At 44.7% G+C, this 115,343-nt stretch carries 107 protein-coding genes, 1 tRNA gene and 1 riboswitch (1 of these 109 running past the window's edge); of the genes, 13 read left to right on the plus strand and 95 right to left on the minus strand.

What is annotated here, in order from left to right; genetic code table 11:
• Window positions 1-293: 293 nt before the first annotated feature.
• From DWV34_RS13250 to DWV34_RS13265, 4 genes are read right to left on the minus strand one after another with little or no spacing between them, the layout of a single operon-like run.
• Window positions 294-4,043: a phosphoribosylformylglycinamidine synthase gene (locus DWV34_RS13250; protein WP_118476466.1), complete on the minus strand. Its 3,750-nt coding sequence runs from the start codon at window positions 4,041-4,043 to the stop codon at window positions 294-296.
• 11 nt (window positions 4,044-4,054) lie between these two features.
• A complete protein-coding gene (locus DWV34_RS13255) occupies window positions 4,055-5,002 on the minus strand; it encodes a M14 family metallopeptidase (RefSeq protein ID WP_009288867.1) in 948 nt (315 codons plus the stop codon).
• Entirely contained in the window at window positions 4,999-5,937 is a 939-nt protein-coding gene (locus DWV34_RS13260; protein WP_006565945.1) for a M14 family metallopeptidase, read from the minus strand. The genes DWV34_RS13255 and DWV34_RS13260 overlap by 4 nt, the downstream gene beginning before the upstream one ends.
• Before the next feature lie 4 nt (window positions 5,938-5,941).
• On the minus strand, window positions 5,942-7,144 hold the full coding sequence (locus tag DWV34_RS13265; RefSeq protein ID WP_006565946.1) for a cation:proton antiporter: 1,203 nt from the start codon (window positions 7,142-7,144) through the stop codon (window positions 5,942-5,944).
• Window positions 7,145-7,289: 145 nt separating this feature from the next.
• On the opposite strand from DWV34_RS13265, the gene DWV34_RS13270 reads away from it, so the two are divergent.
• Window positions 7,290-7,607, plus strand: coding sequence for a DUF1292 domain-containing protein (locus DWV34_RS13270; protein WP_006565947.1), 318 nt, complete (start codon window positions 7,290-7,292; stop codon window positions 7,605-7,607).
• A 118-nt stretch (window positions 7,608-7,725) separates the two neighbouring features.
• On the opposite strand, the gene DWV34_RS13275 is transcribed toward DWV34_RS13270, so the two are convergent.
• The 7 genes from DWV34_RS13275 to DWV34_RS13305 all read right to left on the minus strand — a co-directional run bounded on the left by DWV34_RS13275 (window position 7,726) and on the right by DWV34_RS13305 (window position 18,821).
• The gene (locus DWV34_RS13275; RefSeq protein WP_009288870.1) at window positions 7,726-10,722 is read right to left on the minus strand and encodes an EAL domain-containing protein; all 2,997 of its coding nucleotides are present in this window, start codon (window positions 10,720-10,722) and stop codon (window positions 7,726-7,728) included.
• A gap of 19 nt (window positions 10,723-10,741) precedes the next feature.
• The gene (locus tag DWV34_RS13280; RefSeq protein ID WP_165353830.1) at window positions 10,742-12,190 is read right to left on the minus strand and encodes an extracellular solute-binding protein; all 1,449 of its coding nucleotides are present in this window, start codon (window positions 12,188-12,190) and stop codon (window positions 10,742-10,744) included.
• A gap of 88 nt (window positions 12,191-12,278) precedes the next feature.
• Window positions 12,279-12,854 carry a Maf family protein gene (locus DWV34_RS13285; RefSeq protein ID WP_009288872.1) on the minus strand — a complete coding sequence of 192 codons (576 nt, stop codon included), beginning with the start codon at window positions 12,852-12,854 and terminating at the stop codon, window positions 12,279-12,281.
• A gap of 106 nt (window positions 12,855-12,960) precedes the next feature.
• Window positions 12,961-13,527: a pyridoxal 5'-phosphate synthase glutaminase subunit PdxT gene (pdxT, locus tag DWV34_RS13290; RefSeq protein WP_118476471.1), complete on the minus strand. Its 567-nt coding sequence runs from the start codon at window positions 13,525-13,527 to the stop codon at window positions 12,961-12,963.
• Entirely contained in the window at window positions 13,527-14,402 is an 876-nt protein-coding gene (gene pdxS, locus DWV34_RS13295) for a pyridoxal 5'-phosphate synthase lyase subunit PdxS (protein ID WP_039946240.1), read from the minus strand. Before pdxS ends, pdxT begins: the two co-directional genes overlap by 1 nt.
• A 147-nt stretch (window positions 14,403-14,549) precedes the next feature.
• Window positions 14,550-17,249, minus strand: a complete 2,700-nt coding sequence (locus tag DWV34_RS13300) for a DEAD/DEAH box helicase family protein (RefSeq protein ID WP_118476474.1) — start codon at window positions 17,247-17,249, stop codon at window positions 14,550-14,552.
• A 159-nt stretch (window positions 17,250-17,408) separates the two neighbouring features.
• A complete protein-coding gene (locus DWV34_RS13305; RefSeq protein ID WP_006565954.1) occupies window positions 17,409-18,821 on the minus strand; it encodes an alanine/glycine:cation symporter family protein in 1,413 nt (470 codons plus the stop codon).
• A gap of 145 nt (window positions 18,822-18,966) precedes the next feature.
• Window positions 18,967-19,060: riboswitch (glycine riboswitch) on the minus strand.
• A 124-nt stretch (window positions 19,061-19,184) separates the two neighbouring features.
• On the opposite strand from DWV34_RS13305, the gene DWV34_RS13310 reads away from it, so the two are divergent.
• The gene (locus tag DWV34_RS13310; RefSeq protein WP_118476476.1) at window positions 19,185-19,712 is read left to right on the plus strand and encodes a DNA-deoxyinosine glycosylase; all 528 of its coding nucleotides are present in this window, start codon (window positions 19,185-19,187) and stop codon (window positions 19,710-19,712) included.
• Here the strand turns inward: DWV34_RS13310 and DWV34_RS13315 are convergent.
• Genes DWV34_RS13315 through DWV34_RS13345 form a run of 7 tightly spaced genes read right to left on the minus strand, consistent with a single transcriptional unit; the run spans window position 19,671 to window position 25,497 of the window.
• On the minus strand, window positions 19,671-20,840 hold the full coding sequence (locus tag DWV34_RS13315) for a metallophosphoesterase (RefSeq protein ID WP_118476478.1): 1,170 nt from the start codon (window positions 20,838-20,840) through the stop codon (window positions 19,671-19,673). The genes DWV34_RS13310 and DWV34_RS13315 overlap by 42 nt on opposite strands.
• Window positions 20,841-20,849: 9 nt before the next feature.
• On the minus strand, window positions 20,850-21,983 hold the full coding sequence (locus tag DWV34_RS13320) for an aminotransferase class V-fold PLP-dependent enzyme (RefSeq protein ID WP_006565959.1): 1,134 nt from the start codon (window positions 21,981-21,983) through the stop codon (window positions 20,850-20,852).
• 19 nt (window positions 21,984-22,002) lie between these two features.
• Entirely contained in the window at window positions 22,003-22,623 is a 621-nt protein-coding gene (gene yedF, locus DWV34_RS13325; protein ID WP_118476480.1) for a sulfurtransferase-like selenium metabolism protein YedF, read from the minus strand.
• A 15-nt stretch (window positions 22,624-22,638) separates the two neighbouring features.
• Window positions 22,639-23,667 (minus strand): selenide, water dikinase SelD, encoded by a 1,029-nt coding sequence (selD, locus tag DWV34_RS13330; protein WP_009288881.1) that lies wholly within the window; start codon window positions 23,665-23,667, stop codon window positions 22,639-22,641.
• 10 nt (window positions 23,668-23,677) lie between these two features.
• Entirely contained in the window at window positions 23,678-23,914 is a 237-nt protein-coding gene (locus tag DWV34_RS13335; RefSeq protein WP_006565962.1) for a DUF3343 domain-containing protein, read from the minus strand.
• Window positions 23,911-24,591: an MBL fold metallo-hydrolase gene (locus DWV34_RS13340; RefSeq protein ID WP_009288882.1), complete on the minus strand. Its 681-nt coding sequence runs from the start codon at window positions 24,589-24,591 to the stop codon at window positions 23,911-23,913. Before DWV34_RS13340 ends, DWV34_RS13335 begins: the two co-directional genes overlap by 4 nt.
• Window positions 24,592-24,594: 3 nt before the next feature.
• Window positions 24,595-25,497 (minus strand): deoxyribonuclease IV, encoded by a 903-nt coding sequence (locus tag DWV34_RS13345; protein WP_009288883.1) that lies wholly within the window; start codon window positions 25,495-25,497, stop codon window positions 24,595-24,597.
• A 146-nt stretch (window positions 25,498-25,643) separates the two neighbouring features.
• On the opposite strand from DWV34_RS13345, the gene DWV34_RS13350 reads away from it, so the two are divergent.
• Window positions 25,644-25,728, plus strand: a tRNA-Leu gene (locus DWV34_RS13350).
• 78 nt (window positions 25,729-25,806) lie between these two features.
• On the opposite strand, the gene DWV34_RS13355 is transcribed toward DWV34_RS13350, so the two are convergent.
• The 20 genes from DWV34_RS13355 to DWV34_RS13445 form a co-directional block, all read right to left on the minus strand.
• Window positions 25,807-26,256 (minus strand): helix-turn-helix transcriptional regulator, encoded by a 450-nt coding sequence (locus DWV34_RS13355; RefSeq protein WP_009288884.1) that lies wholly within the window; start codon window positions 26,254-26,256, stop codon window positions 25,807-25,809.
• 140 nt (window positions 26,257-26,396) lie between these two features.
• Entirely contained in the window at window positions 26,397-26,753 is a 357-nt protein-coding gene (locus DWV34_RS13360; RefSeq protein ID WP_006565967.1) for a PTS glucitol/sorbitol transporter subunit IIA, read from the minus strand.
• A 14-nt stretch (window positions 26,754-26,767) separates the two neighbouring features.
• Window positions 26,768-27,682 carry a sugar phosphate isomerase/epimerase family protein gene (locus tag DWV34_RS13365; RefSeq protein ID WP_009288886.1) on the minus strand — a complete coding sequence of 305 codons (915 nt, stop codon included), beginning with the start codon at window positions 27,680-27,682 and terminating at the stop codon, window positions 26,768-26,770.
• Window positions 27,683-27,706: 24 nt separating this feature from the next.
• A complete protein-coding gene (gene iolE, locus DWV34_RS13370; protein WP_009288887.1) occupies window positions 27,707-28,600 on the minus strand; it encodes a myo-inosose-2 dehydratase in 894 nt (297 codons plus the stop codon).
• Window positions 28,601-28,627: 27 nt separating this feature from the next.
• Window positions 28,628-30,061, minus strand: a complete 1,434-nt coding sequence (locus tag DWV34_RS13375) for an MFS transporter (RefSeq protein WP_006565970.1) — start codon at window positions 30,059-30,061, stop codon at window positions 28,628-28,630.
• A gap of 24 nt (window positions 30,062-30,085) precedes the next feature.
• Window positions 30,086-30,919, minus strand: a complete 834-nt coding sequence (locus DWV34_RS13380) for a sugar phosphate isomerase/epimerase family protein (RefSeq protein WP_006565971.1) — start codon at window positions 30,917-30,919, stop codon at window positions 30,086-30,088.
• 25 nt (window positions 30,920-30,944) lie between these two features.
• Window positions 30,945-31,949 (minus strand): Gfo/Idh/MocA family protein, encoded by a 1,005-nt coding sequence (locus tag DWV34_RS13385; RefSeq protein WP_006565972.1) that lies wholly within the window; start codon window positions 31,947-31,949, stop codon window positions 30,945-30,947.
• Between the two features lie 263 nt (window positions 31,950-32,212).
• Window positions 32,213-33,241, minus strand: a complete 1,029-nt coding sequence (locus tag DWV34_RS13390) for a LacI family DNA-binding transcriptional regulator (RefSeq protein WP_022261153.1) — start codon at window positions 33,239-33,241, stop codon at window positions 32,213-32,215.
• A 187-nt stretch (window positions 33,242-33,428) separates the two neighbouring features.
• Window positions 33,429-34,265, minus strand: a complete 837-nt coding sequence (locus DWV34_RS13395; RefSeq protein WP_009288890.1) for a class II fructose-bisphosphate aldolase — start codon at window positions 34,263-34,265, stop codon at window positions 33,429-33,431.
• A gap of 25 nt (window positions 34,266-34,290) precedes the next feature.
• Entirely contained in the window at window positions 34,291-35,532 is a 1,242-nt protein-coding gene (locus DWV34_RS13400; RefSeq protein WP_118476482.1) for an MFS transporter, read from the minus strand.
• 189 nt (window positions 35,533-35,721) lie between these two features.
• Window positions 35,722-36,741, minus strand: coding sequence for a PD-(D/E)XK nuclease domain-containing protein (locus DWV34_RS13405; RefSeq protein WP_118476484.1), 1,020 nt, complete (start codon window positions 36,739-36,741; stop codon window positions 35,722-35,724).
• An 83-nt stretch (window positions 36,742-36,824) separates the two neighbouring features.
• Window positions 36,825-36,959 carry a hypothetical protein gene (locus DWV34_RS17880; protein ID WP_255419874.1) on the minus strand — a complete coding sequence of 45 codons (135 nt, stop codon included), beginning with the start codon at window positions 36,957-36,959 and terminating at the stop codon, window positions 36,825-36,827.
• 107 nt (window positions 36,960-37,066) lie between these two features.
• Complete coding sequence (locus DWV34_RS13410) at window positions 37,067-37,291, minus strand: DUF6718 family protein (protein WP_118476487.1); 225 nt, start codon at window positions 37,289-37,291, stop codon at window positions 37,067-37,069.
• Window positions 37,263-37,889 (minus strand): hypothetical protein, encoded by a 627-nt coding sequence (locus DWV34_RS13415; RefSeq protein ID WP_118476490.1) that lies wholly within the window; start codon window positions 37,887-37,889, stop codon window positions 37,263-37,265. Before DWV34_RS13415 ends, DWV34_RS13410 begins: the two co-directional genes overlap by 29 nt.
• A 309-nt stretch (window positions 37,890-38,198) precedes the next feature.
• Entirely contained in the window at window positions 38,199-38,768 is a 570-nt protein-coding gene (locus DWV34_RS13420) for a hypothetical protein (protein WP_118476492.1), read from the minus strand.
• Between the two features lie 193 nt (window positions 38,769-38,961).
• A complete protein-coding gene (locus DWV34_RS13425) occupies window positions 38,962-39,957 on the minus strand; it encodes an electron transfer flavoprotein subunit alpha/FixB family protein (RefSeq protein WP_009288892.1) in 996 nt (331 codons plus the stop codon).
• 19 nt (window positions 39,958-39,976) lie between these two features.
• Window positions 39,977-40,774: an electron transfer flavoprotein subunit beta/FixA family protein gene (locus tag DWV34_RS13430; protein ID WP_009288893.1), complete on the minus strand. Its 798-nt coding sequence runs from the start codon at window positions 40,772-40,774 to the stop codon at window positions 39,977-39,979.
• 26 nt (window positions 40,775-40,800) lie between these two features.
• Window positions 40,801-41,943, minus strand: a complete 1,143-nt coding sequence (locus DWV34_RS13435; RefSeq protein ID WP_006565979.1) for an acyl-CoA dehydrogenase family protein — start codon at window positions 41,941-41,943, stop codon at window positions 40,801-40,803.
• Between the two features lie 149 nt (window positions 41,944-42,092).
• On the minus strand, window positions 42,093-42,989 hold the full coding sequence (locus DWV34_RS13440; protein ID WP_118476494.1) for a LysR family transcriptional regulator: 897 nt from the start codon (window positions 42,987-42,989) through the stop codon (window positions 42,093-42,095).
• Between the two features lie 106 nt (window positions 42,990-43,095).
• Window positions 43,096-43,476, minus strand: a complete 381-nt coding sequence (locus tag DWV34_RS13445) for a BlaI/MecI/CopY family transcriptional regulator (RefSeq protein WP_006565981.1) — start codon at window positions 43,474-43,476, stop codon at window positions 43,096-43,098.
• Window positions 43,477-43,716: 240 nt separating this feature from the next.
• On the opposite strand from DWV34_RS13445, the gene DWV34_RS13450 reads away from it, so the two are divergent.
• A complete protein-coding gene (locus DWV34_RS13450; protein ID WP_118476496.1) occupies window positions 43,717-44,733 on the plus strand; it encodes a YeiH family protein in 1,017 nt (338 codons plus the stop codon).
• 242 nt (window positions 44,734-44,975) lie between these two features.
• On the opposite strand, the gene DWV34_RS13455 is transcribed toward DWV34_RS13450, so the two are convergent.
• The 24 genes from DWV34_RS13455 to DWV34_RS13570 form a co-directional block, all read right to left on the minus strand.
• The gene (locus tag DWV34_RS13455) at window positions 44,976-45,692 is read right to left on the minus strand and encodes a tRNA threonylcarbamoyladenosine dehydratase (RefSeq protein ID WP_118476498.1); all 717 of its coding nucleotides are present in this window, start codon (window positions 45,690-45,692) and stop codon (window positions 44,976-44,978) included.
• Window position 45,693: 1 nt separating this feature from the next.
• Window positions 45,694-46,110: a secondary thiamine-phosphate synthase enzyme YjbQ gene (locus tag DWV34_RS13460; protein ID WP_009288897.1), complete on the minus strand. Its 417-nt coding sequence runs from the start codon at window positions 46,108-46,110 to the stop codon at window positions 45,694-45,696.
• 85 nt (window positions 46,111-46,195) lie between these two features.
• The gene (locus tag DWV34_RS13465; RefSeq protein ID WP_006565985.1) at window positions 46,196-46,483 is read right to left on the minus strand and encodes a hypothetical protein; all 288 of its coding nucleotides are present in this window, start codon (window positions 46,481-46,483) and stop codon (window positions 46,196-46,198) included.
• A gap of 142 nt (window positions 46,484-46,625) precedes the next feature.
• Window positions 46,626-47,225, minus strand: coding sequence for a recombinase family protein (locus tag DWV34_RS13470; protein ID WP_009288898.1), 600 nt, complete (start codon window positions 47,223-47,225; stop codon window positions 46,626-46,628).
• Between the two features lie 76 nt (window positions 47,226-47,301).
• Entirely contained in the window at window positions 47,302-48,165 is an 864-nt protein-coding gene (locus DWV34_RS13475; protein WP_009288899.1) for a damage-control phosphatase ARMT1 family protein, read from the minus strand.
• A gap of 13 nt (window positions 48,166-48,178) precedes the next feature.
• Window positions 48,179-49,462, minus strand: coding sequence for a sn-glycerol-1-phosphate dehydrogenase (locus DWV34_RS13480; RefSeq protein ID WP_118476500.1), 1,284 nt, complete (start codon window positions 49,460-49,462; stop codon window positions 48,179-48,181).
• Window positions 49,463-49,632: 170 nt separating this feature from the next.
• Window positions 49,633-50,115, minus strand: coding sequence for a PTS sugar transporter subunit IIA (locus DWV34_RS13485; protein WP_118476502.1), 483 nt, complete (start codon window positions 50,113-50,115; stop codon window positions 49,633-49,635).
• Between the two features lie 23 nt (window positions 50,116-50,138).
• Entirely contained in the window at window positions 50,139-50,429 is a 291-nt protein-coding gene (locus DWV34_RS13490; RefSeq protein ID WP_006565990.1) for a hypothetical protein, read from the minus strand.
• Between the two features lie 15 nt (window positions 50,430-50,444).
• Entirely contained in the window at window positions 50,445-51,101 is a 657-nt protein-coding gene (deoC, locus tag DWV34_RS13495) for a deoxyribose-phosphate aldolase (RefSeq protein WP_006565991.1), read from the minus strand.
• Window positions 51,102-51,140: 39 nt separating this feature from the next.
• Complete coding sequence (locus DWV34_RS13500) at window positions 51,141-52,388, minus strand: PTS galactitol transporter subunit IIC (RefSeq protein WP_118476504.1); 1,248 nt, start codon at window positions 52,386-52,388, stop codon at window positions 51,141-51,143.
• Window positions 52,389-52,417: 29 nt separating this feature from the next.
• A complete protein-coding gene (locus tag DWV34_RS13505) occupies window positions 52,418-53,311 on the minus strand; it encodes an aldo/keto reductase (protein ID WP_009288903.1) in 894 nt (297 codons plus the stop codon).
• A 22-nt stretch (window positions 53,312-53,333) separates the two neighbouring features.
• Complete coding sequence (locus DWV34_RS13510) at window positions 53,334-53,627, minus strand: PTS sugar transporter subunit IIB (RefSeq protein WP_006565994.1); 294 nt, start codon at window positions 53,625-53,627, stop codon at window positions 53,334-53,336.
• A 59-nt stretch (window positions 53,628-53,686) separates the two neighbouring features.
• Window positions 53,687-54,619: a sugar-binding transcriptional regulator gene (locus tag DWV34_RS13515; RefSeq protein WP_006565995.1), complete on the minus strand. Its 933-nt coding sequence runs from the start codon at window positions 54,617-54,619 to the stop codon at window positions 53,687-53,689.
• A 185-nt stretch (window positions 54,620-54,804) separates the two neighbouring features.
• Window positions 54,805-55,080: a GNAT family N-acetyltransferase gene (locus tag DWV34_RS13520; RefSeq protein ID WP_118476528.1), complete on the minus strand. Its 276-nt coding sequence runs from the start codon at window positions 55,078-55,080 to the stop codon at window positions 54,805-54,807.
• Between the two features lie 22 nt (window positions 55,081-55,102).
• Window positions 55,103-56,245: a hypothetical protein gene (locus tag DWV34_RS13525; RefSeq protein WP_009288906.1), complete on the minus strand. Its 1,143-nt coding sequence runs from the start codon at window positions 56,243-56,245 to the stop codon at window positions 55,103-55,105.
• Window positions 56,246-56,331: 86 nt separating this feature from the next.
• On the minus strand, window positions 56,332-56,571 hold the full coding sequence (locus DWV34_RS13530) for a hypothetical protein (protein ID WP_009288907.1): 240 nt from the start codon (window positions 56,569-56,571) through the stop codon (window positions 56,332-56,334).
• Entirely contained in the window at window positions 56,568-57,179 is a 612-nt protein-coding gene (locus DWV34_RS13535; protein ID WP_009288908.1) for a DUF1700 domain-containing protein, read from the minus strand. Before DWV34_RS13535 ends, DWV34_RS13530 begins: the two co-directional genes overlap by 4 nt.
• On the minus strand, window positions 57,172-57,489 hold the full coding sequence (locus DWV34_RS13540) for a PadR family transcriptional regulator (protein ID WP_006566001.1): 318 nt from the start codon (window positions 57,487-57,489) through the stop codon (window positions 57,172-57,174). Before DWV34_RS13540 ends, DWV34_RS13535 begins: the two co-directional genes overlap by 8 nt.
• Window positions 57,490-57,647: 158 nt before the next feature.
• On the minus strand, window positions 57,648-58,619 hold the full coding sequence (locus tag DWV34_RS13545) for a carbohydrate kinase family protein (RefSeq protein ID WP_118476506.1): 972 nt from the start codon (window positions 58,617-58,619) through the stop codon (window positions 57,648-57,650).
• A complete protein-coding gene (locus DWV34_RS13550; RefSeq protein WP_118476508.1) occupies window positions 58,616-60,079 on the minus strand; it encodes a glycoside hydrolase family 32 protein in 1,464 nt (487 codons plus the stop codon). The genes DWV34_RS13545 and DWV34_RS13550 overlap by 4 nt, the downstream gene beginning before the upstream one ends.
• A gap of 10 nt (window positions 60,080-60,089) precedes the next feature.
• Window positions 60,090-62,003, minus strand: coding sequence for a sucrose-specific PTS transporter subunit IIBC (locus DWV34_RS13555; RefSeq protein ID WP_118476510.1), 1,914 nt, complete (start codon window positions 62,001-62,003; stop codon window positions 60,090-60,092).
• 170 nt (window positions 62,004-62,173) lie between these two features.
• A complete protein-coding gene (locus tag DWV34_RS13560; protein ID WP_006566005.1) occupies window positions 62,174-63,208 on the minus strand; it encodes a hypothetical protein in 1,035 nt (344 codons plus the stop codon).
• Window positions 63,205-63,450: an RNA polymerase sigma factor gene (locus tag DWV34_RS13565; protein ID WP_118476512.1), complete on the minus strand. Its 246-nt coding sequence runs from the start codon at window positions 63,448-63,450 to the stop codon at window positions 63,205-63,207. Before DWV34_RS13565 ends, DWV34_RS13560 begins: the two co-directional genes overlap by 4 nt.
• Window positions 63,451-63,577: 127 nt before the next feature.
• Window positions 63,578-64,567 carry a LacI family DNA-binding transcriptional regulator gene (locus DWV34_RS13570; RefSeq protein ID WP_022261155.1) on the minus strand — a complete coding sequence of 330 codons (990 nt, stop codon included), beginning with the start codon at window positions 64,565-64,567 and terminating at the stop codon, window positions 63,578-63,580.
• Between the two features lie 140 nt (window positions 64,568-64,707).
• Here DWV34_RS13570 and DWV34_RS13575 point away from each other — a divergent pair, with 140 nt between their 5' ends.
• Window positions 64,708-65,151, plus strand: a complete 444-nt coding sequence (locus tag DWV34_RS13575) for a MarR family winged helix-turn-helix transcriptional regulator (protein ID WP_006566008.1) — start codon at window positions 64,708-64,710, stop codon at window positions 65,149-65,151.
• On the plus strand, window positions 65,148-65,696 hold the full coding sequence (locus tag DWV34_RS13580) for a flavodoxin domain-containing protein (RefSeq protein WP_009288914.1): 549 nt from the start codon (window positions 65,148-65,150) through the stop codon (window positions 65,694-65,696). The genes DWV34_RS13575 and DWV34_RS13580 overlap by 4 nt, the downstream gene beginning before the upstream one ends.
• A gap of 47 nt (window positions 65,697-65,743) precedes the next feature.
• Here the strand turns inward: DWV34_RS13580 and DWV34_RS13585 are convergent, their stop codons facing one another.
• The 7 genes from DWV34_RS13585 to DWV34_RS13625 all read right to left on the minus strand — a co-directional run bounded on the left by DWV34_RS13585 (window position 65,744) and on the right by DWV34_RS13625 (window position 72,977).
• On the minus strand, window positions 65,744-66,307 hold the full coding sequence (locus DWV34_RS13585) for an InlB B-repeat-containing protein (protein ID WP_225103664.1): 564 nt from the start codon (window positions 66,305-66,307) through the stop codon (window positions 65,744-65,746).
• Window positions 66,243-66,845, minus strand: a complete 603-nt coding sequence (locus DWV34_RS13590) for an RNA polymerase sigma factor (protein WP_009288916.1) — start codon at window positions 66,843-66,845, stop codon at window positions 66,243-66,245. Before DWV34_RS13590 ends, DWV34_RS13585 begins: the two co-directional genes overlap by 65 nt.
• A gap of 182 nt (window positions 66,846-67,027) precedes the next feature.
• Complete coding sequence (locus DWV34_RS13595) at window positions 67,028-68,014, minus strand: bile acid:sodium symporter family protein (RefSeq protein WP_022261157.1); 987 nt, start codon at window positions 68,012-68,014, stop codon at window positions 67,028-67,030.
• Between the two features lie 473 nt (window positions 68,015-68,487).
• Complete coding sequence (locus tag DWV34_RS13610) at window positions 68,488-69,012, minus strand: hypothetical protein (RefSeq protein WP_022261159.1); 525 nt, start codon at window positions 69,010-69,012, stop codon at window positions 68,488-68,490.
• A gap of 206 nt (window positions 69,013-69,218) precedes the next feature.
• Complete coding sequence (locus DWV34_RS13615) at window positions 69,219-69,968, minus strand: class I SAM-dependent methyltransferase (RefSeq protein WP_118476513.1); 750 nt, start codon at window positions 69,966-69,968, stop codon at window positions 69,219-69,221.
• 15 nt (window positions 69,969-69,983) lie between these two features.
• On the minus strand, window positions 69,984-71,936 hold the full coding sequence (locus tag DWV34_RS13620; protein WP_009288921.1) for a [FeFe] hydrogenase, group A: 1,953 nt from the start codon (window positions 71,934-71,936) through the stop codon (window positions 69,984-69,986).
• A 78-nt stretch (window positions 71,937-72,014) separates the two neighbouring features.
• The gene (locus tag DWV34_RS13625; RefSeq protein WP_118476514.1) at window positions 72,015-72,977 is read right to left on the minus strand and encodes a D-2-hydroxyacid dehydrogenase; all 963 of its coding nucleotides are present in this window, start codon (window positions 72,975-72,977) and stop codon (window positions 72,015-72,017) included.
• A 66-nt stretch (window positions 72,978-73,043) separates the two neighbouring features.
• On the opposite strand from DWV34_RS13625, the gene DWV34_RS13630 reads away from it, so the two are divergent.
• A complete protein-coding gene (locus DWV34_RS13630) occupies window positions 73,044-73,952 on the plus strand; it encodes a PfkB family carbohydrate kinase (protein ID WP_009288923.1) in 909 nt (302 codons plus the stop codon).
• Here the strand turns inward: DWV34_RS13630 and DWV34_RS13635 are convergent.
• The 6 genes from DWV34_RS13635 to DWV34_RS13660 form a co-directional block, all read right to left on the minus strand.
• On the minus strand, window positions 73,942-74,700 hold the full coding sequence (locus DWV34_RS13635; RefSeq protein WP_009288924.1) for a DeoR/GlpR family DNA-binding transcription regulator: 759 nt from the start codon (window positions 74,698-74,700) through the stop codon (window positions 73,942-73,944). The genes DWV34_RS13630 and DWV34_RS13635 overlap by 11 nt on opposite strands.
• A gap of 23 nt (window positions 74,701-74,723) precedes the next feature.
• Complete coding sequence (locus DWV34_RS13640; RefSeq protein ID WP_009288925.1) at window positions 74,724-75,737, minus strand: Gfo/Idh/MocA family oxidoreductase; 1,014 nt, start codon at window positions 75,735-75,737, stop codon at window positions 74,724-74,726.
• A gap of 15 nt (window positions 75,738-75,752) precedes the next feature.
• Complete coding sequence (deoC, locus tag DWV34_RS13645) at window positions 75,753-76,439, minus strand: deoxyribose-phosphate aldolase (RefSeq protein WP_009288926.1); 687 nt, start codon at window positions 76,437-76,439, stop codon at window positions 75,753-75,755.
• Window positions 76,440-76,634: 195 nt separating this feature from the next.
• Complete coding sequence (locus tag DWV34_RS13650; protein WP_009288927.1) at window positions 76,635-78,911, minus strand: xanthine dehydrogenase family protein molybdopterin-binding subunit; 2,277 nt, start codon at window positions 78,909-78,911, stop codon at window positions 76,635-76,637.
• A gap of 1 nt (window position 78,912) precedes the next feature.
• Complete coding sequence (locus DWV34_RS13655; protein WP_009288928.1) at window positions 78,913-79,371, minus strand: (2Fe-2S)-binding protein; 459 nt, start codon at window positions 79,369-79,371, stop codon at window positions 78,913-78,915.
• A 2-nt stretch (window positions 79,372-79,373) separates the two neighbouring features.
• Window positions 79,374-80,159 carry an FAD binding domain-containing protein gene (locus tag DWV34_RS13660; RefSeq protein WP_009288929.1) on the minus strand — a complete coding sequence of 262 codons (786 nt, stop codon included), beginning with the start codon at window positions 80,157-80,159 and terminating at the stop codon, window positions 79,374-79,376.
• A gap of 1,437 nt (window positions 80,160-81,596) precedes the next feature.
• Here DWV34_RS13660 and DWV34_RS13670 point away from each other — a divergent pair.
• The 3 genes from DWV34_RS13670 to DWV34_RS13680 all read left to right on the plus strand — a co-directional run bounded on the left by DWV34_RS13670 (window position 81,597) and on the right by DWV34_RS13680 (window position 85,293).
• The gene (locus tag DWV34_RS13670) at window positions 81,597-83,495 is read left to right on the plus strand and encodes an acyl-CoA dehydrogenase family protein (RefSeq protein WP_009288930.1); all 1,899 of its coding nucleotides are present in this window, start codon (window positions 81,597-81,599) and stop codon (window positions 83,493-83,495) included.
• 43 nt (window positions 83,496-83,538) lie between these two features.
• A complete protein-coding gene (locus DWV34_RS13675; RefSeq protein ID WP_009288931.1) occupies window positions 83,539-84,741 on the plus strand; it encodes an FprA family A-type flavoprotein in 1,203 nt (400 codons plus the stop codon).
• Between the two features lie 138 nt (window positions 84,742-84,879).
• On the plus strand, window positions 84,880-85,293 hold the full coding sequence (locus DWV34_RS13680) for an RrF2 family transcriptional regulator (protein ID WP_006566033.1): 414 nt from the start codon (window positions 84,880-84,882) through the stop codon (window positions 85,291-85,293).
• Window positions 85,294-85,316: 23 nt separating this feature from the next.
• On the opposite strand, the gene DWV34_RS13685 is transcribed toward DWV34_RS13680, so the two are convergent.
• The 9 genes from DWV34_RS13685 to DWV34_RS13720 all read right to left on the minus strand — a co-directional run bounded on the left by DWV34_RS13685 (window position 85,317) and on the right by DWV34_RS13720 (window position 95,433).
• The gene (locus tag DWV34_RS13685) at window positions 85,317-86,528 is read right to left on the minus strand and encodes a Wadjet anti-phage system protein JetD domain-containing protein (RefSeq protein ID WP_009288932.1); all 1,212 of its coding nucleotides are present in this window, start codon (window positions 86,526-86,528) and stop codon (window positions 85,317-85,319) included.
• A complete protein-coding gene (locus DWV34_RS13690) occupies window positions 86,509-89,892 on the minus strand; it encodes an ATP-binding protein (RefSeq protein ID WP_118476515.1) in 3,384 nt (1,127 codons plus the stop codon). Before DWV34_RS13690 ends, DWV34_RS13685 begins: the two co-directional genes overlap by 20 nt.
• On the minus strand, window positions 89,831-90,487 hold the full coding sequence (locus DWV34_RS13695; RefSeq protein WP_006566036.1) for a DUF4194 domain-containing protein: 657 nt from the start codon (window positions 90,485-90,487) through the stop codon (window positions 89,831-89,833). The genes DWV34_RS13690 and DWV34_RS13695 overlap by 62 nt, the downstream gene beginning before the upstream one ends.
• Window positions 90,484-91,845, minus strand: coding sequence for a Wadjet anti-phage system protein JetA family protein (locus tag DWV34_RS13700; protein ID WP_009288936.1), 1,362 nt, complete (start codon window positions 91,843-91,845; stop codon window positions 90,484-90,486). The genes DWV34_RS13695 and DWV34_RS13700 overlap by 4 nt, the downstream gene beginning before the upstream one ends.
• Window positions 91,846-92,252: 407 nt before the next feature.
• Window positions 92,253-92,462, minus strand: coding sequence for a hypothetical protein (locus DWV34_RS18215; RefSeq protein WP_009288937.1), 210 nt, complete (start codon window positions 92,460-92,462; stop codon window positions 92,253-92,255).
• Between the two features lie 45 nt (window positions 92,463-92,507).
• Window positions 92,508-92,648: a FeoB-associated Cys-rich membrane protein gene (locus DWV34_RS13705; RefSeq protein ID WP_022261098.1), complete on the minus strand. Its 141-nt coding sequence runs from the start codon at window positions 92,646-92,648 to the stop codon at window positions 92,508-92,510.
• A 59-nt stretch (window positions 92,649-92,707) separates the two neighbouring features.
• Window positions 92,708-94,891, minus strand: a complete 2,184-nt coding sequence (gene feoB / locus DWV34_RS13710) for a ferrous iron transport protein B (RefSeq protein ID WP_118476516.1) — start codon at window positions 94,889-94,891, stop codon at window positions 92,708-92,710.
• Window positions 94,892-94,983: 92 nt separating this feature from the next.
• Window positions 94,984-95,205 carry a FeoA family protein gene (locus DWV34_RS13715; protein WP_006566042.1) on the minus strand — a complete coding sequence of 74 codons (222 nt, stop codon included), beginning with the start codon at window positions 95,203-95,205 and terminating at the stop codon, window positions 94,984-94,986.
• Between the two features lie 12 nt (window positions 95,206-95,217).
• Complete coding sequence (locus DWV34_RS13720) at window positions 95,218-95,433, minus strand: FeoA family protein (RefSeq protein WP_009288940.1); 216 nt, start codon at window positions 95,431-95,433, stop codon at window positions 95,218-95,220.
• A 194-nt stretch (window positions 95,434-95,627) separates the two neighbouring features.
• Between DWV34_RS13720 and DWV34_RS13725 the strand changes: the two genes are divergently transcribed.
• Window positions 95,628-95,987, plus strand: coding sequence for a metal-dependent transcriptional regulator (locus DWV34_RS13725; RefSeq protein ID WP_009288941.1), 360 nt, complete (start codon window positions 95,628-95,630; stop codon window positions 95,985-95,987).
• 27 nt (window positions 95,988-96,014) lie between these two features.
• Here the strand turns inward: DWV34_RS13725 and DWV34_RS13730 are convergent, their stop codons facing one another.
• From DWV34_RS13730 to eno, 4 genes are all read right to left on the minus strand, one after another.
• The gene (locus DWV34_RS13730) at window positions 96,015-97,694 is read right to left on the minus strand and encodes a GGDEF domain-containing protein (protein WP_118476517.1); all 1,680 of its coding nucleotides are present in this window, start codon (window positions 97,692-97,694) and stop codon (window positions 96,015-96,017) included.
• 110 nt (window positions 97,695-97,804) lie between these two features.
• Window positions 97,805-99,463 carry an FAD-dependent oxidoreductase gene (locus DWV34_RS13735; RefSeq protein WP_199485892.1) on the minus strand — a complete coding sequence of 553 codons (1,659 nt, stop codon included), beginning with the start codon at window positions 99,461-99,463 and terminating at the stop codon, window positions 97,805-97,807.
• 12 nt (window positions 99,464-99,475) lie between these two features.
• Window positions 99,476-100,039 (minus strand): alkyl hydroperoxide reductase subunit C, encoded by a 564-nt coding sequence (ahpC, locus tag DWV34_RS13740; protein ID WP_006566047.1) that lies wholly within the window; start codon window positions 100,037-100,039, stop codon window positions 99,476-99,478.
• Window positions 100,040-100,189: 150 nt separating this feature from the next.
• Complete coding sequence (gene eno, locus DWV34_RS13745; protein WP_006566048.1) at window positions 100,190-101,473, minus strand: phosphopyruvate hydratase; 1,284 nt, start codon at window positions 101,471-101,473, stop codon at window positions 100,190-100,192.
• A gap of 234 nt (window positions 101,474-101,707) precedes the next feature.
• On the opposite strand from eno, the gene DWV34_RS13750 reads away from it, so the two are divergent.
• Window positions 101,708-102,976, plus strand: coding sequence for an MFS transporter (locus DWV34_RS13750; RefSeq protein ID WP_006566049.1), 1,269 nt, complete (start codon window positions 101,708-101,710; stop codon window positions 102,974-102,976).
• A 205-nt stretch (window positions 102,977-103,181) separates the two neighbouring features.
• Window positions 103,182-103,922 (plus strand): M23 family metallopeptidase, encoded by a 741-nt coding sequence (locus tag DWV34_RS13760; protein WP_199485893.1) that lies wholly within the window; start codon window positions 103,182-103,184, stop codon window positions 103,920-103,922.
• Between the two features lie 55 nt (window positions 103,923-103,977).
• Here DWV34_RS13760 and ppdK read toward each other — a convergent pair whose 3' ends face one another.
• The 7 genes from ppdK to feoB (DWV34_RS13795) all read right to left on the minus strand — a co-directional run.
• Window positions 103,978-106,602, minus strand: a complete 2,625-nt coding sequence (gene ppdK / locus DWV34_RS13765; RefSeq protein WP_006566052.1) for a pyruvate, phosphate dikinase — start codon at window positions 106,600-106,602, stop codon at window positions 103,978-103,980.
• Window positions 106,603-106,792: 190 nt separating this feature from the next.
• Complete coding sequence (locus DWV34_RS13770; protein WP_118476519.1) at window positions 106,793-107,557, minus strand: DUF975 family protein; 765 nt, start codon at window positions 107,555-107,557, stop codon at window positions 106,793-106,795.
• A gap of 456 nt (window positions 107,558-108,013) precedes the next feature.
• Window positions 108,014-108,718, minus strand: coding sequence for a C39 family peptidase (locus tag DWV34_RS13775; protein ID WP_022260737.1), 705 nt, complete (start codon window positions 108,716-108,718; stop codon window positions 108,014-108,016).
• Window positions 108,719-108,898: 180 nt separating this feature from the next.
• Entirely contained in the window at window positions 108,899-110,101 is a 1,203-nt protein-coding gene (locus tag DWV34_RS13780) for a DNA polymerase Y family protein (protein WP_118476520.1), read from the minus strand.
• Between the two features lie 136 nt (window positions 110,102-110,237).
• Window positions 110,238-113,204, minus strand: coding sequence for a LamG-like jellyroll fold domain-containing protein (locus tag DWV34_RS13785; protein ID WP_022260738.1), 2,967 nt, complete (start codon window positions 113,202-113,204; stop codon window positions 110,238-110,240).
• A 186-nt stretch (window positions 113,205-113,390) separates the two neighbouring features.
• Window positions 113,391-114,197 (minus strand): alpha/beta hydrolase, encoded by an 807-nt coding sequence (locus DWV34_RS13790; protein WP_009288953.1) that lies wholly within the window; start codon window positions 114,195-114,197, stop codon window positions 113,391-113,393.
• 84 nt (window positions 114,198-114,281) lie between these two features.
• Window positions 114,282-115,343: the 3' portion of a ferrous iron transport protein B gene (feoB, locus tag DWV34_RS13795; protein ID WP_009288954.1), read on the minus strand. Its footprint extends 918 nt past the window's final position; 1,062 of the gene's 1,980 nt are visible here — the last part of the coding sequence; the start codon falls outside the window, past its right edge; it ends in the stop codon at window positions 114,282-114,284.

The following is a 115,343-nucleotide window of genomic DNA, read 5'->3' on the forward strand; positions in this document are numbered from 1 at the left end:
ATTTATTTTATATTTTGACCAAAATATTCTCATGTTTTACCAGACAGACTTTCTTTTTTCTCTATAATCACAAGAATTCCATAAGATTTGTTTAGAAATCGTTTAGAAATGTTTATTTTCTATCCATTGTTTCCGCCTGCTTTTCTGATATACTTAAGACATAGTTTTTCATATATATTTTTAATCCTCTCTTTTCATTAAATATAAGAACCCCGCAGGCAGCTGCGGGGTTCTTGTTATATTATGACGTAATAGACCGGACATGAAATGACATGTCCGGTCTTAAAACAAATTTATTTAAAATAATTGACTCCTGACAGGAATATCTTTTGATTCTTATTTCCTGCGATATTGCTGGATACGAACTGTCCCATACGCTCTGAGTGTCCCATCTTTCCTAACACCCTTCCGTCCGGGCTTGTGATACCCTCGATGGCATAGTAGGAACCATTTGGATTAAAGTCCTCATTCATTGTAGGATCTCCATTTAAGTCCACATACTGGGTTGCCACCTGGCCGTTTTCAAACAGCTTTTTGATCACATCTTCATTGGCCACAAAACGTCCTTCGCCGTGTGAAACAGGGATACTGAAAATGTCTCCCGCATTCACTTCATGGAACCACGGTGACAGATTTGATGTCACTTTCGTATAGGCTACTTTTGAAATATGCCGTCCGATCCGGTTCATCGTAAGCGTCGGAGACTGTTCTGTCTGTTCCACGATTTTTCCTTCCGGCACCAGTCCAAGTTTAATTAACGCCTGGAATCCGTTGCAGATTCCCAGTACGAGACCATCCCGATTATTCAGCAGGTCCATGACAGACTCTTTAAGCTTTTCATTTCGGAAGGCTGTTGCAAAGAATTTGGCGGAACCTTCCGGCTCATCACCCGCACTGAAGCCTCCAGGGAACATAATCATTTGTGACTCTTTGATTGCTTTTTCAAACTCATCTACGGAGTCACGGATTCCCTGTGCATCCAGATTCTTAAACACCTTGGTGATCACCTCTGCCCCTGCTTCTTCAAACGCTCTTGCAGAATCGTATTCGCAGTTTGTACCCGGAAATACCGGAATAAATACTTTTGGTTTCGCTGTCTTATTCTTGGCAAAATACGCCTTGCCTTTGGTGTAATTTCTTGTCTCTACTACATCCTGGCTTCCTTCTGAACGGGTTGGGAAGACCTCTTCTAAAGGCTTGGTCCACGCATCCACAGCCTCTTTCAGCGGAACCACTTCATTTCCTAATACAAGTTCCGGAGTTGTGGTGATCTCACCGAGAAGAAGGCTTGGAATCGCAAGTTTTCTGATATCCCTCGTATCCATTTCTACTACGAAAGATCCGTAATGGTTCTCAACAAGATCTTTGATTTCAACTTCCTGGTCAAAAATAACTCCAAGGCCATTTCCAAAAGCCATCTTGGCAACCGCTTCGATAGTTCCTCCGAATCCGATGGCATAGCAGGATTTGATTGCACCTTCTTCTATAAGCCTGTGGATTCGTTTGTAAACCTTTTTCGCCTCTCTGTAAACCGGAAGGTTATAGACATCCCTCGGAATACAGATCCGCACGAGACGGTTGCCGGCACGTTTCAGTTCCGGAGTAAGCACATGTTTTCCGTCTGCCACATCTACGGCAAAGGATACGAGCGTCGGAGGCACATCAATGTCGTTGAAGGTTCCTGACATACTGTCCTTTCCTCCGATTGATGCAAGTCCGAATCCAATCTGTGCATGGTATGCACCGAGCAGTGCTGCGAATGGCTGTCCCCATCGCTCAGGATCTTCGCCAAGCCGTTTGAAATACTCCTGGAAGGTCAGACGGATCTTCTTGTAATCACCGCCGGCTGCCACGATTTTTGCGATGGAATGAGTGATCGCATAAACTGCTCCGTGGAACGGACTCCATTTGGACAAGTATGGATCAAAACCGTAACTCATCATGGTCACAGTATCTGTTTTTCCGTGAAGCACCGGAAGCTTGGCTACCATCGTCTGAACCGGTGTCATCTGATATTTTCCGCCGTAAGGCAGAGTGACGCTGCCTGCACCAATGGTGCTGTCAAACATCTCCACAAGTCCTTTCTTGGAGCATACATTCAGATTTTTCAGTGTATCAATACATGCTTCCGTAAAGCTCTTTGGAATCTCCTGATCAAAGAAGCTGCTGACACGGTGCGGAACTTCCACATATACATCATTTTCCTGATGAGCCCCATTGGTATCCAAAAATGCACGGGAGAGATTCACGATCTCTTTTCCTCTCCAGGAGAGTACTAATCTCGGCTCCTCGGTTACAACGGCAACTGCTACCGCTTCCAGGTTTTCTTCCTCGGAAAAGGCTAAGAACTGGTCCACATCTTTTGGATCCAGGACAACCGCCATACGTTCCTGGGATTCAGAAATGGCAAGTTCTGTTCCGTCAAGTCCAGCATACTTTTTCGGTACCTTATCGAGATCGATCGTAAGTCCGTCTGCCAGTTCTCCGATCGCCACAGAAACTCCGCCTGCACCGAAATCATTGCACTTTTTGATCAGCCGGCTGACTTCTTCCCTTCGAAACAGCCTCTGGATCTTTCTCTCTGTCGGAGGATTACCTTTCTGTACTTCCGCGCCGCAGGTCTCGATGGACTCTTCCGTGTGGACCTTGGAAGATCCCGTAGCACCTCCGCAGCCGTCACGTCCGGTTCTTCCGCCGAGCAGAACGATGATATCTCCGGGATCTGAAGTTTCCCTTACGACGTTTTTTCTGGGCGCTGCGCCCATGACAGCCCCGATCTCCATACGTTTTGCCACATAATCCGGATGATAAATCTCATCTACAAATCCCGTGGCTAATCCGATCTGGTTGCCGTAAGAACTATATCCATGGGCAGCTCCGGTCACGATTTTTCTCTGCGGAAGTTTTCCTTTTAATGTATCTTTTAACGGGACTGTAGGATCACTGGCCCCTGTCACACGCATAGCCTGGTATACGTAAGAGCGTCCTGAGAGCGGATCTCTGATAGCTCCTCCGAGGCAGGTAGCCGCTCCACCAAACGGTTCGATCTCTGTAGGATGGTTATGTGTCTCATTCTTAAAACTTACGAGCCACTCCTCCTCTTCCCCGTCTATGGAAACAGGCACCACGATGCTGCATGCGTTGATCTCCTCGCTCTCTTCCATGTCATTTAAAGCACCTTCTCTTTTCAGACGGCGCATAGCCATCAGCGCAAGGTCCATCAGGCATACAAATTTGTCTTTCCTGCCCTGGAAAATGCTCTTATGATCCAGCATGTACTGCTCATAGGTCGCCTCCAAAGGCGCACGGTAGAACCCTTCCTGGAACTTGATATTTTTAAGTTCCGTTGAAAAAGTCGTGTGACGGCAGTGATCAGACCAATAGGTGTCCAGAACGCGGATCTCGGTCATGGACGGGTCTCTCTGCTCCTCTTCTTTAAAGTACTTCTGGATGTGCAGGAAATCCTTGAATGTCATAGCCAGGTTGAGGGAATCATAGAGTTCCTTAAACGGCTGTTCGCCCATACCCCTGAATCCTTCCACAATCTTTACATCCTCCGGCTCCTCAAACTCCATCACAAGAGTATCCGGTTTTTCTTCAGAGGACTCTCTGGAATCCACCGGATTGATGCAGTAATCTTTGATCTGTCCCATCTCATCCTCAGACAGTGTTCCCTTTACTACATATGTAGTGGCACTTCGGATGACCGGTTCCTCACTTTCATTTAACAGCTTCAGACACTGCTGGGCAGAGTCTGCCCTCTGGTCAAACTGCCCCGGGAGGAATTCTACGCTGAAAGCCGTTTCCCCTTCTTCCACAGGAAACGCTTCCTCATAAACTTCATCCACAGGAGGCTCACTGAACACGGTGCCCAGCGCCTTTTGATAGCTTTCCTCAGAAACATTTTCTACATCATAGCGGATCAGTACGCGGATATTTTCCACATCCAGTCCCAGGTACTGCCTCACTTCCTCCAGCAGTTCCTTTGCTTTGATGGCATAGTCCTGTTTCTTTTCCACATAAACTCTCTTTACTTGTCCCATATGGTCCTCCTCTATTCGTGCAGCTTCTTTATGATTTGAAACGCAGAAGCATTCTCCAAGATCATTGGATCCTTCTTCGCGTAAAAAACGATTCCATCTACGGTGGAATGCACCTCAGAAATAATATCTCCCTCGTAAGGGTCCAGAATCTCCCCTAAGAGCTGTCCCCGGTGCACTTCCTCTCCGACATTGACAAGACGCCGGAAAAATCCCGATGCCTCCGTCTTGACTTCCGCCATGTCCTCTTCTTCTATAATACTTGCAATATAGCCGTTATGGCAATTATATTTTAAAATTCCCATTCTGGTTAAAAACCGCAAAACAGCAGATACAGCCTGTTTCGCCGAAAACTCATTGATATGTCCTGTATCACCGGAATAGACTGAAAATGCATCGGTCCCGTTGATCTGCCAGTTATAATTCAGCGTCTTCACATCAAAACTTCTCTGCTTGCTTGTAATCACATAGGGCAGTCCGAATAAGTTTGCCAGACTTGCACTTTCCTTTCCGGTCGGCTGCATCCGGACATGGGGTATAAAATCTCCTTTCCGGTAAAAGGAAGGAAACTGAATTCCATAACGGTAGCCCTTTACTTTCGCAAATATACTGGCCGCAAGACGGCTGGTCGGCTCTCCCTGCGGATTCCCCGGAAACTCCCGGTTGATGTCACTGTTGTCCGATACCCAATACCGCATCCCTACATTCATTGATGAATTATTCAGTGAAGGAATGACCAGAATCTCATGATTTCCCACAATCGAGCCGGATGCTTCCAGCTCCTTCAGTCTCTTTACCAGCAGAGAGCAGATAAAAAGCTGCTGAAATTCATTTCCTCTCATGGAACCGACAATGCAGGCAGACGGTTCTGAGTCTTCGCCTGTACTTCCGAACCGGAATCCCTCTATTTTAAATTCTTCCCTGAGGTAGGAATCTGTCGTATATAATGTCTCTTTGATCATATCAGGTCACCTCCCACGACTCTGGCGATCAGTGACCCCTCTGTGACACCCGGATGCTCTCGGACAGTCATCAGAATACCGTCCACCGGAGCAATGATTTCTTCCTCCACGGCTCCTAAAATCGGACTTGTGACACTGCCGATGATCTCACCCTTTTTCACATGATCTTTCACCTTTTTGTGGGTCACAAACAAACCATTCGTCTCACAATTCAGATAATGAATCCCGTCATCATGGACGACCGGCGCTCTCTTCGGTTCTGCAGACGGGCCCTTCCAGATGCCCAGTTCCTTCATGACAGCAAACACTCCCTCTATGATCTGTCGGCAGAAGTCATATTTGATCCTGAACGCGGCCCCTGATTCTGTGACCATACAGGGCACTCCCCGCTCATTCAGGGCATAGGATAAGCTTCCCTCATTCACTGTCGTGGACGGATGTATCCAGATCAGATCCGTGTTCATATAGCCCGCAAGGCAGAGCAGACGTTCGTCCGCATCGCTGTTTAATCTCACCTGTGGGATCTCCTGAAGAAAAATATTGCTGGAGTGGATGTCAATGACACAGTCTGCACTCTCCATATCCCCCAGCAGCTTAGCCGCCGTATATTCCCCGAGTTCCCCCTTTAAATCTCCCGGAAATACCGCGCTGTAATCTTCCTGTGTGACCGGAATACTCCGGCTCCTGGCGTCCAGCCCCAGAGGGTTGACCGACGGATATACGTCCACGATTCCTGACAGGGAATCATAGTCCTCTTTGATCCTCTTTATGATCTCTCCGCATATATACTGTCCTCCAAGCTCATCTCCATATAAACCCGAAACGAGGCAGATTCTCTTTTCTCTTCCCGTCATCACGTCCGGATGCAGGGAATTCTTCTTAATCCTTAATGTCTCCCGCACCGGGAGTTTTACTGATACTACTGTCTCAATCATCCTGTTATCTCTTTCCTGTCCTATACGTCAATCCGCTAAACCACTCTGAAAAAAACAGCTTGAGAAGAATCGGCGCCAAAAGGGTTGTCACCAACACCATAATGACCATAGGCGCAAACATCTCTTCCCTGAGCAGCCCCACATGGATTCCTTTTTGTGCAACGATCAGCGCAACCTCTCCCCTGCAGACCATGCCGGCCCCGATCTTTAAGGACTCCTTATAAGAATACTTACAGACCTTAGCTCCGATGCCGCAGCCGATGATCTTCGTCAGGACAGCGGCAATACTGATAAGCACAGTGAAGATGATCATCGTCTGCGTCATTCCCGCCACTTCGACTTTGAGGCCGATGCTGGCAAAGAAAATCGGGGTAATCAGCATGTATGAGATACACTCCACCTTTCGGTGAATATAGTAAGTCTCCGGTATTCTGCACAGGATAATTCCTGCCAGATATGCCCCGGTGATATCTGCAATTCCAAATAATTCGGCCAAAAATGCCAGAAACAGACAGAATGCCAGTGCAAGCACCGGAACCCGCCTTCTGTGGACCTGTTCATTGTTTACTTTCATCGTGGACATCCTGCGGAAAAACTTGTACACAAAAATTCCGCCGGCACCTGAAATAACGAAAAACAGCGCCATCTTGCCAATGATCATAAGCACTCCGGTAAGCTCAACTGTTCCCGCTTTTCCAATGCTTGTCATAACAGAGAGCAGGATAATACCCAGGATATCATCAATGATCGCTGCGCCTAAGATCGCTGTTCCGACCCGCCCCTTAAGTTTGCCCATGTCCTGAAGGGTTTCTACGGTAATGCTCACAGATGTGGCAGTCAAAATGACTCCCACAAAAATATTTTCCATTAAGTTCTTTTCAAACATAAAAGAGATGACCGCTCCGACCGCCAGGGGCACGACAACTCCGCACAGCGCGATCACCATGGCTGCTTTTCCGCTGCGTTTCAGTTCCCTTATATCGGTCTCCAGCCCTGCCTGAAACATCAGGACAATCACACCGATCTCTGCCAGACTCAGGATCGTGTCAGACGGTTCGATCACGTTCAGCATCACCGGTCCCAGTATGATGCCTGCAATCAAAGCTCCGACTACCGGAGGCATGTTTACTTTTCGCGAAAACAGGCTGAAAGACTTTGTCAAAGCCAGTATCACCGCTATATCTAATAAATATCTGTATTCTTCCATAATAGTAGCCTCCGCTGTACCAATCTTTTTGTCCCCTTGCTTTTTCCTTTATTATTTAGTATATTAAGAACAGCCCAAAAATGCAAATAAAATTAATAGAATTTCTGTGCTCACAGAGCCGGATTCTAGGAAATGAGGTAGTCTTATGAGTGAAGATATCAACGTAGAAGCTGACGTATTTGAAGAAGAAAATCCAATCATCCATCTGGAAATGGAGGATGGTGTCCAGCTCGACTGCGCCGTGATCTGTATCTTCGGCATCGAAGAACAGGATTATATCGCCCTGGTTCCCGTAAAAGACCTTGAGAACGATGAGGAAGAAAGCGAACTGCTTCTTTACCGCTACGAAGAATTGCCGGATGATGAAGTTCAGCTGGACAATATCGAGGACGACGAGGAATATGAGATGGTTTCCGCTGCTTTTGATGCTATTTTAGACGACGAGGATGACGAAGAAGAATAAATCATTTCTCATCCCCTGACAGGTTTCGATCATTTGAAATAAACAATATAAAAACCTTCGGAAACGGCCTTTTCTCTGCCGCAGCCGAAGGTTTTTTCCTATTTGGTTCATACACTTCTTAACTCTGCAGATCCAAAAGCCGTTTCTTCTTCTGTTCATCGATGCGCTGGACGAGCAGGCTCGGCTTTGCAAAATAGTATCCCTGGATATAATCTGCCCCCAGCTTCACTACCGTCTGCATTTCCTCATATGCCTCCACACCTTCCGCAATAATCCTGATGTCCCTTTCGTGGGCATAGTATATGATATTTTTAACAATCTGCTGTTTGTTGCGGTCCAGATGGATATCCCTGATAATCTTCATGTCAATCTTGAGATATTGGGCTGTCACGCTCAGCAGCAGGTGCTCACTGTTGTATCCGCTGCCATAATCATCGATAGCAATGCCGCCTCCCCACCGATGCATCCTCTCTTCTTTTTTAGCCTGCATCATCCGGTTGCCGCGCTCTTCCTCCGTAATCTCCTGAACAATCAGATCAAGGTATTCTCCGTACTGAAGTTCAAACCGTTCAACGTCTTTTTCATCCAGATCCTGATTTGGAATGGAATTGATAAAAACTCTGGTTCCCCTTTTTACGGCTTTGCTCTGCACCAAATCCACAAAAGATTCCATAGATTTAAACCAAGTCAGGCGTTCGATCTCATACAGTTTGGATTCCTGTTTCGCCAGAGACAAAATCTCGTAGACTGTAGGAATCGAATCCAGTCTGGAACGCATCAATGCTTCGTATGCAAATGTCTCGCCGGTCTTCACATCGATGATCGGCTGGAAGTAATATTCGATCAGCTCTTCTTCGATCAGATGATTCAGTTCTTCTTTATTCTGCAGCAAATATGCATCCTGAAAATAACTTTCTCTGTCGAATTCCCCATATCTGCCTTTTCCTCTTTTCTTTACCTTGTACATGGCAAAGTCTGCATACTTAATGAGTTTCGTATAGTCATCGGTGTTGTCCGGATACCATGCGATCCCTCCCGACATCCTGAGCCGGAATTTCTGCTTATTTGGAAGTTCCAGATATTCTTCATCCATTTTTGACCAGCAGTGATTTATTTTCTTTCGTATTGCATCCTTTGAATCATATCCGTAGAAGAAGACGAAAAATTCATCACCGGACATCCTGGCCACTACCGACTCTTTGGGAGTATATTTTTTGAGTCCTGCTGCAGTTTTCTGGATATATTTATCTCCAAAGTCATGTCCGTAAGAGTCATTTAAAAATTTGAGATTATCCAGATCAATCATCATCAGAGCTGCAGTGCCCAGAACATCTTTTCCTTTCTGAAACAGCTGCTCCAGCCTGGCATTAAACGCTCTCCTGTTCAGTATATTCGTGAGCAGGTCATAATCCCTCTCATACTCCATCTTCTTGAGTTCCAGAGTCTCCTTGGTGATATCTTCTGCCAAACCGACGATTTTGTCTTCTTCATACCGTATGCTCAGGCGTACCCAGAACAGATCTTCCTTATCCGGTATCTCGAAAATATAAATATGATCCTGTTCATTTTTCCTGCTCACATACCGCCGAAACATCTCCATGTTTTCTGTGAATTCTTCAATCGACATGTTCTTCCGGATTTTTTCACTGCGAAATACCCTAAAAAAGTCTTCTGTCATAAAAAGCTGGTTTTCATTCCAGTCAATCTCAAATCCGCCGATTTTTATGCTGGCCATCCGCAGGATCTGTGCAAACTTCCTGGACGCCTGAAAGACATCTGAGCTCAGCTTTTCAAAAGACCCTCCCAATTCATCCAGTTCTTTTACCCCGGTTCTTCTCAGCGCAATGGGTTCGCTCGGATTGCTGTTTTTGACATCCGATGCCAGGCTGATGACCGGCCGCGTGATCAGAATACTGATCACCAGCACTCCTATGATGCTGGCAATAAACAGTGCTGTCACTACAATCACAAGTGTCTTGTTAAATTTGTTGGAAAATGAGAACAGCTGATCCGTGGGAACAACACCGATCAGCGCCCATTTCTGATCTGCAAACGGTGTATTCGTGTTATAAAGATTGATATAGTGGACATTGCTGCAAAGCAGATCTGCATCAGATCCTCCGATGGTGAAAGCATTGTCATAGTCTTTTGATGCAACCAGATTGATTGTTTTGCTCTGCTTCATATACATATTGTAAGCAGGCCCGCTGACCATGACATTTTGAAGCTGATTTCCTTTTCCTCCGTCCTGTACGCCGAGTATGTAAGCACTGTTCTTATTCTCGCTGAGTTCATTGAATGAGATCAGTTTCTTTAAATAATCAGTAGACAGCTCAATGCCCAGGACCCCGTACACTGTCCCGTCGCTCAGCCTGAGCGGGACAGAATAGGAAATCACTTCTTTTGGATTGTTGGCCAGAGTATAAGTCTTGCTCCAGTATGCCAGATCCGCTGTTTTGAGCTCCGGGTATTTCTCTGCGGCCATGTACGGCTCATACAAAAAAGAATAGTAATCGACAGAGGAATCTTTGAAATCAAATCCCGAATTCCACCCGGTATCCATCCCGATCTTCCACTTCTTTACCAGGGCAGAAGGCATCCGTTCCGCGAGAAGGTCTGTGTTGTTCTCAGACGGTGCAGCCACCGGATCATAATCCCTGATATAAATCCCGGGCTTATTTTGATACCCGCGGCTTTCTTCCTCTTTTGAAAGATCTTTGGTATTAAGAACCACAAATGCCCCTGTCACCATGTTTTGACGAATCAGCGAGATCAATTCTTCCATGCTCTCGTCCAGAAGACCGGTATAAACCGAACTGTCACTGTCAATCCTTGAAAACTTTTTTGCATCGTCCGTCTTCAGTTTCTCTGCCGACTGGTTGATCCCGTTTAAGGCAGAATCCAGATTGGACCATCGCTTCACCATCTCATCTTCCAGATAATTCTTTCGGTTGATAACTCGCTCATTAATGATATCCACAGAATTCTGGTTCAGACGGTTCATGACCCCGCCTCCGAACAGAAGTCCCGCAAGGACTGCTACCTGGAGGATGACCAGCAGAAGAAGAGGTACCAATATTCTTTTTAAAATTGAATTTTGCCTTATCTGTCTCATACCCCGGATCTTAACCTCATCAGCCTTCCAATGTTTTTAATTCCTTTAATGTTTTTTCATACCACTGTTCAAAATTCTGATCTGTGTTATATTTTTTCACCGCAGCTTCATAGGACATGCCGCCCTTTATGGCTTTCTCCACAGCTTTTCTGTCCTGATCGGCTTTGTCAGACAGACATGTTTCTAAAATATTTCTGATCTGGCTTCCGTTCTTTGCGGCTTTCGGAGTGTACATTTTGTTATTATTGACTGTTTTGACCGCTGTCATAACTGTGTCTTTAATATCCTCATTTTTCTCATCCTTCATTGCCTTTTCAACAGCTTTTTCGGTATTGGCTTCTTTTTTTACCGGCAGGTAGCTGGAGGTAGCCGCAAATTCAAAGTTACGTTTTGCCTCGGTAAACCATTTTAAAAATTGAACAGATGCATAAATTTCTTTATCGGAAGATTTTGTGACGACCATTCCTGCGCCCTGCTGAACCGCATAATCTTCTTCATCCGCAAACTTCGGAACTTCATAGGATCTTACCTTGATCGGATAACTTTTCTTGTCATTGACCGTCACCGCCTTCGGATAATATGCCGCCCCGGAACTGGAGCCTGTAAACGCGATGAGGCTGCCCATCTTCATATCATCGCTTCTGTATCTTCCGCTCGCAGTAAAATAACCTTTGATATATGGAGTATAGTAATTATCCCAGAGTTTTCTCACTACTTTCTTATCAAAATTGATTTTACACTTTCCTTTTTCAATCTTTAAGAGGTCCACTCCCTGCTGTTTAGCTCCAACGAAAAAATAGTTTGCCATCGCATCTCTTCCATAAAATGCTTTCCCGTCATTCGGAGTTTTGGTAGCCTTGTCCGTCCACTTATAATACTTTTCCGCAGTCTTTACGAGTCCTTCGATTGTACTCAGGTCGGAAGTTTTTGCTCCGGTAGCTTTTGAAAACTTCTCCCAGTCCGTCTGGTTTACCGCAAGTACTTCCGTAGCCTTTGCCACAGGAAATATTTTTAACTCTCCGGCCCTGGAAAGTTCTCCTTCCTCGATGTAGTTATCCACATACTCTCCGATCTCGTCTTTTGTGAGATATTCGTTCAGATCGGCTACGAGTCCAAGCTTGTTTACCTGATATGCCGTATCCGCATAAGCGGCAAAAATATTCGGCATCTCACTGGCTCCAGCCTTTTTATTTGCTGAATTCAGCACGGTCTTCTCAAGATCATAGACATTACCCTGTGCATAAGTCTCGACATAGATCCCTTCATCTTTTCCATCGGAATTATTAAACTGGCTCACCAGGCTTTCAAATGCTTCCTGCTGTGCGCCGTTGTAATAATGCCAGACAGAGATGACCGTCGGATTATCCTTATCCAGCTCTACTGTCTTTGCTTCTTCTTTTTTTCCGCACCCTGCAAGCAGCGAAACTGCCATAAAGCAGGTGAGCATACAAACTAATAATTTTTTCATAAGACTTCCCCCTGATAAACCTGTCTTTAGCATCTTCTACTAGAATACCATATTTATCCGTAAACATCAAAAAAACAACAGCCGGACTTTATATCCGGCTGCTTTGCTCATCCCATTTTTTTAATACCTGAAGAAATCTGGCTACAGGAAATCCTACTACATTGTAATAGTCTCCTTCAATTCCCCGTATGAAGCGGGCCGCTCTGCCCTGAATGCCATACGCTCCGGCCTTATCCATCGGTTCTCCCGTCTCGATATAGCATCTGATCTCATCTTCTGAGACCGGATAGAAAAAAACGGATGTCTCTTCATAAAAAACATGCTTCTTTTCCCCGCAGATGCACGCAACACCTGTATACACCTGATGTCTGCTTCCGCTGAGCATGCGAAGCATCCGGGCAGCATCATCCTTATCCACAGGCTTTCCGAGTATACTGCCTTCCATGGCGACTACGGTATCAGCGCCTATAACCATACAGTCTCCGTCAGCACGGCCCGCTACATCTTCCGCTTTTTGAAGAGCCAGCTCCATCACCGCGTCTTTCGGCTCCTGTTTTGTGATCACTTCCTCTTTCGTGCTCGGAATCACCGTGAAATCGATTCCTACCTGCTTCAGTATCTCCCTGCGCCTGGGAGACGCGGATGCCAGTATCAGTGTTTTCATTTCTTCCTCCTCTTTCTGCCTAAAACCAACGATACAAGCCGCTTCCTGTTTCTTCTCTGAGGGCTTTTAAACTGATTATAATGCAGCAGAGCCTGCTTGTCGACTGCTAAGCTTCTTTTATCATATCGAGGAAATACCGGTGGACAGTATCGTCGTCATCCAGTTCGGGATGAAAAGCCGTCACCAGCTGATTGTCCTGTCTGGCAGCTGTAATCTTCCCTCCTGTTGACGCCAAAACCATGACTTTGTTTCCCGCTTCTTCAATATAAGGTGCGCGGATAAATGTCATAGGAATTTTTCCTTCTTCTCCAAACGATTCTTCTGTCCAAAAGCTTCCCAGCTGGCGGCCGTAGGCATTTCTCCTGGCCGTGATATCCATTGTCGCAAGATAAGCGCTCTCCCCTTTTATTCTTTGAGCCATCAGGATCAGGCCCGCACAGGTTCCAAAAGCCGGAAGCCCGTTTAGGATCATAGTTCTTAACTTCCCGGCCATCTCAAGATCCCGCAGAAGCTTTCCTATGACCATACTTTCTCCGCCCGGAAGAATCACCCCGTCCATCTGACGGTCCAAATCTTTTTTCCCGCGGATTTCAAAGCTTTGGGCTCCTAAGTTTTCTACCTTCCTGCGGTGTTCTGCAAATGCTCCCTGAAGAGCAAGCACCCCGACCCTCATCACTGTCCTCTTTCTGCCATCAAGAGCTGAATCTCGTCTTCATTGATCCCCACCATGGCTCCTCCCAGGTCTGTGGACAATTCAGCAAGTATCTTCGGATCGCGGAAATTTGTAACAGCCTTTACAATGGACCGTGCACGCTTTTTTGGATCACCCGATTTAAAGATACCGGAGCCAACGAAAACTCCTTCCGCCCCAAGCTGCATCATCAGAGCCGCATCAGCCGGAGTCGCCACTCCGCCAGCTGCGAAATTAACTACGGGAAGCCTGCCGTCTTCGTGGACTTTCAGCACCAGTTCATAAGGTACACCGAGTTTTTTTGCCTCGTCAAACAGCTCATCTTCCGCCATAGATGCAATCCGTCTGATATCCCGGTTCAGCATCCTCATATGCCTCACGGCCTGAACAACATCTCCAGTGCCTGGCTCTCCTTTAGTCCGTATCATAGCGGCTCCTTCGCTGATCCTCCGAAGTGCCTCGCCGAGATCTTTTGCCCCGCAGACAAACGGAACTTTAAATTTTGTTTTATCGATGTGGTAAACATCGTCGGCGGGCGAGAGCACTTCGCTCTCATCTATGTAATCGATCTCAACCGCCTCCAGTATCTGTGCCTCCGCGAAATGCCCGATTCTTACCTTCGCCATCACCGGGATGGATACTGCCTCCTGGATTTCTCTGATCATTTTCGGATCACTCATTCTGGACACGCCTCCGGCTGCGCGGATGTCTGCCGGAATCCTTTCCAATGCCATGACTGCACAGGCCCCGGCCTCCTCTGCCGTTTTCGCCTGATCCGGAGTCGTCACATCCATAATGACTCCCCCTTTTAACATCTGTGCCAACTGTTTATTTAACTGGTAACGCTCATTTTCCATGACTGTGTCCTCCATAATATGTTAGTCTTTGTTTTTATGCCGGCATTAAAAACTTAAGACTTATTATACAGCGCATTGGCATTATCAAAACATCCAGTTTTTATATATTTAACAGTACCAGTTTGTTATAAGTGTTAGAAACGCCAATTATTCCAGTGCTCCTTTTACTTTCTTTTTGCGCCCGCAGAGCCTGGCTTCCGCATTATTTGCCTGATTTGCGTATGCATGTCTTCTCCCTTTTAAAAGAATCTTTCGCCCTTCTTCATTTCTTGTATAGACTAATTTGTAATTTCCTATGCTTTTTCTCATAGCTTGTGCAAAGGCCCCGGCATCTTGTCTGGTCTTCGCAAAGATGCCCGGAACACTGAAATAACTCTGCATCTTGTTCCAGCTCCTTTTTTCATACAGGAGATATCTCTGATTATCAATCTCTCCCAAAAACTCGTCTACACATGCAGAAAACAGATCCTTTTCCCTCACTGTCCCTCCCCTCAGATAAACAAAATAAAATAATCCCTTTTCTTCTGTCACAACTTTGGTATCAGAAGAGATTTGACCCTTTTGAATCAATGCTGATCTGATCCCTGTCCCAATCGCATTTAACCGTTTCAGAGGTGTCAGCAGCCTGACAATTCCTGTGCCGCAGCGGATCGTCAGCAGTACAAATAAACTCGTAGCTGCTGCAGAGAACAAAAGCGGAACCAGCCCCTCTGTGCTGAACGCTCCAGTGTATAGAATAAGATTGCATGTTTGAATAATCACCGCAAGCAGCTCAAAACCGATCAGATTAAAAAAACCAGCCCCCGGCTTCAAAACTGATTTGTCCATCACACATTCGTCGGTAATTTCCATTTTATCGAAGACAACGGCGGCCCGTTCCCACTTCTTTTGCAGACCTTCTCTGTCTTTGGCTCTTTTTTTCATCTCTTCATTGATTCTTTTCACTTCTTTTTCTGTATAGTGATTTTCGGCGAGATCAAGTCGTTCCATGCCGTTTTCAATGATATCTTCTGTATAACTGATGCCTAAAATTCCTTTCATCCTCCTGGACAGCATGGCAAAATCATCGGACAATTCTGCCTCCCCCGTTCCCATCAGCCGGCTGACTCTGGTCTGTCTGTCGGTAGTATCAAGGCACACCAAATGCCAGATGTTACTTGTCTTTTCCGGATTTCCTGGCATAATCCTGACAGCCCTCCCTCTCATCTGGTTGCTCAGTACAAAGGAACCGACAAAGCTTGCCAGAATCAAAGAGTTAATACAAGGAGAATCCCATCCCTCTCCTAAAAGTGACTTTGTCCCGATCAAAATCTGTACATAGCCGGCTTCAAAAGCCTCGGTTGCAATCCGGACCATATTCTGTTTTTTCCCGCGGACAGTAACTTTTGCATATCCCAAAGCCGTCCCTGATCTGTTCTTCATCTCCTCAAGCTGCAACTTGCTGCTGTCTCCCAGAATTCTCTTTGCCGTATCCGTTAAAAACTCTGATGCTTCAGACGGCAGAATCATCAGTTCTCCGCATACAACTCCGAGTCTTATCTCTGCTTCCAATTCTCTGCGCAGCATCTCGAACAGCGGTACTGCCCCTATTTTTTCAGCTGGACGGTCTGGATCTCCTACAGCCTTCTCATATTCTCTCCTGATATAATCCGTCAGGATCAAAAGATTCAGCCCTTTTCCCATAGATTCATATTCAGCCGCTGCAATCTCCCTGATACTTTTCAGCTTTCCCCTGCTGTTAGTCAGCAGTTTTTCTATAGATTCATTGGCACACAGCGATACTCTTCTGCGCTCTATACATTTTCTGCGCTTTAAACTCTGGATTAAACCGCTGATGTATCCGGCATCTGCATCATAGCTGCCAGTGTCATCGAACAAAATTCCCTGAAGCAGCTGTTCCAGCCTTGAGATATCAAACTCCGGCAGACGCTTTATTCCTAATACCTTAAGCCATTTTTTTGGATAAGGAATTCCCTTAGCCTCCAGAAATGTCAGGACCGAAACAAGATACGCAGGTTTTTCCAGCAGTTCATCTGCAGACTGATCCGGATCCATAATCCCCTTTCGCGAGGCAGCAACAGCCGCAAAACTTTCATCTGCAGTCATTTCCTGAAACACCTTGCGGACCTCCCCGCGAAATGCATCTATCTGGGCTTTTTCATCCTCTGTCGGGTAATTAAAATACACATAATCCTGATGCGGGCACAGGCTGTGGTCCTGCACCAGCTCCGGCACAATGATCTCCTCATCAATCTCCCCGCAAAGTCCAATATACCGCTCCCACTGAGCCGATGTAGAATCATAAGGCGGTGTAGCCGTCAGGGAAACGACGCAAACATTTTCCATCTTCATCATAAATTTTTCTAATGATTTCCACCACTCGCTGCGGAGATGATGACACTCATCAAGACAGATGGTCCCGATTTCTGCTGCTTTGACAGCATTTATAAGATTAAATACTTTAGAGTCCTCCTGTTCCGCTTCAAAAACGGACTTCGGCCCGTTAATTTGTTCCATTCCGAAATGGAGTGCCTGATATGTGACAGACGTTATCAGAGCCGGTGCGTGTATGTCATCTGAAAGCAGACTTTGATCGTCTTTTTGGATAAAAGCCTCTTTTACACGTTCCAGCCATTGCTGCCGGATTACTGCAGAAGGAGACAGGATGAGACAAGGCCTGCCCAGACGCCGGATCAGCTCAATTCCAAGGGTGGTCTTACCAGAGCCAGGCGGTGCTACAATATGTATTTTCCCGTCCTTCAAATAAGTATCTGCACGGTCTAAAATCCTTTCTTGATAAGGGCGCCATGCTCCTTTGAATTTTAAAATATGATCATAAGAATTCATTTTTCACCTTTCTGAAACATCCGGCCGTGTCTCACAACATCTGTCTGTTTTTTACCGTCAAGTTTATTGTACCCAGTAATTTATGCTTTGACAACAATTCGTCCGTCCACAAAAAAAGATATCTTCAATATTTATGCGAAGATATCTTTTTACAGCTCTTTATTCTTTATCTGATTTTAATTTGTTAAAATAGGCTTTTGTCTCTGCGATCACAACCGGACTCAATGCCGCCAGAGCAATCAGGTTTGGAAGCGCCATCAGGGCATTAAAGATATCTGCGATCTTCCATACTGCTTCCACCGTCATAAACGGTCCGATAAACACAGCCAGAATATACAGGTACCGGTATCCCATCACGATCTTCATTCTGCCGTTTGTAAGGTATTCCAGGCACCGTTCCCCGTAATAATTCCACCCGAGAATTGTAGTAAATGCAAAAAACACCAGACAGAGCATCAGGATAAAGGACGGGACGACCGGTGGAAACGGCATTCCCATCTGGAACGCTTTTGTAGTAACTTCCACACCCTCAAGCCCTACATTCCATGTACCGGAGATGACAATGCTGAGCCCAGTCATGGTACAGATCACAATGGTGTCGATAAAGGTACCGGTCATGGAAACAAGACCCTGGCGCACCGGCTCTTTTGTCTGGGCAGCAGCAGCCGCGATCGGCGCACTTCCAAGACCCGCCTCATTGGAAAAGATCCCTCTGGCGATTCCGGACTGCATGGCAGCCAGCATCGTTCCGAGAGCGCCTCCGGCCATTGCCTTGACTCCGAATGCGCTTTTTACCACGAGTGCGATCGCCGCAGGCACTTCCTGTATGTTAAAAATAATGATACTCAGCGCAGCAAGAACGTAAGCCACCGCCATAAACGGGACGACCACCTGGGAAACAGCCGCAATTCTCTTGATTCCCCCGAGAACTACCGCCGCAACGCAGACCGTGATGATCACGCTGGCAACAAGCACCATATAGGAATAATCTTTTCCAAACAAGGAGATCATATGAGCGTTGTTCGGATCAAAAAAGTTCTTGACTGCCCCGGAAATCCCGTTCACCTGTGTAAATGTTCCGATTCCGAACAGACCGACGCCCGCTCCGAAAAAAGCAAAAATCTTAGCCAAAGGCCTCCATTTGCGCCCCATACCATTTTCTATGTAATAGAACGGCCCGCCGAGCACGTGTCCCTTCTCATCGATGGTCCGGTACTTGATCGCCAAAAGGCCTTCCGCATATTTGGTGGCCATACCGAAAAATGCCGCCAGGATCATCCAGAACAAAGCTCCCGGTCCCCCGGCACAAAGCGCCGTAGCTACTCCAACGATATTTCCGGTACCGATCGTTGCAGAAAGGGCCGTACAGAGAGCACCAAAACTGGTGACTTCCCCGGAGCCTCCCTCCTCATTTTTCACCATATATTTTAACGCCCTGGGAAGATGTCTGATCTGCAGAAGCCCCAAACGCACAGTGAGATAAATTCCCACAGATAAAATAAGGACGATCAGCGGTATCCCCCAAACTACATCGTCAAGCCAGATAATAAAATTGTTCAATTGTGTCAGCATGTTTCCTTCTCCTCTTTGGTTTCCTGTATTCTTTTTATTAAAAATTCATGGAGAACTCTTTGTATGGAATAAAAAAAGCCAAACCCAAAGTTTGACTAAGAAAGAGTAAGCAAATATACAGTACACCGAAAACGTGCCCCATGTTTATGTCTGCTCTGTCCTTTTGCCTGAGAGATAAACAGCCTGCGCTGCCGTACACCTTCGGCGCTCTTTCTTTGAGACTCTCCAGAGTGTATATAGTATCTATACATACGTTAAGATATTAACACACCTTGTTTTGCAAGGCAAGAAAATCTTACCTTGAATCCGTAAAAAAAATCCATTACCATTAGAAATAAAGAAAACCAGAAAGGAAACTCGCCGATGGAACACATGAAACATGAAATTAAACCAGTTTTTAACGACAAATCCAGAATCCTGATCCTGGGAAGCTTCCCCTCTGTAAAATCCAGAGAAGGACAGTTTTTCTACCATCATCCTCAAAACCGCTTCTGGAAGGTGCTGGCTGCTTCCCTCTCCCAGTCTGTTCCCGCCACCGTAGAGGAGAAAACCATCTTTCTCCTGTCCAATCACATAGCGGTCTGGGACGTAATCGCATCCTGCGATATCCAGGGTTCCAGCGACAGTTCGATCCGAAACGTGACCCCCAACGACCTGACCAATCTGCTCTCCCTTGCACCGATCCGCAGCATTTACACCAACGGGGGAACTTCCCACAAATTATTCTGTAAACATATCGAACCTTCTCTGGGAAGATCCGCCGTCAAACTTCCATCTACGAGTCCGGCCAATGCGGCATGGACACTGGAACGTCTCGTGGGCGTCTGGGGCCCCGCCATCCGGAAAGGTTTATTTCCCGGAAAACCGGACAGTGATCTGACAGACTTCTGATTTCGTCCCCACCCTCAGAGGAGGCCCCCACACTCCTGCGCCTGAGGTGACGACAGAATTCATGTTTCCGATCTTCTTATAACCACAAGAGTTTTCCCACATCATGCCGGTCACAAGATTTCCCGGAAATATCTGCCCGTCGTGGGTATGTCCGGACAGGTCCAGATCGGCGCCAGCCTCCGACAGCTGTTTCAGCTCCTTCGGCTCATGATCCATGACGATAACCGGTTTTGTCAGGTCACAATCTTTTAAGAGATCTTCTGCATTTCTGCGCTGTTCTCCCATCTTCCCGGCCTTGGACGGATCTTTCCTGCCCGCCAGATAAAACGATCCGCCGATCAGGATTGTTTTGTCATCCAAAAGTCTGATTCCCGACCGGGACAGAAATTCTTCCATCTGTCTGTCATTGTCAGGGGCCTTTTTTGTGCCAAACGTAAAGCCTCCGAGTATTTTTTCGCCTATATCGTGATTTCCCCAGCACGCATATGTACCGTAAGTACTCTGTATTTTCCTAAGCTCCTTCTCTATTTTTTCCGGATCTTTTACCGCCCTGAATTCATTGTCAAAAATGTCTCCTGCAATACAGACCAGATCAGGCTTCCCCCGATTGATCTGTTTTACCATCTTTTTCACCTGAGAAAGTCCGCTGTTATAACCTAGATGCAGATCTGCAGCTAAGGCGACTTTAAGCTCCTTTCTGCCTGCACAGGCTTTATCCACCGTCACTGCATAGTCCATAGTATCAATCTGTCTGGCATGGATACTGCCGTAAACCGTAAAAATCATGACCGCCGCCAGAATCATCACTCCTGCCGCCGCCAATATACTCTGGTCTTTCCTTGGGATAAAAAGTCCGATCAGATCACCAGCCGCTGCCAGAAAAAGTGCACAGAAAAAAATACCGATCCAGTAATTGCTCAGTATTTTAAAAATCCTCTGAATCCGTGACTGGGGCAGTACAAAAGCGATCAAAAGGGAAAAACCCGTAATCCAGTATAGAATTCTGTAAAAGAAACGAATCTTTTCCGGATGGATCATATGAATACATACGGTAAGCCAGCTCAAGCTTCTCCGATATAAATAATAATTCAGCGCCAGATAAAACGGCGCCAATATCACTGCCAGCATACCTTTCCCTCAACTTTCTGCAATCTCTTTTACTGCCTCCACTGCCTGTTCTGTCTGTTCTCCTGTATTAAAGCTGGAAAAACTGAACCGGACCATTCCCTGTTCCTTTGTCCCGAACGCTTCGTGCATCAAAGGCGCACAGTGTCCTCCGGATCTTGTACAAATCCCGTATTTTTCTGTCAGCAGATAACTTACTTCTCCGGAAACCATCTCTTTTATATTCAGACTCACAATCGGTGCCCTCTCCTCTTTTGAAAAGTCACCGTACAGAGTGACTCCCGGTATCTCACGGACCCCTTCATAAAACATGCCGGCCAGATGCTGTTCCTTCTGCCGGAGCTTTTCCATGCCCTGTGACCTGATATAATCGATGCCGGCTCCCAGCCCGGCAATGCCGTGGCCGTTTAAAGTGCCGGCTTCCAGCCGTTCCGGCATCTGCTCCGGCTGTCCTCTGTCAAAGGTTTTGATTCCGCTGCCCCCGGTTTTTAAAGGGGATATGAGAAGTCCCTTCCGTACCGCCATGCCTCCGGTCCCCTGGGGTCCAAGCAGACTTTTATGCCCTGTAAAACAAAAGACGTCCACATGATCTTTAAAAAGATCAACAGGAAAAACACCCGCGGTCTGTGCCCCGTCCACGATCATCAGGATTCCTCTCTCATGGGCCAGTCTCCCGATCTCCCGGATGTCCGTCAGATTTCCGGTCAGATTCGACGCATGGGTACAGACAACGGCTCTAGTGTTATTCTGAAACAAGGACTCTATATCCTGGGCACTCACATTCCCCAGCGCATCACATCCCGCAGCGGAGAGTTCCACTCCCTGCTGTTCCAGACGGTACAGGGGCCGCAGAACGCTGTTGTGTTCCAGCACGGTCGTCACCACATGATCACCGGGCCGGAGCAGTCCGCCGAGGACAGTGTTCAGGCTCTCCGTCACATTGGATGTAAATGCGATCTGAGAAGGCCCGCATCCAAACATAGTTCCAAGCTTTTCCCTCACTTCGTATATTGTTCTGGAAGCATCCAAAGACGCACCGTGCATCCCTCTGGAACTGTTTCCCATATGCCGGATGGCCTCCGCCACCGCAAGGGCCACGGATTCCGGGCGGTAATAGCTGGTCGCCGCACTGTCAAAATAAATCATAAATACCTCCCGGCTGTCATCACGGCTTAACGATATTCGATGCCTGCATCATCGTCTCTGCAATCATATACATATTTGTCACCTCTCCCACGGCGAGCTGTTCTTCCAGGCCGTAGTGATTCAGACAGGTCCCGCAGGTGAGAATCTCCGTTCCGCCGTCCTCCAGAGTTTTTAGATCTTTTAACGCATCGGACCCCTCACAGGAAAGCTTCGCCCCATTATTAAACAAAAGAATCCTGTCCGGTTTTTGGTCCAGCTGGGTCAGCGCAAAGACAAACCCTTTCATGAGCATCTTCCCGAGCACCTGGTCTCCCTCTCCCATCTTATCCGAAGAAAGCACGACAACCGTATCTCCTGCCTTTCCCTCAACAGACATCGGTTTCTCCTCCTGCTGTTCCTTCGGCTGCACTGTCTTTTCAGAGCCCGCTGTCATTCTTACTTCGTACAGGTTTTCCTCTGTCTCTCTGGACACAAACCCATATTGCTTCTGCACTGCCAGCTTTGACAGGTTCTGGACTGCAATGTCATTGTCTACGATCACCGTGACTGTTCCGCCCTCCGGTGTTTCTTCCAAAGCCTTCTTTGCCAGGATCACCGGCATCGGGCACTGTTTTCCGACCGCGTTAATTCTTTTTTCCATCGTTCTTCCTTTCCCTTAGTAAACAAGAATCTTCTTCTCTCTCCGTTTTGTAATCCTGCCCACAGCAGCACACGGCAGGCCGAGCTTTTTTAACTTTTCCAGCGCACTCTGTGCATCTTCCGGACGAATACCTGCCAGGAGCCCTCCCGAAGTCTGGGGATCAAACAGGATTTCCTCCATCCAGAACGGAACATCTGAAAACTCTACATCACTTCCAACCGAATTTCTGTTTCTCTGTCCCGCCGCGGTCAGATAAAATTCATCTGCATACCGCTCCGCATCCTCTATATATGGGATTTGGGAAGAGTCGATTTGGGCCGAATACTGCTGCTCTCCGATCATTTCAGACAGGTGTTTTAAAAAGCCGAAGCCCGTTACATCTGTACAGCCGTGGACCTCATATCCCGAAAGGACTTCTGCCGCATATTTATTCAATGTCGTCATAGAGTTCACCGCCTGTTCATAGGCCGCAGCGGAAGCCTCCTTCATCTGGTTTGCCGCCAGCACGATTCCGGCCCCCAGAGGTTTTGTCAGCAGAAGGACATCTCCTTCCCTGACGCCATTATTTGCGAGAATCTTTTCCGGATGAATGGTCCCCATGACCGACAGGCCGTATTTCACATCCACATCCGCGATAGAATGTCCGCCGGCCAGCGTTCCTCCTGCCTCAGTCACTTTAGAATTCCCGCCCAGCAGGATTTCTCCCAGTATGTTTAAATCCATCTTTTCCGGAAAGCACACAATATTCAGGGCCGTCTTCACCGTACCTCCCATCGCATAAATGTCACTCAGTGCATTGGCGGCCGCGATCTGACCGAATATATAAGGGTCCTCCACCATAGGCGGAAAGAAATCCAGGGTCTGAACCACTGCCAGATCATCGCTGAGTCTGTAGACCGCCGCATCATCCGCATGATCAAATCCGATCAGCAGATTCTCATCTTTCTTCTTTGGGATTTTACTCAAGACGTGCTCCAGCATCCCCGGCCCGAGCTTTGCCGTACATCCTCCGCTTTTGCAGAACACGATTTTTTCTTCACTCATAAAACCCTCCTTATAACAGAATCCGGTAAATTCCTTCTGTTCCGATGGACTGCCCGCTCAGAACTTCTTTCACCGCAGCTTCCGCTTCCGGCTCTGCGCACCATGCCATGCCGCAGCCCGCCGTAATAGAAGGAGGAACCGCGATCAGCCTTCCTCCCACACCCCGCTGTCTGCAGTACTTCTCCATCGCCATGGCATTGGTAGTGTTAGGAAACGCAACTACCAGCATTAATTTCTTTTCCCTCATAGGACAAACTCTTCTCCGGCCTTTGTGATCTCTCTGACGATGCCCTGATAAGCCTGTCCGTCATCACAGTTCAGATAATGTCTGGATATTTTATATTCTCCGAATGCGTGCATCGGAAAAACCGCTTTTGGCTGAATCTCTTCTATAAAATAATTGATTCCTTTACAATATTTATCCTCCTGCCTCGGATCAAGGAGAAGAAATGCAAGATCGATCTCTCTTCCTTTCAGGCGGGCTACTTCCTCTTTATAGAACCTGACCATAAATTCATTGTCATCTTCCGGCTCTCCGTTCCAGTACCACCAGTTTAAATCCCCTGCATGATAGATCGTCCTTCCCTCGGCAGTCACCAGGAATGCAACGCCTTCATCATTGGATTTCAGCGTCTCCACCTGGACAGAGCCGATCATTTTATTTTCATGTTCTCTGATCTTTATGATATTTTCGGAAGCCTTAACTGCTATATCATCCGATAAGATATACTTTACGTTCGGGTACTTTTTTTCCAGTTCAAAAATCTTTTGGCAGAAGTGATCCGGATGACTGTGAGAAGAAAAAACATAAATTTCTTTCTCTCTTGGCATCTCCGGGAATTCCCCTTTGTAATAATCAAATATCAGTACCGTCTTCTCAAACTCCACACAAAAACCGCTGTGTTCAATAAATGTAACTTTCATTGCCTATTTACCTCCTGTCTCTAAAATCTTTTCTTTCAGACTCGGATCAAATGACCCGTTTTTGAGCATCTCGATCTCATATTTATACGGAGGATAAGAATTTTTGGTCCCTTCCTCCTTAATATACGGAGTCTCCAAAATCTTCGGCACCTGTGTGAAATCTTCATGGTGCACGATGTGATTCAGTGTATCGAAACCAATCTCTCCGAAGCCAATATTTTCATGTCTGTCTTTCGCCGCACCCCGGGGATTTTTGCTGTCATTAATGTGGAACACTGCAATCTGCTCTTTTCCTACGGCCTTATCAAAGGAATCCATGACTCCCTCAAAATCACCGACAATATCAAGCCCGCTGTCGCTGGTGTGGCAGGTATCGAAGCATACTCTTAATTTGTCATTATATTTAACGCCGTCGTAGATACGCTTGAGTTCGTCAAAATTCCTTCCGACTTCACTGCCCTTTCCGGCCATGGTCTCCAGAGCCACAAAAACCGGTGTATCTTTTGTGAGAACTTCATTCAGCCCTTCAACGATACGTTCAATTCCTGCGTCCTCTCCGGCGCCCACATGAGCTCCGGGATGAAGTACCAGGGTTCTGCTTCCCATGGCACTGGTCCGCTCGATTTCAAGTGCTAAAAACTCCACTGCCAGTTCAAATGTCTCCGGCTTCACCGTATTTCCGAGATTGATGATGTACGGTGCATGGACGACAAATGATTCAATTCCTGACTCCTCCATCAGAGCTTTTGCTTCCTCAATCCTAAGCTCGCTTATATCCTTTCTCCTTGTATTCTGCGGCGCACCTGTGTACACCATAAATGTATTGGCTCCATAGGACAATGCTTCTTTGACTGATCCAAGAAACATCTCCTTTCCCTTCATTCCTACATGTGATCCTATTAACATCTATTTTCATTCCTTTTCTATTGTATTTATAAAGCATCTCTTATTATAAATGAAACCCTCTGAAATGTAAAAGGTCTCATGTTCAGAAAAAAATACAAATTTTTATTTGCATTTCCATAAAATCCATGATATTATAACTGTGTTGTGCAGTCGTGGCGGAATTGGCATACGCGCTAGACTAAGGATCTAGTCCGGGCTAACTGGGTGAGGGTTCAAGTCCCTCCGACTGCATTCTTTTTATGCAAAAGACTGCTGTACCATTGATTTATCATCATCGGTACAGCAGTCTTTTCTCTATATATACCCGTCTTAAATTTCGCTGTTCCAGGCATGAGCTAAAATATCTTTCAATACCAGGCCTGCATCTGTGTCGTTATATCCATAGTCTCTTTTCAAACTTTCCAGCATTCGTTTCATTTCACCTGCATATTTTTCCACTTCAACTTCTTCCTGATACGAAGTCAGTATCGGGTATTTCTTAGCCCACACTTTTGTCCAGTCAACCTTCTGCTGAATCTCTTCGTTTGTATTTTCAATCGCCTGCTCGATTTCTTTTAATTCAATATCAAATTCGATCAGTTCATCCAGCGACACATGATACAGCACTGCGAGATTTTTGGACTGGCGTATATCAGGAAGAGTTTCCCCCGTCTCCCACTTTGAGATTGTCTGCCTGCTCACCCCTAATTTGCCCGCCACATCTTCCTGTGATAAGTTGCTTTTCTTTCTTGCATTGAATAGACTGTTTCCTAAATTCATGACTCTTATACCTCCTTCCCATTTAGTATAAGACGGTAAGAAAACGAATACTACCAAAGATACTGTTCAATTCTGCACTTTTTCTTAACAGTCAAAGAAAAAACCCTGCCGGTACTTACCGTGCAAAGTTTTTTCTCTTTTTATTCTATAATTGAAATCCGGCTTCCCGCTTTCAGCTCTGGCATTTGATCCTGTTCCACACAGATGCTTCCCGGAAGACATTCCCTGTCCCCATGAAAGAAAACTGTCAAGTGCCCCAGTTTTCCAAGGTTTTCAGCCGCAATGCTGCCCACCTCTGTAATCTTATACTCTTTTTCGTCAATGACCAGTCTGCTGCCCGGTTTTATTTCACCCATGACAGGATTCACTTCGACAAAATAGCAGAAGTCTTTCAGGCTTACAAGCGCAGGCTCACCAAATGTAATAAAAAAACCTTTTTTAGCAAACGCCTCCACATCACTTCCTACCGCTTTCACCGTTGTATGGTAGATCATCATTTATCACCCTTTCTTTAAAGAAGCTCCCGCTCAATGCGCTCTCTTGCTTCCGGCGCCTGTTTCTCCATCTTTTCCGGAAAACCGAACATAGATACACATGCGATGTTGTCTCCTCCGACTTTCGGTGCATGTTCTTTCAGCTGTTTATTGGCAAAATCCATTTCTCTCAGAGTCTCAAAAATCCCTTCAAAATCCACGTCTCCCTCGCCCATAGCCAAATGCTGGTGAATCGTCACATCGGCCTTTCCGCGGCCGTTTAACCATGGCGGGTTGGCGATATAGCGGCAGTCCAGAGTCTGGTTGAACGTATCCGCAAACAGCACATGGGTCAGTTCTTCTCCCGCATATTTTAACATAGATCTCACATCACCTTTCCCCTCGTCATAGAAAAATCCGTGGGGAGAAGAGTATACATATCCAAGGTTCGGAGACCGGAAGGATTTCACCAGATCACAGGTCTCATCGTTCAGCTCACAGAAATCATACGGATGAGACTGAATCTCTACGCGGAGTCCTTCCCGTTCGATGATCGGGAGCAGTTCTTCCATTGACCGAAACCACATGCCGCTGCAGATTTCCTGCTGATTGGGATCACCGGAGAGTTCTGTGTTGATCACAGGCACGCCCATGTCCACGGCGATCTCAATCATCCGTTTCCAGTTGGCTACTGCCATCTTCCGCTGTTCTTCTGTCGGTCCGGACCAGCGGTATACCACGATAAAAGAGGAGATCTCCACTCCGGTTTCCCGGAGTGCTTTTCTGTATTCCGTCTCACATTCTTTGGAAAACAGAGGATGTTTATAAAATGGATTGATCCTCGGATGCGGAGATTGTTCGATGTATTTATAACCCCAGTCCGCCACCTGGTGGACCATCCGGTTAATGTCCATCTGCTTTGCCAGCACATCCACGTCAAATGCTATTTTCATAGAGCAATTCTCCTTTCAAACAACCTATAAACCTGTTTTTTCTACAATATATTTTCGTGCCTTCAATGCATATTCTAAAGGATTGGCAGCGGCAGGGTCCTGCTCTGCCTCTACTACGACATATCCTTCGTATCCGCTCTTTTCGATGATGTCAAAGATCGGTTCAAAGTCCACATCCCCGTCTCCGGGAACTGTGAATGTTCCTTTTCTGACTCCTTTTAAAAAGCTCCAGCCTTCTTTTTTCGACTGGTTTACCACATCGGTGCGGAGATCCTTTAAATGGATATGTCTGATTCTGTCAATGTACTTTTTAAGAACTTTCACCGGGTCGATTCCTGCAAAAGAACAGTGTCCGCTGTCAAACAGCAGGTAAACAAGCTCCGGATCAACTTCTGCCATAAAACGGTCGATCTCTTCTTCCGTCTGTACGACAGTTCCCATATGATGGTGGAAAGTCAGAGTCATTCCCTTGTCTTTTGCAATTTTCCCGAGTTTATTCAGTCCTTCTGTGAGAAGCTTCCACTCCTCATCGTTCATCACATATTTTCCTTCAAAGACCGGCTGGTCCTTTCCCTGCGTACTGTAACTCTGCTCGGACACACCGATGACTTTCGCCCCCATAGCTTTCAGGAAATCGGTCTGTTCAATAAACTCTTTTTCTGTCTCTTCATATGGCTTTGAGATCAGGAAACTTGAAAACCAGCAGTTGCAGATTTCAATTTCTCTTAATTCCAGGGCTTTTTTCAATATTTTCGCATCTTTCGGATATTTCCCGCCGATCTCAGATCCTGTAAATCCCGCCAAAGCCATTTCACTGACACACTGTTCAAAGGTATTTTCTTTGCCCAGATCCGGCATATCGTCATTGGTCCACCCGATCGGTGCAATCCCCAATTTTACTTTCTTTTTATCCAACATATCGATCATTACCTCTTTCTATATTACTCAAAGTTTTCCTGACAATTCTCTGACGGTCAGCTCCGCTATCATTTCTTTGTATGTCTTATCCAGTTTATAGCACAGGGCAATCAGCAGCATTACGATCCACACCACAATCGGCACATACAGATATGTTGCCTTTATGACTGCGATGGCTGCCGGCGCCTGCTCAGCCGCTGTCTGGGCCATTCCGTTGTATCCTACATAGGAAAGTGCGGCTCCAAGTGCGGCATTGGTAATCCCTGCTCCAAATTTCTGTCCAAAACTCATGGAAGAGAACATAAGACCCTCGATCCGTTTTCCGGTCTTCCACTGTCCATACTCGATCGCATCACTTGGCAGTGAATACTGAACTCCGTAAAATGGTGACATCCCGATACCACGAATGATGGAAGAAAAAATCGCCAGAGGTACACTCGTAATATTAAACAAAAAGATGATCTGTCCCGCAATCCCGAGGAAACATCCTGCTGCGATCATATTTCTTTTCCCATACTTTGGTATCAGTTTTGGAAGAAGGAGGATTACAAAAATCATAGGGACTTTCTCAGCCATGGATAACGGCATGACCAGATTGACATCATTCAACACATACTGGCAGTAATAGGTAAGGTCAATTCCAAGGATGATCTGATAAATTGTATAAAACAGCATCAGTCCCAGGGAAATTAAAAAGTATCGGTTCTTAGCCATCAGCTTTAAAGCTGTGAACACCGGGAGTTTTTCCTCGGATTTTTCAGAGACTTTTACACGCTCTTTACAGCAGCGGAATGTGTTTAACAGGATAAGGACAGAGATGACAGAAAACACTGCTGTAACAATAATCCAGGCAAGCTGCGTATTATCAATTTTCACTGCTACCCAGTTAATGATCGGGAGGGTCAGCGCTGTGACAACCATACTTGCTGTGATGGATAAAGACATACGGATGTTGCTGATTGTCTCCCTTTCATGTTTATCCCTGCTCATCAGAGAGCCAAGCGTATGGAACGGCTGGCTGATCCCGGTATACATGATGGTGTTAAGTAAGTTATATGTAATAAATACATAAGCGATCTGCACGGTTTTTGTCCCCTGCGGTACTGTCATCAGCAGGACCGCGGCAATTGCATAAGGAATCACAAGCCTTAAGATCCACACTCTGGCTTTCCCATATTTGGAATGTGTCCGGTCAATGATGGTTCCCATAATCACATCGGAAACTCCGTCAAAGGCTCTGGACGCCAGCATGATCATACCAACGATTCCTGCCGAGAGTCCTATGACATTTGTATAGAAGTAAACCAGCAAAGTATTTGCCAAAGTATATACGACTGTCAGCGCCGGATCACCTATGCAGTAAGCGAGTTTTTCTGATAACCTGACTTTGGCGAACTCACCTTCTATCTCTTCAAAATTCTCTTCTGCATTGATCTTCCTCTTTGTTGTTTGTTCACTCATAGACATCTTTGTCCCCCTTGTGCTTTACGCAAAGTATTTTGCTACGAAATCCCTCGTCACTTCAGCAGATTTTTTCACGTTCTCGTCATGGGACATTTCATAATATTCCGGACGGAATTCTTCAATTGTACACACTCCGTCAAATCCGATTTTCTTTAAAGCGGCTGCGATTCCCGCATGATCTACCACTCCCTCTCCCGGCCACAGACGTTTGTCATCACCGCAGGAACCAAGGGGCAGATCTTCACAGTCATTTAAGTGGTAAGCAAATATCTTCTTTCCGTCTGCCGCTTCTAAATCTTCTAATTTAGAACACATCTCATGGAAATGGAAGGTATCAACTGTCACACCTACATTATCTCGTCCTGTCGCTTTTACTACATCATAGGCAGTTCCAAACTGATTGATCGAACAGTTCGGAGCACCGCAGAATTCCAATGAAATCTTAATGTCTTCTCCAACTTTATCGGATAAATAGCGCAGACGTTCTGCAGCTTCTTCTTTGATCTCTGTAATGCTCTTATCTTTTACATCAAAAGACGGCACTGTGATCAGCATTTTCATACCAATGGCTTTACATACTTCAATGATGAAATCAGTCTCCTCATCGATCTCCTTCACTCCTGCTTCATCTCTTTGATTGAAGAAAATCAGAGTGTTGTAAGCCCATGGTTTTAAATGATGATTTTTAAACCAGTCAGCCAGCTCTTGAAGTGTATGTTCTTTCAAATAATCTTTTACACAGTCAAATCTGATCTCTATGTAATCAAACCCATATTTTTCACAGGCTTCCAGGTCAGCCATCAGGGACTGTCCTTTACATTCCAGTGCAGTTGCTTCATTAAATCCAATCTTCATTATTATATCCTCCTGAGTTTTTGCTTTATTTATAAAATTCCGGTTTTTCTGCTGTCACAATCGGTTCAATCTGTCCGCTCTCCTGTGCTTTCACCAATGCATCCGCTGTTACAGCTGCCAGGTATCCGTCCCATGCAGTCGGTCCGTTGATGATTCCTTCTTCCGCACAGTCAACCCAGTTCTGGACTTCTGTGTCATAAGCGTCCTCAAATCTTACAAAGCAGTCTGTATCAATCGTTGTGGATACTGATGCATTCTTTCTGATGCTCGGATAAGAAGGCTCGGCCATCTTGATTGCGCCATCTTCGCATACGACTTCACAGTTGATATCATATCCGAATTTGCAGTTTACAAAGACTTCCACATCAATGCAGATACCCTTCTTTGTGCGGAGCAGCATGATCTGAGGATCTTTTAATTCTGAGTGGGAATATTTTGTCACTTTCGGCATGATCACCTGCGCACTCTCATATTCATCATCTACTAACCAGTGCAGTGTATCAATCTCATGAATTGCTGTGTCATGGACCGCCATCGGTGTATTGTAGTTTGTTCCGACTTCAGGGTTTCTGTGCGTACAGTGAAGGATCAATGGCTCACCGTATTCTCCGGACTGAAGTGCCTCTTTTACTTGAACATATCCTTTATCATACCTTCTCATAAATCCAAGCTGGATCAAATGCTTTCCTGAAGCGGATTCTGCATCCACAATCTTTTTACAGTCCTCTGCAGTTGTTGCCAATGGCTTTTCACAGAAAACTCTTTTTCCCGCTTCAATTGCCTGTAATAAAGAATCTGTATGTGCAAAACCAGGGGATACAATAAATACAGCCTCCACATCAGGATCATTGATTAAATCTTTTCCATCCGTATATACTTTGGCTCCCCCTGCCAATGCAGCCGCTTCTTTTGCCCCTTCTTCGAAGACATCAGACACTGCCACTACATTTGCTCCCTGGATTTTGTTCGTGAGACGTTTAATATGATCTTTTCCCATTCCGCCGCATCCGATTACACCTACATTTAACATTACTCTACCTCCATATGTTTGTTATTGACTTGTTGTTTCATTTTGATTGTGAACTTATGATAACATTGCGTGCGCGTGCACGCAATCAACAATATGCACAATTATTCTAATTATTTTTTAGGTACATTCACTTGTATTATCCCTTTTGCACAAAAAAATACAATATCATCCTTTGATATTGTATTTTTATTTATACACTTTATATAAATAGTCCTTTTGAATTAACAATGTATTGATAATATTTTTATCATATTTTTATGAGATTAAAGATTACATCTTGTTTTGATCACAATATCCGTATACCAAAACTCACCCTGTCTTGTTGGATTGCCGCAGAGTGTATGAAACAATTCCATGACCGACTCATATCCCTGGACATAGGAATTCTGTCTCAGAATAAAATTAATGACCCCCTCTTTAAGATTTTTCCGGTTTTCCCCCTCGTAGTCATGGGCAATAACCTTGATTTTCTGCTCCAGCCTGTATTTTTTTAATGTATCACATACTCCGCTTTCCCCCTGTGCCGTGAGATAGACACCTGCCAGATTCGGTGTCTCTTCCAGCTGCTCTTCCAAAAGCTTCCCCGCAACCCAGTCGTCATCATAAGCATATCTTGGCTCCAGCACCTTTATCCCTGGATAATGATGTTCCAGTTCGTCCGCGAATCCCCTCGTACGCTCCATAGTCGCCACATTTTCCTGGGAGCCTGACAGGATCATAACCTGTCCGTCCCCGGGGATAATTTCGCCCATGAGTCCTCCCGCAACCCTGCCGCTGGCGTAAGAATCCTGTCCGATAAAGCAGAGCCTTTTTGTATCTTCCAGATCGGAGTTGATCGTAATAACTGAAATCCCATCTTTTTCCACGAACTCATTAATGGTCTTTTTCAATAATTCATCATCTGTCGGAACAAGTGCGATTCCTTTTACCCCGGCTTCCCTGAAATCCTTCATTATCCTGAGCAGTTTCTTTACATCCCCGCCGTGGATACGTTCCACAAAAACCTGTCCTCCAAAGCGTTCTACTTCCTCCTTCGCAGATTCCGTGCCTTCCAGCACAGCCTTCATAAACGGGGTCTCTGCATATTGAATGATAACTCCGATCTGAAGTGCGTGATTGGCGGTGGAAAGTGCCTTCGCCGCCATATTGGGCTGATATCCAAGTTCCTTTGCGATCTCTTTAATCTTCTCTGCTACTTCCGGACGAATTCTCCCCCGGTTATTTAATGCCCGGTCAACCGTACCTCTGGATACCCCGGCCAGGTCTGCAATCTGCTGAATCGTAACTGCCATACTCTTTCTCCTCCTGCGTTCTCGCGCACGCATTGTTGATACTATTATATCATACTCTGCTGAATATTCAATAATCTCTGGTTTTCTCCCGCCATGGAATCAGATTTCTTTATAAAAAAGAAGAAGTGTCCCGGTAAGTTGAGCCGGTACGCTTCTCCTTTTTAACAAAATATAATTTGGAATACCCTTACTTGCAGTTAAAGATTTCAATATGGCGTTTTACGTTGTCATAGACACCCTTTACCATAGCTTCATTCATATCAAAATAATTATGTTTTCCTTCTGTCTCTATGTATTTTTCTGCTTCTTTCGTCAGACTGTTAAAGCTTGCTGTTGCAATGTTGACCTTGCAGATTCCAAGAGAAATAGCTTTTCTGAAGTCATCATCTGTAATTCCGCTTCCGCCGTGAAGCACCAGAGGTTTCCCGGTAATATCGCGGATTTCTTCTAAAACACCAAATTCCAGCGTCGGCGCCACCGGATAATCCCCATGCGCATTTCCGATGGCCACTGCCAGCGCATCTACATCGGTCTGTTCACAGAATATTCTTGCATCCTGCGGATTGGTACACTGAATCCCGTGATCACTCTTTCCGTCTTCGCTTCCGCCCACAAGACCCAGTTCGGCCTCCACAGTTGCTCCATACTCTGCTGCCAGTTTCACCACTTCTTTTGTCTTTTTTATATTTTCCTCAAACGGATCTCTGGAAGCATCCAGCATGACAGAAGTAAATCCTAATTCCAGCGCCTTTTTTACAGTCTCCAGTGTGAGACCGTGATCTAAATGAACTGCTACATCCACCTTCGCTTCCTTTGCGGCCTGGACCATCATCGGGCCCATTAAATGTAGGGGAGAATGTTGCAAACGCACCTCTGCAATCTGCAGAATGATCGGTGTATTCATTTCTTCTGCGGCTTTGACGGCCCCTTTGATCATCTCCATATTTCCGACACTGAATGCGCCGCATCCTCTGTTTTCTTCTTTTGCCTGCTGCAGTAATTGTTTCATTTTTACTAATGCCATAATTGATACTTCCTTCCTCTTTATATCATTTCAACTGTAACTTTATCTGTGGTTTTAACTCTTGTTTCTGTTCTTCCTGTTTTTCATTTTTTATTTCTTTTTCCAGCTTAGTTAAAAACAGAAATGCCGCTGCTGAAAATACAAAGCCGATAAAAAATGTCATATTCACCGGGTACTGCCCTGCCGCAATAAAGTTTGTAATGCAGGGAGACAACGCTGTCACAACAACAATCCCAAACATCACGATTCCATAATTCTGCCCGGAATGTTTCAGTCCGAAAATGGAACTTGCCAGAGAAGGAAAACTCCCCATAATTCCTCCAAAACAGCCATAGATCAGAATCACCGCCAGAGTTGTCAGTATTTTCTGTCCTGTTATCAGAAACACCATAGCTGCCATAGAAAGCAGAATCACACCTTTGATGCACTGTATCCTGCCGATTTTATCTGAAAGGGACGGGAGCACGAGCCTCATCCCTGCATTCAATATGGAACCTGCCATGACCGAACCCACTGCAAGAGCTGCGCTGACGCCTCGGTCCGTCTGCAGTGTCTGCGATAACGGCGATGTGAGGTAATATGCCATAAGCCCGCACATCATTGTGCACAGCAAGTAATAAAATTTTCTGGTCTTCACCATCTCTGCCGAGGTGTATTGATGCGTTTCCCCGTAAAATACCGGCATTTTTTCCTCTGCTGTTTCCTCTGGTTTCCTGATAAACATGGTTCCCAAAATCCATGAGACTCCAATCAGTAATCCCACAGTCAAAAATGCCAGCTGCGGACCTCCGGCTTCCAAAAGTGTTTTGCTGATTGGTGCCATCAGAAGGCCGCAGATCCCGTTTGCCGTGATCACAACACCGGATGCAAACCCTGTTCTTCCCGGAAACCACTTCTGCGCTGTGGAGAGGATGGGTGCATAGATCATTCCAGATCCGATGCCCTGCATAACTCCAAATGTCAGATACATCCATATGGGTGACGGAAGAAGCATATATCTTGAAATCAGGACCCCGGCGGTCAGGATTCCTCCTCCGATAAACATGGCCGGTACGGGCCCTTTTTTGTCCTGAAGCCTGCCGCCTAAAATATTTCCCAGCACAAAAAACATCGTGGGAAGATAAAAGCAGATGGATGCCTGACCGGTGCTCCACCCGGCTGCTTTCATCACATACGGCTGATAAATAGACCACACATGAGGATAACCGGTAAACAATATGGCAAAGGCTCCAAAAACCATCATTGCATTTCGTCTTTTTCTGTTCATAACACACTTCCCAACTTTTATGGTTATATTTTGATTAACTTTTGAGTTTATATTAGCACTTCAATGAAATATTGTCAACAATAATATCAAAATACAACTAAACAACAATATTTTTTTGGGATATCAAAATTTATATACAAAAAAATTCCGAAGAATTGATGTAAAAATTCATCATTCTTCGGAACTTTATCATTGTTCTATGTATGTCGTACTCATCACCAGACATTCTTTTTGATAGAAACAAATACCATATTTCTTAATATTGCTGTATCCTTCAGCGCGCAGATCCACTTCATAATTCCGGTCCTCGATCTGTGCCAGGGCTTCCAGGTCGGCATCCTCCATCTTTTGAAAGCTTGCCGCCACTTTCAGTTCCAGTATCACCGCCCCGCCGCGAACAGAAGGAGTCTTCATAAGAATATCGGGCCTTCCTGTACCGCTGTCCCGATTAGAAAGGACCCTGTATTTCTGTGAAGTCTTTAGAAGACCTGTGAGAAAACCGTGGCAATAGTACTCTGCATAATCGAAAAAACTGATGGTATTCAGAAGCTGGTCAGAAACAAAGTTTCCAAAAGCTTCACAGTCATCCATTTCAATTGCAGTAAACCAAGGGCTTAAATCAGCTTTCTGTATCTTTTTGTCGAACCATGTGAGGATTGTATTGCGGTAGATGGAACGGATCTCCGCATTAGGTATCGCCAGTTCCAGATAAATACTTTCTTCCTGCGGCCGCTCTCCTGTCTTTTTCAGATAACCGGTAAAGTACAGGAAATTCCAAAGGTTATCCCTTGACTCATGAATATCCCCATAAGTAATATCCTCATGAACTGGTTTCTCAATAGTGTCTCCCACAATCAGACTCTCGATCTCATTTCTTGTCTCAAAGTCTGCTTCTTCTACCAGTTCCTGAATAATGCTGTTGGAAGATGTGTTGGACCAATAGGGCCTGGGAAAAGCATTGCGGTCTAATCGTGCCGTATCTGCATAATTGATGATGCTCCAGGTATTATAAATGTCCCGTCCACCAAACTGATATCCATCGAACCATTGCATCACTTCTTCATATTTATCATCTAACTCATAATTAAGAGAGCGGATATAATCCACCATGTCCTCATAGAATCCGGAAAACCAAGCATTTTCCAGTGGAACATCGTATTCGTCAATCAGTATAATTGCATTTTTCTTATGATATTTTACTAAACACATGGACAAAAATGTTAGCGCATCCACATAGAGCAGCGGATCATCTTCAAGGTCCAGAATATTCTGATACTGCTCTTACTCCTTGCCTACCAGAGCGTTTCCGCACAGCACATAGCGATGCCGGTCATATTCTTCTTGAATTTGTCTACATAATACTTACCTTGTTCTATAATTTCTTTCAGATCTTCATATCCAACCGGAATAGCGGCTTTATTCTTCATCTGACTCACCCTTTTTTCTTTGATTTATATCACGTTACTACCACACACCAATTTGCTTTCTGTTTTTTCCAATCTCCATACTAAATCAACTGCCTGGCAACATATCATTACATTCTTTTCACTATCTGTTCAAATTCCTGTTCCGTATCAACAAATCGATATGGCTCATATTCTCCATACGCTGATGGGCGGCTAATTGTAACTAACTGCACTTTATCTGTTCCTATTTCAGCAATCAGTTTTCTCTTAAAGTCCGCCAAATGCTGACCATGAGAGGTCTGTAAAGCCAGACAACCAATATCATTAAATTTCTTTGCAATCAGATAACACATGACTTAGCACCTCCCTGAATTCATATTCTGTTCTGATTCTACCACTTTCATATGCTCTTCGCAATGTCCAGCCAACTAAGTTATCATACTTACGTTTATAGATATATTTATGGAGCCAGTTATTTAATTGTCTATCGTAATATGTATTATACTGTATCTCTATTGGATAGTGATAATTACTCAATTGAAAATAAGCATGTACTCCTCTATATCCATCATCCTGTGTTTTTCCCTCTGACATATCAGCAACACGAATATTTTCATAATTTTTAATCATTAATACTTCTTCATAATTATCACATAATGCTCGAAAACCTAGCATATCATCAAAAACCTTTCTTGCCTGATGGTCTGGATAATATCTCTCATATTTTAATCGAGCAGATTGTATACTCTTAATTCGATAATCTATTGCAATATTATGCAAAATATTACAAGAATCATACCACTCATTAATTCTATCTAATTCCTTAAACAAAATTTCCTTATCAAAATAATGCAAATTCTTCTTCAAATGAATTCCCAGATCAGAATGATATGAGAGACTTTTTAATTTCTCCAAAGATAACCCATCTTTTTTCAAAATATATTCTTCCAAAGTTTAATCTCCTATATGAATATTTTTATACCTTATCGTGCGAAGCACGTGCACCCGAAGGGTATGAAATACGGTGTGCCCTGTGGGTATACCTTTTCACGCAAAGCGCGTCCACCCAAAACAGGAGAGGGGGTATAAAATACGGTGTGCCTTGTGGGTGCAGAATTTCTTTCTTGCATTTTATCATATCAGAACGACATTAAAAAGTTGTAAACCTATTATAAAATATCATTATCTCATCAAAGAACATGAAAATAAAAAAATTATAAGAATAAAAATATCCTATAATTACAATAATTAATTTTCAATCTATAATATCTCGTTAAGCTTATTCTTTAGATATTGATACTCTCTCATCTGGTTAGTATCAAATTCTGGCAAGACACTAATGTTCTTATTATATACATATAGTAAATCAATATCCGAATAAATTCTAGTTTTAACATTAGACATATTTTCTTTTTGGATTTCATAAACAATCATATTGGTAAAATAATTATTTTGATAGTCCTTCACTACCAGACATAAGGTTCCATAATACTCATGTGGTGTTTGAGCAATCTTATCTATCGTATATCCGGTAAGTTGATAATATAATCTTTGCGCATTATAACTATCTATACCATTTGTATATAACTCTATCGGCAATATCGCCTTTATATTATTTTTGTAATAATGAACAGCATATACCTTCTCTATACCCCCTGTTTTAGGAATTATATCTATCTGACCCTTACTTATTTCGTAATCATCAAACTTAAATTTGCCTTCTCCTGTTTTATTTGAAATTTTCACTTGATAATTTAATTTCATTCCATATGTACATAATATATCATATTTTTCTTGTAATTTGATATTTTTGAAATGTGAATATAACATCTAAAACCCTATAACATTTGGAAATATAATAAAAACAAATTTTATTACTTTAAATATTATTGTTCATAATCTCCTGTTTCAAATAAACAGTCTATTTTTTGTTTTATCTCTCAACCAAAATATACAAAAAGAAGGAAAACTCCCTCGGTATTTTCCTTCTTAATTGTATCATATATATTTATTTCTATGTATCTTATTTAGCTTTCACAGCTTTAACCGCTTCCGTAAGCTTCGGCACGATCGCATTTAAGTCTCCTACGATTCCAAGATCCGCAATGTCAAAGATCGGCGCATCTTCATCGCGGTTGATAGCAACGATAAAATCAGAATTTTCCATACCAGCTGCATGCTGGATGGCTCCTGAAATACCGCAGGCCAGATATAATTCCGGACGAACCGTCTTTCCTGTCTGTCCGACCTGGCGGTCAGCGCTGATCCATCCTGAATCCACACATGCTCTGGAAGAAGATACTTCGCCTTCCATAACACCGGCAAGTTCCTCTAACATCTTAAATTTCTCTGCGCTTCCGATCCCGCGTCCTCCGGAAACAAGGATCTTCGCTTCTGTGATATCCACAGATTTATGAGCCGTCTTCACGGTCTCACGTACCTTTACATTCATGTCTGCATCAGAGAATTTCACCTTGAATTCTTCAACTTCACCGCTTCTGGATGCATCGCTTTCCAGCGCTTTCATAACACCCGGACGGACGGTTGCCATCTGAGGACGGAAATCTTCACATACGATCGTTGCCATGATATTTCCGCCGAATGCCGGACGGGTCATCATAAGAAGCTTTGTCTCCTCATCAATTTCGAGTGCAGTACAGTCTGCTGTCAGTCCTGTGTGAATTCTTGCAGATACTCTCGGTGCAAGGTCACGTCCGATGGAAGATGCCCCATAAAGCACGATCTCGGGATCTTTTGCATTGATCACCGCTGTAAGTGCCTTTGTATAAGGCTCTGTCACATACTCTTCCAGCATAACATCATCTACAACAACGACTTTATCTGCTCCGCAGGCAATCAGTTCCTGCGCTTTATCTTTCACGCCTGACCCGAGCAGCACTGCAGCAACCTGCTGTCCAAGATCATCTGCCAGTTCTCTTGCTTTGCCAACTAATTCGATTCCGACTTTCTGAAGTTCGCCGTCTCTCTGTTCAGCGAATACGTATACGTCTCTGCTCATTTTTCATTCTCCTCCTCGCTTAAATGATGTGCTTTTCCTGAAGTTTATCAACAATCGCTGTTACTGCTTCGTCTGCTGATAAATCTTTTAAAATGGTTCCTGCACCTTTGGCCTGCTTTGTAAAGGATTTCTTTACTCTTGTAGGAGATCCTTTTAATCCAATGTTTGCCTGATCTACGGTGTCTTCCAAATCTGCAAGTCCCCAGACTTTGACCTCTTTTTCTCTGTATGCATCAAATGCACCGTGAACCGTCATATATCTCGGATCTGCCAATTCAGCCAGCGCTGTGATCAGACAAGGAGTTTTTACTTCAATAATCTGATGGCGGTCTTCAAACTGTCTCTGTACAACCAGGGTGTCAGTCCCTTCCACATCCAATTCTTCCACGTAGCTCACCTGAGGAATCCCAAGGTGCTCTGCAATCTGCGGACCTACCTGTGCAGTGTCACCGTCGATTGCCTGGCGTCCTGTGATGATCACATCATAATCTAATTTTTTGATAGCCGCTGCGATTGTGGAAGAGGTAGCCCATGTGTCTGCTCCCCCGAACGCTCTGTCAGAGACAAGAACTGCGTCATCACATCCCATAGCAAGCGCTTCTCTCAATGCCACATCTGCCTGAGGCGGTCCCATGGAAATAACAGTCACCGTGCTTCCCGGGCATTTTTCTTTTAACTGCAGGGCAGCTTCGATCCCCGCCTTATCATCCGGATTGATGATACTTGGAACACCGTCTCTGATCAGGGTATTCGTCTTTGGATCTAATTTTACTTCAGTTGTATCTGGTACTTGTTTTGCACAAACAACGATTTTCATCTCTATATTCTCCTTCCGCTCTAAGCTTATCTTAACAATCCGCCGCCTACGATCATCTTCATGGCCTCAGATGTACCTTCATAAATCTCTGTGATCTTGGCGTCACGATACATTCTCTCAACCGGATATTCTCTGGAGTAACCGTATCCTCCGAGAAGCTGTACAGCTGCTCTTGTCACTTCCACTGCCACATCGGATGCAAATAATTTGCAGGATGCTGCCAGCGGAGCATAATTTTCATGATCGTCTTTGGCTTTTGCCGCTCTCCATACCATAAGGCGTGCAGCGTCAATTTTCACCTGAAGTTCTGCGATCAGGAACTGTGTATTCTGGAATTTCGCAATCGGTTTTCCAAACTGTTTTCTTTCTTTTACATATTTGATGGCTTCGTCCAGTGCACCCTGTGCAATTCCTACGGACTGAGCTCCGATCCCGATCCTTCCGCCTGCCAGTGCAGACATCGCGATCTTATATCCTTTTCCTTCACCTGCGATCACATTTTCTTTGGGTACCCTTACATCAACCAGGGCAACTTCACAGTTGGAAGCAGCACGGATACCCATACGCGGAATGTTCTTGCTGACTTCTAATCCCGGTGTGTTCCTGTCAACGATAAATGCAGACATTCCTCTTGTTCCCGCACTCTTGTCTGTCAATGCAAAAATGATAAAAGTGTCGGCAAAACCTGAGTTTGTGGTAAATACTTTCTGTCCGTTTAATATATAATGATCACCGTCCAGCACAGCACTTGTCTTCACACCGCTGGCATCTGTACCCGCTCCAGGCTCTGTAAGACCAAAGCATCCCACTTTAGACCCGTCAACCAGCGGACGAAGGAATTTCTGTTTCTGCTCTTCGGAAGCAAAATCATTGATGCAGGAACAGCATAATGAGGTATGTACGGAAATCGTGATTCCTGTGGAAGCGTCTGCTTTAGACATCTCTTCCATGCAGAGTGTATATGTTAGGACATCGGCACCCTCTCCGCCGTATTCTTTGGAATATGGAATTCCCATAAGACCAAATTTCTTCATCTTCTCAAGCAGTTCCATGCTGAATTCTTCTGTTTCATCCATATCTCTGGCAATTGGTTTGATTTCTGTTTCTGCAAAATCTCTGAACATCTGCTGTGCAAGCAGCTGTTCTTTTGTCAATTTAAATTCAACCATTTTCTTTTTTCCTCCTGTTTGCTCTTACATTAGAACTTATTAGCATCCCTACTATTAGCCTGCCAATACTTTGTAAGCTAAATATTTGTGAGCTAATAGTATCACTTTGTGAAAGTTATGTCAACAGTATTCGTTAATTTATTGTCTATTTATATTGTATATTCATCATCTTTGTGCAAACTGTTGAATATATTAAGGTAATCTTGTGAAAAAATGCTATGATTCCTCCACACGAATGTAAAATCATGAACTACCGGAAAATCTTTTAATTCCAGTTTTCTCAGTATACCGTCTCTTAATTCTTCTCCTGCGGCTGCCTCATACAGGAAGGTAATCCCACACCCTTCAGCCACCAGTTTTTTTATCATATGCAGACTGCTGGCCTCGTGGTTTTTCTTAAAGTCTCCGATCTTTAAGTTCCTTCCATCCAGACTTTTTTCCATAATCTCTCTCGTACCTGATCCCGCCTCTCTTGTTATCAAAGGTTCAGAAAGCAGATCTTCCAGCACCTCCGGTTCCTTTTGAAAACAATAGTCTCTTCCGCAGACAGCAATATAGGATTCCCTGGAATATATGCGGTAATCATATTCCTTCTTTTCAAAATATCCTTCAACCATGGCAAAATCAATCTCGCCCTGATCCAGCTGATTCAAGAGATCCTCTGTATTTGCGATCCTTATGGAAACTTCTGTGTCGGGATGCATTTTAATAAATTCAGCAGCTGCACGGGGAAGAATAAAATCTCCGATCGTCAAAGTGGCTCCGAAATAAATCCTGCGTTTTCCCTTTTTTATTTCCTGAATTTTATGTTTTAAGTACATCTCATCGTGCTGAAATGTCATAGCCGCATTCCGGAACAGATCTCCTTCTTCGGTAAGACTCAGCTTTTTCCCTTCCATCTCAAACAGCTTTATCCCGTATTCCTTTTCAAGCCATCTTATATGCTGTGACACCGCAGGCTGTGTAATATTCAGTTTCTTAGCTGCCTTTGTAAAATTCATCTGTTTACATACTTCAAGAAATGTAAAAATCCTAAAATCCAGCATATCATTCTCCTTTGTCTTGAATATCTATAAAAAAAGACATCCCTGCAAATCAGAATGTCTCTTCTCTCCTATTCTGAACTTTTCCTGCCTCTGATACTCTGTCAGATCAATCGGCATCCAATTCGTCCAGCAGTTTGTTCAGTTTTTGACCCTCATCCTCAGATATTCTCTCGCTGAGAGCACTGATAAATTTTTTTGCTGATCCGTCAAACCAGATATCCAATACCTCTTCTGCCTTGACTTTCTTGTAGTCATCTTTTTTGACAACCGGCTTCACATACGAAAATTTGCCCCGTCTCTCAACCACCGCATATCCCTTTGCTTCCAGATCAAAAAGAAATGTGCGCACAGTCGTTCTCTTGTAATCTTTACCATACTTATCCTTCAGCTCTTCTATTAATGTCAAAAACGGGATCTCTTCTTTCTCATAATTCCAAATACATCTCATTACTACTGATTCTGCTTCTGTTAATTTTGCTCCGCTCACTTAAATGTATCTCCTTTTCATTCTTTGACTATGTATACAGTCAGATTAACATATATGAACGGTTTATTCAATAGAAATTATGAGAAATGTATATATTCTTTTATTTCACAGCCAAAATCATCAAAATAAATTATCATATTATAATTATATATAATTTTATATTATCATCATGTCATGATATAATTTTTTCTGTCGCTGTCCCCAGCGATTATAAAAAATGAAAGAAAGAGGATCATAGTTATGAATTTTTTAAAAGTCCATTGGTCAGGGCTTCTGCTCTGTATCGGAATCTCTGTGCCCGCATGGTTTCTGGGAAATCTGGTCCCGGTGATCGGAGGCCCTGTATTTGCTATTTTAATCGGCATGGTATTGACGCTGCTCATCAAAGACAAAGGTACCATGCAGCCCGGAATTGCCTTTACCTCAAAGAAAATATTACAGTATGCAGTCATCCTCCTCGGATTCGGCATGAATCTTACCGATATCCTGGCAAAAGGGCAGCAGTCCCTGCCCATCATTTTGTCTACCATCACTACTTCTTTGATCGTGTCGTTCCTGTTGTACAGACTTCTTCACATGGATCCCAAAGTTTCTGCACTGATCGGCGTAGGTTCTTCCATCTGCGGAGGCTCTGCCATCGCGGCCACAGCACCTGTGATCGAAGCCGATGATGAGGAGATTGCACAGTCTATCTCCGTTATCTTTCTGTTCAATGTGATTGCTGCTCTTGTATTTCCAGCACTCGGAAATATGCTTCACCTGTCCAATGAAGGCTTTGGACTGTTTGCAGGCACAGCCGTCAACGATACATCCTCCGTCACTGCCACCGCAGCAGCATGGGATGGAGTTCATGGCAGCAATACATTGAATGCTGCAACGATTGTGAAACTTACAAGAACTCTGGCAATTATTCCGATCACTCTGGCGCTTGCGATTTTCCGTGCCGGGAAAAAGGAAGAAGCATTGGAAGAAAGCGGCTCAAATTTCAGCCTGAAGCAAGTTTTTCCGATGTTTGTACTGTTTTTTATCCTTGCCTCTGTTATCACAACTGTTTTTTCGCTTTCTCCTGCAGTGACAGATCCTTTAAAGAATCTAAGCAAGTTTTTTATCGTTATGGCAATGGCGGCCATCGGACTGAATACTCACATTGTAAAACTTATAAAAACCGGAGCAAAACCGATTTTTATGGGATTCTGCTGCTGGGCAGCTATAACTTTGGTAAGCCTTGGAATACAAAGTGTCATTGGAATTCTATGACATTTTCCACATGATTTCCGTTCGGCTCTTAGAATGCCTCACTCCAATCGTGTTGAAAATGGACGTAATGTCTGTTGGAGAAGGACCTCTGTCAAAAAAAGGTGCCACTTTTCGGAAGTTATTTACCTCTATTGGAGGAGCGCATTTCAAAAGTGCCACGGAAATAGGGGTGAATAACTCATAAAATTCCCCCATAATAAAAGAAGCTGTCGGCTTTCAGGCCAAACAGCTTTTTTATCATATCATTGTCTATTACAGATCAAATCATTGATGACTTCCCCTGCCGCAATCAGACCTGCTGCAGAGGGTACAAATGCAACACTTCCCGGCACTGCCCTTCTTCCTTCCTTCTCTGAAAGGTCAAACTTAGGCTCCAGTGCCTTTTCCGTGGAATAGACTACTTTCAAATGTTTCACGTCTCTCTTTTTCAGTTCCCTGCGCATCACTCTTGCCAGCGGGCAGACAGATGTCTTATAGATATCTGTCACCTCAAATTTTGACGGGTCCAGCTTGTTGCCTGCTCCCATACTGCTGATGATCGGTACACCGGCTTTCTGTGCCTGCATCACAAGTTCGATCTTTGCAGTCACCGTGTCTACTGCGTCTACCACATAAGAATACTTGCTGAAATCAAATTCCGATGCATTTTCCGGCAGAAAAAAACACTTGTGGATATGAACCTCTGCCTCCGGGTTAATCTCCAGTATCCTTTCCTTCATGACTTCCACTTTGACCCTGCCGACAGTGCTGTGCGTGGCGATGATCTGACGGTTGATATTGGAAACGGACACCGTATCCTTATCGATCAGGTCAAAAGTTCCGACACCGGTCCTTGCCAATGCCTCTGCCACATATCCGCCAACTCCCCCGACACCGAATACGGCCACACGGGAATTTTTTAATCTTTCCACCGCTTCTTCTCCCAAAAGCAGTTCTGTTCTGATCCATTGGTTTTCCATATCATTCTCCGATAATTTTGATCAGCACACGCTTGTCCCGTCTGCCGTCGAACTCATAATAAAAAATCTGTTCCCATGTCCCGAAATCCAGACGCCCTTCGGTAATGGCTACAACAGCTTCCCTGCCCATGACCGTCCGTTTCAGATGGGCATCCGCATTGTCCTCAAATCCGTTATGCCGGTACTGGCTGTAAGGCTTTTCCGGTGCCAGTTTCTCAAGCCATTTCTCATAGTCATGGTGCAGTCCGGATTCATCGTCATTGATGAAAACACTTGCCGTGATATTCATGGCATTTACCAACACCATGCCTTCTTTTACACCGCTTTTATCCACAGCATCCTGGACTTTATCCGTAATATTTACAATCCCCCGTCTGGACGGCAGATGAAAATGCAGTACTTCTCTGTATGATTTCATAAAACCTCCTGGATATTATATAAGTGATATTTTAGTTTTCTTCCTACAATATCTTACCCCATACAACATCCGTCTGCAACAGACATTACATCCTTTTACCTGCCTTTTTATCCGTATGAAAATTGTCCTTATTTACTTCTAAAAATTTCTGTGCCTGCACGGGAGAAGCAAACCGAATATTCTCCCCCGTCAGATATCTGACAGCCTCATTCCATTCCCTCGCGCTGAAACGTTCAGCCTTAACAGAACCGGCGATAAAACATGCCACAGGAAACCAAAAACTGGTAGGCAGATCGGACATTTCCTGACAGCCCGCCTCCTCTGCCAAATATTCTAAAAGCCTGTTCCTCAAATCTTTTTTCTTCTGTATCATATCTTACCTCCAGCGAACGATAAAGCAGACTTTTTCGTTCACTCAATGTATACTGTAAGAAATGAATTTATCTCTTAAAATATCAATATTTTTTGCAGTTTTATGTATAAAATGGACTGAATGATAATCTCTACCATTTCTTTTACTTCTGTCCTCTCACCCACCTAAGAAATGTATCCTGGGCAATCTGAAGCTGTGCAGCGGCTTTTCTCGATGAGATTTCACCCCGTTTCCACTTTTCTTTTAATTCATAAAATTTCTCCGGTATCGGTTTCCTCGGCCTCCCAAAATGAACGCCTCTCAGTTTGGCCGCTCTGATTCCTTCCTGTTGGCGCTTCTTTATGTTTTCCCGTTCTGTCTGGGCCACATAGCTTAAGATCTGAAGTACCAGATCGGCGATAAATGTGCCTGTGAGATCATCCTGTTTTTTTCTCGTATCCAAAAGCGGCATATCGAGAACAACGATATCGGCTTTGATTTCTTTCGTGACGATCCTCCACTGCTCCAGGATTTCGCCGTAGTTCCGCCCAAGCCTGTCTATGCTCTGGATCACCAGTACATCTCCCCTCCTCAGTATCTTTGTCAGTTTCCTGTAACTAGGTCTGTCAAAGTTTTTTCCGCTCAATTTGTCCAGGTAAATCTTCTTACTCTCCACCCCGAACGCTTCCAGTGCAAGAAGCTGTCTGCTCTCATTTTGGTCCCTGGTTGACACACGGGCATAACCATAAATATTTGATTCCATAAACTTTTCCTCCATATAAAAATAGTATCCCGTCAGAAGCAGGATACTATTTATTATGGAGCTTTTGAAAAATTTTTTACATTTCCTTTATAAACATATGCTGCAGATATTCCCCCTCAAACCGCTTTACAAAATAATCGCATTTGCACAAGAAAAGATAATATACGTTCAGCCCGCATCCGGATAAAGTTTCATAATTTCCCTGTCCTTTTGCTATGATCAAGTCAGCTCTCTCAATCAATTCTTTTGCTTCCCTGCTGATCCTGTTTAAGCTGGTCCCTGCGATTCTCGTACCATTTCCAATCACCCTGGCTTCGTCAGGAAGACCCACCTGTACTGCATCCTCCATAGACGCATCATTCGCCACACATGCTCCGCGAACAATCACTGTGACATTAACCTGGGGATATGATTTTTTCAGTTCCTGGATCAAAACCTTATCCACCACGATCTCACCGCAGTTATCTGTAATATAGACAAGGTTTTCTGCAGAACTCAGATCTGTCCGAAAGGAATCGTAAACCTCAGGTTTCAGCCCCTTTTCTCCGTTTTGAAACAGAAGCTGTTCCAACTGATCCCCGTCAACCTCGCCCAGAGCGATATAGTCTATGTAGTTTCCCGCCTGCGCTGCCCGAATCGCTGTGGCCACCGGATCTTCTGACGCCTCAATTCTTCTTCTGATCTCCGGCTCTTTTTTAAGCATCAGTTCATTAAAATGCTTCTTCAGCGGATCAAAGGCTGTCTGCTCCCCAAAATGCCGCTCATACAGTTCTGTAAATTCAGCCAGATATTCCGGCGGAGACAATTCTAAATCCTCATCTCTTAAAACTGCCCTCACCTGGTCAAGAAACAGCTGTTTCTTCTCTTCGTTCTGCTCCTGTTCCACTTTCCGCTCTTCACTCCGAAACAGACATTCCCTGCAATATTTCCCTGTCCTCATAATTTTCCTTTCCTTATCCCTGAATCACTGACTCATAAAAATCATAGTATTTTAATATCCGCATGAAAGTCAGCCGCTGCCGGACATATGGAGATACTCTGGCTGTCAATGCTTTCATCCTCTTTTCAAGTCCAAGGTCTTCCAGGGAACTGACTCCGCCGGCCTGGTCAAGATATGCCCTTAACGTTTCTGCCTTCGGCACCTGCTCAAGGATCTCTATGATCCGGTCTTCTTTTTCTTTCAGTACAGAGGGTGAAATCTGATCCAGCACATTCGGTTGATTCTCTTCTAATATAATATCATTCAATCCCCTGCCTGCAAAGCATTTCCTTATCAGTTCTTTCTCTAAAGGCACAGATCTTTTTATACCGTAACGGCCATTTCTCAGACATTCTGCTGCTCTGTGATAAATCTCAGAAGAGATGACCAGGCCGGTGCCTACTTTTTCTCCGTGGTAAAAATCAAGACAGGAATTGACTGCCTCCATCTCCCACAGATGAGACATATGATGCTCTGTCCCTGAAGCAGGACGGGAATTCCCCACCATCTGGATCGCCAGTCCGGAAAGCAGGAGACCGTACATGAGCTGTTCATAAGCAGATATCTCACCCTTCTTTAGTCCCGGAAGACTTTTACACATAATCTCAAGAGCCTCTTCCTCAAAGCCACAGACTCTCGGGCAAAAATATTCTCCTGTCAGCAGATGTGCCAGCTTCCAGTCCGCAAGCGCCGTATATTTCCCCAGCAGGTCACCTACACCCGAAGCTGTAAGGCGGAGCGGAGCTTCTTTCAGCACCCTGCTGTCTGCCGCAATGATCTTCGGCGCACAGGAGGGCACTGTCTTTTTAAATCCCTGAAGTGTCATAGCCGCAACTGTAGATGTGTAGCCATCCACACTGGCAGCCGTCGGCACAGATATAAACGGTATTCCAAGGTCAAAGGCACAGTATCTGGTAATGTCGTGAAGCGTGCCGGACCCGACCGTGATCAATGCATCCGGCCGTTCTCTTCCTTTCAGCTGTCCCATCACATATGCCACACTGGTTTCATCCGCATGGACCCCGCTCCCCTTCAGCATGACTGTTTCTGAAATATGAAGCAGCTGTTCCGTCTGTTTCCCGGCTATTTCATAAGTATTTTCATCGCAGATCATGACAAGATTCTGATAAGGTGTATCTTTCAGCAAAAGCGGCAGTTTTTCGACAGCTCCCTCCTCCAAAAGAATCTTATCAATATCTGCGTGATGTTCTCTTTGGCAGGAGCAGGCTCCCTCCAGCTTTTTTAAGTCAATCTCCATCAAAAAACCTCCTCTCATTCAGACAACAGGGACCTGCATCGCAAGTCCCTGGAAAATAGTGCCCGGTTATGATATAATACATCTGTAAGAAAGAAATGCTCTGCCGACGCTTCGCCCCAAATGAAGACTGTCTATGAGTGTTTCTTTTTTCTTTCTGCGCTGTATCTTCATCATTTTAACCCTTTCTGTATATGCTCTTTGAAAAATTCATTCAGCAGTGCACAAATCTGCGCCGGTGAATTCAGAACTTCGAGCTTAGCCATTTCTGCTTCATTGGATATCAGCAAAACCAGAGTACTCAGCACCTCCACCTGCTGACTCGGCTCTTTAACGCCCAGAACAAAAGCAAACTTTGCGTTCACCTGGATTTCAGGCTCTCCCATGTGCGAAAACAAAACCGTTTCTTTAAATCTTACAAAAGATATGGATACCTCTCTTACATGTTCCACATCCGTATGCGGAATCGCAATCTCATATGATTCGGTCTTTAGACCTGTAGGATAAACTGCTTCCCTGCTCTTCAGCCCATCGGCAAAACTTTCCTTTACTTTGCCTTTTTCATAAAGCCTTTTCCCGATCTTATCAAAAAACTGGTCTTTGTCTTCAAACGTTTCATCCAGCCAGATGAGATCTTCTCTGAAAATCTGCTCCATTCTGTTTCCTCCCTTTATTTGCCTTAAAGATTCTTTTCTACTTCCTCATACAGTTTCCCGGTCCCCATCCATGGATATAAAAGACACAATCCCTGCAGTACCGGAAGCGATGTATTCAGATTGCCTGTAGCAGTAGAGATCACCATATCATGGCCTTCTTCCAGACTTTTTAAGTCCGTCACCTCATATGTATTTACAAATGTCACCTCGGCCATTATGTTCTTTTCTTTCAGTCCTTCTTTCAGAAGCTCTGCCGCCTTTTGGGCTTTTTCTTTCTTCATGCCTCCGGCCAGCAGTAAAGAAGTCTCTCTCATAACATCACTCTCCTCTTAGAATTCTTCCAGGATCGCTTTTGTCCTGCTGATGCCGATCCGGTCAGATCCCGCCTCGATCATAGCCATACAGTCTGCCAGGTTATTGATTCCCCCTGCGGCTTTCACATGGACTTTTTCTGAAACTGTCTCCCTCATGAGTCTGATATCCTCTGCTGCAGCCCCGGACGGCGCAAAACCTGTGGATGTCTTTACGTAAGCAGCTCCTGCTTCTTCTGTCAGCTCACAGCCTTTCCTGATTTCTTCTTTGGTAAGAAACGCTGTCTCAAGAATGACTTTTACAATGCCCGGTGTCGCATTGACCACTGCCTCGATGTCCTTTTTTACATCCTCGTATTCACCATTCCTCAGTGCCCCGATATCAATGACCATATCAAGCTCCACTGCCCCTCTTGCATAAGCATCCACTGCCTCCGCCACTTTTGAAAACGTCGTATGTGCTCCGGAAGGAAATCCGATCACGGTTCCAATCTTTACGTCCGTACCTGCAAGTACTTCTCTTGCCATATCCAGATTGCACGGGTTAATGCAGACAGATGCACAGTGATTCTCCTTTGCAAACTGAAGTCCTTCCATAATCTCTTCCCTCGTCAGCTGAGGTTTTAACAATGAGTGGTCCACTTTGCTTAAAAATTCTTGTTTTGTCATTTCCATAATCTTTGTTCTCCTTTAATTCATAAATAAATGTGTTGTTTAGCCGAACAGTGAAAATACCTTAACGAAAAGCCATGAAATCAGGTTTGCCCGGTCCAGGTTTCCGATCTGGGAAGCTCCCGCCGGCATTTTGATTCCTGCAGTCAGGGCCATCTGTGTCTCGATCGGCGCCAGATTCGTTGCCATCAGTAATACACATGCCATAACGACCGTTCCCACGATCAGTGCCCGGATGACATTTCCCTTTGACATGGCAGTGATCAGGCATACGATGAACGGGATCACCGCCAGATCTGCAAACGGCAGCAGTTTATTTCCAGGCAGCACAATCGCCAGAAGGATTGTGATCGGCACGAGCAGAAGCCCGACAGCAATAACTGACGGCTCTCCGAGTGAAACTGCCGCATCCAGTCCGATAAAGATTTCTCTGTCTCCGAAATGCTTTGCCATAAACTCCCTGGCTGCCTCTGAGATTGGAATCAGCCCTTCCATCAGGATTGCTACCATCTTCGGCATGAGATACATGACTGCTGCCATTGTGATGGCAAGCTGTAAGATGGCATCAATTTTCTGTCCCCCTAAAAGGCCCAGCGCAAGGCCGATGATCAGCCCCATGGACATCGGCTCTCCAAAGATACCGAATCGTTTTCTGATGGTCTCCGGATTTGCATTCAGCTTATTGAGTCCCGGAATCTTGTCAATCAGCCAGTTTAAAGGCACGACCAGCGGCAGAAATCCAAGTGCCGTCAGATGCGGAAATGAAATGCCCGGCATACCGAAGAACTTTTCCACAAAAGGCTGGGTATAATCTGCAAGGATCAGAGCCAGAATGGAAAGTGCACTGGCTGCAATAATTCCCATCGGCAGACTTCCGCTCACGGTTGTCACCGCATATCCAACGAAAGCGAACTGCCAGTAATTCCAAATGTCCACGTTCATAGTCTTCGTAAGTTTCAGCGTGAGCATCACGAAGTTGATCACGAGTCCAATCGGTATCATCAGACCTGCCGCTGCCCACGCCCAGGAAATGGACGACATGGCCGGCCATCCGATATCGATGACCTGAAGGTCCAGTCCCAGGCGTTTCGTCATGGCCTGCGCCACCGGACCCAGCTGATCCGTCAGCAGCGTAATGACCAGGTTGATTCCTGTGAATCCGATTCCTATGGTCACACCGGACTTAAATGATTTTGAAAATCCAGCCCTCATGATGAGTCCGAACACGAAAATAATGATCGGCAGCATAACTGTGGAACCCAATCCCAATATAAAATTTAATATTTCCATACAATTCCTCCCATTGTACCCTCATTCATCTACGGTACTTTGTGGCCCTTGACTGCCGTCCAGATCATAAACCACTGTTCTGGCGTCAGCCGGTATTTCAATGCTTTGACTGGTCTCTCTGCCAATCCGATTTCTCCTGAACCTGTAATCGGAATCGGCTTTGCCGGATGGGAGAACAGCCATGCGAAGGCCACTTCATCGATATCTTCCGCACCGATCTCCTCCCGGATGACTTCTAAAACTTCTCTGAGCCTTATTTCCTCTTCTCCCTGCCCGGTAAAGATCCTGCCTCCGGCAAGCGGAGACCAGAGCATAGGATGAATCCTCTCTTCCAGGCAAAGATTCATGACTCCGTTTTCCATATTTCCCATCCTGAGCGGAGAAAGTTCGATCTGATTCGTGATCAAAGGTACAGTGAGATAAGATTTCAGCAGGCGGAATTCGTCCGGCAGAAAATTCGATACTCCAAAGGTCCTTACTTTTCCTTCCTTTAAAAGGGTTTCAAACGCTCTGCTGATCTCTTCCGGGTCCATAAACGGACTCGGACGGTGCAGGAGCAGTGTGTCCAGGTGATCAATCCCCATATATTTCAAAGATTTCTCCACCTGTCCGATGATGTAGTCTGTACCGTAATTATAATATTTGACACGTGCAGTTTCTGACTTGTAGACAATTCCGCACTTTGAAATAATCTGCATTTTGTCTCTGAGATCCGGCCTTTTTTTCATGGCTTCCCCGAATTTCTCTTCGACCGTGTAGTCCCCGTAAATATCTGCGTGATCCATCGTCGTGATCCCCAGGTCAAGACATTCTTCCAGATAGCGGATCAATTCATCGGTTGAAAGATTCCAGTCCAGAAGTCTCCAAAAACCAAGCACCACTCTGGAAAACTCAAGGCCTTCCGCCATTGTTACATATTCCATGTTTTACCTCCATCATACATCCTCATTCTTCCAGACCTCTTAAGACCGTCAGAATTTGTTCATCAACAGCTTCCGGTTTGATCCCTGTCAGATAGTTAATGGCAAATACCGACGGTGTCGTTACTGTTTCAGGAACTCGCGTGCTCGCAACGATCAGGTCAAATTCCGGAGCCATTTTTTCTACCTCCACAATTTTTACCTGCTGTACTTTTACTTTAAATCCATTGTCCTCGCAGAGATTCTTAACCCGGTTGGCAATCACCGTGCTGGTAGCAATACCGCTCCCGCAGGCGATCAAAATATGGTATTCCTTCATGTCATCCACCTCCTTTCCTTTTTATTTATTTTCAAAGACCGGTTTTGCGGTCCTTAAAATTATTTGGACAAATACTCCGCCGTATCCTGGTCCGTGACCAATATATCGATATATCCTGCCTCCAGCGCGGATCTCACGGAGTCATATTTTTCTCTGCTCTCTACCACACAGATCTTATTGGGAATTTTTTTTAACTGTTCTTCGGTAATCCCTATGCACCTCTCGGTAATATTTTCACAGCATATTTGGCTGTTCTTATCCAGGAAAACAACAGAGACAACATCACAGATAGCGTCCTCCTTTTCCAACTGTCTTAAGTCTGCCTCAGATATGTAGCCCGACTTTTTGATACTGCTGTCCTTTGCCAGCGGATTGCCAAGACTGAAAACCGCATATTCTGCCTGAGATGTGCGCTCGATTACACGTTTTACCTGGTTGTCGTCTGACAAAAATGTTTTCTCTTCTTTATTTTTCACAAGTGCCGGAGCGATCAGGGACAGCGATCTTCCCCCTGTTTTTTTTGCCAGGTTGGACGCTATGGTCGTAGCGTGCATATCCAGTTCGCTCTGTCCGTGTCCTCCGATGATCGGTGAAAACAACAGCTCCGGATCATCCATCTTCTGAATATAATCCGGGATCAGACGCATCGTGGACCCCCACCCGACGGCGACTGTAGAACCGGATTCCAAATGCCGTTCCAGATAATAGGCAGCAGCGGAGGCTACCTGTTCCTTTGAAGAATTTCCGATGGATGTGTCTACGATGACCACATCCTTTAACTTATATTTTCCTTTGATGTCCTGTTCCAGTTCCGGATAAACGCCGGAATAATCTATGATGATCCTTACGATACCTTCTTCCTTCGCCTTCTGAAGAATTCTGGATACTTTCATTCTTGACAATCCGGTCTGCTTTGCGATCTGCTGCTGGGTCATATTTTCTTCATAATACAGCTTGCTGATCATAGTCATAGTTCTTCTCTGCATATCCATGTCATCACCTCTTTTTGTTCATTTGAACATATACTGTTATTTTGTTCATCTTTATAATATAACACTTATGTACAAAAGTCAATACAATTTGCCCGCAGGAAAATTTTCTCAGCAAAAAAGGATATGAGAACTGTTTTCAGTACAGTTCTCATATCCTTTTTTAGTTTTGGCATTCAGTCCGCCGTCTAAGATTTCAAAAGTATCCGGTATTCCGGGTGCTTTTCAAACCACCGCACCGCATAGGAACAGGTTGGGATTACCTTCATCCCTCTTTCTTCCAGCTGTTCTGCCGCCGTTTCCAATAGTTCTCCGGCCACTCCCTGTCCCCGCAGGGAATCATCTACAAAGGTATGTTCTATGACGGCCGTGCCTTCAGACACTTCGGGAAATGTTACTTCTGCTATCACATGTCCTTCTTGATCTTTGGCAAAAATCCGGTGATCTTCACTCTGAAATTCCATTTGATCGTCTCCTTTTCCTTCATTACAGATAATCAATGCTGTAAACACCATTTGTATTCTTTCCGATTTTGGAGACTTTTATATAATACGTTCCCGCCCCATGCTTCAGACGATATTTTCTTTCCTTCTGTCCTGAGAGTTTATAAATCTTCAGTGGTTTTTTTCTGCCTTTTTTATAAATTGTAAACTTCAGTTTTCCAGAATTCATGGAAGTACTGATTTCAATGTAACGTTTCTTTTTCGCTGTCTTTCTGGAGATCCGATACCATCTGGAAGCTCTTTCTGTATCTGTATACAAATCTGTCTGAAAGCTTTCCAGCGTAATTTTTTTAGCTTTTGACTTTTTTGTCTTATATTTCTTCACAACCGTTTCGGGAACATAACCAATCAGATACGGCGTACCCGTCTTCCCCTTCACGGCAGCTCTGTAATTCCCCTTCGCCAATCCATAAACAGACCTGGATAAGGCCTTCTCATAATCATCATCAGCTGTCTTGGTTTTTGAAAGCATCTTCCATCCGGCCTTTGTCTTCCGCTGTATATTATATGACAGCTTCTGGTCTGTAAAGGGAAGTATCGGCAGCATCGCCATAGATCTTTTTTTCAGAGTAAACTCATGATAAAAATAACCTCCGGTGGCTGTCTGCACATAAGAATCATTTTTCCTTAACACCTTTTGATGATCTTCCATCAGATCGGCTTCTACGGTAAAACTTCTAAACTTTTCGGGTAGTTTTAGGGAATACACTGTTCCTGCAGAAACAACCTTCATAAGAAGTCCTTCCTTCTGATATTCCTTTACCTCTTTTCCTGAAGCATCATATAACGTACCACAGGCATCAGCCATATCTTCAGATTCACCTCCGATTACGAGCAGTCCGGATTGATCTGCATAGATTTTAACTGTTTTGCCCTGCCATGAGGAGCTGTACTTGTATCCTTCTTCACCCGGCATCTCACCTATGGAGCGGTACTTTTTAACGTGAATCTCCGCCTGGTTCTTCCCGGCTGCCCTTCTGCCTTTGTTATACTCTGTTCTGTTTTTTACTTTCAGCAGATCTGTGACATCTGTCTTTTCTTTCGCTGAAACCGGGACCAAAATACTTCCTGCTGCCAACGCAGCAGACAGAAAAATTCCCATCAGCTGTTTCCGTCTTATTCCCATAACCATTCCTCCTGTCAGGTTGTCTGTTTATTATAGCAAAGCCTAAGGAGAAATTTGTAACAAAACTATGTTAGATCTATTACAAATCAATATTCACCGCTGTCGCCGAAAGTAAGAAGGTACACACCCTTTTTAAGCCGGATGCCGATCCATGTTCCCTGCTCATCTGCATGAAATGTCCGGTACCACTTCGGTGTTCCCTCTTCCTTCACATTCTCCGCCTTAAAATCTGCCATGCTCCAGCCGGCTCCTATAAGGACAGACCCTATGATCAGAAATACCGCACTCAATATAAGACATTTCTTTTTAAAACTGCTGATACTCATACGTTTTTCCTCCTTATCCTGGTAACTGTCCCCGCCAGCCATTTACTGAAACTGGCTGTTACTTTTACAAAATATTTTCCTAAAACCCATGTCAGCAGACCTGTCAGGATGAAAATACCGGCAGACAACATGCCGACGCCCAGCTGAATGACCCCTGCCGCAGAATTCTGGAAAACGATGACTGCCGCGCCGCCCATACTGACTACTGACAGAATCAGGCCCGCCACTGAGACTGCTCCGGTGCACAGCGGAATACACCAAATGACAATGTAGGCAGACAAGACCAGCAGCACCGCTGACAGCACAATACAAAATCCCGCAAGCATCAGGGAACCCCAAAGCGGAAAACCAAGGACCAGCAAAACTGCGACCAAGACTTTCGTCCCCCGGGACATCGGCGCCTTCATCTGTGACTGCTGTTCCTCCAGAATCTCCTGTGCGATCAGCCCCGGATTCCCGATCTGCTCTACAGCTTGCTCCTCCGTATATCCGTCCTCCATATAATCGTCAATGATCTCATTGTAATAGGAGAGCGATTTTTCTCTCTCACTCTTCCCAAGACTTTTTAAAAGCCGGTTAAGACTTCCTAAAAACTCTTCTTTACTCATGTTCTGCCGCTCCTTTCACAAACTCATAAATACCCATGATCTGCTGCCACTCATCCAAAAATTCTCTGATATGGTCTCTTCCCTTTTCTGTTATCCTGTAATACTTTCTGAGACGGCTGTTGTGTTCCACCGTGTAAGTATCCAGATATCCGCTGCTTTCCAGACGTTTCAGAATCGGATACAGCGTTGACTCGGAAATCTTAATACATCCCGATACATCTTTGATGATCTGGTAACCATAGGAGTCATCCTCACAGAGGGCAGCCAGAATACAAAACTCTAAAAAACCTTTTTTCAACTGTGTATTCAATCTATCGCCTCCTTATGCATTATACTATATATTACATAGTATAATGTGTCAAGATGTATTTTCAATTTCATCCTAGATCTATTCGTAAAAAATAGAAAAAAGCCAGCGAATCCTTTTTTCAAAGACTCATTGGCTTTTCACGTTTTATATATTTTAATTTACTGCAGGTTCTTTCTGAAATCGGCAAATTCCCTGGCGTCTGCCATGGCTGCCAGCGCTCCTTCCCTGGTTGTAGTATAAGCCGCATAGGCGTTGGCAAAATCCAGATACTCCTTTAAAGTCCCGAAATTCACCGCTTCCAGATCCGTCACATTATCCCTCAGAAGCTGGTATAAAAATGCTCCGATAAAGGAATCACCGGCTCCGGTCGTATCTCTTACGTCAATGGAATATCCCGGTGCTTCCGTCATTCCATGTTTCGTATAGATCTCCGCACCGTCTTTTCCTTTTGTATAGATGACATACTTCGTCCTTCCGTTCAGCAGGTCAGACACTGCCTCCCTTATATCCGTATGTCCTGTGATAAACTCCAGTTCTTCATCTGAGATTTTTATAATATCCGCAAAAGGCAAAAATTCATTGACTGTCTCTTTCAGTTCCTGTAAGTCATCCCACAGTGAAAAACGGAGGTTTGGATCAAATGATACAAGCACGTCTTTGCCGTTTGCCATGTCAATTAATTTCTTATGTGCATCTTTCATGGGTGAATTCACCAAGTCTACGCTGCAGAAATGGATCATCCCGCAGTCATCCAGAACATCCGGCTCAATGTCATAGACACTGTAGCGGAGATCTGCGCTGTTTTTGCGGTAAAACTTAAAATCCCTGTTTCCGTCTGATGCCAGAGAGACAAAGGCCAGAGCCGTCTCTGCTTCTTTGTCCCGTTTAATATGACTTGTGTCAATTCCAGCCTCATCAAGTACTTCAACTATATAATCACCGAAGGGATCGTCTCCAAGTTTTGTCAAAAACTTGGACGGAATCCCAAGTTTCGTCACCGCACCGGCTACATTGGCAGGAGCCCCTCCTGCTACTCTGGTAAAGGACGGTACATCCTTTAATCTCTGTCCTTTCACTTCCGGAATAAAATCAATCAGTGCCTCTCCGATTCCGCATAATTTTCTGGTCATTCTCTTTCTCCTATCTCCAGAGGCCGCAGGCAATAGATCTTCATGGTACCCGAACAGTCCCCGTCTATGCTAAGCTTTCCCTGGCTGCTGTATACCCTGGTGGTAAAGACTTCTTCACCGCCGTTTACAAAAATTTCAAGAGAAGTAGTGTCTGCGAAAATCCGCAGGTCTTTTAATTCATCCAATGCGGCACATCTTGTCGTCCTGCCCTCACCAAAATCCCCCAGATCAAGGGTGAGCATTCCGCTGTCATAGGATAAGGTAACGCCTTCCTTTAAAGTCAGAACCATATCAGCGCAATGTCTGAATCGAACCTCTGCTTCATACAGTTTCAGATTGCTCTCCATCCTGCCCTGTTCAGAAAATGTACAGATCAGTTCTCCTTTTCTCATCTGTTCCATCTCCTTTATGGGCTGCTGAATGATCCTTCCATCCTTTATGTGCAGTTCCCTTGGGATTGTCAGTGCGTGCTGCCATCCATGCTCAACGGTCGGATTCGTGTAATCGGCATCCGGAATCCCCATCCATCCGATCAGGATACGGCGTCCCTTCTCGTCCTCAAAGGTCTGGGGTGCGTAAAAATCAAAGCCCCTGTCTAACTGCTGAAACTCTGAATTATCGCAGATCTCATATGATTTGTTCTCAAAGTCATAATCCATCTTCACCGCTGTACACTGATGAACATTCTGGTAGTCAATGCCTTTCGGTTCTACCCCCTGAGGGCATGTGATCAGCATCATCTGTCCGTCCAGTTCGAACAAGTCCGGACACTCCCACATATAACCGAACGGTTCTTTCGGAACGATCCGGTCAAAATACTCCCAATGAGACAGATCCTTTGAATGAAACATCAGGATCAGTCCATGACTGTCTATATCCCTGGCTCCCTGGACCATATAGTAATCATCCCCCCGCCGGATGATCTTCGGGTCCCGCACATGGCAGCTCATATCCTCAGGATAATCGTCCGTGGTCATTAAAAGGTCTTTTTCAGAAAAATGATATCCGTCTTTGCTGGCCACATGAATCGTGTTGCTGCCACGCCCTGAGTTGATGTAATCGTAATCATCCCTGTCAAAATACTTGATATTCCCTGTATAGAAATAGTGAATCGTATCTCCTTTTACAAAGGCGGAACCGGAGTAGACGCCGTGAGCGTCAAACTCCGAATCCGGAAATAATACCGGTCCTTCATCTATATAAGAAATAAAATCTTTTGTCGTATAATGCCCCCAAAGCTTCAGTTCTCCGGTCGGTTCAAACGGGGTGTACTGATAATAGATATGGTAGGTGCCGTGAAACTGGCACAGTCCGTTGGGATCGTTGAGCCATCCGGTCTTAGGCATCAGGTGAAATTTAAGCCGCATCGGATCTTTCGCTGTCTCTTCTCTGTCACTTTCATGTTCAGCATACCACTTTTCATAGTCTTCTTTCAATACTTTATTATACTTCTTAAACATGATTTCCCTCTTATCTAACGATCATAACCTGTGTTTTCGTATCTGCATCCGTCTTTGGAATGACTTCCACCTGTCCGTCTCCCTCTGCCAGCATCATCATAGTCTGAGGACTGTAACCCTTTTCTTTCACGAGATCTATATCAAACGTAAGGATCTTATCTCCCTGTTTTACCTTCGTTCCGGCTTCTGCGAACGTCTCAAAGCCTTCCCCTTCCATCTTTACGGTGTCAATTCCCGCATGAATCAGAAAACTCTTTCCCGTTTCTGCCTGAATCGCAATCGCATGTTTTGTCGGAAAGATCATCGTTATCGTACCGTCACACGGCGCATACACTGTGCCCTCAGAAGGATTGACGGCCACGCCGTCTCCCATGGCTTTCGATGCGAATGCTTCATCTTCGGACTCCGTGATGGGAAGCACTTCCCCATTCATCGGGGAGTAAAGCACTGTTTCCGCTGTTTCTGCCTGTTCCGGAATTTCTGCTGTTTCCTCAGAAGACTGTACCGGCTTTCTTGTTTTTTCATTTCCGCCAAGGTTGTACTTTTTCCAGAACACAACGGTGAGCCCCGCTGAAATCACCATGGAGAGGATCAATCCGATTCCAAAGTGAAGAAAATGATCCGGTTTCATGGAGATAAATCCGGGAAGTCCCGCTGCTCCCAATGCCTGTGCCAGTGTTTTGGTAGCTGCTGCGTATGCACTTCCCACTGCGGAACCAATGATCGCCGCGTAGAAAGGATATTTCAATTTCAGTGTCACGCCAAACATCGCCGGCTCCGTAATTCCCAATAATGCGGAGACTCCGGATGCAGAACAAATAGACTTCTGTTTCTGGTCTTTTGTGAGGAAGAGGACTGCTAAAACTGCCGCTCCCTGTGCAACATTGTTCATACTTGCCGTTGTAAAGATGAAGCTTCCTCCGGTCACTGCCTTTGCGGCCAGAAGCTGAGTCTCGATGGCAATAAAGCTGTGGTGAAGCCCTGTCATCGTGATCGGTGCGTATACAAGACCAAAGAGTCCGCCTCCCACAGCGCCGAGAGTATTGTAAACCCATGTGATTCCGTCTGCTAATAAGTTGCCTGCTTCTCTTAATACCGGTCCCACACAGATGAATGTTAAAAATGCAGTTATAATGATAGAAAGCAATGGTGTCGTAAGATTGTCAAGCCAGGTAGGTGTTACTTTGTGAAGCCTTTGTTCAATCTGAGCCAGAATCCAGGAAATTGCCAGTACAGGAAGTACTGTTCCCTGATAACCGATCGCCTGAATGTTGAATCCGAAGATATCCCACACCGGTGCCTGCCCGATGCCGATCTGATAGGCATTTAAAAGATCCGGGTGAACCATGATCATACCCATGGCCGCACCTAAAAACGGATTGCCTCCAAACTTCTTCGTGGCGCTGAATCCGATCAGTACTGGGAGAAAGGTAAACGGTGCGTTGGCGAATGTATTGACCGCCTGAGTCAACCCCTTCCACTGGGGATATAATTCAATGATCGATCTGCCGTCGAATAATCCCGCCGTCAAAATATTATTAAGTCCCATCAGAAGACCGCCTGCCACAATGGCCGGGATAATCGGGACAAAAATATCACTCAGCATCTTTACAAAACGCTGTACAACAGAGCCCTGCTTTTCTTCTTTCTCCTCTTCCCCTGCGGCTGAGGAAACATCCCCGATCTGTTTCTGTACTTCGTCACAGATCAGATTTACGAGTCCTGATCCAAAAATAATCTGGAACTGTGACTGGGTTAAAAAGACACCTTTTACCCCATCCAGGTCACTGATGGCCTCTTCATTTCTCAAATCATTATTCTTCAGCTGAAAACGCAGCCTGGTCGCACAGTGCGCCACAGATTTGATATTCTCTTTTCCGCCTACGTTAGCGATGACCTGGCTTGCAATCTTTGCATAATCCATAGTTTTCTCTTATCCTCCTTACGATATTTGTGGCATCGGTTCCATATTTGTATTATAGGACGATTCTTTCTCTACGTCAACACTTTTCTGGTATCGGTTCCACAAAAAATTGCACAAAATAGAAGACTCCTGTTTGGGAGTCTTCTACAAAGTCTTAATCTATTTATCGATTATTTATTTTTTGAAACCGATATTTCATTGCCTCCTATAATGACCGCCTCTACGTTGTCAGGATTTATCAGCTCTGTAAAATCACTTTGATGAAAAGCATATCCGTTTGCCGACCTGTCAGCCCCCTGACTGTAAGACCAGTGAAGCTTTTTGACCGTTCCATCCTTGATCCTTAAAGAACATTCCGGTAAATTGGAATTATCCTCCGAACTGCCCTTTTTGCCATGATAAACCCTGAAATAAAATGGAGTAATCTCTATCTTCTTTATGATTTCCTTTCCGTTTTGGAAATGATATTCTTTATCCACATGAACCTCTGCCGTTTCCATTTTGCTGTTTTCCACTTTCCAGGTCAGCTTCCATGAGCCTTTGGGATTCTCAAAAATCAAATCTTCTGCCGTTGTATGGGTAGATGTAAATCCCTCCAGTGACAACATGATCTTCTGATTTTTAAAATCATGACCAGATCTCTCTGCCTGTAATATAAACCATCCGATATTCTCTTTTTTCTGTACCAGCAGCAGCCGGTCCGCGTTCATCCCTGTCATTTCTTTCTTCTTTGGGTCATCTTTTGCTCCGGTCTTTAAAAGACTGTATTTGAAAATCTGATCTTCCTTAAATGTCTGGTTTTCCGGAAGTTCTGTTTTCAGCAGTATATAAATCATACCTTTGGAGGCTGCCGACTGTACCACTTTCACTTTAATATTTTTACTTTCAGCCTCTGCCATTACTTTGTCACTTCCGCTGTACTCCTCCAGATCCGTCTCTGTGCCTTTTCCGATGAGCGTGCTGTTAAATAATTTGGGTATCAGATTTCCCCAGCCTCCGGAAGCTGCCACGGCAGTTCCTCCTCCAATAATCACAACAATGGCCGCTGCCGCTGCCTTCTTAAAAAAAGCCTGCCGCCGTTTCTGTTTCCCTGCAATCTTTCTTGCCATCGTCTTCATTTGGTCTGTCATTTCCTGATCTTCCAGATCTCTCTCGCTCTCCGGAATCTTTGTTTTTATCTTATTTAAGATGCGATATATATTCATTGTCCTGCCTCCCTGATCTCTTTATGTTTTCTGAGCTTTTTTCTTCCTCTTGATATTCTCTGATAGATCGTACTTTCATTTAATCCCATTTCCGCTGATATCTCTTCGATGGTGGCTTCCTCAATAAAATGCTTCCTAACCACAGACTGAATAACCCATCCGTAGGTTTCCACGGCATAGAGCAGCCCTTCCTCCCTCCTTTTCCTGATCAGATTTATATAATTTTTCTCCGTTGCTTTCATAACTTTGTCTCCTGTCCCCTGAACAGTTCCCGCCTTCACTCTATATTTCGTATACAGACAGACATTTCTGACAGAAAAAAAGTCATAAAATCCAGCTTAATCCGGATCTTATGGCCTTTTTGCAGTCCTATGTTCGATTTTTTACGCTCTTACCTTCTATAAATTTATACTCTACGATTTGTTTCTTGGATACCGGTTCTTCTTTTATCATCTTGAGAATCGTCTCCGCCCCGAGATATCCCATTCCATAGGAATCAAATTTCAGTGTCGTAAGCTCCGGCGTTAAAAGACTGCTCTCGTCATATCCGCCAAATCCCACCACCGAAATATCTTCCGGGATGCGAAGCCCTTTCTCCTGCAAAACTTTATAGGCTCCAAACGCCAGACGGTCAGTGGCGCACACAATAGCGTCCGGCTTCATTTTCTCCAGGATCTCTCTCGTATTTTTCTGTCCTCCGAGAAAACTGTAATCACTCTTTTTTATCAGCGGATCATGAATTCCAAATGCCGCAAGTCCGTCCAGAACTCCCTGACGCCTTCGGATACCTACGGCCTCATCGGTCTCATAAACACCAATATATCCAACGTTCTTATGACCTGTTTTCCCGATATATTCTCCCACACATTTTCCAGCATTGTAATCATCATCGATGATAGAAATCCCGTCCTCATAATCCTGAGCCAGGACAACAATGGGTATCTGTGTCTGCTCAAAAATATCGCGGTGATCCTCTGTGACTGCGATAGAACTGATCAAAATCCCATCCACATTCAGATGAATCAGCTTTTGTATATTTAAAAGCTCCAGATCAATATCATGATCTGAGTTTTTGATCAGTGTTGTATAATTCCTGTCCCTTAAATACCGGTCAATGCTTGTGATGACACGGCTGGTAACCTTGGAATTCAGCGTAGGCACTACGACCCCGATCACATTGCTTTCCTTTGCCTTTAACCTTGCAAATGTATTCGGTGCATAATTATATTCTTCGATTACTTTCTGAATCTTTTCCCTCGTAGCCTTTTTGACATATCCCCCATTAAAATAACGGGAAACCGTGCTTTTTGTCACTCCCGCCATCTCTGCCACATCAGCCATTGTTATTTTTTTTGGCATTGTGTATCCTGCCTTTCTCTCATACTTGATTTTATTGTAAGATGATTTCCCGGATTGTGCAACCGGAATCCGGTTTCTTTCTATTTTCTTTGACATTTCATGATTTATGTAATACATTACATATAGGAGGTATTTCGACCATGAAATTAGAAGATTACGACAGCAGACACCTGCTGTTTGCTGCATTATTTATGACCAGTAACCGGCTCCAGTCAATCGGAGACCGCTTCTATGAAGAGATCACGTCAAAACAATGGTTTCTTCTGGCTGCTCTCAATACCTTTGAGTATGCCCCAACTTTCAATGAACTTTCCTCCCTTATGGGCAGTTCCCACCAAAATGTAAAGCAGATCGCTTTAAAACTTCAGCAGAAAGGTTATGCGGAAATAGAAACTGACCCGGATGACCGCCGCAAAAGCCGGGTGCGCCTTGGCAGAAAAGCCGAATCACTGCAGTCTGCGTATGCCTTAAAGGAAGAAGCTTTTATGGATCTTTTATACAAGGATATCTCAGAGACACAGCTGAAGACCGCACTGGAAACCCTGAATACTATGATGAAAAACATGGAGGAATGTAATATATGAAGAAAACCGCAGTTGTCTACGGGTCCGTTTACGGGTCCACAAAACAATACGCACAGTGGATCGCCGACTCCTTGTCTGCCGATCTGTATGAAAATAAAAACCTGGATCTTTCTGTCCTGGAACCCTATAACGTTATCATTTACGGCGGTGGCCTTTATGCCGGAGGAGTCACCGGTATTTCCCTGATTTCCCGCCATCCTGAATTTATACAAAAGAAAAAAGTGTTTGTATTCACTTGCGGAATTGCCGATCCTGCGCTGCCGGAAAATGTAGAACACATTTTAAAAAATCTAGATTCAGTTTTCCCCGGTGAATTGAAACAACAGATTTCCTTCTATCACCTCAGAGGCTGGATGGATTATTCCCGGTTCAGCAAAAAACACCGGGTTATGATGTGGATGATGAAAAAAATGCTCTCCAAGAAAAAACCGGAGGACCTAACAGAGGAGGACCAGGGAATTCTTGAAACTTATGGAAAACACGTAGACTTTACCGACCGGGACAGCATCCTTCCTCTGGTACAGGATGTCAGACAGTATATCTAGCAATCTCAAGAAAAGACCCTCTTAAGCAAAAGAGAGTCTTTTCTGTTTTACTTTCTTCTATTATAATTTCTGAACAGCAGACCGGCACTGATGCTTCCGCTGGCTATCAGTAAAATTAAGATTACAAATGGTTTTTTTATGTCAGAAGTTTCAGATAATTCTCCGTTTTGGTTTCCAGCTCCGCTGCCATTTCCTTTGATTTGATATTGTCCCCATTCAGGGAGCGTCTCTGTTTTTTTATCTGACTTTTTCTTAGATGGCTTCTTTTTGGATGCCTGCTTTTTGTCTGATGCCGGGGGTTCTTTTTTGGGGTCCTTTGTCTGTTCTGTACTCTTAGATGTTTCCCTCTCCTTTGTCCATTTTGCTTTTAATTCTATCCCCTGATTCAATGAATCATTAAAATCCCATTTCTGTTCCTTTCCATTCTCATCAGTGTAATACCATCCTTCAAACGTGTATCCGTCTCTTTTCGGATCTGACGGTCTCTCAATCTTTTCTCCCCCGGTAACCAGCTGGTCTTCCGGTTTATGATCTCCTCCGCTAGGGTCAAACACTACCTTGTGTTCTCCTGTCAGTGTCACTTTGACCGTTACCGATGTGCCGTCTGACATAGAAAATTCTCTTTCCATGATACAAGAGATTTTTCACCGCATTAATGTCACAATCCATGACTTCCGCAATTTCTCTCATTTTCATCTGCCAGAGGCCACTCATGATCACTGCGGCCTTTTGTTTTATCGGCAGATTTGAAATGCACTGAAACAGCAGCTGATTTTTTTCATCCTTCAGAACAGCTTCCTGCGGCTCACTGTCCTTCTCCGCCATATGATCGATTGTTTCAATGACACTGTCTCCAACGACAACATCCTTCTTCTGTTTGGAAACTCTGATACAGCAGCGGTATGAAATTTTTCTCTGCCACACACAAAATGCTAGATTATTTTTCAAATCCGGCAGATAACGGTAAACATCCAGGTATATTTCCTGTATGATGTCTTCTGCCTCATTTTTATCCTTACAAAAATTCAGCACAAACCATTTGGTCATATCATATGTAGCCTGGTAAAGATACTCAAAGGTATCCTGATCACCCTGCTTGACCCGCTCCACATATGGACTGAGTTCTTCATAAAACTTTTCTTCTCTCATCTCTTTGCGCTTCTAAACTTTTTCAGGACTAACTATAAATTAGAAACATAAGAAAATCAAGAGGAAAGAAATGTAATAGAACTGCGAATATTAACCAGTTACTTTATAATTTTTGTCAAAACGTCTGAAATTATGCAAAAAATAAGGATACACCTATACAATACAGGTGTATCCCTAAAAAATTATTCTGTTTCTGCTGCCAGCCTGTTTTTGGCCTGTTCTTCCTGCATATTATCTTTTTGTAAATAGATTCCTGCCAAAATAGTTCCTGAGATTGAGTGCCATACACAGGATACCGCACTGGCCATAGCCGCCTGAGGTGCCGCGGCAAAATGGGCCGTTGCCAGATTTGTAGCAAGTCCCGCATTCTGCATTCCAACTTCAATCGAAATTGTGCGTTTCTTTGCTGTGTTCATTCCTGTCAGTTTGCCGACTCCATAGCCAAGGGCATATCCAAGACTGTTATGCAGCAAAACTGCAATAAAGATCACAGCACCAGATTTAAAGAAATTCGCTCCCTGAAGTGCAATAACGCCTCCGACGATCAATGCCAGCCCGATCACTGAAATTCCAGGCATGACCTGCTGTGCTTCTTTGAAAGCTTCCTTTTTGCCAAACAAGGTATTTAGTATAAATCCGAGCAGGACCGGAAGCAGTACAGATTTCACGATCGAGATGAACATAGAAGCGGCGTTGACTTCGATCCTTGCTCCTGCCAAAAACAGTACCATCATCGGTGTCATGAGTGGTGACAAAAGCGTGGATGCCGTAGTCATTCCAACGGAAAACGGTACATCTCCATGGCATAGGTATGACATGATATTCGATGATACCCCTCCCGGGCAGCAACCGACTAGAATCAATCCGATGGCAATCTCATTGGGCAGTCTTAAAATAGTCGAAATCCCATAAGCCAGAAACGGCATGATCAGGTACTGAGCCGCTGCTCCGATAAAGATATCCAGCGGACGTTTTGCCAACACTTTGAAGTCTTCTGTCGTCAATGTCAATCCCATCGTAAACATGATGACTCCAAGTACAAGGCTCTGATTATTTCCCTGTACCCAGGAGAAAACATCCGGGACAAAGAAGGCTGCAATCGCCACTAAGATGACAAAGACAGACGTTTTGCTGGACAGCATACTGCTGATTTTTTGTAAAGTTTTCATATGTATCTCCCATCTTTCATATACAATTCTATTGGATATTGTATTGTAATGAATCGACTATGTCAAGAAAAGGGAATACATTTGTTATTATAAGAAAGACGCGCTTGGAATTTCATCAAACAAACCCTATTGCAATCCAAGTAAACTTTACATCAGCTGTACCCTGAGTACAATAAGCGTTGACATTGAATCCGCTGGGATCATGAGTTCCCACACAGACAAATCTATTCGCTCCTGATTGATTTAAACCAACGACAATTCCTGGATTACTTCTAAAAGTTACACCATAATTTACCCGCTGTACCTTATATGCCTGTCCCACGGATGATATAGTTCCCTCTCCAGCTGCCATCCTCATACCTTTTACATTATTTACTTGTGAAGATAGCATATTTAAATTTGTATTTATAGCATTTAAGCTTGTCTGATCAGCCTTTTGATTTAGCTTTACATTTGTAGCATTTAAACTGGATTTATCTGCTGAGATTTAAGTTATCAACTTTGCTCTTTACTTCATTAACAATATTTGTCTGAATTTGATACTGCTCTATATTCACCAGCCCTTTAGAATCTAAAAGTACTTCAAAAGGTGTTACATTAGATGTCTTAAAGTAAAAATCCCAAGAAATCGAAAAGCCTGGGCTTTCCATCTGTGAAGGAATATTTTTAGCCTGTGCTGCCCGAGCAAGACAAAACAAAATTTCTCCTTCATCCGGGTCATCAGCATAAAAACCTACCTGCCATAATTCGTAGCTATTTTCCAAACCCTTATTCTCCAATAAGACTGGAAGGACAGTGCTGTCCCCTTCTGTCCTTGGCGGCTGAAGAGTTATATCATATCCTCCTTCCGTAACGCTGACCTGCTGCCTCAGATCCACCACAGGCACTTTTTTTGTCCCTGTAGTTACCCTTATGATCTTTAGCGTCTGACCTTTCATAAGTTTTGCCTGTAATGCTTTTCCCTGGTCCATTAAAACCGTGTTTTCCCAAATGTTCATACCATTACCTCCTGGTTAACTATACCTTATAAAACCAATAATAATTTGCAGCAAACTTCTGTTACTCTTTCTTTAACCGATCATGATCTGTATAAAGAACATAACACGATGACCAAGGGCAATGTGGGCAAGTTCCAGTTCGGACATAATAAAGAAACCGTACATTTACCCATATGTCATAAATGCACGGCTCCCCATGGACTATTTTAGTTAACTGCTGTTTGAGCAACTACAATCAGCCGTCTGCTCTGTTTATCATAGGGACTTTTATCATAGTCCCCGTAAATCTGAATGTTATGAAATCCTGCTTCTTCCAACAAACGTCTATAATCATCATCAAGAATAATCTTATATTTAATATCGTATTGATTCTGCTCGTTCCGTTCTTGTGAATGGAACAAATCCAGAACGTGTACTGTTTGAAATTGGCTGTCGTTTTCCTTCACAAATATCCGGGAAAAATCATTTCTGTTTACAACTACCTCGATTGGCGGCATAGATAATGTATAGTGTGTTGTTCCCTGTGTTAATACAAGCAGTCCCTTTGTATTCAGCCTGTCTTTCATTGACCTGAGAGCTCTCAGCAAGTCTTCATCTGTATGCATGTGAGGCAGTGATGTTGTAAGACATACAACAGCATCAAATTTTTCCGTATACGCCTCCTGTAATTGTCTGAAGTCACATTGATGAAGCGGTATTTTCTTTCTATGTTTTTCCAAATTTACAGCGGCAGCCTTTAACATTGCAGCAGAATAGTCAGAGCCGCAAACAGATAAACCCAATTCATCCAGCATAAGTAAATGCTGCCCTGTTCCGCAGGCACAGTCTAAAACAGTTTGTACATTGTTTTCAGCAAATAACACTTTAAAGAATGTCTTCTCACTCCCTAAATAATCCTCAATGCTGCCAAATTCATCATAATCATTCGCAAACTTTTCATAGACATCTTTTAACATATTCACCCCGCGTTTTTATGAATTAAAGTATCTCTTTAAGAACCCTTCAAAAGCCTTCCCATGCCTCGCTTCATCTCTCGCCATTTCGTGGACCGTTTCGTGGATGGCATCCAGACCTTTTTCTTTGGCCCGTGCCGCAAGATCTGTTTTTCCTTCAGCCGCACCATATTCTGCATCCACACGCAGTTCCAGGTTTTTCTTCGTAGAATTCGTTACTGCTTCTCCTAAAAGTTCCGCAAATTTAGCAGCGTGATCTGCTTCTTCCCTGGCCGCTTTTTCGTAGTATCGTCCGATTTCCGGATATCCTTCCCGGTGAGCTGCTCTGGCCATGGCAAAATACATTCCCACTTCCCGGCATTCTCCTTCGAAATTGGCACGCAGATCAGAAAGAATGTCCTCTGAAACTCCTTCAGCGGCTCCCACTGCGTGTTCCGCAGCCCATGACTTTTCGGCTTCCTGAAGAATAAATTTATCTGAATCCACATGACAAACCGGGCATTCTTCCGGCGCCTGCTCCCCTTCATGTACATATCCGCAGACACTGCACACATATTTTTTCACAGAATCCTTCTTTATGTCAGGTTCTTTTTCTGTTTTCTGTCCAAGCTCTTCACTCCGGTCATGATACATGGTATGCAGCATTTGTTCTGCCAGTTCGCTTAACGGCTCCCCATAAAATTTTTCATAAAGCTTCTTGATCTGCTCATTTTCATGGCTTGCACGGATCTGCATCCCGCTGTCTCTCCTGTAAAGGCTCTCAATCCTCTTTTCCTGAATGATCTGTCCTTTAAATTCTTTATCCTTCGGCTGTCCTCCGCCGCCGATACATCCGCCGGGACAGGTCATGACTTCGATGAAATGATACTGCTTATCCGAAGATTTTACCTTATCGATCATTTTTCTGGCATTTCCCGTACCGTAAACCACGGCCACGTTGACTGTGAGATCACCGATATCAAGGCTTGCCTCTTTTACCCCTTCCATGCCCCGGACAGGTTTCAGGTCGTAAAGGATATCCGGTGCTTTTTCTTTTGTGATAAACTCATATGCAGTTCTTAACGCTGCCTCCATGACACCTCCGGAATTGCCAAAGATCACCCCCGCACCTGATCCCTCTCCCATAAACTGATCAAAATCGGAGTCTTCTAAACTGAGAAAGTCGATCTCTTCTTCTTTCGCCCACAGTGCTGCTTCTCTCGTTGTTATGACGTGATCCATATCCCGCATATCTTCTTTGCCATAGGAAATGCCTGCGTCCTTCATCTCTTCCCTGCGGATTTCAAATTTTTTCGCCGTACACGGTGTCAGCGCCACATTTACGATCTTCTCCGGATCGATGCCCATCAGCTTCGCAAAATAGGTTTTGATGGTCGGTCCCTGCATTCCGATGGGACTTTTTGCCGTAGAAATATGATCCAGCAGCTCCGGATAATAAATCTCTGCAAACTTCACCCATGCAGGACAGCAGCTGGTAAACTGAGGCAAAGGTTTTGTTCCTTTCGTAATCCTCTCGATCAGTTCGCTTGCTTCCTCCATGATCGTAAGATCTGCACTGAAATTTGTATCCAGCACATAATCAACCCCCAGAGCGCGGAGGAGTGCCACCATTTTGCCCTGGACAAACATACCTTCTTCTGTTCCGAATTCCTCACCCAAAGCAGCCCTCACAGACGGTGATGTACTTACGATAACAATCTTTTCCGGATCTTTTACCGCCTCTCTGACCTGCTGGTACTCATATGTCTCGGTGATGCTCTCAACCGGACAGACATTGGCACATTGGCCACAGTTGATACAGACGGCCCTGTCTTTCGTCTCGGCAAGTGAATAAGTTCCCAATACGGAAATATAATCTTTGCAGATATTTTTACACTGGCCGCATTTAATGCACTTTTCCTCATGCCTCATGATAGACGGATTATCGGAATCGATCGGTACTCTTACATCGACAGACAAATGTTTACTCATTGGTTTTCCCCCTTACAGCATATCATAAATAGTAACAATTACTATTATTATATATTATTTCCCAGGAGAACACAACGTTTATTTGCAGTATCCTGTCTGAAAATCAACGACATGGAGCAATTCTTCTCCGCTCAGATATCTTCTGACATTTTCCACTGCAATGTCTGCGATAAAATCCAATGTCTGCGGAAGATGAAAATCCCCAGAAATATGAGGTGTGATCACTGCATTTTTAATATTCCACAGACGGTGTTCCTGAGGCAGAGGCTCCGGATCTGTCACATCCAATCCCGCGGCATAAATCTCTCCCCTGATCAGAGCATTGCACAGTGCCTCCGTATCCACGGCATTTCCCCGGCCTGCATTGAGAAATACTGCATTTTTTTTCATTTTCTTAAACTGGCCTTCTCCAAATATCCCTCTCGTAACAGGTGTATTAGGAAGGATGGAAACGACCACATCCGCCTTTGGAAGCAGCTCATCGAGTTTCTCCATGGTGTGCAGTTCATCCACGCCCTCCGGGCACTCTGACTTTCTTCTCTTAATTCCGATCACATAAGAATCCAGCCCTTTCATCATTTTGGCAAAGGACAGACCTATATTCCCGAGTCCCGCGATCAGCACCGTATTTCCAGTCAGAGAAAGCACCTGCCCCTCATCGGACCAGTCGCAGCGATTCTGATTGTCCCGGTAGACGTGAAGCTTCTTCTGTATGGACATGAGCATTGCAAACAGGTGCTCCCCCACGGCTTTTCCATAGGCACCAGTAGCACTGGTCATGATCGTATTTTTATTTAAAATATTCACGCCCATATAGGCATCAGTCCCGGAAGAATTCAGCTGCAGAAGTTCCAGATTCTTCGACATGCCGATCATCCATGCAGGAACATTTCCGATGATGATATTTGCCTCCTGCACCATTTCTCTGCTGACATCCTCATATATGGAATACATGATTTCACACCCTTCGGAAACTTCTTTCAGTTTTTCTTTATATGTATCGCTTATGGGAACAACGGTCAAAATCTTTTTCTTTGTCATAATGATTCTCCTATCCTGTTTAATTTTTAGGGATTTTATTATATCATAAGACATGGAGGAAAATATATGAACCCGAAAAAGAAAATTTTGATCATCGGCTCCTCTGTAGCCGATGTGATCATGAATGTCAAAAAACTCCCTGCCCCCGGTGAAGATGTTCATATCTTAAATCAGCGTCTGTGCATCGGCGGATGTGCTTTTAATGTATCCGATATGATCCGGCATTTTCAGGTGCCTCACCTGCTGTTTTCTCCGGCAGGAACCGGGATCTATGGAGATTTTGTCAGAGAAGAATGGGAAAAACGCGGGATTGTCTCCGTCCTGCCTGTCCCTGATCTTGAAAACGGCTGCTGCTATTGTTTTGTCGATCAGACAGGCGAACGGACTTTTGCTTCTTACCACGGAGCCGAATATCTGTTTCAGAAAGAGTGGTTTGATCTGATCGATGCTTCCGAATATGACACAGCCTATATCTGCGGACTGGAAATCGAAGAAAGTACCGGAGAACACATCGTTTCGTTTTTAGAACAGCAGCCACATATGAAGATCTATTATGCACCCGGTCCAAGGATCGAGAAACAGCCGAAAGATCTGATGTATCGCCTGTTTGCACTTCATCCTGTGGTACATTTAAACCAGTCCGAATCTTTTTTGCTGACCGGTAAGACAGATACGGAACATGCCGCCAGGGCCATCACCAGGCTGACCGGACAGGATGTCGTCATCACGCTCGGCAAAGACGGTGCATACTGTCTGGAAAACGGAACAGGGGTATTTCTTCCGTCCAGAAATGCAAAACAAGTGGACGCCACCGGAGCCGGTGACGCCCACATAGGAGCTGTTATGGCGCTTAGAAAACTGGGATTTTCCCTTTCTCATGCAGTCGGCAAAGCCAACTTAGTCTCTGCCGCAGTCGTTAAGAAAAAGGGGGCTTCTCTGGATCATTCTTCATTTTTACGATGCTTTAATAAATAACTGTCCCATGGCTTTCAAAGGCTTCTTTCATTTCATCGGACAGCGGTTCATCCAGGATAAAACCGTCGAAGTCTACGATCTTTGCATAGGAACAAATGGTACGCTTCCCGATCTTGGACGTATCGCAGACGAGATAATTCTGGTCTGCCGCGGCCATCATTTCCTTTTTGATCTCTGCCTGATCCATGTTTGGTGTGGTGGCACCCTTGGTCAGAGACACACCGTCCGATGACATAAATGCCTTTTCAACCGAGATATTCTCCAAAAACTTCATGCCCATACTGCCCACCGTGCTTTCGAATGCCGTCCGCACATGACCTCCGATCAGGATCAGATAAACGCCCTCCATTTTTTGAAGTTCCATGGCTGAAGGCAGGTCATTGGTCACGACCGTGAGGTTTTTTGCATCCTTTAAGAGTTTTGCAAGTTCCAGCATGGTCGTTCCGCTGTCCAGAAGAATCGTATCCCCGTCCTTTATCATGCTTCTGGCCTTTGCAGCGGCTTTCTGCTTTTCCCTCAGACATTTCTGTTTTCTTGCGGCGATAGACTCTTCCACATTCAAAATATCATCGTTCAGCAGTGCCCCTCCGTGAGTTCTGATCAGCCTCCCTGCCTTCTCCAGTTCCATCAGATAGGTGCGGACCGTCGTTCCGCTCACATGAAACCGCTCAGAAAGTTCGGCGCTGCTCACCCTTTTATTTTCTTTCAAAAGCCTCATGATTTCTTCTTTTCGTTCTTCTGCAAACATACGGTCCTCCTGTCAGTCTCTTCTTATAATTTCACGATCTTTTTGTTTACGATGGATTCATTTCCTGCTTTTACGATCCTTACTGCCATCTTTCCGTCAAGGCCGCTGCACTCTACCGGAGTATCATTTAAGATAGCGCGGATGAAGCTTCGGTCCTCGGCCAAGTAGGCGTCTTTAAACAAGAACTTCCAGCTCCTCGTAGTCGGACGTTTTAACTCGTGATTCGGAGTACAGGTAAGGATCTTCTTTTCATGGATATCTCCGAGACAGATGACTCCTTTTGTCCCCAGAATTTCTACCCTGGCGTCATATCCATACTGAACATACTGGGCGCCTTCCACGCAGGCATGAATTCCATTGGCAAACTCACCGGTCATAATAACATTGTCATAGAAATCCGGATACTGTTCGGCAATCTCTTTGTTTCGGAAATTCCCTCCTATGGCGTAAACGCTCTCAAGTTCACTTTCCGCGAACCAGCGGACCGTGTCAATATCATGGCTGCTGACCTCTGCCAAAGGTCCGTTGCTCTTTTTAATATCGTACATCCACTCCTTTGGTTTACTAGGCCCTCTGGAATGAGATTTCACTAAGACAATCTCCCCGATCTCCCCTTCTGCGATCATCCGTTTTGCTTCCTGGAAGCTCTCGTCGAAACGGCGCATAAATCCAATCTGCAGCTTTACATTATTTTCATCGGCGGCCCTGATCATCTCGTCACACTCTTCCTCGTTCATAGCCATAGGCTTTTCACAGAAAATGTGCTTCTTTGCCTGAGCTGCGGCCACTGCGATCTCTTTGTGGTACTTGGTGGGCGTCACAATATAGACCGCATTGATCTCGTCATTTTTCAGGACATCTCTGTAATCTGTATAATACTGTTCAATGCCCAGCTCTTCTGCCGCATTTTTTGCCGTTTCCTCTACCGGGTCACAGACTGCGATAATCCTTGCATTAGGAACGCTTCCTGTGTAATTATGTGCGTGGACCATACCTGCCCTTCCGGAGCCGATCAGACATACTTTGACTTCTCTCATCTTATTTTCCTCCCCTTATTCCTGCATCTCTTTTATAATCTCAACACCTGCACTCGTTCCGAGTCTCTCAGCTCCGGCTTCTATCATATCCAGGGCAGTTTTCAGATCTCTGATGCCTCCCGCGGCTTTTACTTTCACTGTATCGCCCACGACTGATTTCATCAGCCTCACGTCTTCCACTGCAGCCCCTCCGGTTCCAAATCCCGTAGATGTTTTAATGAAATCCGGCTTTACCTCTTTTGCAATTTCTGCAACTTTTGTTTTTTCTTCGTCAGTCAGGTAACAGTTTTCAAAGATCACTTTGCTGATGACCCCTGCCTTCCTGCAGACAGCCACGATCTGCTCCATCTCTTCTTTTATGTACTCGAAATTTTTGTTTTTTACTTCCGCCACGTTGATCACATAGTCAATCTCATCGGCTCCCTTTTCTATGGCATCTTTGGTCTCGAAGACTTTGCACTCAAGTGTGGTCTGCCCGAGAGGAAATCCAATGGCTGCCCCCACATGCACCGGACTTCCATCCAACAGTTCTTTGCACAGACTGATCTGTGCCGGATTGATCGCTACCATCTTGAACCGGTACTCTTTCGCCTCGCCGCAAAGCTTTTCAAACATTGCTCTGTCTGCAAATGCCTTTAAATTTGTGTGATCTACCATACCTGCCAACTGTTCTGCCGTGATCTTCATCTCTGCACCCTCCATTTCGTTTACATGCGTTTTACTTCGTTTACTTGTGTTTATGGCTTTATATTACCACAGGTAATATATAAAAGCAATACATAATAGAACAAAAGCAAACAAAAGTTTTCGTAAGCGCTGTATCCTCTAATAAAACAAAGAAGAATCTGGAAAGATTTTCTCTCACAGACTCTTCTTTTATAAAATATTTTCAGTTTTTTATTTTTCTTTCATCCCCATGTAGATCTTCTCTGCTGTAATCGGCAGTTCTCTCACACGCACTCCCGACGCATTGTATACTGCCTCAGCGATTGCCGGATTTGGGGTATTAATGACAATTTCTCCGATGGATTTTGCCCCAAAAGGTCCTGTCGGCTCGTAGCTGCTCTGGAATTCTACCCGGATATTTCCGATGTCCTGTCTTGTAGGAATCTTGTACTGCATAAAAGAGTTGGCCGATGTCTTCCCTTTGTCATTGTAAAGGATTTCTTCATACAAAGCCATTCCGATTCCCTGAGCAATGCCTCCTTCGGTCTGGACTCTTGCAAGATTCGGATTAATGACAGTTCCACAGTCCACCACAGCCGCGAAATCAATCAGCTCCACTGCTCCAGTCTCCAAATCCACTTCCACTTCTGCGGCACCTGCCATAAAAGGAGGCGGAGAAGTCGGGGAATAATGGGATTCGCTTGCCTGAAGCGCTTCCTCATTTCCGCACATCACCTGATTGCCGATCTCTTTTAATGATATTTCTTTTCCGCTTTCCGGATGGAACACTCTCTTTCCGTCAAATTCCACTTCTTCCTTAGAACAAGAAATGTACTGGGCACCTTTTTTAAGAATCTTTTCTTTCAAGACCTCACAAGTCTTGACCACAGCCATTCCGGTCACATAGGTTGTACTGGATGCGTAGGAGCCTGTATCATACGGAGATACGTCCGTATCCACTCCGTGGACAATGATCTGATCCATATCACAATCCAGACAGTCTGCTGCCATCTGGGCAAGGATCGTATCGCATCCGGTTCCCATGTCAGAAGCTCCTATGATCAGACTGTAAAATCCGTCGTCGTTTACTTTGATCGTCACAGCAGCCGTGTCCACATTGGAAATTCCGGATCCCTGCATGGCTAATGCCAGACCAACACCCCTGACTTTTCCGTTCCCCATGTCTTTTCTTGGATATTTCTCATCCCATGAGATCATCTCTTTCACCCGCTCCACACATTTGTCCAGAGCACAGCTTGTTGCTGTCTCACCATAGTAAGCAGACATCTTCTGGCCTTCCTTCACCATGTTCATTTCTCTTAACTTCACCGGATCCATATTCATCTTATGGGCCAGTTCATTTACTGCGGATTCCACGGCAAAAATACCCTGAGTAGCTCCGTATCCCCGGTAAGCACCGGCAGACATGACATTGGTATAGACTACATCGTAAGCAAATCGGAATGCTTCTGTCTTGCCGTACAGAGGGATGGACTTATGTCCGGAGAGCCCAACGGTCGTCGGGCCATGCTCTCCGTATGCCCCTGTATTTGACAGAGTATATACATCGATTCCCTTAATAATTCCATTTTCATCTGCACCGATGCGCACGGTGACTTCCATCTCATGCCTCGGACTAGATGCGATGAAAGATTCTTCTCTTGTGTAGACGATCTTCGCAGGCTTCCCTGTCTTCATGGTCACCAGGGCCGGATAGACTTCCGTAACTACCGTCTGCTTCGCCCCAAAGCCTCCTCCGATCCTTGGCTTTACTACACGGATCTTTGACTTTGGAATATCTAAGGCATGTGCCAGAATTCTTCTCACATGGAAAGTGACCTGCGTGGAAGACACCACATTGAGCCTTCCATATGCGTCCATATGTGTAAACGTACAGAAGTTTTCCATCATGGCCTGCTGGTTTGCTTTCGTGTGATAAGTCTCCTCTACGTAATATTTACAATCTTTCAGCACCTTGTCTATATCGCCTTCCTGTGTCTCATTGTGGGCACAGAGATTTCTGCGATTATCCGCCCCAACTTCACAGAGAGCTTTCCAGTTTTCTTCCGGATGCACCAGGATCTCGTGATCTTTCGCCTTTCTGAAATTAAGGACCGGCTCCAGCACTTCGTAATCTACTTTTACAAGCTTCATAGCCTTTGCCACTGCTTTTTCAGAGACACCGGCAATCACTGCAACCGCATCTCCGACAAAACGTACCCTGTCGTCTAAGATCCTGCGGTCATAGGGACTCGGCTCTGGATAAGTCTGTCCGGCCATAGTAAATCTCTTGTCCGGGCAGTCTTCATGAGTCAAAACACACTCAATTCCCGGAACTTTCAGTGCTCTTTCCGTTTCTATTTTCTGGATCTTAGCATGGGCATGGGGACTCCTTAAAACCTTGACAATCAGGCAGTCCTTCGGAGCCAGATCATCCGTATAGACAGGTTTTCCGGTCACCAATGCCATGGAATCTACTTTTGGGACAGAAGTATTGACTGAATTCATGTTACTGTCCTCCTTTTTCTTTCATGTAACTTTGAATGGCGCGCATCTGGCCCTCATATCCGGAACACCGGCAGAGGTTCCCTGCCAGATACTCTTTTATTTCCTCAATGGATGGATCTTTTAATTCTCTCATCATCGCAATCACATTCATGATAAATCCTGGAGAACAGTATCCACACTGTTCTGCCCCTTCTTTTGCCAGGAACCTTCCAAAATCTTCCGCCTCTTCCTGAAGCCCTTCTAAAGTAACGATTTCTTTTCCTTCTGCCCTGGCTGCCGGCATGGCGCAGGAAAGACTCGGTTTTCCGTCCACCAAAACGGTACACAGACCGCAGTTGGTTGTGTCACAGCCCCTTTTGACGCTGTAACATCCCATATCTCTCAATAAATCCAGCAGCATACAGTCCGGCTCTATATCAGCTGCCGCCGGCTTTCCGTTTAACTGAAATTTCACTTCCATCCCTATGACTCCTCCAATACAGCATTTGCGGCACGCCTTACGAGAACTTTTGCGATCGCTTCCCGGTATTCAGCGCTGCCTCTCATATTGCTTCCAAATTTCATGTCAGCGACTGCCTTTTCGCCCAAAGTCTCTGCCGGTTCTCCATGGATCACAGCAAGCTCAGCCTTCGCCGGCCTTGCTCCAACGGAGACATACCATGTATCTTCCTTTTTAGATACAGCACATGCAGCCACAGGGAAATCGGTCTTTGTCGCCCTCTGGGACAGATAAGCGACTCTGCGCCCATCTTTTTTAATGATGATCTTCTCTAAGATATCACGGTCACGCTTCCTGTCAGCAAATTCAGCCAAAGTCATTTTCCCTGCATGAACCAACACCACTTCCGTGTCGAGGGCAAGCAGACAGGTCAACACATCAGAAAAACCAAATCTGCCGTAGATACTCCCGCCTACTGTGGCCTGATTCCTGAACTGGACACCCACGATATGCCGCACGCTTTCCTTTATGGCTCCGCAAAAATAAGCCTCCAGCCCCGGATGAGTTTCCAGGCTCCTCAGGGAACACATAGCTCCGATCTCAAACGCATCCTCTGTCTCCCTAATGTAGTCTAAATCAAGTCCGGACAAATCAATGGCATTTTGTATGCGGGGAGAACAAAGTCTCAGCCACATCATCCCCCCAAGGACCCGGTTAGCCTTCTTTTGGTTCAGCTCATATGCCTCCGAAAGACTTTCCGGCCTTAAATAATTTGCTATCGTTACCAATTTAATCTCCTCCATCGTCATTCGTTAAAATCACTCCCCGTCCGACACATTTTTTCGTTTCCGGACAGAAAACACTAATTTATACTCTAACATAGAAATAAGAAAGAACGAAAGAGTTTTTTGAGAAAAACCAGATGTATACAAGAATTAGATAAATTTATACCCTTCAGGTGGGTGCGCTATATTTGATAAGGTATGGGGTTTTTAGCGCTATTTCCGTCACGCTTTGAAATGTGTTCCTCCAATAGTGCTAAAAAACTATCGTTAGATAGTTCCAAATGGACCGCCGCAGAGACTTTGCTGAATGTTAAAAAATCTTACATATCTGAGGCAGCAAGTCGTAAAACTAGTCAAAATGTCATGACATACAGAAAAATACCCTGGCAGTTAGACATGGACTCCTATTCTGTGCCTAACTATCAGGGTATATCTTATTTCTGTTACTGTTTATCTGGCTGTGATGAAACGGTTTGATCTTGCAATCAAATTTCAATACAACTCTTGTTACTGTTTATCTGGAAGGGGAACTGTTAGAACTTGTGTGCCAGGTAGAATTTCAATACAACTCTTGTTACTGTTTATCCATCGCTTTTAAGCCATTCTTCCATTTCATTATAGACAGTTTTGCTGATAAAATCAACGTTTCTCTAAATTTTTCCCAACCGTCATCAATTTTCTCACATTTTTCTCCAATACACCTTCAAATGGCTATTTCCCGTGGTTTTTATGTGATTATCAATTTTACAGGTTGGGAAATCAGTATGACATTTTTCACATAATTTCCGTTCGGCTCTTAGAATGCCTCACTCCAATCATGTGGAAAATGTACGTAATGTCTGCTGGAGAAAGGCCTCTGTCAAAAAAGGTGCTACTTTTCGAAAGTTATTTACCGCTATTGGAAAAGCGTATTTCAAAAGTGCGACGGAAATAGTGGTGAAAATGTACGTAATTTCTACTACAGAAGGCAGATGAACAAACAAAAATGTTCATTTGCGATAGTTTTTTAGCACTATTGGAGGAACGCATTTCAAAGCGTGACGGAAATGCCTCCTTCTAATAATTGAAAAACTACCACAGACTTCAACCTTATATTTTATGAACAGCCTTCTCCAGCAGCCTTTATCACCATTTTCTGCATGATTGGAGTGAGGCATTCTAAGAGCCGAACGGAAATCATGCAGAAAATGTCACCGGCAATACTCACAGTTATTTTCTCTTTTTTTCGTTATACTTCACAAACTTAATCAAGTTTATCCCAACCCTATTTACTTCTGCCAATCTCAGGTATATACTGGAAACAACTTATACTTTACTAATTTTATCAAGTTTATATTTTTTACATTTCAATCATAGTATTCTAAATACCTTATCGTGAGATCACACTCTTTAAAGAGCCTTTCAGCAAGGCATTCATTACGGTGTTTTCCTCACAAAAATTTAAATCAAAGGAGGCTCTATATGTTATTTCAAACAACCGAAGCTCATGAAGCCCTGCGTGCGAAAGTCAGGGAATTTGCAGAAACCGAAGTAAAACCACTCACCTTCCTCTTGGACAAAGAAAATGAATTTCCGACCGAAGCCATTGAAAAGTTTGCCAAAATGGGCATGATGGGACTGCCGTATCCGAAAGAATACGGAGGCGCAGGATCAGATGTCTTGAGCTATGCCATTGCTGTAGAGGAACTTTCCAGAGTTGACGGCGGCACAGGTGTTATTTTATCTGCACACGTCTCTCTCGGAAGTTATCCGATCTTCGCTTTCGGAACTGAAGAACAAAAACAAAAATATCTCGTTCCTCTCGCTTCCGGTGAAAAGCTCGGTGCATTTGGCCTTACGGAACAAAATGCAGGCAGCGATGCGGGAGGTACTGAAACCACCGCAGTCCTTGAAGGCGACCATTACGTGTTAAACGGAGGCAAGATCTTTATCACCAATGCCGATAAGGCGGATACTTATGTAGTGTTTGCAGTCACAACCCCGGATATCGGAACTCATGGCATCAGCGCATTTATCGTTGAAAAGGGCTGGGAAGGCTTCACCTTCGGCGATCATTACGACAAAATGGGAATCCGTTCCTCTTCCACTGCTGAACTGATCTTCAATGACGTAAAAGTACCGAAAGAAAATCTTCTCGGAAAAGAAGGAGAAGGCTTTAAAATTGCCATGTCCACATTGGACGGAGGACGGATCGGCATCGCTGCACAGGCCCTCGGCATTGCGCAGGGTGCATATGAAAATGCTCTGGAATACTCCAAAGAAAGAGAACAGTTCGGACGTCCGATCTGCCAGCAGCAGGCCATCGCATTTAAGCTTGCGGATATGGCGACCAAATTGAGAACTGCCCGCCTGCTCGTGTACAGCGCCGCTGATCTGAAAGAAAATCATGAGCCATACGGTCTGGAATCTGCCATGGCAAAACAGTATACTTCCGATATCTGTCTGGAAGTTGTCAACGATGCACTTCAGATCTTTGGTGGAACCGGCTACTTAAAAGGCATGGATGTGGAACGTGCCTACAGAGATGCAAAAATCTGTACCATCTATGAGGGCACCAATGAAATCCAGAGAGTCGTCATCGCTTCTCATATCATTGGAAAGATGCCGAAAAATCAGCCAACCAGAAAAAAAGGTGCTGAGACCGGTGTCCGCAAAAAAATGATCTTAAAAGACGGTTCCGCCGAAGAACGGGTGGACGCTGTTGTAGAAGCCCTCAAAAAAGACGGATATGATTTTACGGTCGGCATCGACTTAGACACTCCGATTTCAAAAGCAGACAGAGTCGTCAGCGCAGGAAAAGGCATCGGTCCGAAAGAAAATATGAAACTGATTGAAGATTTAGCCGTTCAGGCAGGAGCTGCCATCGGTTCTTCCCGTCCGGTAGCAGAAACTTTAAAATATGTTCCGATCAACCGGTATGTGGGAATGTCCGGACAGAAATTTAACGGAAACCTGTACATCGCCTGCGGCATTTCCGGGGCAGGACAGCATTTAAAAGGAATCAAAGATGCCACAACCATTGTAGCAGTTAATACCAATGCAAATGCTCCGATCTTTAAAAATGCGGATTACGGCATCGTCGGAGATGTGGAAGAAATTCTTCCTCTGCTGACCAAGGCCCTCGACAATGGAGAACCAAAACAGCCGGCTCCTCCGATGAAAAAAATGAAACGTGCAAAACCGAAGAAAACTGTTCCTACCTGGAAACGCTATGTCTGCAATGGATGCGGATATGAATATGATCCGGCGAACGGAGATCCCGAGGGAGAGATTGATCCTGGAACTCTATTTGAAAAACTTCCGGAAGAATGGATCTGTCCGGACTGCGGCGAATCAAAAGATATGTTTATTGAAGTTTAAACGTTCCTGCATTTGGACAACTGATCAAAAGGAGGTATGATCCATGCATTGTGTTAGAAAAGTAACCGAAGATTTATATTGGGTTGGCGGCAATGACCACCGCCTGGCCCTGTTTGAAAATATCCATCCGATTCCGAGAGGGGTTTCCTATAACTCCTATCTGCTTCTGGATGAAAAGACCGTATTATTTGACACGGTTGACTGGTCCATCGGACGGCAGTTCCTAGAGAATATCGAATATGTTCTGGACGGGAGACCCTTGGACTATATGGTGATCAACCACATGGAACCGGACCACGGGGCTTCTATTGAAGAAGTGCTTCTGCGCCACCCGGAAGTACAGATCATCAGTACAGAAAAGGCCTTTATGCTCATGCGTCAGTTTGGATTCGATGTGGACGGACATATGATCGAGGTTGAGGAAGGAGACGTACAGTCTTTCGGAAAACATGAAGTAACCTTTGTCTATGCTCCAATGGTTCATTGGCCGGAAGCCATGGTATCCTTTGACATAACGGACGGCACTCTTTTTGCCGCCGATGCATTTGGTTCCTTCGGCGCCCTGGACGGCAAACTGTTCAATGATGAAGTAAACTTTGACAGAGACTGGATTGATGATGCCAGAAGATATTATACAAATATCGTTGGCAAATATGGTCCTCATGTACAATCCCTGTTAAAGAAAGCAGGAACCATAGATATCAAAACGATCTGTCCTCTGCATGGTCCGGTATGGCGCACAGACCTTGGTTATTTCCTTGATAAATATGATAAATGGAGCCGGTATGAGCCGGAAGAACAGGGCGTGATGATCGTCTACGCTTCCATGTACGGCAACACCGAAGCCGCTGCACAGAATCTGGCTGCAAAACTGTGTGAAAAGGGTATGACAAATGTAGTCTTATACGATGTGTCAAATACCCATGTATCCCAGCTGATCTCCGAGACATTCCGTTTAAGCCACATCGTTCTGGCTTCTGTCACTTATAATTTGGGCATCTATCCATTAATGCATAATTATCTGATGGATATGAAGGCACTGAATCTCCAGAAAAGAACTTTTGCCATCATTGAAAATGGTTCCTGGGCCTGCAAATCCGGTTCACTGATGAGAGAATTTATTGATGATATGAGAGAGATGGATATCCTGGATGAGCAGGTAACACTGATGTCTTCTATGACAGAAGACAACGGTTCCGATATGGATACATTAGCTGACGGTCTCATAGAATCCATGAAACAGTAAAAATGTTCTAACCCAAAGAAGCCAGGTCCGCACTTAATATTGGCGGGCCTGGTTTTTCTCTGAAAGAATTTTCCGGGTTCCATTGACAGGTATTTTTTAGTTTGGTATATTTTCACTAAGATAAGGAGGGAGAGACACATGCTGATTTCAAGAGAAACCGATTATGCCCTGCGTATTTTAAGGGCTTTAAGCGACGGAAAGAAACGCTCAATAGAAGAAATATGCTCTCTGGAAGCAACACCGAAACAGTTTGCTTACCGCATTATTAAAAAACTGGAGACAGCCGGATGGATCATCATCACCAGAGGAGCAGAAGGCGGATGCCGCCTGACGGCAGATCTGCACGACATAAGCCTCTTTCAGCTGATGCAGGGTCTTGGCAGCGGCTTTGGCATCAATGCCTGTTTTGAAGAAGGATATGAGTGTACCAGAACGCCTCTCTGCGATGAACCGTGCCATATCAAAGAAGGCCTATTACAACTGGAAGCAGCCATAGAAAAGGAACTCAAAGAAGCAAGTCTCTATTCTCTTATTTTCGGAATATCCGGCTAAGGGCTAAGATCGGTTTCTTATATTTACCGGCATCTAAGTTCCGCATTTTCCTGTGGTTCACCGGATGCCAGTAAAAAACTTTCCTGTTCCAGACCTTTTCCTTCTCTGACCAAAAGTTCTTTCATCTCCATTAGTTCAGGAATTTCGTCCATCCTCAACTTTTTTAATTTTTTTAAAGTCCCAGGTTCCATTTCCACCGCATACTTTTCATATTTATGATAGATTTCCTCATCCATTTGACAGGGCATGAGATCCGGAAATATTTTTTGTTTGATATACCGGTAGATCAGGATACCTCCGTAATCCAAATCTCCAGAATGGAAGCATTCTGTCTCTGCACAAAGACTCTCCCGCAGATTGATGAGAAACTCCCTTTCTTTCGGTGTAAAAAACCCATGGCTGTAAATGATGACGGCTTCTTCATCATAGGGCGCTGCCATATAGTTTGCTTTATTTTCTATGGTCAGGATTCTCTTTATGTTTTGACCCGACTGGGGTTTTGCATGGACCAGCATCTGTGAATTTAAGACTGCGCCGTAACGAAATTGTCCCAAATTTATTTCCTGTCCGTCCACTGAAATTCGCAGCGGCCCTTTTAACGCAAGCTCCTGTGAATATTCTTCAATGAAAAGCTGGGAAAGGACCTGCGTATGATCCATACCTTCCTCTATATCTGTATGATATTTTCTGGCTATAGACAGCACAGTGCTTTCCAGTTTTTTCTCAAAAAGCTTGGAATCGCCCAGACAATATTTGCTGAAAACCCTTTTATACAGCGGCTCCTTCAATCCATCGATCCCTTTAAGACATCGAAACAGCTCTTCCCGTTTTGAAAATTCTGACGGGATTTTGCCCTGCTCTAACCGTTTCATACAGTCCCTTAAATAATCTTTTATCCACAGTCCTTTGACCGAATGAAGAAAGTTTTCAACATCCGCCATATTTTCTTCCATCACCTGAAACTTCGGCCGGATACCGGACATTTCATATATGAGCGCAAGATCCTTTAAAGAATAGCGTATCCTTCGTATATCCACCCCTACGGCTTCCCACTCAATTTTCAACAGGCCCTGACACTCAAGTTCTCTGGCTGCATTTATAAACTCTGTTTTTCCGATCTGATCATATAGTTCCTGGTGAACCAGAAAGGAACGGTTTCCTTCCGCTCCCTTCTTCCAGTCCGATGCAGACTTCTCAGTCTTTTCGATGATCATTTTAAGCAGTTCCTTCTTCATCCTCTGCTTCCTCCATCAGATGATCAAATTCCCGTTTTTCAAACTCCTGTATAGAAATACTTTTTTTATTCGGATTGGCATAGACAAAGGTCTTGTCTACGTTTTCCAAATAATTCTGTATCTTATCATTGGTGGCGCTTATGATAGCCTGGAATCCGAGTCCACGGATCAGTTCAATACAGCTGGCTACCTTCTCCGCATCCATCTTGGAAAAGGCTTCGTCAAGGACAACCAGCCGGATCGTAGGGCTTCTCCTTAACTTTGGCGACAGATTGATCCGGTAGGCCTGGGCAAAGCTCGCCAAAAGGGCTACATAGAGGGGATTCTGCCCTTCCCCTCCCGAATTTTTCTTGATCATCCTGCCAAGACCGATGGTCAGCTTTTCTTCCCCCTCCACGATCTGTTCCATATCGAAAGACAGATAGGTCCTGTAATCCGCGTATTTTTCCATGTTCCGCTTGGCCTCTTCCAGTTCTTCCGGGGATGCATTCTCCGGAGGTATGAAAATATCGATCAGGTCACTCATGACCTCTCCGTAGCGGTTTTCATGCTCCATGGAAAACAGATTCATCTGGTGATCCATGGATGCATCCAGAGTGGACGGATCGATCTGAAGCGATTCATCCATAAACATCGGATAGTAAACACCATCAGGGCCCTTGTTTTTCGTGATGCGGAACTGATACTTATCTTTTCCGAAGTCCAGCCGGCTGATGATCCGGTTTAATTCGTCCCTTCTCTGATATGCTTCCAATATGGCATACCTGATCTTGGATATAAAATCGTCCTTAAAATGCTCGGCCGCTGACCTTGCCTGTTCTCTTGCCCTCTCCTGATAATCCGCAAGATGGTCACATTCAAGCTTCTGCAGCAGCTCTTCATATGGCTCATTGGTCTCAATGGCCGGCGAGAAGGTCCGGTTCGGATACTCCCTCAAATATTCGGAGCGCAGTTCTACAAGTGATCTGTAAGCTTCTTCCCTGCTGTTCTCCGCCTGTTTGATCTTCCTGAATGTCCCGTTTTTAAGGCTTTCAAGATTTGACGGCATCCGCCCCTGCATATAGTCATCAAAGGCTTTTTCCAGTTCTTCGCTGCGACAAAAACTTCTCTCCTGTTCCGTCAGCTCACTGTTTGCGGAAACATAGAGCCTCTGCCAGTCCTCGATCTGTTTTTCCCTGTTCCAGACGGCTCTTGAAACTTCATTTAACAGTTCCTGTTTCTGTGCCTGAAGCCTCTTATTCTCTCTCTGTCTTTCTTCCAGTTCACCGATGGATTCTTCCTTCATCTTCATCATCTGATCCTGAAGATCTCTTTTAAGCGCCGTTTTCTCTTTTATTTTCTTTAAGGCTTCCTGCTGTTCTATATATTCTTCCTCAGAACGCCCCAGAGCTTCCAGTCTCAAAATATCTTCCGCTTCTGCCAGCATCCTGGCAAACGGTTCTTTTTTGGCCGAAAGCTGTTTGAACTCTTCCTTCAGATCTCTGATTCTCTGTTTCACACTGCTCTCACCGATATAGGAACGCTTCGTATAATCCGCCGGATTCAGCCGTTTCAGCTGAAAATTCTTGTAGAGCAGACAGTCAGGAGTCACTCCGGTCCTCTGATTCCTCAGTTCTTCAATGGTTTGGCATTTGATCACCCTTCCGAGAAGCAGGTCCACGAAACTTCTGACATACGACTCCTTGGCAATCACTTCCTCTGCCAGTGCGTGATCCATGACGGACGGCTTTTCTTTCAGGATCTTTTCTGTGTCTAAAATGGAGGCTCTGAAAAACTGCTTTTCATCCATTTCCCGATAGATCTCCATAGCCGCCTTGGCATAATCCGGCTCCACGACCAGCGAAAGTTTATTTGATCCTAAATACCCTTCCACGGCTTTATGCCATGTCTCCGACTTCATGTCCAGAAGATCTGAGAGAATATGTACCTTTACCGCTGCTTGGAACTTAGAACTCAAACGGTTCTGAAGCTCATACCGGGCATTTTCCAGTTCTCTGGGATAAGCCTTATTCCCTTTTTTCAGTTCTTTCAGCTCCCCGACGATTTCCTTTTCCCGCTTCTTGAGCCTTCTCAGTTCTGAGGCCGCATCCTGCCGGTCGTTTTCCACTTCTTCCCGGATTTCCTTTAAACTGTGCCGGAGTCTGCGCAGTTCTCCGAGACTGATATCTCCCTTGGAAAAGCTTTCAATATCCCATATGGTCTGATTCGGTGTCACGTCCAGTTCTGCCCACCGGCTCAGCCCTGTGGACGTCTGCTGCCATGCGGCCCTGCTTTTTTGCAGCTGATCCAAGAGTTCATTGACACCCTGCAGTTCTGTTTTTAAATTCTCGTAGCCGCTGTTTGCGATCTGCTTTACCAGACGGTCATATTCCTCTGCGAGATCTGCAAGCTGGCCAGACAGTTCCTTTCTGTTCTTCTCCTGGGTCTTCTTATCTTCCCCTGCCTTCTCTATTTTTTCGTGCAGGTCTCTGATCTGTTCTTTCAGCAGGAGCATTACGAGCTTTTCCATCCGGTACTGACAGACCCGAACCTCCTGCTCTGCCCTGGAAAACCGGTCGTAACCGGTTCCTATCTGCTTTAAACTGCCGATCTCCTTCAGCGTATCTTCGATCTTCCTGCGCATCCTGCCGTACTGAAGAACACTTTCCTGCATATCTTCGATCTGGATATCCTGTTCCATACAGATGTATTCCCGCACAAAATCTTCCAGCTTAATGTTCATTTTAAACGGGATCGCCCGCTTGAAAAGTCTCGGAAATTTCTCCGCGTCCAGTCCTCCCAGATAGATGTCGTAGAGCTGCCTCCGAAACCTCTCATTGCTGGAACCGAAATAAAATTCTTCTTTCGGAAAATGTTCCTTTATGTAATCTCTCACCTCTGTTGTTGCCATGGCACGGTCTTCTTTTCGGTAGCGGTTTTCAAGGATTCCTCCTTTATGCCAGAAAAACAGCCTGGAAATCTCATTGGTGGCAGTCTCCACGTCAAAAACGACTCCGACACACTCCTTTGCTCCGGTAACCGTCTGCTCAAGTTCCAGCACGATCGTTGTAGAAAAATTTCGGTTTCTGATATATTTTCCCTCATTATTGTCTCCCACCGAAATCATGCCTCTCAAATATTCGATCAGGCTCCGGTCCGAGTCATCGGCCGCCGCCTTGTTGAAAAATCCCCTTCCGTCCGTGTTGGCGTACAGAACGATCTGAAGGGCGTCGATGACCGTAGATTTTCCGCTGCCGGAATGTCCGGTAAAGAAATTGATCCCTTCACTGAAAGAAAGCACTTTCCGTTCAATATAATGCCAGTTATTCAGACAGATCTTCGATAGTGCTTTGAATGCCTGTTTGCTCTCCGTCTTCTTCTCCACGTTCGTCCTCCTCCGTAAATGTTTCTATCAATTTCTGTACATCAGCACCGAGAAGAACCGCGTTGATACACGGATACACCACCATGCGGCTCTCCTCATTAAGGTCTTCGAGTACGTCCATCGGCTCGATGATCTGGTATTTTTTGAGCAGAGAAATGGTCTTTCTCATCTCTGTCGCAGAAGACAGGTTCTTAAGCAAGGCAAAATCTCCGATCTTTTCATTGATTTCTCCCAGCGACGTATACACATAGCTGCTTGCAGACGCTGTTTCCATCTGCTCATCGTAGATCAGCTTTAAGATCAGCAGATAAATAGTAGCCAGTCTGGGCAGCTTTTCTCCCAGGACGGTCTCCCCCTGGATATAAAAAACTCCCATATGACTGTTATCCCGAAGTTCCAGCCCGGCAATCGAAAAATACTCCCTTAAAAATTCCAGGTGCTGATTTAAGATCCTGTAATCCTTCTGGAAAGCAAATCTTCCGGTCCTCTTTTCGTATTTCCGTTCCAGCACAAAGGTCTGCCGGAACAAAATCTGGATGACACGCTTTACATCATCCTTCTCCTCATCGCTCAGCTGTTCATAGTATTCAATCATGACTTTCTCCTCACAAACAACAGATCCGGATAACGGTATTTTCCATTTTCCAGCATCTTATTTTCCCTCTCGATCACCTGATACCGGCTGTTTTTCCTGGTACAGTAGTCATAGGCCAGGATCAGCTTTTCAAACGACTCATCGTCGCCGATATTGACATCTCTCATTTCCATGGATCCGTCTTCCATATGGCTTTCCAGAAACTCCTCGATTTCTTTTTTACTGTAACGTGTATGGATCTTATTGAGTCTCAATACTTCTTCCCTGGTAAGTTCCCGCACATCTTCATCCGGCTCTAACCGGCTGATGAAATCTCTCCTTTTCTTTCTTCTGTAAAAAGATTTTTCAGACAGGACTTCTAGACGTGACAGGTTCATTTTTTCCGCCACCTGAGAAAGCCGTTCTTCCCTCTTTTCGTCGATTTCCAAGTGCTTTAAAAGACTGACCACCATTCCTTTCATATCTGCCTCGCCGCTGAGCATGTAGTTGAGTCTTGTGACTGTGGCGCGCACATATTTGGAATGTTCTTTGTCCATGTTGGCGATCCGGTGCTCAATGTCGTCAAAACCTCTCTCGATGGCATCCAGAATGTCAAGCACATCTTCCTTTTCATCCCTGCCCTCAGCTTTTGCCTTGGCCCGGACTCTCTCGATCCACTCCGCGTCTTCCCGCATTTCCTGAAGACATTTCTTAATATCCATTTTGTAGAGATAGAAATTATCGTTGGTCTTTAACATATGGTACTTTTTCTTGACGATCTCTTCCACATATCCTTCTAAATGTTCCGCCAGAACATCGCCGTAAGACTGCTGTTTCAGCAGGCGTCCGAAAAATTTGTCCATGTTGTGAAGCAGATCCTGAAGTGCCTTGTTCAGTTTCTTCGTATTGATCAGGGCTGTTTTCAGCATCCCAAGGTTGATCCGTTTATCATTTTGAAAGGAGAACAGTGTCGCATAGACATTTTGGATATAAATCTCCGTATCTTCCATCTGCGGATTCACGAGCTGTTCAAAAGCATCGAGAAAAACGGCCGCGTAATCGGGAATGACAATGTTGGATGTCAGCGTAGAAAAGTCATCCAGTTTTTTCAGCCAGCCGGTCTTAATCAGCCAGTTTAGTATCCGGTTTGGGGGAGTCTCCAGTACATCCAGTTCTGATTCAAACTCTTCCCGCTGGAGCCAGATGCGCTTGTCCGCATTCCAGTCGCTCAGGACCTGAATACAGACCTCCCGGCTCAGAAAGTAGTTGTTATATTCATATTCTTCACTGATTTTCAGCAGCGCTTCTATGTAATGATCCCGGTTTACAGAACGGAACAGGCTCCAAAAAGAATCCGGGATATCGTAACCAAATCTCATAGCTCCTCCTTTGTGTTTTGCTCTTTTATCATAACATAAAAACGGCAGCTTGTGGACTGGTGTGGTTCAGCAGACAGAAGGCAAAAAAATAGAAGGCAGAAATTATAATTTCTGTCTCCTGGACATAGAAAGAAGATCTTTATACAATACAACTTTTGTTACTGTTTATCTGAGAACTTTGCTGCCATAGACCAGCACACTACCCAATTTCAATACAACTCTTGTTGATGTTTATCTGGAACAAAGTTAGTAATGTAACACAGTATCAGATATTTCAATACAACGCTTGTTGATGTTTATCCTATACGGCTCCGGCATCTCCATCCATGCTATCGGCATTTCAATACAACGCTTGTTGATGTTTATCCTCGGCTCCTTGCATTTCAGGCAGGTGCATGGTAAAAATTTCAATACAACGCTTGTTGATGTTTATCCCTCGTTTTTAAGCCATTTCTATTTTTTATTATAGCCAGTTTCCCTGATAAAATCAACGTTTCCTTTGTTTTTTCCCAACCACCTTCATATTTTCTGTTTTTTCTTTCAAATCGCCTGTAAACCACCATTTTCTGCGGTTCTGCCATTCTATTTAAATATTTGTGGTTGGGAAATCCAATCATTATCAGCCAGCCTCAATGTAGTCAGCTGAGACAACTCTCCATTTCTCAATGACCGCAGTGCCCGCCGCAATGTTTGCAGTCATTCCCGCACTGGATCGACTTTCCCTGTCTCTTATCCTTTACCATGCTTCTGACGATCAAACTGACAATACCAAGGACAGCCAAACCTACTGCTATTGTTCCCATAGAAACCTCCTTTATCATGCAGGTCTGCACACCAGGTGCAGACCTCTCTATTTCCAATATTATCTTGTTCCTGTTACCTCTTTCAAATCAACCTTTAACTTCTTGCTTTCCCTGTACGGCCTCACCAGCAGATAGATAAAACCAATTATCAACAGAAAAGCAACGGCTGTACCAATCCCAAAAGTTCCTGTGGTGATTAATGTTCCGATCTGGTATACACAGAGGGAAACCACATATGCAAGCCCTGTCTGATATCCGACGGCAAACCAGAACCATTTTTTGTTGTTCATTTCTCTCTTAATAGCTCCCATTGCTGCAAAGCATGGTGCACACAGCAGATTAAATACGAGGAAGGAATATGCTGCCGCCGCAGTCATGCTTCCGGCAAGGGTTCCCCAAATCTCAGCACCGTCTTCTGCCACTTCCGCAAAACCAAACAAAATCCCAAAGGTACCTACGACATTTTCTTTCGCCACCAATCCGGTGATCGCAGCTACAGCTGATTTCCAGTTGCCCCAGCCAAGCGGTGCAAAAATCCATGCGACGCCGTTTCCGATGGCGGCAAGAATACTGTGGTCAAGTTCCATGTCGGTCAGCATTCTGAACTGTCCGTCGACCCATCCGAAGTAAGTTGTAAACCACACAAAAATGGTTGACAGAAGGATAATGGTTCCCGCTTTTTTAATGAAAGACCATCCGCGCTCCCACATACTTCTCAGTACATTGGAAACCGTCGGCATATGATATGCGGGAAGTTCCATGACAAACGGCGCCGGATCTCCTGCAAACATCTTTGTTTTCTTCAAAATAATTCCAGAGCAGATAATGGCTGCGATTCCCACAAAATAAGCACTCGGTGCCACCCACCATGCACCGTGGAACAGGGCTCCTGCGATCAGCGCGATGATCGGCAGCTTTGCCCCGCACGGAATGAATGTCGTTGTCATGATCGTCATTTTACGGTCCCGGTCATTCTCTATCGTCCGGGATGCCATGATACCCGGCACACCGCACCCGCTTCCGATCAGCATCGGTATGAAGGATTTCCCGGAAAGTCCGAACTTGCGGAAAATCCGGTCCATAATAAACGCTACTCTTGCCATATATCCGCAGGACTCCAGGAACGCAAGGAAAATAAACAGCACCAGCATCTGCGGCACGAACCCTAATACCGCACCTACACCGGCAACCATACCGTCGAGGATCAGTCCCTGCAGCCATCCGGCACATCCGACTGCATTCAGTCCGGCTTCAATTACGGAAGGGATACTCGGCACGCTGAGTCCGAAAAGGCTCCATCCGTTGCCGAACACTCCGTCGTTTGCCCAGTCTGTCGCCCATGTTCCTATCGTGCTGACAGAGACATAATAGACAACAAACATTACCGCCGCAAAGATCGGAAGTGCCAGAAATCTGTTTGTGACAATACGGTCGATCTTGTCAGATGTCGTCATCGTTTCTTTTCGGTTTCTCGTAAAACACTGTTCAATGATGGAAGAAATATAGGTATAACGTTCATTGGTGATAATGCTTTCTGTATCATCATCCATGATCTCTTCAATCTTCTTGATTTCATCAGAAACATCCGGAACCAGTTTCATCTGTTCCTGAATCTTATCGTCTTTCTCCAGCATCTTGATGGCAAAGAAGCGCTTCTGTTCTGCCGGGACTTCACTGCCCAGCTTTGATTCTATGGAATTCAGAACTTCTTCTACCTGAGGGTCAAACGTATGTACCGGCGGTGCTGCTTTTCTGTCATTTGCAAGAGCCACCGCTTTCTCAGCCGCTTTTTTGATCCCCGTTCCTTTCAGTGCAGAAATCTCTGTCACTTCACATCCAAGCTTTTCACTCAGCTGTTTGATATGGATCTGGTCTCCGCTCTTTTCTAAGACATCCATCATGTTGACTGCCATGATGACCGGAATCCCAAGCTCCATCAGCTGCGTGGACAAATAAAGGTTTCTCTCGATATTTGTACCGTCTACGATGTTTAAAATAGCATCCGGCCGTTCCCCGATCAGATAGTTTCTGGCAACAACTTCTTCCAATGTATACGGTGAAAGGGAATAGATTCCCGGAAGATCCATAATGGTGACATCCTTGTACCCCTTCAACTTTCCTTCCTTCTTTTCCACCGTGACACCGGGCCAGTTGCCCACAAATTGATTGGATCCCGTCAAAGCGTTAAACAACGTTGTTTTACCGCTGTTAGGGTTTCCAGCTAAAGCAATCTTAATTGACATTCTGCATTTACCTCTTTTCTTTTCATACACTCTTGTTTGTTTATACTTATTTATATTAGTTTCGACTAACTCTTATACAAAAAAAGAAAAAGCTATTCTACTAAAATCATTTCCGCATCCGCTTTTCTCACAGATAGTTCATATCCCCGCACTGTAATTTCCACCGGATCGCCCAGAGGCGCTACCTTCCTTACAAACACATCCACTCCTTTTGTGATTCCCATATCCATGATACGGCGTTTTACAGGTCCTTCTCCATTCAGCTTCTTAACCTTTGCAGTTTCTCCGCAGGCTACTTCTTTTAATGTCTTCATTTTCTCTCCTTTTTAGTTCACCATAATCTTATTTGCCATATCTCTGCCGATCGCCACTCTGGAATCTTTGACATTTACAATGACATTTCCGCCGATGACAGATACGACAGTCACCATCCCGCCAACAGTAAATCCGAGATTTTCAAGAAATCTTTTCGTTTCTCCCCTGCCGCCGACTTTACAGATGATATTTTCTTCCCCTTCTCTTACCATTGTTAAAGGCATCATGATCCCTTCTTTCTTAATTGGTATCGATTATCATTTCCACTCATTAATTAGTATATTCTAACATATGTTAGCAGTCAATATCTCTTATTGATTCTTTTTATCAATAAGCCAAATGTTTGAAGTATAGGATAAGATATGATATACTTTGTAATGCTTTACATAAAAATATATATCATTAGAAATGAGGTAAATTCATGAGTTTAAATGAATCTGCTGAAAATTATTTAGAAACGATCTTAGTCCTGAGCAAATCCCGTCCTGTTGTCCGTTCCGTAGATGTAGCGACAGAGTTAGGGTTTAAAAAGTCCAGTGTCAGCGTAGCTATGAAAAAGCTCCGCCAGAACGAACATATTACTGTTTCGCCGGAAGGATATATTTATCTCACAGTCTCCGGAAAGGAGATTGCGGAGATGATCTATGAGCGGCACAAACTTCTTTCATCCTGGCTTACGGCGCTGGGTGTTGACAAAGATATTGCAGCCGAAGATGCCTGCCGGATCGAGCACGTCATCAGCAAAGAGAGTTTTGAAGCTATAAAAAAACACGTAAAATAACAGAGATGCCAAGTTGTATTGGCGTCTCTATTTTTCTGCATGTTTCGCCTTCTCTTTACTTTCATACATTTTCGCATCCGCCTGATGGAACAGCCGGTAAATAAAATCTGTCCCTGTGTTTTCTCCCTTAGCCCAGCCTCCTGCCGCATCCAGGCCTTCCGGATTTCCCTCTCCGTACTTCCGAATGTTCTCTCTAAAACTGCAGAACACCTCTTCAATGCTTTCATCCGGTATATGTTCCATAATGACTGCGAATTCATCTCCGCCGATACGATAGCATCTCCCAATCGCTGAAAATGCATCTTTCACAGAATCTGCAGTATCTTTGATCAGTCTGTCTCCTGCCGCATGACCATATGTATCGTTTGTATACTTGAGATTGTTGACGTCGAATACTGCGACCGCAAAAGTGTTTGTGTCCCTCTTTGCGTGAAGAATCCCTGCATCCCGATCAAACGCTGCCCTGTTTCCAATCCCCGTCATAGCGTCTTTGTATGCCAAACGGCGGTATGTTTCCGCCTCCATACTGGTCCTGAGCAGCCCCATCCCCCTCCTGAGACTGACATAACAGAGAGAAAGGTAAAATCCAATCAAGCCAATGCGGAAAAACAACGAATTATCACTGATCTTTTGAGGGAGAAATGCAGCCAGAGAAAGCATTGCCCCGGCTGCCAGTATGCAAATACCGATCAGTACAAAAAATGTGTCTTTGTTGTGGTAATGAAGCAATTCTCTCAGACAAAGGAAAATACTGGCCGCAACTGTACAGATGATTAAAAAATGGGTCACGGGCAGTGACATTATCAGGTCAACAGTTCCTGTGATATAAAGTACCGCGCAAAAAATCGTCTGAAGAAGAAAAAGAATGCTCAGACAGTCCAGAGCCCCTTTGCCATGCCGGCAGATCTGACGCAGAAACATTAAATATGGTACAGGCATCAGTGTAAACAGTAAAAATGACAATATATATATGGGAGCCAGTTGTTTGGTTAAAAATTGAGGAATTTTTGAATCTGTAATGATCCACAGCGTGGAAATGACGATAAACAGACCGATATACACAAAATCTTTGCTGTTATAATCCAGTCCTTTCCAGCGAAGCAGACAGAAAACAAGAAGGAAACACAAACCCAGCACACCGGACAGAACAGCGAATACAGCGATTCCGATACAGTTTTCGCTGATCATCTGCATCACTGCACTGCGGTTTCCATATTTTATTTCGGGGATCTTCCATCGTCCGGGTGTGTTCGGGGAAGTGATTTTTACAGCAATGGTTTTTCCCTGAACACCCTCCGGCAGATCGATAATATTCCAAATGTTCCCCAGGATCCAGCCTGCGGGACCTTTATTTCCTGCCCCGTAAGAGTACAGCTTTCGATCTCCCGCAAAAACTTCCACAGCCTGATGAAAATTTTCCATGCAGAGCACTGCGTCTTCCGCCGCTGGTTTTGACAGATCCAGATAAATGGTCAGACTTTTTCTCCCGCTGTCCTTAATCTTCACCGGAAGACTTGAAATTTTTGCCTTCTTCCCTTCTTCTATATAATACCAGCCTTCTGAAAGGGATGTTATCTCCTGCCTTTGATTAATGCTGATATTGTCTGTGTGATAATTCTTCATACCATACACAAAGGTTCCCAGTGCCGTAATGAGGGATAAAATGACAAGAAACGCAAAACTGTAATTTCTTGTTTTTTCTTTCATCTGTATATCCCTCCTATTCCTTAATTTTAAATTGATTTTATCATATGGATAGAAAAAAGGCCAGCTTGCGCCGGCCTCAAGTACAAAGTATCACCTCATTGTATATTCTTTTACTTCTCCAAAAGTCCAAGAATCTCTTCCACACTTTTCTTTCCGAAATACACATCTTTTTCATTCACAATCATACACGGCACGCTCATGATCTGATACTTGTCTTTCAGATATGGAAAATATGTCATATCGTAAATATCTGCCTCGATATCGGGATTTTCCAGTGCAATCCTCTGTACAGCCATGACCAGTTCCGGGCACATCGTGCAGGACAGAGACACAACAGTCTGAATCCTGATCTTCCTGCTGATGTTCCGAATGCGGTCCAGCAGTCCCTCATCGATAGCCTGTCCGGGACCGGCGGCATTATAAATCGCTATGATAAAAGAATTGAATTCATGTCCTCCCGGAACTCCGTGGAATGCAGTGCCAAGATACGTTCCGTCGCCGCTGCAGATACAGATTGCAGGGAGTTCGATATTTTCTCCCCCTTCCGGGTTCACTTCACAGCGGATATGAGGAGACAGGTCTTTCATCTCTCCGGCAAACTCTTCCACTTCCCTGGAAATCGGGCTGTCATCGGTATAAAATTTCAGCACCACGTCTTTTTCAAGTCTCTCAAATACCGGTGCCAGCTGCTGTTTCATTTCTGCTGTCAAAAATCCGTCGGTTTCCGGAATTTCCTCTTTCGGCACATCCGTGGGTTTTCTTCTCTCCGGTGTGAAAATCTCACGTTCGGGGAGTTTTAGTTTTTCGTACATCCCGGATAAATATTTTTCCAGTGAAGTGGCGGCCACTGCCCCGTCAGATACAGCAGTCACTACCTGCCTTAAATTTTTCACGCAGATATCTCCGGCGCCATAGATACCGTTTTTGCTTGTTTTCTGGTTCATATCTGTCACCAGATAACCGTCTTCGCTCAGTTCCAGAAAATCTTTAAAAAGTCCTGTGGCTGGTGCATATCCTGCAAAGACAAAAATACCGAAACTTTTTCCTGCCGGCGGCACATATTTCCATGTTTCCCCGGTTTCATTGTTTTGGAATACAGCATATTGAAGGGTGCTCTCGCCTCCTGCCTCTACGATCTCAGTCTGATAGTGTACTTCAATCCCAGGATGATTTTTGACCTGGTCCGCTACGGCTGCTGCACAAGTAAAATCCTCTTCTCTGACGATGACCGTGACTTTATTTGCGTACTTTGTAAGGAATACAGACTCTTCTGCCGCGGCAAAGCCTCCTCCCAAGACAAACACATCCAGTCCCGTAAAAAATTCTCCGTCACAGGTGGCACAATAGGCAACACCCCGTCCCTGGTATTTAATTTCTCCCTCAAATCCAATCTTTCTGGGACTGGCGCCGGTGGCCAGCACGATTCCCAGTGTCTCAAAGGTTCCCTTATCTGTGACAACCTTTTTGATATCTCCGTCCGGATTCAGTTCTTTGACTTCTGCCATCATAAATTCCGCACCAAAAAACTCGGCCTGCTGTCTCATGTTTTCCGTAAGCCCTTTGCCGTCAGTTTCAGGAACCCCCGGATAATTGACCACCTCCGACGTGATCGTGATCTGTCCGCCCATCTTTTCTTTTTCTATGACCAGCACACGGTATTTTGCCCTGGCAAGATAAATGGCGGCGGAAAGCCCTGCCGGACCTCCGCCTATAATGATGCCGTCATAGAGTTTTTTCATATCAATTCCGTTCAACGTATCACCTTCCATTTACATCTGTTCTTAGATCAAACCTACCAGATCAAGACTCGGTTTTAAAGTTTCTGCTCCCGGCTGCCATTTTGCTGGACAAACCTCATCTCCATGTTCTGCTACGAATTGGGATGCCTGTACTCTTCTAAAAAGCTCTTCCGCATTTCTTCCGACATTACCGGCAATGACTTCATAAGCCACGATTTTGCCTTCCGGATTCACAATGAAGCTTCCCCTCTCTGCCAGTCCGCTTTCTTCGATCATCACATCAAAGTCTCTTGCGAGCAATCCGGTCGGGTCCGCCAGCATCGGATACTGGATCTTCTGAATTGTCTTAGACACATCATGCCATGCCTTGTGTACGAAATGTGTATCACATGACACAGAGTAAATTTCACATCCCACTTTTTTAAAATCTTCATATTTATTCGCCAAGTCTTCCAGTTCCGTCGGGCATACAAATGTAAAATCTGCAGGATAGAAAAAGAACACAGACCATTTTCCAAGAATATCTTCTTTTGTTACCTCTTTAAATTCATTTCCCTGATAAGACTGTACTTTAAAATCTGTTACTTCCTGACCTATTAATGACATTTTATTGTCCTCCTTTAATTTGATTGCTTTATCCCAGGTTCTGTTCTTACTGCTTAAACTTTCCTAAAAAACACGGTTTTATGCACTAAAAAGCAGAAAGAAATCACCTTAAAAGGCATGTTCTTTCTGCTTTCCATGATTCTGCTTTATTTAAAATGTAGTAAAACCGGGATAGACTGCACTGTCTCCCAGCTCTTCTTCAATCCTAAGCAGCTGGTTATATTTTGCCACTCTCTCACTTCTGCTCGGCGCACCTGTCTTAATCTGTCCGGTATTCAATGCCACTGCAAGATCTGCGATGGTCGTGTCTTCTGTCTCACCTGAGCGATGAGAGACAACCGCTGTATACCCTGCCTTGTGCGCCATTTTAATAGCTTCCAGCGTTTCGGATACAGTGCCGATCTGGTTTAGTTTGATCAAAATAGAATTTCCGCATCTTTCTTTGATCCCTTTATTAAGACGCTCTGTATTTGTTACAAACAGATCATCTCCTACCAGCTGGATCTTATCTCCAAGCTCTCTGGTCATATATTGCCAGCCCTCCCAGTCCTCTTCATCTAAACCGTCCTCAATAGATACGATCGGATATCTTTCACAGAGAGACTTCCAATGAGCGACCAGTTCTTCTGAAGCAAACTTCCTCTTGCACTTAGGGAGAATATACTCTCCTTTTTTCTCCCCTTTCCACTCGCTGGAAGCCGCGTCCATTGCCAGCACAAAGTCTCTGCCTGGCTCGTACCCCGCCAATTTTACTGCCTCTAAAATGTATTCAATGGCTTCCTCATCGCTGGCAAGATCAGGTGCAAAGCCTCCTTCATCTCCCACGGAAGTCGCCAGTCCCTTTGACTTGAGCAGTCCTGCCAGCGCGTGGAACACTTCCGTACACTGGCGCAGAGCTTCACGAAAACTTTCTGCCCCCACCGGCATAATCATAAATTCCTGCACATCGACTGTATTTGCCGCATGGGCGCCGCCGTTTAATATATTCATCATTGGCACCGGAAGACGGTTTGCATTCAGGCCTCCCAAAAATCGGTACAGAGGAACTCCCAGAGCCGCTGCCGCTGCTTTTGCACATGCAATGGACACTGCGAGCACCGCATTGGCACCAAACTTTGATTTATCTTTTGTTCCGTCTGCATCGATCATTGCCCTGTCAACAGCATAAATATCAGAAGCATCCATCCCGCTTAAGATTTCGCTGATCTCTGTATTAATGTTTTGGACCGCTTTGGTTACTCCCTTTCCTCCAAAACGTCCCTTATCTCCATCCCTTAATTCAAGAGCTTCAAATTCACCTGTGGAAGCTCCGCTTGGGGCTGTCCCCCTTCCTGTCACGCCGCCGGCCAGATATACCTCAGCTTCTACCGTAGGATTCCCTCTGGAATCAATAATCTCTCTTCCGATGACTTTCTCTATCTCTAAATAATTCATTCTGTATCCTTTCTGCCGAATCTCACTTTGCTCTATGTCTATTATTTATTCAGTTAGTATGAACTAACCAAAATCAGTTTATCAAACTATTATCAATTACTCAAGATTAAAACAGCAGAATAATTCTCAATAGGACATTTTCCACACGAAGGGTATGAAATGCAGTGTGCCCGTGGGTATGCATAAAAAAGATGGCTCTGATAAATACTAAATACAAAAAAGGACGGAATTAACATGAGAAAATCAAGATGGCACTATGCATGGTTTATATTAGCAGCTGTTATTTTAATCAGGGGCTTTGCAGGCGGCGGCATCAACATGACTTCCGGACTTTTCCTGTCTCCGGTCTCAAAAGAAATCGGCGTGGGAATCGGAAGTCTGTCTATCTATTTGAGCATAACTTCTGTCGTTATGGTCTTATGGCTTCCCACAGCAGGCCGGCTGATCAATAAATATGATATCCGACTCATGGCCCTGGCAGGGGCAGTGCTCCAAACACTCTCTTTTGCCTCTTTTGGTTTTCTGAACAGCGTTTACGGCTGGTATCTTTTAGCCATTCCCCATGCCATGGGCGCCACAATCTTAGTAAATCTTTTAGGTCCAATTCTTATAAACAGATGGTTTGCAAAAAATGCAGGAACTATGCTCGGAATCCAGATGGCATTCGTAGGACTTTTCGGGGCAGTACTGCAGCCGGTCACGTCCGATATCATTACACAGTACGGCTGGAGAACCGGATATTTTTTTATCGGAGGCATCACATTTGCTGTCGTTGTCATCACTTCTCTGGTCCTCCTGAAAAATAAACCTGGAGACAAACACCTTCTTCCGTTAGGTGCTGAATCTGCGTCAGAAGATACTGCTCCCGGCCAAATAAAAAAAGACCAGCTTGAGATATCCGAAGCTGCGGCTCTGCGCTCGGCGTCTTTTTATCTGCTGCTGTTCTTTATGATTGCTATTACCGGGATCGGCGTCTTTACCCAGCATATTCCTACCTATGGTTCCATGCTCGGTTATAGTGTCAGAAAAACCGGGGCAGCGCTTGCCTATGCCTCCATCGGAAGTGCCATCGGCTCCATTGCCATCGGAATGATAAGTGACCGGATCGGCAGTCTGAAAACCTGCTATGGAATGATCGCAGTCGGACTCGCAGCAGAGACTGGATTTTTGTTCAGCCAGCAGAGCTTTGCGGTCTTTGCCGTTTCAACCTTTCTCCACGGTCTGGTGACTTCCGGCATCATGGTCTTGGCTCCAATCCTTACCCTCAAATTTTATGGGCAGACCGATTATGAAAAGATATTTGCCAAAATTTCTATGGGCGCCCCGATTGCCTCCATTGTGCTGGTCCCTGCCTACGGATTTATCTATGATCTTTCCGGCAGCTACCGGACAGTCCTCATAGGAATGATCTGCCTGCTGGTCTTTGCCGCCGTCTGCATAACTGTCGGCTGGAAAAAGCGCTGTACAAATGAGGGGTGTCCTTCCTGGAGAGAGAAGCACTGATATCCCAGTGAAATGGAAACACTGAAGCAGCGGTTCCTTTTTGACACTTACTCTGATATACTTATTTTAAGTGGTATAAAGCCAATGAAAGGAGCCAGTGCTGTGAATTTTATAATTGCTGAACTTTTAGTATTCAGGTGTGGAGTGAAAGATTCTTCTAAAAATCTTCAGACACACATCAATGAAATATAACGGAGAAAATTACATGAATATACGTTTTCTGAGTCAGATTGTACTGCAAGTAACCGGGTTAATTTATGCTACAGTAAAATACAGAAACAAAAATATTGAACACATTGATGATTATGTTTCCGGAATAAAGTATTCCCTGCCCTTTGACGGTGAATGGTACACCGCAAATGGCGGTGTTACCAAAGACACTTCTCATTCATGGGAAATTCTTCCACAGCGGTTCGCCTATGATTTTATTATTGTAGATGATAAAAGTGAAAGCTTCTGCGGAAACAAAAAGGATCTGCACAGTTATTACTGCTACGGAAAAAATATACTTGCTCCTGCGGACGGTATCGTTGTTTCAACAAAAAACAACTTCCCTGACTGCCGCATCATGGACACTGGGCAGACGGATCCGGATACTACTGATATTGGCGGCAACCGGATTATTTTAAAACATTCTCCAAATGAATACAGTGCAATCTGTCATCTTATGCCTGGGAGTATAAAAGTACAGAAAGGACAAACGGTAAAAAGAGGTGATGTTATTGCCAAGTGCGGCAACTCCGGCAATACGACAGAACCTCACGTTCATTTTCAGATACAATCCACTGCTGGTTTCTATTCCTGCCTTGGTCTGCCTCTTCGTTTTTCTCATATTCAGACTAAATTTTATTCGAAATACAGTCTAATGGATACACGGCCTCTGCCTAAAAAAGAGGAGCTGAGAGAAGGCTGTATACATAGGGGACTGTTAGTAAAAAATATTTAACGTAAAAAAATTCCTTGAGCGTTTGCTCAAGGAATTTTTATTTTATCTGGTAATTTTATTTATCATTCAGTGCTGCCTGTGCTGCTGCAAGTCTTGCGATCGGCACACGGTATGGGCTGCATGATACATAATTTAATCCAACCCTGTGGCAGAATTCAACGGATGCAGGATCTCCTCCGTGCTCTCCGCAGATACCAAGTTTGATATCCGGACGGGTTGATCTGCCCTTCTCAGCTGCCATAGCGATCAGCTGTCCGACTCCGTCCTGATCCAGTTTCGCAAACGGATCTGACTCGTAGATCTTGTTGTCGTAGTAAGCTTCCAGGAACTTACCTGCGTCATCACGTGAGAATCCGAAAGTCATCTGTGTCAGGTCATTGGTACCGAAGGAGAAGAACTCGGCTTCTTCTGCGATTTCATTTGCCAGAAGAGCTGCACGAGGTATTTCAATCATTGTACCAATGTGGTAATTGATATCTGACTCATAATAAGCTTTTACTTTCTCTGCTGTCTCAACAACAACATTTTTGACAAACTGAAGCTCTTTCTTCTCTCCTACGAGAGGAATCATGATCTCAGGAACAATGTCGAATCCTTTTTCCTGTTTTACTTCGATGGCAGCTTCCATAACCGCTCTTGTCTGCATCTTGGCGATTTCAGGATAGGTGACAGCCAGACGGCATCCGCGGTGTCCCATCATAGGATTAAACTCATGCAAAGATGCACGTGTCATATTGATCTCTTCTACTGTTACATTCATATCTTTTGCCAGTGCTGAAATCTCTTCCAGTGTCGTAGGCAGGAACTCATGCAGAGGCGGATCTAAGAAACGGATAGTAACCGGTTTTCCTTCCATAACCTCGTAGAGTTCTTTGAAGTCTTTCTTCTGATATGGAATCAGCTGGTTCAGAGCGATCTCTCTCGCCTCTTTAGTCCTTGATAAGATCATACGGCGGATCTTCGGAATTCTCTCTGCATCAAAGAACATATGCTCTGTACGGCAAAGTCCGATTCCCTCTGCCCCAAACTTAACTGCGTTCAGTGCATCTGCCGGTGTATCGGCGTTGGTGCGTACCTTTAATGTACGGATCTCATCTGCCCATGTCATAATGCGGTCAAAGTTTCCGCTGATGGTTGCAGGGATCGTGCGGATCTCTCCATAGTAAACTTTACCGGTAGATCCGTCGATAGAAATATAATCTCCCTCACGGACAGTCTTTCCTCCCAGGGTGAACAGTCCTTTTTCTTCGTCTAACTGAATATCACCGCATCCTGCTACGCAGGCTGTACCCATACCGCGGGCAACAACGGCCGCATGGGATGTCATGCCTCCGCGGGCTGTCAGGATACCTTCAGCCGCATGCATACCTTCGATATCTTCCGGTGATGTCTCCAAGCGGACAAGGATAACTTTCTCTCCGGCTTCATGATGAAGTTTTGCAGTCTCGGCAGTAAAGTAAACCTTACCAGTTGCAGCTCCCGGTGATGCCGGAAGTGCTTCCCCGATCGGAACGGCAGCTTTGATTGCTTCCGGATCAAAGCGCGGATGTAATAGCTGATCCAAGGCTTTTGCCTCAATCCTTGAAACGGCTTCCTCTTTTGTGATCATACCTTCATCTACGAGTTCACAGGCAATACGAAGTGCTGCCGGTGCAGTTCTCTTACCGTTTCTGGTCTGTAAGAAATAAAGCTTGCCTTCCTGAATGGTAAACTCCATATCCTGCATATCGCGGTAATGGTCTTCCAGAGTCTTGGCGATCTGCATAAACTGCTCATAGCAGTCCGGAAGGTCTTCTTTCAGTCTGGTGATCGGCTGCGGAGTACGCACCCCTGCCACTACGTCCTCTCCCTGTGCATTGATGAGGTACTCTCCATAGATCTGTTTTTCACCGGTGGATGGATTTCTTGTAAATGCTACACCAGTTCCTGATGTATCTCCCATATTTCCGAATACCATGGTCTGCACATTTACTGCAGTACCCCAGTCTCCAGGGATATCGTTCATTCTTCTGTAATAAATAGCACGAGGATTATCCCAGGAACGGAAAACGGCTTTGATCGCTTCCAACAACTGTTCTTTCGGCTCCTGCGGGAAATCTTCCCCTAACTCACTCTTATAAATCTCTTTGTATCGCACGATGACTTCTTTCAGGTCATCTGCGGTTAAATCTGTATCAAACTTTGCTCCCTTGGCTTCCTTCATCTCGTCAAGGACCGCTTCAAATTTAGCTTTGTCCACTTCTTTTACAACATCTGCGAACATCTGGATAAATCTGCGGTAAGAATCATAAGCAAACCGTGGGTTGCCGGTCTTCTTTGCAAATCCTTCCACAGCTACGTCATTCAGACCTAGGTTCAAAATCGTGTCCATCATACCAGGCATAGATACTCTGGCCCCGGAACGTACAGAAACCAACAGCGGGTCTTCTAAGTCTCCGAATTCCTTCCCCTGAATATTTTCCAATGCTTTCATCGCATCGAAAATCTGTCCCTGTACCTCATCACTGATGTTTTCACCGCAGTCATAGTAATTGGTACATGCTTCTGTCGTCACCGTAAACCCCTGAGGAATCGGAAGACCAAGTCCTGTCATCTCTGCCAGGTTGGCACCTTTGCCGCCCAAGAGGTTTCTCATTTCTGCATTGCCCTCGTTAAATTGATAAACCCATTTTGTTGACATGTCTATACCTCCTAAAATAGTATGTTGTAACAGTGTATGTCGTTGGACTAATTGTACCACAAAACAAATTATTTGTTAATTATTTTTATACGTTTTTAACAATAAATTTTACATTCTATTAAGAAAACTATTTATTTTCTCTAAATCGACATGTTTTTCTCAATTATTTTGTTTTATCTTTCGTGAAATATTAATAAAATGGAAAGCCCTGCAATTCTTCCGGTGTAGCAGTCCCGTTCTGAAGCGCCTGTTGGCGATTAACTTTATAAAACTCTGCCCATGTTGCCTGCCGGTAAGGCACCACATAAAATATATCCAAAACCCCGCAGGTAAGAGTGGAGAGAATAATCCATCCGATAAAAGATAAATCTAAAAAGAAAGCGTTCAGCTTCTGTCCGTCCATCATCTTTCTGCTTATCTCAAAAGCTCTTCTCCTTGAAATCGAAGGATTTTCCGCCAGTATATACGGAATCATTGAATAGGAATAAGACTTTACAAGTCCCGGTATCAGCAACAGAAGACTCCACAACACTGTAAACAACTTTCTCAGAAACATTGTCAGCACAACATTCAGATAATTCCCGCTTTGAAAAACAGTTCCAACTAATCCAAATCTAGCTTTTCTGTCACTGTTTTCCAGAAAGAAACGGCTGCATCCTACCAGAAGAGGATTGCCCAGAAAGATTTTAAGCAGCGTAAATCCTATAAAAAGAACCATAAGAATTCCAATCGCCGCCGACACGATCATCAAAAATTGAGTGCTCGTGAAGAAATCCATGTTTTCCCCATTCCATCCGGATTCCCTCAGCTCGGTTTTTAAACTATTGTAAGATACATTCCCCCCAATCTGTCCGCTAATGATGCCTGCGATCAGCCCTACCACCACCATAATCCAGTAGTTTCTCCTGATCGATTCTTTTGCCCTCTCTTTTAATTCAGTTCTTGTCCACCACATATTAGTCCTCCTTTTCTTGTCATCTTATGTGAAAGTTACATTAAATAGTATGACATTTTCCACGCGATTTCCGTTCGGCTCTTAGAATGACTCACTCCAATCGTGTAGAAAATGGACATATTATCTCCTGGAGCAGGCTGCTTAGAAATGAAAGTTGCCGCCTGCTATAGTTTTTCTCCATTGTTGGAAGGAGGTCTTTCCAGAGCCGACTGGAAATAATGGAGAAAAACTCATACCCATAGGGCACACCGTATTTCATACCCTTTGGGTGGCGCGCTTTGCGCGATAAGGTATACCCATAGGGCACACCGTATTTCATACCCTTCGGGTGGCGCGCTTTGCGCGATAAGGTATAGAATACAGTATGTCTTGTGTGTATATCTTATCATCTTTACTTCGTCTGCTCCAGAAAAAAAGCAGATGCCGTAATTCTTAACAGCATCTGCTTTTATACTTCTAATTTTCTATATGTTTTTTCAGATCAATTTTATTCCCTATCTTCAGCAGACCGTGATCAATTCCTTTTTCCTGTACTTGCTTTTCCGGTTCTGTATAGCTGATCTCCCAGAAAGGTCCTCCGGCATCTGCGCCTTCTTTTCCCTGGCTTACAACCTTCTTTAACGACCATGTCTCGGCTGTATTGGCACGGCTTCCTACATCGGCAACCTTTACCTTATCTTTTCCGACCATCCTGGTCAATACGATAAAGTGTCCATTTTTTGTAAAGTCTCCGGGTCCTACCAGAGCAACCACCGGATGCCCGTTTTTCAGAGCTTTTTTTATTGCCTCATAATTAGTTCCCAGACCTTTGCAGTCCAGTCCGTATTCTTTTGCCAATCCCGGAATCACCTGATGGACACATCCCTGTCCGTTGATATACCAGCCTTTTTTATAGGCAATTTTGCACATCTTCGGCACACTGACTTTCTTCCCCGTCAGTGAACTGTAACAGACTGCAATACAGGTCGGCCCGCAACCTGCAGCCTTGATCGTGCTCTTCCCGATTTTCTTACCGGGATAATCCGCCTGATTATAATAAACTACATTAAGTTCTTTTTTGTCTCCCTCTGCCGCCGGTACATTTGTCACCTGAAATAGCATGCCCAACATAACGCAGCACATCAGTGTACATATGATGCGTTTCAAGTTCAGAATCTTCATTCCCTGTTTCCCTCCGATTCTTTGCGCATTTTTCCCCACAATTCGAAGTATAACAAGGTTTATTCCAAGAAGCAAGTACTATTTTTAATACTTTTGTAATATTTTCGTGAAATTTCTTCGAGATCCGTTGTCTTTTATCGTCAAACAGCTGTCTTTGCAAGACAAACGTCCATATATGAATCAGTCTATTTTCCCGCCCAGGAACCTGGCCCGCTGTACTGCATCCTTTCCATATTTTATTCTGATGGCATCGATGGACTGATCCAGCATCCTGAGTTTTTCTTTTTTCTTATCACTCAGGAAATCCATCTGTGCAAACTCTTCTTTTGTGATATCCGAGGCACGCACACCGATCAGCCGGACAGAAGTCCCCCGGAATTTCTCCCTGTATAGTTCCTTTGCCGCCTGCACGATCTCATTGGTAATATCCGTAGGTGCAAAAAGTTTTTTCTGGTGGGAACTTCGGCGAAATTGGCAGTCCTTGATCTCCACCGTGATGCAGGAAGCTTTGACCCGGTCGGCTCTGAGCCTGGAGGCAACGGTCTCTGCCAGGGATAATACAACCGTGTCCGCTTCCTCTAATGAATCAATATCTGACGGCAGTGTTATGCTGTTGCCGTATCCTTTGCTGTCAGCCTGCTGGGCTTCTACCGGTGCCCTGTCAATTCCATTGGCGTATTCATAGATCTGTATGCCGTGTTTGTTCCCTATGTGGGACTTTAATAATTCCGGATTTATATGTGCCAGTTCCCCGATCGTCCGGATACCCAGATTATGAAGTTTCTTTTTTGTGGCAGGACCTACAAAAAGCAGATTTTCTACAGGCAGAGGCCACATCTTATTGGGCACTTCCTCCCGGAACAAGGTATGCACTTTATTTGGTTTTTCAAAGTCAGACGCCATCTTAGCCAGCAGTTTATTCGGCGCCACACCGATATTGACCGTAAAACCTAGCTTTTCATAAATCCGGTCTTTCAGCAGGCAGGCCGCCTCATAAGGACTCTTATACTGTCCAACAGTCTCCGTCATATCCAAAAAAGCCTCATCGATGCTGAACTTCTCAAGAACCGGTGAAAACTTCAGCGCCTCTTTTAAAAACGCTTTTGAGAACTTGTCATACATCCCGTGACAGGGCGGGCGAATGATAAGATCCGGGCATTTATTCAATGCTTCACGGACAGTCTCCGCCGTGCGTATTCCCTTTTTCTTAGCAGGTATGGACGCCGCCAGCACGATCCCGCGGCGCTTGGACTCATCTCCGCCAATGATGGACGGTACTTCCCTCAGATCCACCTCATCTTTCCGCACGGAAATCCCATAGACTGCTTCCCAGCTCAAATAGGCAGAATTGACATCAATATGAAAGATCATCCTTGATTTCATACTTCTTTCTCCTTTTCATCGTTATGAAAATTATAGCATATCCAAACATATGTTTTCAATGTGAAATAGCTGCCCAAAAATGGATTTCTCCGGTTTCTGGACAGCCATCCGGCTTCTGCTTTACATTGTTTCAATACTATTTTATTTTCACAAGATATTTCTTCGTAATCTTTCCAGATTTCATCACTACATATACTTTTCCTTTTTTCTTCGCCTTAAACTTTCCATTCTTTGAAATAGAAGCACGCTTATTTGAAACGGACCATTTCACAGACTTGCCTGTACCGTATGCTTTTGCTTTAAAAGTAACTTTCCGTCCCTTTTTTACAGTTTTATATGCCTTCTTTACTTTAATGTAAGCTTTGACTGTCACTTTTGTTTTCAGCGTATAAGTCCTGCCGTTCTGCACAACCACGGCTGTAATATAGGCTGTCCCTGCTTTCTTTCCGGTGACCGTCCCTGAGGTGCTGACAGCTGCAACGGATTTTTTGGACGTTTTATAAGAGACCTTTGCCCCTTTATACTTATTTTGGATGCTGACTCTGAACTTCTTTCCGGCATAAATGGTTTTCTTTGAAGATACGTAGGGCTTTTTCACAACAGTGACTGTTGTCTTTAAATTATAAATCCTCTGATTTTGCGTTACCGTTGTTGTGATCACTGCTGTTCCCGGTTTTCTGGCTGTTACATACCCGGAAGTGCTGACAGAAGCCACAGCATGATTACTGCTCTTATAAGAAATTCCTGCATTGGAATCCTGATTTCTCACAGAGATGCGGAATCCCTCTTTTTCTTCCAGAGTTTTCTTTGTATCCGCAGACGGTGCGGCAGGTTCCTGGACTTTTATCTCTTTTTTCAGTTCCGCATTATTTGCCTTATATGTAATCGTATAAGCCGTGTCTGTGACTGTAAATTTATGATTGTTCAGGGCCACCGTATTTCCTTTGGAATCTCTGACTTCTTCTGTCACTTTAGCAGATGAATCACCCGTTGCAGCTATCTGGGCAGATGCCTTGGGAATTGCGTAAGAGGTTCCCCTCACTGCAGTAAACGAAGCGTCTCCGGCAACTGAAATGACAGTCTTTGCTTCTTTCCAATAGAGTTTTGTAATTTCCCCGATGGTCAGTGCTCTGCTGTAGATTCTTGCAGAAGCAATCTCCCCCTTGACGGCATTTTGGATTTCTCCGTTTTTATTTGTATCAGACCCAATAAAAAAGTATTTGGCTCCATCTTCTGGAATAACCCACTGGTCAGGGGCCGAAATCACATCTTTCAATTTTCCGTTCACATACAGCTTTAAAACAGACCCGTCATAAGTTGCCGCTGCGTGAACCCACTTAGCAGTATCAATCTGTGCCGTCGGCTTTTTATAATTGCCGCCGTGTCTGGACCAGAATTCCAGAGTCTTTCCGTCAGAATTTAATTCAAAGCCTGCCCCTGCACTTTCCTGGTCAGAAAACGGATTCCCCTCGCTGTCCAGCTTCATCATACATTCCATTGTGAAGCCTTTCTGCATTTTTGTATACTCATCCGTTCTGAAATGAAATGCGAATGCGGAACTGCCGTCAAACTTGGCGGTTTTCTTTCCAAGAATATCGTTGTAAGCGATGACAGGAGCTCCTTTCCTGACCGCCGTATGCCCTGCTTCGGATTGATCAGACGCTGTCCCGCCTGCGAAATCAACATCCAGCAGATCTGCCTTTGGAGCCGTTTTATTGAGTTCTTCTTCCGTGAGCAGAGACGGGGTCTTGATATCCGCCGTAAGTTTCTGTGTGCTTTCCTTCTGGAAAGGATTTATCGCCGTAATCTCGATTCTATATTCCGTATCATCTGACAATCCGGTAATCGTCTTTGTGAGTTCCCTCTTCATCGGCGGCATATAGTAGTCAGAAAAAGTCAGCTTATCCACATCTGTTTTTCCGGTTCCTTTATTAACTGCCTTGATCCTGTAAGAGTGAATCCAGCCATCGTCATTCTTATCTTCGTTCTGTCCCTGAGTAAAGGTAATATCTGCAGAAGCATCTTTTATATTGGATGCTTCTGCTTTCGCTCCTGCAGGAAAAGACGGAACAGCACTTTCACTGGTCCTCTTCTCTGTCGTATAAGGAAAAGACTTATGCTTCACCAGTTCTGGAATATCTAAGTTCCAGGGCTTCCCGATATATTTTCCTGCATTCAGATCCATTCTCCTGATCGTCACCTGGTTCTTGTCGTCAACTTCCACCATCAGTGCCTGAGAGGCATTCTCACTGTCTGCCGGTATGGTCCCCTCCATCTTTCCAGACTCATTTTCAAAATAAGCTCCTATAGTTCCATCCTGAATCGCCGTAAAACCAAGATCCTGATTAATGGAACGCGGATCGTTTAATGTGGCGTGGGAATGTCCTGAGAAATCAATGACCTGTGGATATTGTTTCAACAGTTCATTAATTTTCCCAAATTCTCCATACCATTCATTGGTCACATAAGCTGAATCTTTAAATCCATGGTGCTGAGCCAGAAATATAGGTTTTTCCGGATCTTCGGCTGCAGCCTCCTCAAGCTGCTGCTTCAGCCATTCATAATTGTCTGTATAATCTCCCCCATAATTCTTAGCACTCATTGTAATGATATGGTAACCGTCACCGACTGTGATATTGTTATTCGTATCCTGCCGGTTCACACCCTGCTTCAGTTTGGACATTGCCGCCTTATAGCGGTCTACAGCTCCGGATGCGGTGTTGAATTCGTGGTTCCCCATCATCATTCCTAGCTTCGTGTGATCTTTCAGTTTATTGTTGAGAATATCGATGAGTTTCGTATATTCCCCCTCAGCCCCATTATTCGTTATATCTCCCACAAAAATGGCCGCATCCAGCTGGCTGTCCGTCTGATAAAATGCATCAAAAGCATTTCTTAATTTTTCCGATGCATCCTCATTTCTTCCGATGTGCAGGTCACTCCCTACTGCAAACCGGACTTTTACATTGTCTCTGGAAAGCTCCTGCCATTCTGTCTGCTGGGGTGCTGTCCATGACGCGGCTTTTACAGGAGCCAAAGTTCCTGCCGACAAAAGCACTGCTGACATGGCACAAGCCGCTGCCCGTTTTATTTTTCTTAACATGTTTCCATCTCCTTTTTCTCTCCAGTTTTCTGTAAAGCACTCAAAAGCCTCTTTCATTGTAGAAGGTTTTTAAGACTCCATCAGCCGGCAAAGAGTTAAACTTCCTTAAAAGATTTGGAAAAAATACACGTTGAATGTAAAAAAAGATCTTTTGCGTTTAACAAAAGATCTTTCGGTTTCCCACAATTATAAATGTTTTTCAATCCAAAACAGCGTATCGTCGATGACTTCTTCTTTCTCCACTTCATTATAAATTTCATGAAAAAGTTTCGCATAAATCTTAAGCGTCTTATCCTCAGAGGAAATATCCCCAAACAGTTCCCTGGAATCCTTTTCACTGACCAGCCCGTCGTTGGCCCCGTGAAGGATCAGTACAGGATCGGTGAACTTTCCGCTGTTCTCTTTCAGCCATTCCACTCCTTCATAAATGCTGTTTAAAAGCGCCGCAGAAATTTCCTTCTCTACCAGAGGATCGTTGTTGTATGCCTCCACGACTTCCGGATCGCTGCACACCCCGTCACCCAGTGCATTGGGTACATAAGTGTCTCCCGGCACGGAAAGCGGAAGTTCTCCCGCACATTTGGTATTGTATCTGGTCAGTGCGCCGGAAAGGATGATTCCGTCTGCCTTTCCCGGATATCTAACCCCGAAACAGGAAACCGCATAGCCGCCCATGCTGTGCCCTATGATGAACAGAGGAAGCCCTTCGTTGTGGCTTTTTACACGCTCCGCCACTTCATTGACATCATCGCTGATCGTCTCAAAACGGTCATAGTAGACTCTTTTTCCTTCTGATTTTCCATGTCCCCTGTGATCAAACCGGTAGACCATCAGATTGCGCTCACAGAGCCGTTCCGTCAGATACTCATACCTTCCTAAATGCTCGCAGAGACCGTGAACAATGATCACTGCGGCCTTCGGCGGTGCTGTCACATCCTGAACCATATAAAGACCTGTCCCGTCAGATGTGTGAAATGTAAATTCCTTTCTCATGGCATACCTCCCATCGTGGCTGGTTTCCTTGTTTGTATTTATTTTAATACAATTTTATACCATTGGAAAGGATATTCTTTCCTGTCAGCCCAGCAGAAGACTGCCTGTCTGAAAAATAATGACTGCCACGGCCCACGCAAACACCATCTGAAAAGCGACCAGCCCCAGCGTCCACCGGGTGGACTCTGTCTCTTTTCTTATGGTCATGACGGTTGCAAGACAAGGTGTATACAGAAGGCAGAACACCAGCAGGCAGTAAGCATTCAGCGAAGTGAAGCCCATTCCGGACAGCATGTGCACAATATTTGCGTCCGAAGACGATGATACCTGAAACAGGACCATAAAGCTTGATGCCACCACTTCCTTGGCCGCCAGCCCTGAAATCAGCATGACTGCGATCTGCCAGAGTCCAAGACCTGCCGGGGCCAGCAGAGGCACTAAAAATTTTCCAAAAGAAGCCCCAAAACTCTGACTCATGTCGCTGACCAGCCCTGTATGATTCAGATTGAGCAGCACCCACATGACGATGGATGCGGCACAGATCGTCGTTCCCGCCTTTGAGAGGAAATCTTTCAGCTTGCTCCACACATAGATAGCAATCGTCCGCTTATTTGGCGTCTTATATTCCGGCAGTTCGATCAGAAGCGGCTGTTTTACACTTCCTTTGAGCATCTTACTGTGGACAAACGCCACAAAAATCCCCAGAACCAGCCCCAGGATATACATGGAATAAGCCACTAACATGGCGGCTTTTCCAAAAAACAGCTGGGAAAACACGAGGTAAATAGGAAGCTTTGCACTGCATGACATAAACGGGATCAGCATGATCGTCCTCTTCCGGTCCCTTTCATCTTCCAGAGCCCTTGATGCCATGACTGCCGGCACGCTGCATCCGAATCCCAGAAGCATCGGAATAAATGCCCTTCCGGAGAGGCCCAGTTTGTCCATAACGCTGTCCATGACAAATGCGACTCTGGACATATATCCGCTGTCCTCCAGAAGTCCCAGACTCAAAAACAGAATAAAGATATTCGGTACAAAAGAAAGTACGCCTCCCACTCCGGCAAATACTCCGTCCTTCATGAGGGAGATCACCCACGCTCCCGCTCCCAGACTTTCAAGTCCGCCTATTATGTACCCGCTGAC

It is taken from the genome of Anaerostipes sp. AF04-45, assembly GCF_003461725.1.
In the GTDB taxonomy this organism is placed as follows: Bacteria; Bacillota; Clostridia; order Lachnospirales; family Lachnospiraceae; genus Anaerostipes; species Anaerostipes caccae.

Bases quoted from the DNA above. Each gene is read 5' to 3' on its own strand.
- DWV34_RS13250 (WP_118476466.1), bottom strand. From the start codon at position 4,043: ATGGGACAAGTAAAGAGAGTTTATGTGGAAAAGAAACAGGACTATGCC.
- DWV34_RS13255 (WP_009288867.1), bottom strand. From the start codon at position 5,002: ATGATCAAAGAGACATTATATACGACAGATTCCTACCTCAGGGAAGAA.
- DWV34_RS13260 (WP_006565945.1), bottom strand. From the start codon at position 5,937: ATGATTGAGACAGTAGTATCAGTAAAACTCCCGGTGCGGGAGACATTA.
- DWV34_RS13265 (WP_006565946.1), bottom strand. From the start codon at position 7,144: ATGGAAGAATACAGATATTTATTAGATATAGCGGTGATACTGGCTTTG.
- DWV34_RS13270 (WP_006565947.1), top strand. From the start codon at position 7,290: ATGAGTGAAGATATCAACGTAGAAGCTGACGTATTTGAAGAAGAAAAT.
- DWV34_RS13275 (WP_009288870.1), bottom strand. From the start codon at position 10,722: ATGAGACAGATAAGGCAAAATTCAATTTTAAAAAGAATATTGGTACCT.
- DWV34_RS13280 (WP_165353830.1), bottom strand. From the start codon at position 12,190: ATGAAAAAATTATTAGTTTGTATGCTCACCTGCTTTATGGCAGTTTCG.
- DWV34_RS13285 (WP_009288872.1), bottom strand. From the start codon at position 12,854: ATGAAAACACTGATACTGGCATCCGCGTCTCCCAGGCGCAGGGAGATA.
- pdxT (WP_118476471.1), bottom strand. From the start codon at position 13,527: ATGAGGGTCGGGGTGCTTGCTCTTCAGGGAGCATTTGCAGAACACCGC.
- pdxS (WP_039946240.1), bottom strand. From the start codon at position 14,402: ATGGAAAATGAGCGTTACCAGTTAAATAAACAGTTGGCACAGATGTTA.
- DWV34_RS13300 (WP_118476474.1), bottom strand. From the start codon at position 17,249: ATGAATTCTTATGATCATATTTTAAAATTCAAAGGAGCATGGCGCCCT.
- DWV34_RS13305 (WP_006565954.1), bottom strand. From the start codon at position 18,821: ATGCTGACACAATTGAACAATTTTATTATCTGGCTTGACGATGTAGTT.
- DWV34_RS13310 (WP_118476476.1), top strand. From the start codon at position 19,185: ATGGAACACATGAAACATGAAATTAAACCAGTTTTTAACGACAAATCC.
- DWV34_RS13315 (WP_118476478.1), bottom strand. From the start codon at position 20,840: ATGCTGGCAGTGATATTGGCGCCGTTTTATCTGGCGCTGAATTATTAT.
- DWV34_RS13320 (WP_006565959.1), bottom strand. From the start codon at position 21,983: ATGATTTATTTTGACAGTGCGGCGACCAGCTATTACCGCCCGGAATCC.
- yedF (WP_118476480.1), bottom strand. From the start codon at position 22,623: ATGGAAAAAAGAATTAACGCGGTCGGAAAACAGTGCCCGATGCCGGTG.
- selD (WP_009288881.1), bottom strand. From the start codon at position 23,667: ATGAGTGAAGAAAAAATCGTGTTCTGCAAAAGCGGAGGATGTACGGCA.
- DWV34_RS13335 (WP_006565962.1), bottom strand. From the start codon at position 23,914: ATGAGGGAAAAGAAATTAATGCTGGTAGTTGCGTTTCCTAACACTACC.
- DWV34_RS13340 (WP_009288882.1), bottom strand. From the start codon at position 24,591: ATGAAAGTTACATTTATTGAACACAGCGGTTTTTGTGTGGAGTTTGAG.
- DWV34_RS13345 (WP_009288883.1), bottom strand. From the start codon at position 25,497: ATGTTAATAGGATCACATGTAGGAATGAAGGGAAAGGAGATGTTTCTT.
- DWV34_RS13355 (WP_009288884.1), bottom strand. From the start codon at position 26,256: ATGAATTTAGGAAACAGTCTATTCAATGCAAGAAAGAAAAGCAACTTA.
- DWV34_RS13360 (WP_006565967.1), bottom strand. From the start codon at position 26,753: ATGATGATCTACCATACAACGGTGAAAGCGGTAGGAAGTGATGTGGAG.
- DWV34_RS13365 (WP_009288886.1), bottom strand. From the start codon at position 27,682: ATGAAAATAGCATTTGACGTGGATGTGCTGGCAAAGCAGATGGACATT.
- iolE (WP_009288887.1), bottom strand. From the start codon at position 28,600: ATGTTGGATAAAAAGAAAGTAAAATTGGGGATTGCACCGATCGGGTGG.
- DWV34_RS13375 (WP_006565970.1), bottom strand. From the start codon at position 30,061: ATGAGTGAACAAACAACAAAGAGGAAGATCAATGCAGAAGAGAATTTT.
- DWV34_RS13380 (WP_006565971.1), bottom strand. From the start codon at position 30,919: ATGAAGATTGGATTTAATGAAGCAACTGCACTGGAATGTAAAGGACAG.
- DWV34_RS13385 (WP_006565972.1), bottom strand. From the start codon at position 31,949: ATGTTAAATGTAGGTGTAATCGGATGCGGCGGAATGGGAAAAGATCAT.
- DWV34_RS13390 (WP_022261153.1), bottom strand. From the start codon at position 33,241: ATGGCAGTTACGATTCAGCAGATTGCAGACCTGGCCGGGGTATCCAGA.
- DWV34_RS13395 (WP_009288890.1), bottom strand. From the start codon at position 34,265: ATGGCATTAGTAAAAATGAAACAATTACTGCAGCAGGCAAAAGAAGAA.
- DWV34_RS13400 (WP_118476482.1), bottom strand. From the start codon at position 35,532: ATGAACAGAAAAAGACGAAATGCAATGATGGTTTTTGGAGCCTTTGCC.
- DWV34_RS13405 (WP_118476484.1), bottom strand. From the start codon at position 36,741: ATGTGTTTAGTAAAATATCATAAGAAAAATGCAATTATACTGATTGAC.
- DWV34_RS17880 (WP_255419874.1), bottom strand. From the start codon at position 36,959: ATGAAGAATAAAGCCGCTATTCCGGTTGGATATGAAGATCTGAAAGAA.
- DWV34_RS13410 (WP_118476487.1), bottom strand. From the start codon at position 37,291: ATGTGTTATCTGATTGCAAAGAAATTTAATGATATTGGTTGTCTGGCT.
- DWV34_RS13420 (WP_118476492.1), bottom strand. From the start codon at position 38,768: ATGTTATATTCACATTTCAAAAATATCAAATTACAAGAAAAATATGAT.
- DWV34_RS13425 (WP_009288892.1), bottom strand. From the start codon at position 39,957: ATGAGCAGAGACGTATACGTATTCGCTGAACAGAGAGACGGCGAACTT.
- DWV34_RS13430 (WP_009288893.1), bottom strand. From the start codon at position 40,774: ATGAAAATCGTTGTTTGTGCAAAACAAGTACCAGATACAACTGAAGTA.
- DWV34_RS13435 (WP_006565979.1), bottom strand. From the start codon at position 41,943: ATGGTTGAATTTAAATTGACAAAAGAACAGCTGCTTGCACAGCAGATG.
- DWV34_RS13440 (WP_118476494.1), bottom strand. From the start codon at position 42,989: ATGCTGGATTTTAGGATTTTTACATTTCTTGAAGTATGTAAACAGATG.
- DWV34_RS13450 (WP_118476496.1), top strand. From the start codon at position 43,717: ATGAATTTTTTAAAAGTCCATTGGTCAGGGCTTCTGCTCTGTATCGGA.
- DWV34_RS13455 (WP_118476498.1), bottom strand. From the start codon at position 45,692: ATGGAAAACCAATGGATCAGAACAGAACTGCTTTTGGGAGAAGAAGCG.
- DWV34_RS13460 (WP_009288897.1), bottom strand. From the start codon at position 46,110: ATGAAATCATACAGAGAAGTACTGCATTTTCATCTGCCGTCCAGACGG.
- DWV34_RS13465 (WP_006565985.1), bottom strand. From the start codon at position 46,483: ATGATACAGAAGAAAAAAGATTTGAGGAACAGGCTTTTAGAATATTTG.
- DWV34_RS13470 (WP_009288898.1), bottom strand. From the start codon at position 47,225: ATGGAATCAAATATTTATGGTTATGCCCGTGTGTCAACCAGGGACCAA.
- DWV34_RS13475 (WP_009288899.1), bottom strand. From the start codon at position 48,165: ATGAGGACAGGGAAATATTGCAGGGAATGTCTGTTTCGGAGTGAAGAG.
- DWV34_RS13480 (WP_118476500.1), bottom strand. From the start codon at position 49,462: ATGGAGATTGACTTAAAAAAGCTGGAGGGAGCCTGCTCCTGCCAAAGA.
- DWV34_RS13485 (WP_118476502.1), bottom strand. From the start codon at position 50,115: ATGGAGCAGATTTTCAGAGAAGATCTCATCTGGCTGGATGAAACGTTT.
- DWV34_RS13490 (WP_006565990.1), bottom strand. From the start codon at position 50,429: ATGAGAGAGACTTCTTTACTGCTGGCCGGAGGCATGAAGAAAGAAAAA.
- deoC (WP_006565991.1), bottom strand. From the start codon at position 51,101: ATGGAAATGACAAAACAAGAATTTTTAAGCAAAGTGGACCACTCATTG.
- DWV34_RS13500 (WP_118476504.1), bottom strand. From the start codon at position 52,388: ATGGAAATATTAAATTTTATATTGGGATTGGGTTCCACAGTTATGCTG.
- DWV34_RS13505 (WP_009288903.1), bottom strand. From the start codon at position 53,311: ATGGAATATGTAACAATGGCGGAAGGCCTTGAGTTTTCCAGAGTGGTG.
- DWV34_RS13510 (WP_006565994.1), bottom strand. From the start codon at position 53,627: ATGAAGGAATACCATATTTTGATCGCCTGCGGGAGCGGTATTGCTACC.
- DWV34_RS13515 (WP_006565995.1), bottom strand. From the start codon at position 54,619: ATGGATATGCAGAGAAGAACTATGACTATGATCAGCAAGCTGTATTAT.
- DWV34_RS13520 (WP_118476528.1), bottom strand. From the start codon at position 55,080: ATGGAATTTCAGAGTGAAGATCACCGGATTTTTGCCAAAGATCAAGAA.
- DWV34_RS13525 (WP_009288906.1), bottom strand. From the start codon at position 56,245: ATGGGAATAAGACGGAAACAGCTGATGGGAATTTTTCTGTCTGCTGCG.
- DWV34_RS13530 (WP_009288907.1), bottom strand. From the start codon at position 56,571: ATGAGTATCAGCAGTTTTAAAAAGAAATGTCTTATATTGAGTGCGGTA.
- DWV34_RS13535 (WP_009288908.1), bottom strand. From the start codon at position 57,179: ATGAGTAAAGAAGAGTTTTTAGGAAGTCTTAACCGGCTTTTAAAAAGT.
- DWV34_RS13545 (WP_118476506.1), bottom strand. From the start codon at position 58,619: ATGACCAGAAAATTATGCGGAATCGGAGAGGCACTGATTGATTTTATT.
- DWV34_RS13550 (WP_118476508.1), bottom strand. From the start codon at position 60,079: ATGTTTAAGAAGTATAATAAAGTATTGAAAGAAGACTATGAAAAGTGG.
- DWV34_RS13555 (WP_118476510.1), bottom strand. From the start codon at position 62,003: ATGGATTATGCAAAGATTGCAAGCCAGGTCATCGCTAACGTAGGCGGA.
- DWV34_RS13560 (WP_006566005.1), bottom strand. From the start codon at position 63,208: ATGAATATATATCGCATCTTAAATAAGATAAAAACAAAGATTCCGGAG.
- DWV34_RS13565 (WP_118476512.1), bottom strand. From the start codon at position 63,450: ATGAAAGCAACGGAGAAAAATTATATAAATCTGATCAGGAAAAGGAGG.
- DWV34_RS13570 (WP_022261155.1), bottom strand. From the start codon at position 64,567: ATGCCAAAAAAAATAACAATGGCTGATGTGGCAGAGATGGCGGGAGTG.
- DWV34_RS13575 (WP_006566008.1), top strand. From the start codon at position 64,708: ATGAAATTAGAAGATTACGACAGCAGACACCTGCTGTTTGCTGCATTA.
- DWV34_RS13580 (WP_009288914.1), top strand. From the start codon at position 65,148: ATGAAGAAAACCGCAGTTGTCTACGGGTCCGTTTACGGGTCCACAAAA.
- DWV34_RS13585 (WP_225103664.1), bottom strand. From the start codon at position 66,307: ATGTCAGACGGCACATCGGTAACGGTCAAAGTGACACTGACAGGAGAA.
- DWV34_RS13590 (WP_009288916.1), bottom strand. From the start codon at position 66,845: ATGAGAGAAGAAAAGTTTTATGAAGAACTCAGTCCATATGTGGAGCGG.
- DWV34_RS13595 (WP_022261157.1), bottom strand. From the start codon at position 68,014: ATGAAAACTTTACAAAAAATCAGCAGTATGCTGTCCAGCAAAACGTCT.
- DWV34_RS13610 (WP_022261159.1), bottom strand. From the start codon at position 69,012: ATGAACATTTGGGAAAACACGGTTTTAATGGACCAGGGAAAAGCATTA.
- DWV34_RS13615 (WP_118476513.1), bottom strand. From the start codon at position 69,968: ATGTTAAAAGATGTCTATGAAAAGTTTGCGAATGATTATGATGAATTT.
- DWV34_RS13620 (WP_009288921.1), bottom strand. From the start codon at position 71,936: ATGAGTAAACATTTGTCTGTCGATGTAAGAGTACCGATCGATTCCGAT.
- DWV34_RS13625 (WP_118476514.1), bottom strand. From the start codon at position 72,977: ATGACAAAGAAAAAGATTTTGACCGTTGTTCCCATAAGCGATACATAT.
- DWV34_RS13630 (WP_009288923.1), top strand. From the start codon at position 73,044: ATGAACCCGAAAAAGAAAATTTTGATCATCGGCTCCTCTGTAGCCGAT.
- DWV34_RS13635 (WP_009288924.1), bottom strand. From the start codon at position 74,700: ATGTTTGCAGAAGAACGAAAAGAAGAAATCATGAGGCTTTTGAAAGAA.
- DWV34_RS13640 (WP_009288925.1), bottom strand. From the start codon at position 75,737: ATGAGAGAAGTCAAAGTATGTCTGATCGGCTCCGGAAGGGCAGGTATG.
- deoC (WP_009288926.1), bottom strand. From the start codon at position 76,439: ATGGAGGGTGCAGAGATGAAGATCACGGCAGAACAGTTGGCAGGTATG.
- DWV34_RS13650 (WP_009288927.1), bottom strand. From the start codon at position 78,911: ATGAATTCAGTCAATACTTCTGTCCCAAAAGTAGATTCCATGGCATTG.
- DWV34_RS13655 (WP_009288928.1), bottom strand. From the start codon at position 79,371: ATGGAAGTGAAATTTCAGTTAAACGGAAAGCCGGCGGCAGCTGATATA.
- DWV34_RS13660 (WP_009288929.1), bottom strand. From the start codon at position 80,159: ATGACGATGGAGGAGATTAAATTGGTAACGATAGCAAATTATTTAAGG.
- DWV34_RS13670 (WP_009288930.1), top strand. From the start codon at position 81,597: ATGTTATTTCAAACAACCGAAGCTCATGAAGCCCTGCGTGCGAAAGTC.
- DWV34_RS13675 (WP_009288931.1), top strand. From the start codon at position 83,539: ATGCATTGTGTTAGAAAAGTAACCGAAGATTTATATTGGGTTGGCGGC.
- DWV34_RS13680 (WP_006566033.1), top strand. From the start codon at position 84,880: ATGCTGATTTCAAGAGAAACCGATTATGCCCTGCGTATTTTAAGGGCT.
- DWV34_RS13685 (WP_009288932.1), bottom strand. From the start codon at position 86,528: ATGAAGAAGGAACTGCTTAAAATGATCATCGAAAAGACTGAGAAGTCT.
- DWV34_RS13695 (WP_006566036.1), bottom strand. From the start codon at position 90,487: ATGATTGAATACTATGAACAGCTGAGCGATGAGGAGAAGGATGATGTA.
- DWV34_RS13700 (WP_009288936.1), bottom strand. From the start codon at position 91,845: ATGAGATTTGGTTACGATATCCCGGATTCTTTTTGGAGCCTGTTCCGT.
- DWV34_RS18215 (WP_009288937.1), bottom strand. From the start codon at position 92,462: ATGATTGGATTTCCCAACCACAAATATTTAAATAGAATGGCAGAACCG.
- DWV34_RS13705 (WP_022261098.1), bottom strand. From the start codon at position 92,648: ATGGGAACAATAGCAGTAGGTTTGGCTGTCCTTGGTATTGTCAGTTTG.
- feoB (WP_118476516.1), bottom strand. From the start codon at position 94,891: ATGTCAATTAAGATTGCTTTAGCTGGAAACCCTAACAGCGGTAAAACA.
- DWV34_RS13715 (WP_006566042.1), bottom strand. From the start codon at position 95,205: ATGAAGACATTAAAAGAAGTAGCCTGCGGAGAAACTGCAAAGGTTAAG.
- DWV34_RS13720 (WP_009288940.1), bottom strand. From the start codon at position 95,433: ATGATGCCTTTAACAATGGTAAGAGAAGGGGAAGAAAATATCATCTGT.
- DWV34_RS13725 (WP_009288941.1), top strand. From the start codon at position 95,628: ATGAGTTTAAATGAATCTGCTGAAAATTATTTAGAAACGATCTTAGTC.
- DWV34_RS13730 (WP_118476517.1), bottom strand. From the start codon at position 97,694: ATGAAAGAAAAAACAAGAAATTACAGTTTTGCGTTTCTTGTCATTTTA.
- DWV34_RS13735 (WP_199485892.1), bottom strand. From the start codon at position 99,463: ATGGAAGGTGATACGTTGAACGGAATTGATATGAAAAAACTCTATGAC.
- ahpC (WP_006566047.1), bottom strand. From the start codon at position 100,039: ATGTCATTAATAGGTCAGGAAGTAACAGATTTTAAAGTACAGTCTTAT.
- eno (WP_006566048.1), bottom strand. From the start codon at position 101,473: ATGAATTATTTAGAGATAGAGAAAGTCATCGGAAGAGAGATTATTGAT.
- DWV34_RS13750 (WP_006566049.1), top strand. From the start codon at position 101,708: ATGAGAAAATCAAGATGGCACTATGCATGGTTTATATTAGCAGCTGTT.
- DWV34_RS13760 (WP_199485893.1), top strand. From the start codon at position 103,182: ATGAATATACGTTTTCTGAGTCAGATTGTACTGCAAGTAACCGGGTTA.
- ppdK (WP_006566052.1), bottom strand. From the start codon at position 106,602: ATGTCAACAAAATGGGTTTATCAATTTAACGAGGGCAATGCAGAAATG.
- DWV34_RS13770 (WP_118476519.1), bottom strand. From the start codon at position 107,557: ATGTGGTGGACAAGAACTGAATTAAAAGAGAGGGCAAAAGAATCGATC.
- DWV34_RS13775 (WP_022260737.1), bottom strand. From the start codon at position 108,718: ATGAAGATTCTGAACTTGAAACGCATCATATGTACACTGATGTGCTGC.
- DWV34_RS13780 (WP_118476520.1), bottom strand. From the start codon at position 110,101: ATGAAATCAAGGATGATCTTTCATATTGATGTCAATTCTGCCTATTTG.
- DWV34_RS13785 (WP_022260738.1), bottom strand. From the start codon at position 113,204: ATGTTAAGAAAAATAAAACGGGCAGCGGCTTGTGCCATGTCAGCAGTG.
- DWV34_RS13790 (WP_009288953.1), bottom strand. From the start codon at position 114,197: ATGAGAAAGGAATTTACATTTCACACATCTGACGGGACAGGTCTTTAT.